Below are 101,064 nucleotides of genomic sequence, written 5' to 3' on the forward strand. Positions count from 1 at the left end.
GTGACGCGGCGCCGCCGAAGATGGATCCGGTGAAGATGCCTGAGCTGAAATGCGAAAAGGTCAACGACACCTACATCCTGCGCGACGGTGCTTCCGGGTTGTTCCTGGCGGCCAGTCAGTTCCCGAAAAACCGCGAGACCCGTGCCCCTCTGGTCATGGAAATCATCCCGCACAAGGATGAGATCGATCCGAAGTACCACTTCCTGTGCGAAGCACCGAAGAAAGACCCGGACGGTCTGCCAGCGGTAATCCGCTACAGCCGCAAGACCAAGGAGCAATACGTCCAGACCGAAGTCGACGGCAAACCGACGGGCTGGAAAGCGTTCTACGACGGCGGCAAGTGGAAAGTCGAAGACAAGCGTCCGACTGCGAAGGCGTAAATCGTCGGGTACTGAAAAGGCCGCATGACAAACCTCGGGTTTTCATGCGGCCTTGTTTTGTGCTTGCGGTCGGATCGAGTGATCCACGACACTGTCCGACCTGCATCAAGCAATTATTTCGTTGTGGAGGCTGCCGTCATGGCCCACGAACTCTATACCCGTACCAACCAGAAAATTTACTTCGCCGGCCTGTCGCTGGAAGCTCTCGCCAAGGCAGAAGAGGGACGAGCGATGAACTCCCTGGCGCTGATTCAGGCCGGACGCGAATCGGCGTTGTTTCACTTGTATGGGGCGCTGTTGGGGTTGTGTCATGAGATTGCCGGTTTCTATCGCTTGCCTCAAGCCAATGCGTCCCGGGCCGAGTCGTTGCTGACTCGTGAAGTGCTGGACAGCATTGCCATCCCGGAAATGGCCGAGATGGTTGAACTGGCCAACAACCCGGAAACCTGGTTGGCCAAGCTGCTGGCAGCCCACGCGGCGCTGTTTCAACCCCCGCGTGCACCGCACAAGCCTAAAGGCGACGTGACTCAGCCTTTGATCCTGGCGGTAAATCTCGATGAAGAGCAAGCGCCTCAAGAGCTGAGTCGTGAGGAGTTGGAGAGCTGGCGTCAGAATCTGAAGGGGTTGGCGATCCGCTTTCGTGAAGGCCTGAACGAGTGCTGACAGAAACAGTTTCGGGATGGCATCTGGTCAAGATCCCGAGCGAAGCATGGCCGATGCCTATATAATCCCCGCCTTTCGTGGAGAACAAACCTTTATGCCAACGTCCTTTCTAGAAATTGTTGAGTTACCAGACGGCCGTATCGAGCTGCGAAGGGCTGAGGACGAGGGTTCTCTGGTTACTTTGGATTTCTCCGAGGATGCCAAGGCGTTCCTGCAAGGCCAGCATGTAGAAGTTGCCAAGGCGATGTTGAGTGTTGGCGTGCAGATGGCTGGACGCCTGGTGGAAGGTGAATTCGACAAGGAAGAGGGTTCGCGGGTCCTTCATTGATCCCGTCTGTCGGTTTTTCACATTTCGATTCATATCGGCTTCTCTGTCCTTGGAGAAGCCCGGCGCGGCCCGAGTGGGCGCCACTTTCCAGTTAACCCAGTCGAATATTCAAACTTTGCGCATCCCCGGTTCGAGCAGCGCTGATCAACTGATGTCGTGACGATGTACTCAGTGGGTTCAACCAACTGACAACCGTATGACTGCGACCAAGGCGAAGGGCCTCGCAGGTCAGCTGCTGGGCGCTCTGTGTGCCACGTGGTTGCAACAGCAGAATGCGTTCGCGATTAAGTCCGGCATCCCGTAACCAGGCCTGGGTCAGGCTGGCAGGCGGGGCAATCAGTGTGAGCCAGCGGGCATCCTGTTCCTCGCTCAACTCCCTGAGAATCGGCGCCAGAAGGTTCAGGCAGTTCCCGGCAGCACCACGCAGAGACAATTCACTGAAGACTTCAGGGTCGGTGCTCCACGGCGACTCGACCACTTCTTTCAGTATTGGCTCCAGCGGCGGCGCCATGAACGCTTCGAACAGCAGAGGCAGTTGGGCTTGCTGTGGTGTGTGTGGGAACTGCATAAAGCCTCCTTTAGCGGCGAATGACGCCAACACTCAAGCCTTCGATCACCAGTTCCTGATCTTTAAGGTTCACTTCGATAGGCGCAAATTCCGGGTTTTCTGCAATCAGCCAGACCTTGCTGCCATCGCGCTTGAAGCGTTTGACGGTCACTTCGTCACCGATCCGCGCAACCACGATCTGGCCGTTGCGGGCTTCGCGAGTGGTATGGACCGCCAGCAAGTCGCCGTCGAAAATGCCGACGTCTTTCATGCTCATGCCATGAACCCGCAGCAGATAATCAGCCCGGGGGTGGAAGAACGCCGGGTTGATGTTGCAGGATTCTTCGACGTGCTGTTGGGCAAGGATTGGCGCTCCGGCTGCAACCCGGCCAATGATTGGCAGGGTAGAATCGTCGGCCTTGGCTTCGAAACCGGGAATGCGAATGCCGCGGGAAGCACCGGGGGTCATCTCGATAGCGCCTTTGCGAGCCAGCGCCTTGAGGTGTTCTTCCGCCGCGTTGGGCGATTTGAAACCCAGCTCCTGAGCGATTTCCGCGCGGGTTGGCGGGTAGCCGTTGTCTTCAAGGCAGCGTTTGATGAAGGCCAGAATCTCGGCTTGGCGTGGCGTCAGCTTTAGCATATTGATCGCTCTGTCTTTTTATACAGTGACTGGGATTATATACAGTGAAACGGTCTTGGCAATGCCCCTTTTTTTACTGCCCGCCAGACGGTCGATAAGCCAATGGATTGAAGCTTTGCCGTTGTATGGTTAAATATCTGACTGACCGTTCCCAAAACGGACTGCCAGGCTTGACAAGGCACAGGCTGAAACGTATGTTTCAAACAAGTGTTTGTCAGGCGGAGTAGCCATGGCCCAGTCGGAAACCGTTGAACGCATCCTTGATGCTGCCGAGCAGTTGTTCGCGGAAAAAGGTTTCGCTGAAACCTCGTTGCGTCTGATCACCAGCAAGGCCGGTGTCAATCTGGCGGCGGTGAACTATCACTTCGGATCGAAGAAGGCGCTGATCCAAGCGGTTTTCTCACGCTTCCTAGGGCCGTTCTGCATCAGTCTCGATAAAGAGCTTGAGCGTCGTCAGGCCAAGCCTGAAAACAAGCCGACGCTCGAAGAACTCCTGGAAATCCTCGTCGAGCAAGCGCTGGTGGTCCAGCCTCGCAGCGGTAACGATCTGTCCATCTTCATGCGTTTGCTGGGTCTGGCGTTCAGTCAGAGCCAGGGGCATTTGCGTCGCTACCTGGAAGACATGTACGGCAAGGTGTTCCGCCGTTACATGATGCTGGTCAATGAAGCTGCGCCGCGTATCCCACCGATCGAGCTGTTCTGGCGCGTGCACTTCATGCTGGGTGCGGCAGCCTTCAGCATGTCCGGGATCAAGGCCTTGCGCGCCATTGCCGAGACCGATTTTGGTGTGAACACCTCCATCGAGCAGGTCATGCGCCTGATGGTGCCGTTCCTCGCCGCCGGCATGCGTGCCGAATCAGGTGTCACCGACACCGCCATGGCTACCGCACAATTGCGTCCGCGCAGCAAATCGACACCGGTTGCCGCCAAGGTTTGACCGCTTACGGGTGGGCGCGGCTGCTTACATCCGCTAAGCTAGCCGCCCATGCCGACTCTCGTTCTGCTCCCGCTGCCAAATAATGTCGCCGATCAACCGGGCACTGCCTGCGGTGGCGATTTGGCGCGAGCCGGGTTTATCGTTATCAAGGAATCTCTATGACTGCTGGCCTGCAAGGCTCGTTGATGGTGGACGTCGCCGGTACCTGGCTGACGGCTGAAGATCGCCAACTGTTGCGTCAACCCGAAGTGGGTGGCCTGATCATTTTTGCCCGCAACATCGAGCACCCGCGCCAGGTGCGGGAACTGAGCGCAGCGATTCGTGCCGTTCGTCCTGACCTGCTTTTGGCGGTGGATCAGGAGGGCGGACGAGTTCAGCGACTGCGTCAGGGATTCGTTCGGTTGCCCGCCATGCGTGCGATCGCCGATAACCCGAATGCCGAATTCCTGGCTGAACAGTGCGGCTGGATCATGGCCACCGAAGTCCTTGCCGTTGGCCTGGACTTGAGCTTTGCACCGGTGCTGGACCTTGATTACCAGCGCAGTGCAGTAGTGGGTACACGCTCGTTCGAAGGTGATCCCGAGCGTGCAGCGCTGTTGGCTGGCGCGTTCATTCGCGGTATGAACAGCGCCGGCATGGCGGCCACCGGCAAGCATTTCCCTGGCCACGGTTGGGCTGAGGCGGATTCCCATGTCGCGATTCCGAACGATGAACGCAGTCTTGACGACATCCGTGCCAACGACCTGGTGCCGTTCGCCAGGTTGAGCAAGCAATTGGCCGCTGTCATGCCGGCCCACGTGATTTACCCGCAAGTCGATTCCCAGCCTGCGGGCTTCTCCCGTCGCTGGTTGCAGGACATCCTGCGCGGTGAGTTGCAGTTCGATGGTGTGATTTTCAGCGACGACCTGTCCATGGCAGGCGCCCATGTGGTGGGCGATGCCGCGAGTCGCATTGAGGCGGCGCTGACGGCGGGTTGCGACATGGGCCTGGTGTGCAACGATCGTGCTGCGGCCGAGTTGGCCCTGAGTGCCGCGCAAAGGCTGAAGGTCAAGCCCTCCGCACGCATCGCTCGGATGCGCGGGCAATCGTTCGCGAGCACTGAATATCGTCAGGATCCACGCTGGCTGGCTGCCGTCGGAGCGCTCAAAGAAGCTCAATTGATTGGTTGACGACTGAATCGAATAGCCCCCCATCGCTAGCGGGCTCGCTCCCACATTTTGATTTTTGCTTGGCTTTGATATTGAAGCCGACATGAATCACTGTTGGCGCGAACCTTCTCGCGAAGAGGGGGAGTTGAGCTGCTGAAAATCTCAGCGCTTCTCCAGCTTATCCGGCAACGGCGCAAACAACGCTTCGATATCATCGCTCTGCAGTTTCCAGTCCCCAGCCTGACGCCCGTCCAGCACCCCCGCCGCAAGGTCGGATTTTTCCTTCTGCAGGTGCTGAATTTTCTCTTCGACCGTGCCGCGTGCAATCAGCTTGTAGACGAAAACCGGCTTTTCCTGGCCGATACGATAGGCGCGGTCAGTTGCCTGATTTTCCGTCGCCGGGTTCCACCACGGATCGTAATGAATCACGGTGTCCGCTTCCGTCAGGTTCAAGCCGACCCCACCTGCTTTCAAGCTGATCAGAAAAATCTGGCGCTTGCCGTTTTGAAAATCTTTCACGGGTGTCCGTCGGTCGCGGGTCTGGCCCGTCAATAACGCATAGTCCACCCCGCGTTTTTTCAGTTCGTCTTCGATGAGCGACAACATTGAAGTGAACTGCGAGAACAGCAGAATCCTTCGGCCTTCCTCAAACAATTCTTCGAGCATTTCCATCAGGCTGTCGAGCTTGCCTGACGTGCTGCCGCGCGTCGGTAGGGTGGCGTCGTTGACCAGGCGCAAATCACAGCACACCTGGCGCAGCTTCAACAGCGCCTCAAGAATGATGATCTGGCTGCGAGCCACGCCTTTGCGGGTGATCTCGTCGCGGACTTTCTTGTCCATGGCCAGGCGCATGGTTTCGTACATGTCGCGCTGGGCTTCGTTGAGTTCGACCCAGTGGATGATTTCGGTTTTCGGCGGCAGCTCGGTAGCAACCTGTTCCTTGGTTCGGCGTAACAGAAAAGGTTTGATCCGACCGTTGAGGTGCTGAAGTCTTACTTCGCTGGTGCGCTTTTCTATCGGTACGCGGTAATCACGATTGAAACTTTTCACGTCGCCGAGCCAGCCTGGCAACAGGAAGTGAAACAGCGACCACAGCTCACCCAAGTGGTTTTCCAGCGGGGTGCCACTCAGGCACAAGCGCTGACGGGCGTTCAGTTCCCGGGCCGCTTGTGCAGCCTTGCTGTTCGGGTTCTTGATGTATTGCGCTTCGTCCAGCACCAGTACATGCAGCGGCTGTGCGGCTAGACGTTCAACATCCTTGGGCAGCAGGGCGTAGGTGGTCAGGATCAGGTCGTAATTCGCCAGATGCTCGAAATGCTTTTTGCGGCTGGCGCCATACAAAGCCAGGACCTTGAGCTGCGGCGTAAAGTGCGCCGCCTCGTCGAGCCAGTTGGGAATCAGGCTGGTTGGCATCACCACCATGCACGGGCGGTCGAGGCGGCCGGCAATTTTTTCGGTGAGCACATGCGCCAGGGTTTGCAGGGTTTTACCCAGGCCCATGTCGTCCGCGAGAATCCCGCCAACCTCCAGCTGCCGCAGCGATTGCATCCAGCTCAAGCCTTCAAGCTGATAGGGGCGCAACGTTGCGTTCAGGCCTTCGGGGACGGTGGCGGTGTAATCCTTGATGTCGCGCAGACGCTGGGCAAAGGTGCGGATCTGCTCGCCACCTTCCCAGAGCAGCGGCAGGTCCTCCAGCGGATTCAGGCGCGTGGCGTCGGCCTTGCTCAGGCGTAAGGTGGTTTCGCCCGGCTCTTGCAGATAGAACTCGCCGAGCGTTGCCAGCACCGGTTTCAAGCGACCGAAAGGCAGGGCGACTTGCAGGGGGCCGTACTCGGAATTCGGCCGGTTTGGAATGTTCACCAGGATCAGTTCGTCGTCACGACGCCGAGCCAGACGTTCCGGGTTGAGAAGCTCGGTGTGCGAGCGCATCAGGTTCAGCAGGATGGGCAGCAGGCTCAGTCGCTCGCCGTTGACGATGATGCCCAGTTCCAGGTCGAACCAGTCCCGTTCCGGTGTTTGCTCGACCGTGGCGTACCAGTCATCCACGGCCGTCAGGTCGAAGCCGAAGTCCTCGTTGATCTGCAGCTCCCAGCCCTGGGTTCGAAGCTTGGGCAGATCGTTGAGGGTGAAGGTCAGCCAGGCGCTGTCATTGACCATCTCGAACAGCTCGCCGGCGCTTTCCGGCAGGGCCTTGCTCTGCCGGGTGGCGATTTTGAAACCGAGGATCCGTAGCTGTTCACGGTAGGACTGTTCCACTTCCGGCTGACGTTTTATCCGTAGCGTCTGTGTTTCCTGGCGAATCAGGATGTCAGTGTTTTTCTGCCCGCTAACGTATTCGTCCAGATAGCTGAAAGACAGCGCAGCGCGATGCTGGATGTAGCGCTGCATCCGTCCATTGCGCGGCTCGAAGGCACTGAACTCTATGCTCGCCAGCCACAGGCGCGGCACTGGCTGCACGTTGTCCACCATGACTTGCGGCGGGGCCTTGGGGCTACGGTTTTCCAGCACGGCTTGAAGTTTTTCCAGGAGTTCGGCGTCTTTGGCGGCAGCGGGGTAGGCGAGGGTCTCCTGTACTTGCAGCAGTACCGCAGCGCAGTGTTTGCAGTTGCTGTGAACCGGACAGGAGCAGATGGCATCGACCATCAGCAGGGTGCCTTTGGCCGACTCACGCAGGCGAATGGTCTGACGGTAAACGTTACCGCCAGAGCCTTCGCAAGCCCCGATGATGGTGGCGTCGCCGGCTTCGACGATCCTGACGCGATTTTCCAGTGCGTAGCGGCGGCCACGCTCCAGGCTCTGTTCCTTGAATCGGCTGACCCAGGAAGGTGCCAGGGGTTTGCTCAGGGTCGCGGACATGAGGACTTCAATCAGTCAGGGACGACTTCAGGGGCTTCCCGCGGGGCGGGCGCCGTCAATGAAGTGATCTTGATCAGCAGGCCGAGGTGGCCGGCGTCGAGGAAGTTCAGTTGGCCGTTTTTGGTATGACTTTCCTGTTTCAGGCGTTCGCTGGCGGTCACCAGGCCATCGGCGTTGAACTGATTGACCCAGAAGTCGGCGTCAACATCGGTGAAGCGCCCCAGTTTTAGATCGAGGGTGCCTTCGATAGGGAACTGACCGAACTGCTCCTTGCCATCGCTGATCGCCACCTTGACCGGTGTTTCTCCCAGCGTCTGCTGCCATGCTTTATGCATCAGGACGCTGTAGTCGTTACTGGCGGTGAGCTTTTCCACTTCTGGATTGAGGCTCGGCGTGCGAAAGCTGTCAGGGTCGATGCGCTTGGCGCCGGCATCCCAGTCTTCCGGTGCGGCACGGCTGACAATCGCCGGCACGGCGTTTTGACGGACCAGAATCATTTCGACCTGATACAGGTCATCGGCAAACGCCGTAGGTGCGACCAAAGTCATCAGCAGGGTCAGTGAGCGAAACAGGCGCATGCGGCGTCCTTCAAGCAGTTTTCGGAATGAGGCGCTCGAACAGCGCCTCTACAGTATTAAAGCGCTCTTCCGGGCGCTCCATCGGAACCTGGAACTTGAACATCGTGGCTCCTTCGAACTTGTAGCGTTTTGGCTGGCTCTGGATCAGTTTGATCAGGGTCAGCGGGTCCACCGGCGTTTGTGTCGCGAATTCAATGCGCCCCCCTTGTGGGCCGCCATCGACTTTCTTGATGCCCAACAACTCGGCCTGCAATTTCAGGGCGGTGATGCGCATCAGGTTCTTGGTGGGTTCCGGCAGCAAGCCGAAACGATCGATCATTTCCACCTGCAAATCCTTGAGACCTTCCTCGTCGGTGGCCGAGGCAATGCGCTTGTAGAGAATCAGGCGGGCGTGAACGTCCGGCAGATAGTCTTCGGGAATCAACGCCGGTACGCGCAAGTTGACTTCCGGGCCACCACCCAAAGGTTGATCGAGGTTCGGCTGCTCGCCCTTGCGGATCGACTTCACCGCGCGTTCGAGCATTTCCATGTACAGCGTGAAACCGACTGCCTGGATCTGCCCGCTTTGTCCGTCGCCGAGCAGTTCGCCGGCGCCACGGATCTCCAGGTCGTTGGTGGCGAGCACGAAGCCTGCGCCGAGGTCCTGGGTGTTGGCAATCGCTTCCAGGCGCTTTTCCGCGTCCGCGGTGATTTGCTGGCGCGGCGGCGTCAGCAGGTAGGCGTACGCCTGGTGGTGACTGCGACCGACCCGGCCGCGCAACTGATGCAGCTGGGCCAGGCCGAACTTGTCGGCACGCTCGATGATGATGGTGTTGGCGCTCGGCACGTCGATGCCGGTCTCGATGATGGTCGAGGCGATCAGCACGTTGAAGCGCTTGTGGTAGAAGTCGCTCATCACCTGTTCGAGTTCGCGTTCGCGCATCTGCCCGTGACCGATGCCGATCCTTGCTTCCGGCACCAGCTCAGCCAGTTCGGCGGCGCATTTTTCAATGGTTTTCACGTCGTTGTGCAGGTAATAGACCTGGCCGCCACGCAGCAGCTCACGCAGCAGGGCTTCTTTGACCGTGCTCTTGTTCTGCTCCATGACAAATGTGCGCACCGACAGGCGTCGGGCCGGTGGCGTGGCAATGATCGACAGGTCGCGCATGCCCGATACCGCCATGTTCAGGGTGCGCGGAATCGGCGTGGCGGTCAGCGTGAGAATGTCGACTTCGCTGCGCAGGGCCTTGAGCTGTTCTTTCTGGCGCACACCGAATCGGTGTTCCTCGTCGATGATCACCAGCCCCAGGTTTTTGATTTTTACATCGTCGGACAGCAGCTTGTGTGTGCCGATGACGATGTCGATCTTGCCTTCGGCGAGATCCGCCACTGCCGCGTTCACTTCCTTGGCCGACTTGAAGCGGCTCATGACTTCCACGGTCACCGGCCAGTCGGCGAAGCGGTCGCGGAAGCTGTTGTAATGCTGTTGGGCGAGCAGGGTGGTCGGCACCAGAATCGCTACCTGGCGACCGCCATGCACGGCGATGAACGCGGCGCGCATCGCCACTTCGGTCTTGCCGAAACCCACGTCACCGCAGACCAGTCGGTCCATCGGTTTTGGCGCGAGCATGTCTTCGCGCACGGCTTCGATGGTGGTTTGCTGGTCGGGGGTTTCTTCGAAAGGGAAACCGGCGCTGAAGGTGGCGTAATCGGCTTTCGGGTCAGCAAAGGCATAGCCTTCGCGGGCGGCACGGCGGGCATAGATGTCGAGCAGCTCGGCTGCGACATCGCGTACTTGCTCGGCAGCCTTGCGCTTGGCTTTCTGCCAGGTCTCGGAGCCGAGGCGATGCAGTGGGGCGAGAGCGTCGTCGCTGCCGGTGTAGCGGGCGATCAAGTGCAGGTTGGCCACCGGCACGTAGAGCTTGGCGCCCTCGGCGTACTCCAGAGCGAGGAATTCGGCGGCCTGGCTGTCGATTTCCAGTGTCGCGAGGCCGAGATAGCGCCCGACGCCGTGGTCAATATGCACCACGGGTGCGCCTTCACGCAGCTCGGTGAGGTTCTTGATGACGGCGTCGTTGTTGGCGTCGGCGCGCTTTTCGCGGCGCCGACGCTGCATCACGCGCTGACCGAACAACGGGCTTTCGGCCACCAGCGCCAAGGCTGGATCGTCCAGCAACAAACCTTCATCCAGCGGTGCGATGGTGATTGCCAGGCGTTCTTTACCGGCGACGAAGTCCGGCCAGCTGTCGACGGTTTTTGGTCGCAGCTTCAGACGCTCAAGCAGTTCCAGCAGCACTTCGCGACGGCCGGCGGATTCCGCGGTAAACAGCACGCGGCCCGGGAACTGATCGAGGAAGCCCGCCAGTGCCGCCAGCGGTTGGGTAGCCTTGGCTTCGATCGCCAGGTTCGGCAACTCCCGGGCGGGAAAGCGTTCGCGGCCAGCGCCGCTTTCTACATCCTGTTGACTGGCCACTACGCGCGGCCAGTTTTTCAGGCGTGCGAAGCAATCTTCAACCGGCAGGAACAGTTCAGCGGGCGGTAATAAAGGACGGGACGGGTCGACGCGGCGTTCTTCATAGCGATTGCGTACGTCGTTCCAGAAGTTCTCCGCGGCTTGTTCGATGCCGGGCAGCGAGAACACTTGCGTGTCCTGGGGCAGGTAATCGAACAGGGTCGAGGTTTCTTCAAAAAACAGTGGCAGGTAGTACTCGATGCCGGCGGGAGTGATGCCGCTGCTCAGGTCCTGGAAGATCGGGCAGCGCCGGAAATCGACATCGAAGCGTTCGCGAAAGCGCGCCTTGAAGCGAGTGACCGCTTCTTTTTGCAGCGGGAATTCCTTGGCCGGCAGCAGCTTGACCGAATCGACCTTGTCGATGGAGCGTTGGTTCTCCGGGTCAAAGGTGCGCAGGGTTTCGATTTCATCGTCGAACAGGTCGATGCGATACGGCAGTTTGCTGCCCATCGGGAACAAATCGATCAGCGAACCGCGCACGGTGAATTCGCCGTGTTCGTACACCGTATCGACATAGCGATAACCGCTGGCTTCAAGCCGGGTGCGCATTTGCTCGACGTCAAGCTTTTGCCCGACATCCAGCACCAGGCTGCTGCCCAGCAGGAAGGTGGTCGGCGCCAGGCGATGCAGGGCCGTGGTGATCGGCACCACCAGCACGCCATGGCTCAATTCCGGAAGCCGGTACAGGCTGGCGATGCGCTGGGAAATGATGTCCTGGTGCGGCGAGAACAGATCGTAGGGCAACGTTTCCCAATCGGGGAAATGCAGCACAGGTAAATCCGGGGCGAAGAACCCCAGCTCCTGTTCCAGTCGTTCGGCACTTTGGCTGTCGGCTGTAAGCAGCAGGGTGAAGCGCTTGGCAGCGCTGGCGGCCTCGGCAATGGCCAGGCTCAGGGCGGCACCGGGCAGATTGCCCCAGTGCTGTTTACCTGCCGCGGCAGGGAGAAGCGGTAGACGCAGAACGGGCACGGAAGGTTGAGCTCCAAGCGTTGCGACAAAGTCGGTAATTGTAGCGGCCCGGAGTGCCGCCTGTCAGTTGCAGACTGTGTCTATTACGCAGGTTTGGTGAAATGTAGTGGTAAAGACAAAATACCGTGGTTTTTTAACGGAAAAATCCAATTATGTAGTGGTAAAACGTCAGGGTGTTACGGAGGGTTACGGACAAGGTAACGATATCTCCAAAAAATTGACTCTTCTGAAAGCCCCGGTTTTACTGGGCTTTAGCGCTGCGCAATTTTTTTGAACAGGAAAATGTTACGGGTCGCACGACAGGCGCGCATTGCTACACGCGTCACTCGGCGGCATAATGTAGCCCCTTTTTTCTGCCCCTACATGTGGAAGGTTCCCGTGACTCAGAAGCCCGACCAGTGTCTTGGTGAATGGATCGACCGTGAAGCACTCGCAGAAGCGATGATTCCGCTTATCGGTCAGCTCTACCGCAATAACAACGTGGTGAGCTCGATCTATGGCCGCAGCCTGATCAATCGTTCAGTCATTGCGATTCTCAAAGCTCACCGCTTTGCTCGTCACCGTCAGTCCGACGATTCCGAGCTGTCCGTCCACGAAACATTCCCGCTGATCAAAGCGATGAGCGAGCTCAAGCTCGGCGCCGCTTCGGTTGACCTGGGCAAGCTGGCGGCCAAATTCAAGGCCGAAGGCAAAGACCGTACTGCCGAGCAGTTCGTTCGTGAAGAACTGGCTGACGTGGTTGGCCAGCAGAACGCTTCCGCCCGCAAAGGCACTGACGTTGTCCTGTACGGCTTCGGTCGTATCGGCCGTCTGCTGGCGCGCATCCTGATCGAGAAAACCGGTGGTGGCGACGGCCTGCGCCTGCGCGCCATCGTTGTCCGCAAGGGCGCCGAGAACGATCTGGTCAAGCGTGCCAGCCTGCTGCGTCGTGACTCGGTTCATGGCCCGTTCGATGGCACCATCACCATTGATGAAGCCAACAACACCATCACCGCCAACGGCAACCTGATCCAGGTTATCTACGCCAAGAGCCCGGCCGAAGTCGACTACACCCAGTACGGCATCGAAAACGCGCTGATCGTCGACAACACCGGTGTATGGCGTGACGCCGATGGCCTGGGCCAGCACCTGGCCTGCCCGGGCGCTGCCCGCGTGATCCTCACCGCACCTGGCAAGGGCGCGCTGAAGAACATCGTGCACGGCATCAACCATGGCGACATCACCCCTGATGACAAGATCATCTCGGCGGCTTCCTGCACCACCAACGCCATCGTGCCGGTGCTCAAGGCAGTCAACGACAAGTTTGGCATCGTCAATGGCCACGTCGAAACCGTTCACTCGTTCACCAACGACCAGAACCTGATCGACAACTTCCACAAGGGCAGCCGTCGTGGCCGCGCCGCGCCGCTGAACATGGTTATCACCGAGACCGGTGCTGCCACAGCGGCTGCCAAGGCATTGCCAGTGTTGAAGGGCAAGCTGACCGGTAACGCGATTCGCGTTCCTACGCCAAACGTGTCGATGGCGATCCTGAACCTGAATCTGGAAAAAGCCACCACGCGCGAAGAGATCAACGAATACCTGCGCCAGATGGCCATGCATTCGGATCTGCACAAGCAGATCGACTACGTCAGCTCTCAGGAAGTGGTTTCCACCGACTTCGTTGGCTCTCGCCACGCAGGCGTTGTGGACGCTGAAGCGACCATCACCCAAGACAACCGCGTTGTACTGTACGTTTGGTACGACAACGAATTCGGTTACAGCTGCCAGGTGGTTCGCGTGATGGAAGACATGGCCGGTGTAAACCCGCCAGCATTCCCGCGCTAAGCTTTAGCTGCAGATGAAAACGCCCCGGCTTTGGTCGGGGCGTTTTTGTTTGTGCAGTGTCTGGAAGGGCAGGCAGGGCAGCCCTTGCAGGGACATGCATAATGATGGGCTCTGGCGCGGTGTCAGGGGATGTCTTCGGGAGCGTCGGGCTTGTTGAAAAGTTGGCATTGGGTTCATCTGCTGTTGTTCGGGGCATTAGCGGGCTGCAGCAATGGCGACGCCATGCAAAGCTTTGGCGGCCAGACCATGGGCAGCACGTATTCGATCAAATACGTTCGTCACGTCGGTATTCCCGCTCTGGCAGAGGTGCGGGTCGAAGTCGAAAAGATCCTGGCCGAAGTGGACCGGCAAATGTCGACCTACCGCAGCGACTCCGATATCGAACGCTTCAACCGGTTGCCCGTCGACAGTTGTCAGAAAATGCCCGCGCCGGTTCTCGAATTGGTCCGCGTCGGCGAGCAGCTGTCAGCGCAAAGTGAAGGTTCGTTCGATTTGACCGTGGAGCCGCTGCTCAATCTCTGGGGCTTCGGCCCCCAGGCTCGCGAGGAAAAAGTCCCGACGGCGCAAGCGCTTGCCGAAGTGCGGCAGCGCGTGGGATATGCCCATCTGCGTATCGACGGCGACCAGTTGTGCAAGGACGCCGCCGTCGAGGTCGACTTCAACAGCATCGCCGCCGGTTATGCGGTGGACACGATTGCCGCACGACTCGAGGCGATGGGCATCCACGACTATCTCGCCGAGGTCACGGGTGAACTCAAAGCCTCCGGCAACAAGGCCGACGGTTCGCCATGGCGCATCGCACTGGAAGAACCACGAGATAATCAGCAGGTGGCGGAGCGCATTGTCTCCATCGACGGTTACGGCCTGTCCACTTCCGGCGACTACCGCCATTATTTCGAGCAGGATGGAAAGCGTTATTCCCACACCTTCGATGCCCGCACCGGTACACCGGTCGCACACACACTGGCGTCGGTCACAGTGATTCATCCTTCGGCGTTGATGGCCGATGGCTTATCGACGCTGTTGTTGATACTCGGCCCGGAGCGCGGTTGGGATTACGCGGAAAAACACGGTATCGGCGCATTTTTTGTGATCCGTGCCGATACAGGATTCGTCACACGTACCAGTCACGCTTTTGAACGCATCAACGCTGGAAAAACCGAATGACTGCGGCGCTTCAAGCACTGAAAAGTGGCGTTGTAGTGCAGGCAAAACTAGCCTACGACGCGACCAAGGGTTAATGTGCGCGGCGTTGACGCTTCTATAGACTGTGTCCGGGTTCTGCACTGGCCCCAAATTGTTCCTTCATGCCACAGATTGGCGTGATTTAGCCGCAGGTGCCGATGGCGCCACGGCCTGTTCTGAGGAGTACGCATGGCTGTCTACAACTACGACGTGGTGGTGTTGGGTTCCGGCCCGGCGGGAGAAGGCGCGGCAATGAACGCCGCCAAAGCAGGGCGCAAGGTGGCGATGGTTGATAGCCGTCGCCAGGTCGGCGGCAACTGCACTCACTTGGGCACCATCCCGTCCAAGGCACTGCGTCACTCGGTCCGGCAGATCATGCAGTTCAACACCAACCCGATGTTCCGGGCCATTGGTGAGCCGCGCTGGTTCTCGTTCCCGGACGTCCTGAAAAGCGCCGAAAAAGTCATCTCCAAACAAGTCGCCTCGCGCACCGGCTACTACGCCCGTAACCGCGTCGACGTGTTCTTCGGCACCGGCAGCTTCGCCGACGAGCAAACCATCGAAGTGGTCTGCGCCAATGGCGTGGTCGAGAAACTGGTGGCCAAGCACATCATCATCGCCACCGGCTCGCGTCCGTATCGCCCGGCGGACATCGATTTCCACCACCCGCGTATCTACGATAGCGACACCATCCTCAGCCTCGGCCACACCCCGCGCAAACTCATCGTTTATGGCGCCGGCGTGATCGGTTGCGAATACGCCTCGATCTTCAGTGGTCTGGGTGTATTGGTTGAACTGGTGGACAACCGTGGCCAGTTGTTGAGCTTCCTCGACTCGGAAATTTCCCAGGCGTTGAGCTACCACTTCAGCAACAACAACATCACGGTTCGCCACAACGAAGACTACGACCGCGTCGAAGGCGTGGACAACGGCGTGATCCTGCACCTCAAGTCCGGCAAGAAGATCAAGGCCGATGCCTTGCTCTGGTGCAATGGCCGTACTGGCAACACCGATCAGCTCGGTCTGGAAAACATTGGCGTGAAGGTCAATGGCCGTGGCCAGATCGAAGTCGATGAAAATTACCGCACCGGCATCCAGAACATTTATGGCGCCGGTGACGTGATCGGCTGGCCGAGCCTGGCCAGTGCCGCCCATGACCAGGGCCGTTCCGCTGCGGGCAGTATCGTCGACAATGGCAGCTGGCGTTTCGTCAACGACGTGCCGACCGGCATCTACACCATTCCGGAGATCAGCTCGATCGGCAAGAACGAGCAGGAGCTGACCCAGGCCAAGGTGCCGTACGAAGTGGGCAAGGCGTTCTTCAAGGGCATGGCGCGTGCGCAGATCGCCGGCGAGCCGCAAGGCATGCTGAAGATCCTGTTCCACCGCGATACCCTGGAAGTACTGGGCGTTCACTGCTTCGGTTATCAGGCGTCGGAGATCGTGCACATCGGTCAGGCGATCATGAACCAGCCGGGCGAGCTGAACACCCTGAAGTATTTCGTCAACACCACGTTCAACTACCCGACCATGGCCGAAGCCTATCGGGTCGCGGCGTACGATGGCCTCAACCGGCTTTTTTGAGCGGCTCCGGCCGGTGGCCTGAGCCGGCCGGGGAGACCGATTTCAGCAATTCTCGAGCGTGGCAGTGGCCAAACCGGGAAAGTCTGTAATCAGGCTGTCAACGCCGAAGTCGGCGAGTCTGCGCATCAGCGCGGGCTCGTTGACTGTCCATACCGACACATGCAGCCCCTGGCGCTGCGCCTTTTGCAGGCGTTCCGGCGTACACAGGGTCCAGTTCAGCGCCAGAATATCGCAGCCATAGCTTGCCGCGACCTTCAACGGGTCGAGCCAGGCGTACTCGGCCACCAGTCCGCGGGAAACGTCCGGCACCAGGTCCAGCGCGGCCTTGAGCACTTCACGGGAGCTTGAGGTGATTGTCACCTTGTCCAGCAAACCATGACGTTGCGCCATTTCGCGGATCGCCAGAACGGTGGTCGCGGCGCGGGTGCGTGAGGCGCTTTTGACTTCCAGTTGCCAATGCTCGAAATCGCATTTTTCGAACAGTTCTTCCAGGGTCGGGATCGGGCACGGCTTGATCCAGCCAGGGCCACCCTTGCGCGCGTCATACGTCACCAGTTCGGCGGCCGTGTGCTCGGCGACCTTGCCGCGCCGGTCGGTGGTGCGTTTGAGCGTCGGGTCGTGGATGACCATCAACTCGCCGTCCTTGGACAGGTGCAAGTCCAGTTCGCAGCGGCGCACGCCGTGCTTGAGACATTCCTGAAAACTGGTCAGGGTATTTTCCGGTGCTTCGCCCTTGGCGCCGCGATGGCCGTAGATGAGGGTCACGGTTCTTCCTTAAATTAATTGCCTGATTCGAGTTGTTCGCGGGCCAGGCGTCGTTCCTGGGCCTGCTTTTGCAAGATATGCCGGGCCAACAGTTGCCGCTGGGCGTCGGTCAGGTGTTCGAATTCGGTGCCGACGTCAAAACCATCGCCCTTGCGGTCGCAATGAGTGACCCGAGCGCGCAGCAACAAACCCAAGGCTTGTGGCATCAGTACCAGCTTGACCGACAGGCGAGAGCCGGCGGCGATTGGCGTGGGGTGCTGGAAGTCGATGCCACCCTCGGAGATGATCACCGGCTGCGGTTCGCCAATTTGCCCGAGCACCGTCAGGGCGATGACCTGGCTCAGCAAATCGATGCGTTTGTTCTGGGACTTCAGGAACGCGGCGATGTTGCGGTCGCGCTCATTGATCTGGCGCAACAGGTGCTGCGACTCGAATTCGCTCAGGTGCAATTCGCTGAGCAGGTTGAAGAGTGGGGAAGCATCCTGCAACACTTCCTGGCCTGTGGCTTCGGTAGCGGACAGGGGCCGAATTTCCAGTGCGATCGTGTCCTCGATACGGTAGTATTCGCGGCGATCTTCTTCATCTAATGTCGACATGGCGAACCCATGGTAGCGGCGGTGGTCTGAGTGTAAAGCTGGTTATCGACCCCCGCCACAAGGACGTTCCTTTTCCCTCCGAACAAGCCCCGACATGTTCAGACCTCTCTTCGTATTTATCGGCACGCGTTACACCCGTGCAAAGCGTCGCAATCATTTTGTGTCATTCATTTCCCTGACTTCGATGATCGGGCTCGCCCTCGGCGTGGTCGTGATGATCGTCGTGCTGTCGGTCATGAACGGCTTCGATCATGAGATGCGCACCCGCGTGCTGGGCATGGTGCCCCACGCGACCATCGAATCCGGTGAAGCCATCAGCGACTGGCAAAGCCTGGCCGCCAAGGTCAAGCAGAACCCGCAGGTGACGGCCGTAGCGCCATTTACACAAATGCAGGGTTTGCTGACCAACAACGGCAAGGTCTCGAAAGTACTGCTCAATGCCATTGACCCGGCGCTGGAGCGTCAGGTGTCGATCATCGATCACTTCATGCAGCAGGGCAAACTCGACGACCTGGTGCCTGGCGAGTTCGGCATTGTCATCGGCGACAAGGCCGCGGCGAAACTCGGTGCGGCGGTTGGCGACAAGCTGACGTTCGTGGCGCCCGAAGTCACGGTGACCCCGGCCGGGATGTTCCCGCGCATGAAGCGCTTTACCGTGGTGGGCATCTTCCACGTTGGCGCGGGCGAACTCGATGGTTACCTGGGCATCACCAACCTTCAGGACCTGGCGCGCTTGCATCGCTGGAAACCGGATCAGGTCCAGGGCCTGCGCCTGAAGTTCGATGATCTGTTCCAGGCACCGCGTACCGCGTGGAATATTGCCCGGGAGCTCGGCGAGGATCATTTCTACGCCCGCGACTGGACGCGCACCCACGGCAACCTGTATCAGGCGATCCGCATGGAAAAAGCCATGATCGGCCTGTTGCTGCTGCTGATCGTTGCCGTCGCCGCTTTCAACATCATTTCCACCCTGGTGATGGTGGTGAACGACAAGAAGGGCGACATCGCGATCCTTCGCACGCTGGGTGCCACGCCGGGCACGATCATGCGCACTTTCATGGTGCAAGGCACGGTCATCGGTGTGGTCGGCACGGCGATCGGCGCGGTGGTCGGGATCTTCGCTGCGTTGAACGTCAGTGCCGCGATCTCCGCCCTCGAAGGCTTGATCGGGCACAAGTTTCTCAACGCCGACGTGTACTTCATTGATTACCTGCCGTCGCAGGTGCAGAGCCAGGACGTTGTGATGGTCTGCTCTGCGGCGTTGGTCCTGAGTTTTCTCGCCACCCTGTATCCAGCCTGGCGTGCCGCGCGCACCCAGCCTGCGGAGGCGCTACGTTATGAGTGAGTCGGGCATGAGTGAAAAAGCAATCTTGAGCTGCCGCAGCCTGGGCAAGTCCTACGAGGAAGGCCCGGAGTCGGTTGAGGTACTGGCCGGTCTGCAACTGGAGTTGCACCCGGGTGAGCGTGTAGCGATTGTCGGCAAGTCGGGTTCGGGCAAGAGTACCTTGCTCAATTTGCTGGGTGGTCTGGATACGCCGTCAACGGGCAGCGTCTGGCTCGACGGTGAAGAACTCTCGGCGCTGAGCGAGAAGAAGCGGGGTTTGCTGCGTAACCGCGCGCTTGGCTTCGTGTACCAGTTCCATCACTTGCTGCCGGAATTCACCGCGCTGGAAAACGTCTGCATGCCGCTGCTGATCGGCAAGACTGCGATCCCCGAAGCGCGCCAGCGTGCCACGGCGTTGCTGGAGCGGGTAGGGCTGGGGCATCGCCTGGAGCACAAACCGGCCGAGTTGTCCGGTGGCGAGCGGCAGCGCGTGGCGATTGCCCGGGCTCTGGTGAACAATCCGGGTCTGGTGATGCTCGATGAGCCGACCGGCAACCTCGATTCACACACCGCCGAAGGCATTCAGGATTTGATGCTGGAACTCAGCACCTCGATGCGCACAGCGTTCCTGGTGGTGACCCACGACATGAACCTCGCCCGCCAGATGGACCGCGTCCTGCACTTGCAGGAAGGTTGCCTGACGCCCATCTGACGGATTGAAACCCGAGGCCTGAACAGGCCTCGGGTCTTTTATTTTTATACGGTGCCCCAGCGAATGTTCAGACCGTTATCGATCTTTATCGGCACGCGCTATACCCGCGCCAAGCGCCGCAATCGCTTCGTTTCCTTCATCTCGATGACTTCGATGATCGGCCTCGCCCTGGGGGTGCTGGCGATGATCGTGGTGCTGTCGGTGATGAACGGCTTCCAGCGTGAAATGAGCTCGCGCATCCTCGGCATGGTGCCGCACGCCACCATCGTCGGTGTAAACCCGATCGATGATTGGCAGCCGGTCGCGGCGGCGGCGATGAAAAACCCGGAAGTGACCGCAGCCGTGCCGTTCACCGAGATGGAAGGCATGCTGTCCTACAAGGGCACGATGCAGCCGATCCAGGTCAGCGGTGTCGATCCGGCGCTGGAAGGTCAGGTGTCGATCGTCGCCAAGCACATCGTCCAGGGGCGTCTCGATGCCTTGAAACCGGGTGAATTCGGCGTCGTGATCGGCGAGATCACGGCGCGGCGCTTTCGCCTGAACGTAGGCGACAAAATCACCCTGATCGTTCCGGAAGTCAGTACTGCACCGGGTGGGATTACTCCGCGCATGCAGCGTCTGAACGTGGTCGGTGTGTTCAAGGTCGGCGCCGAGCTGGATGGCTCGATGGCGCTTATCCACCTTGCCGATGCTGCGCAGATGCAGCATTGGGAGCCGAACCAGGTACAAAGCGTGCGTCTGGCGGTGAAGGATTTGTACGCTGCGCCAAAAGTCTCGGGCGATATCGCCACCGGGCTCGGTGCCGCCTACAAGGCCGATGACTGGACTCACACCCAGGGCAGCCTGTTCAGCGCGATGAAAATGGAAAAAACCATGATCGGCCTGCTGTTGCTGATGATCGTTGCGGTGGCGGCGTTCAACATCATCGCCACCCTGATCATGGTGGTGAACGACAAGGGCGCGGACATCGCGATCCTGCGCACCATCGGTGCCACGCCACGGCAGATCATGGCGATCTTCATGGTGCAGGGCACGGTTATCGGTATCGTCGGCACCCTGATTGGCGGTGTGCTCGGCGTGATCGCGGCGTTGAACGTCAGCGAGATGGTGGGCTGGGTAGAGCGGGTAACCGGGCAGCACATCTTCAGTTCCGATGTGTACTTCGTCAGCAACTTGCCGTCCGAGTTGCAAGGTGCTGATGTTGCGTTGATCTGCACCGCTGGGTTTGTCCTGAGCTTCCTGGCCACGGTTTACCCGGCGTGGCGAGCGGCGAAGATCGAGCCGGCGCATGCGTTGCGGTATTCATAAGGATTACCAGTGCAAGCGACGCTCCGGCAGGAGCGTCGCTTGCTGCGAAAGTGTTGCTCAATCAGATTGCTGTTGGCCACTCGCTAATATAAACATCCATGTTGGCAACACCCTCAATTGATTCGTTGATGTTTTTAACAGTAAACGAGCATGTCGCTTTAAAACGTTTACGCACTTGATCCAGTTCCAGTGTCATTGAACCCTCTATGGCACCGAACGACGTCCACTGACTTTCCTTTCTTTCTTGATAGACCAGGCTTGTTATCATTGGCCCAGGAATCGTGTGGGTGCCACTACGAATGTTTGGATTCAAACCGAAATAAAACAACTGGGCATGCGGGGACGTGGCGTTGTTTTGCGCGGCGGTCAGTATCAACGCGCCTCCAGCAATGATCGTGATGCGAGGTCTGTCGTCTGCGAAAGCACCTCGGTTGCCAAGTTGTGCGTTAAAGTCACTGGCGAGCATTGTCTGAGCTACCAGTGTTGCGGTTGTTTTTTCTTCCATGGTTTTATTCTCGCAATAGGTATTCGTGAACTCTTGGTAAGGAGTGAAAAAACTATATAGCGAGGATGATTTAATGAGGAGCTATCGAGTGGAGTTGTTTGTAATGAACTATGTGTTGGCTGTGCGCAGGCACTATGCGCGCTTGTTGAACTGAATTATGAATGAAGTCGATTGTTGCCTGGATGTGCAGGAGATTTCACCCCCGTGCGCATGGACAATTGACTGGGTAATTGCCAGACCCAGTCCTGCGTGTTCACTGTCGTCTTTTCGCCGCGCTGGATCCGCACGATAGAAACGATCGAACAAGCGTGGAAGCAGGGTATCGGGAATACGATCACCGGTGTTTTCAAAACGTAGAATCGAACTGTCAGCCGAGTCGACGATAACCACTCGGATCTGACCGTCTGGCGGTGTAAAACGTAGCGCATTGTCCAGTAGGTTGGAGAATGCCCTGCGCAGCATATTGCGATCCCCCATTATGAGGGCGCGGCCTTCGCGACTTAAACTGATCTGCGCGTCTTCGGCCAACGGCGCAAAAAAATCCAGCAAGAAATCGACTTCGTCGGCCAATTCCAACGGTTCGCACTGGGGCATCAGCAGGCCATGATCGGCTTTCGCCAGATACAACATGTCATTGACCAGTTGCGCCATCCATTGCAGTTCTTCGAGGTTGCTGTGCAGTGCTTCTCGATAATCTTCGATGGGCCGGGGGCGGGTGAGGGTGACTTGAGTGTGAGTCAACAGGTTCGACAGTGGAGTGCGCAGTTCATGGGCGATGTCAGCGGAGAACGCCGATAACCGCTGAAAGGCGTCGTCGAGGCGCCCGAGCATGGCGTTGAAGTGGTGGGCCAGTTCCGCCAGTTCCGGCGGCATGTTCGCTTCGGGCAGGCGTGCGTTGAGCGATTGTGCCGAAACACCCTTGGCGACCGCACTCATGCGCCGCAACGGCCGCAAACCGCTTTGTGCGGCCCAGGCGCCGAGTAGTGCAGTGGCCAGGGCCGATAGACCCACCGTCAGCCAGATCAGGTGCTGCATGCGTTGCAGGAAATGCTGGTGGTGAGTGATGTCCAGCAACAGAGTCAACTGCGGCGAGTCGGGCTTGTCGGTAAATAGTGGCGCATTCAGGACGCGGTAATCGGTGCCGTCGTTGTTGATTGTCGACAGCCCCGATTGTTGCGGGAGATTGTCGGGCAGGCTTGCCGAACTGTCGTACCAGCGCTTGCCATCGCTTCCGGTGATGCGCAGTGACAGGTCAGCCTGGCGGCTCAACTCATCGGCCAGTTTGATTTTGCTGTCACTCGATTGAATTTCGTGTAGCGCGCGGCGCAGGCCAATCAGCTTGCCATCCAGCAATTGCTGGTCGAGTTCAATGAAGTGCGTTTCGCTGGCACGATTGAACAACACCCCGGCGAACAGCGAAACCACAGCCGTGCATGCCGCGAACAACAACGCCAGACGACTGCTCAAGGATAGTCGACGCATCAGGCAGGGCGCTCCTCGAGCACATAACCCATGCCGCGCACGGTGTGGATGAGTTTGTTGGGGAATTCATCGTCGACCTTCAGGCGTAATCGGCGGATCGCCACCTCGATGACATTGGTGTCACTGTCGAAATTCATGTCCCAGACCTGGGAAGCGATCAGCGATTTGGGCAGGACTTCACCCTGGCGACGCAGGAGCATTTCCAGCAGGGCGAACTCCTTGGCCGTCAGATCGATGCGCTGGCCGTTGCGTTCTACCCGACGGCGTATCAGGTCCAGGCGCAGATCAGCCAGTTGCAGGCTGGTTTCCTGGGGCGATGCGCTGCCACGGCGCAACAGGCTGCGTACCCGTGCCAACAGTTCGGAGAAAGCGAAGGGCTTCACCAGATAGTCGTCGGCGCCCAGTTCCAGGCCATGGACCCGGTCTTCCACCGCATCCCGCGCGGTCAGGAACAGGACCGGTGTATCAAGACCCGCACTGCGCACGGCTTGCAAAATCTGCCAGCCATCGCGACCTGGCAGCATCACGTCGAGAATCAACAAGGCGTAATCGCCGCTCAATGCCAATTGCTGGCCTGTGTTGCCGTCGGCCACCAGTTCGGTGTTGAACCCGGCTTCGGCCAGGCCTTGGCGCAGGTAGTGGCCGGTTTTCGGTTGGTCTTCGACGATCAGCAGTTTCATGGGTGGCTCGGGTCAATTGAGAAGGCTTTATACCGTGGGCGTCAACGGCGCAGGCCCACCTGACAAAGTTGTAATCTGGCTGTCAGGTTGCGGGCAGTGATCGCCGTTTAGAGTTTTGCACAGGCTGAACCTTACCTGGTTGGAGTATGACTATGTTTTTGCGCAAAACGCTGGCGGCAGTCGCGGGTTTGATGGCGCTGACTTCGCCCGCATGGGCTGCGCCGGCGCACCCTTACGATTTTGGCCAGCCGGCCTCTGCCGCCAAGGTGACCCGTAGCATTGAAGTGGTAATGGGTGACATGTCGTTCACCCCCGGTAACATTGCGATCAAATCTGGCGAGACCGTGCGTTTCGTGCTGGTGAATAAAGGCCAATTGCTGCACGAATTCAACCTGGGTGACGCGTCGATGCATGCCAAGCACCAGCAGGAAATGGTGCAAATGCAGCAAAGTGGCATGTTCACGCCTACTGGGGTGAAAGAAATGGACCACGGTGCAATGGCCAGTATGGATCACAGTTCGATGGGACATGACATGAAGGGCGGCATGAAACACGACGATCCCAACAGTGTGTTGGTGGAGCCGGGGAAAACAGCCGAACTGACCTGGACCTTCAACAAGGCCACTCACCTCGAATTTGCCTGCAATATCCCCGGTCATTACCAGGCCGGCATGGTCGGCAAATTGACTGTCAGTCAGTAAGCACTCAAAGGCGCAAGCAAAGGCTGATAGAATCCGCTGATTCTTCAGTCAGGTTTCCGCCATGCATCCCGCAGCCGAACACTCGCCGCTGGGCAAATCCAGCGAATACATCGCCACTTACACGCCGTCCTTGCTGTTCCCGATCCCGCGTACCGCGAAGTGGGCCGAACTCGGCTTGACGGCTGAAACCTTGCCTTACAAAGGCGTCGACTTCTGGAACTGTTTCGAGCTGTCGTGGTTGTTGCCCTCGGGTAAACCCGTGGTGGCGATCGGTGAGTTCAGTATCCCGGCGGATTCGCCGAACATCATCGAGTCGAAATCCTTCAAGCTCTATCTCAACTCGTTGAACCAGACGCCGTTCGCCGACACCGGTACCCTCGAAGCGACGCTGGTCAAAGACCTGTCGGCCGCTGCCGGCAAACCGGTTGGCGTGCGCGTTCGCAGCCTCAAGGATGTCGAAGCCGAAGGCGTCGTGGCGCTGCCCGGCATGTGCATCGACGAACTGGATATCAGCGTCAGCAACTACGAGCATCCGCGCCCGGAACTGCTGCGGTGTGACGACTCGCGCACTGTTGAAGAGAGCGTGCACAGCCATTTGCTCAAATCCAATTGCCCGGTCACCAGCCAGCCGGATTGGGGCAGCGTGGTGGTGGATTACCGTGGCGCGGCGCTGGATCACGCGAGTTTGCTTGAATACATCGTCAGCTTCCGCCAGCACTCGGACTTCCACGAACAGTGCGTAGAGCGCATTTTCCTCGATCTGCAGCGCTTGCTGAAACCGGAAAAGCTGACGGTGTATGCGCGTTATGTGCGCCGTGGCGGGCTGGACATCAACCCGTACCGCAGCACTGAAGAGGTTCAATTGCCGAACCATCGCCTGGTCCGTCAGTAACGAAACCCTGTAGGAGTGAGCCTGCTCGCGATAGCAGTATGTCAGACACCATTGATGTCGACTGACACGCCGTCATCGCGAGCAGGCTCGCTGCTACAGTGGACTGCATTTCAGGCAGCAGACATTAAAAAGCCCCGCTATCGCTAGCGGGGCTTTTTGCGTTTGGCGGGTCAGATCCCCATGTTGGCCAGGGCCTGGCCAATATTGCGCAAGGTGCCGGCAAGGGTAGGGTGTTCGAGTTCGAAGCGATCGATGGCCAGGTTGACACCGTCGGCGAGGCTGGCGTCCTGGGTCTTGGTCTCGAGTTCGAGCTTGAGTTCGATCTGTTGCATCAGTTCGTGCAGGTTTTCGCGCTCGGATTCGGACAGCGGAGGATTCTGTTCCAATTGCTCGCGCAGGGCATTGAGCTGTTCTTGCAGTTCGCGGGCAGGCATGGCGTTCTTCCTTCTCTCAAATGGCACTGGCATAGACCGCAGCGATGCGCCAAAGGTCTATGGCTGACCTTAAGATTAATCCACTCCTGCGTAACCTGCATGCTTCATAGGGTCGCAATCAGGGCTTTTCGCCTTTGAGCCGGCGCAAGCTGATATCTGCCAGGCAGGTGTCGAGTTCACCGAGATGATCGATCACCGAATGCACCCCCAGGCTAAACAGTTGCAGGGTCGCCTTGCCGCGCCTGATATCCCGTTCCTGCTGGGACAGGGCTTGCCATTGTGCGGGTGACAAGCCGCAGAGCGAACCGCAGGACGCCAGCCCGATGGTCCACAATCCGGCGTTCAGCCCCGATTGCAGAAGACGCGGTTCGCCACTGACCAGCACGCAGCCGTCCAGTCTCTCGACATTCAGTGCCATCAATGCTCGCCAGCAGGCATCTGGAGCCGGCCAGGGGTTGTTTGTTGCAGAGTGTTGCGAAGATTTGATCCATGCCGGCAACGCAATCGCCAGGGATCGGCTGATGGCCGGCGAAAGCTCATCAAGCCATGCGCACGGTATTTGTTGGCGCTGCAAACTGTGCAGGCTTTCGAGGGCGCCCGGAGTGGCTTCGGTGTGCTCGACTGAATGACTGCCGTTCAGACGCGCATGAGCGCCGAAATCCACCAGGCAACCACTGAGCCCGAACAGCACGGCCGTCAGGTTTGGCGCAGATTGAGGCTTGGTTTCGGCGTGCGGCATGTCGACGACCCTGAAATAGCCTCGAGGCTAGCGGGCAGCGATGACAGTTGAATGACACGGATGTGAACCGATGACAGCCACACGAATCCCGAGCGCACCCAAGGGGGATGCTGCCTAAAGTAGCCTTTACATCTTATACTAGCGGTCTTTGCGCCCGGCTCAGTCCTAGGCGACGGTACAATCCAAGGAGTTTTTATATGCGCTGGAGCAACCATTTCGCTCAGCTTTGTGTGTGTGCCAGCGCGTTGCTGGTTCCGTTCGTTGCCCAGGCAGCGTCGGAAGACGACCCTTGGGAAAGCATCAACCGTCCAATCTACAAATTCAACGACGTGCTCGACACTTATGCCCTGAAGCCTTTGGCCCAGGGGTACCAGTTCGTGACGCCTCAGTTCCTTGAAGACGGCATCCACAACATGTTCCGCAACGTCGGCGAAGTGACCAACCTCGCCAACGATATCTTGCAGGCCAAACCTGCGGCGGCCGGTGTCGACACCGCTCGTTTGATCTTCAACACCACTTTCGGCCTGCTCGGTTTCTTCGACGTCGGTACCAAGATGGGCCTGCAACGCAACGACGAAGACTTCGGCCAGACGCTCGGTTACTGGGGTGTCGGCAGTGGTCCATACGTGATGCTGCCGCTGCTGGGGCCGAGCACATTGCGTGATGCGCCGTCGAAGTATGTCGACGGTTACACCGGCCCGTACCGCTATATCAACGATGTGCCGGTACGTAACTCGATCTTCGGTCTGAACATCGTCGATACTCGCGCGAACCTGTTGTCGTCCGAGAAGCTGATCACGGGTGACAAGTACACCTTCATTCGTAATGCGTACTTGCAGAACCGTGAATTCAAGGTGAAAGACGGTCAGGTTGAAGACGATTTTTGATCTTTACCGGTAAAGACAGAAGGCGGCCATCGAGCCGCCTTCTGCGTTTTTGAGCGACTGCGGTCCTTACATTGAGTTTCGGTTCTGGCGGTTTTTATAACTCCCGGTGATTTGACATGGATGGATGTCAAGCGACCATCGGCGTGAGCTTGAAACGCCTCGCGGATGGGAGTACCGTCTGCGCCTTAGAAGGGCACCTCTAGTGTACATGCGAGTAGGGCGAATGCTCGAAAACAGTGCAACAGAGAGGCTAGAAGCGAATCCAGTAGTGTGAGCCGGGCTAAAATCCGAGCCGCTACGCCAACCTAATTCTGGCGCCGTTTGCCCACATGCCAAAAACCAGTGCCACGCTGCTGATAATCGATGATGACGAAGTAGTGCGCGCGAGCCTCGCCGCCTATTTGGAAGACAGTGGTTTCAGCGTCTTGCAGGCCAGCAATGGCCAGCAGGGTCTTCAGGTATTCGAGCAAGACAAGCCCGACTTGGTCATCTGCGATCTGCGCATGCCACAGATGGGCGGGCTCGAACTCATTCGCCAGGTCACCGAACTCGCGCCGCAGACGCCAGTGATCGTTGTATCCGGTGCCGGTGTGATGAACGATGCGGTCGAGGCTTTGCGCCTCGGTGCGGCGGATTACCTGATCAAGCCTCTCGAAGATCTGGCCGTGCTCGAGCACTCGGTGCGTCGAGCCCTGGATCGAGCGCGTCTGCTGCTGGAAAACCAGCGCTACCGCGAGAAGCTGGAGAAGGCCAACCGCGAACTCGCCGCCAGCCTGAACCTGCTCCAGGAAGACCAGAACGCCGGTCGCCAGGTACAGATGAACATGCTGCCGGTCAGCCCCTGGACCATTGACGAGTTCAAGTTCGCCCACCAGATCATCCCGTCTCTGTATCTGTCGGGTGATTTTGTCGACTATTTCCGGGTCGACGAGCGTCGAGTCGCGTTCTATCTGGCCGACGTTTCCGGTCATGGCGCCTCTTCAGCCTTCGTTACGGTGTTGCTGAAGTTCATGACCACGCGCCTGCTGTTCGAATCGAAGCGCAGCGGCACATTGCCGGAATTCAAGCCTTCAGAAGTCCTTGGTCATATCAACCGGGGGCTGATCAGTTGTAAGCTGGGTAAACACGTCACAATGGTCGGTGGAGTCATCGACGAGGAGACAGGTTTGTTGACCTATAGCATCGGCGGTCATTTGCCGTTGCCAGTGTTGTACACACCCGACAGTGTTCGTTATCTGGAAGGGCGTGGTTTGCCGGTTGGCCTCTTCAACGAGGCCACCTACGAAGACCACGTGCTGGAACTGCCGCCGACGTTCAGCCTGACGCTGATGTCTGATGGCATTCTGGACCTTTTGCCAGAACCCACACTCAAAGAAAAAGAAGCTGCGTTGCCCCAACGGGTCAAGGCAGCGGGCGGCAGCCTGGATGGTCTGCGGCAGGTTTTTGGATTGGCCACGCTAGGGGAGATGCCGGATGATATCGCCCTGTTGGTGTTGAGCAGGAATCTTCAATGAGTACCGGTAGAATCCAGTTCGCCGAGCAGGACGGCACTTTTGTCCTGAAGTTCGTCGGTGAAGTTCGCCTGACCCTGTGTTCGGCGTTGGATGCGACTATTGAGAAGATCTTCACTGCGTTGAATTTCAACGCCATCGTGATCGACCTGACCGAAACCCGCAGCATCGACAGCACCACCCTGGGCCTTTTGGCCAAGCTGTCGATCCTTTCGCGGCAAAAGGTCGGCCTGCTGCCGACCGTCGTCACCACCCACGAAGACATTACCCGTCTTTTGCAATCCATGGGCTTCGAGCAGGTGTTCAACATCGTTGACAAGCCTGTGCCGTGCCCGGAATGCCTGGATGATCTGCCAGATCAGGATCAGTCTGAAGAAGTGGTGCGGATCAAAGTGCTCGAAGCACACAAGATCCTCATGGGCCTGAACGATTCCAACCGTGAAGCGTTCCATGACCTGGTGAATGCGCTGGAGCGGCACTGATTCCCTGTAAACCTTCAGAACACCGCTGAACTGTGGCGAGGGAGCTTGCTCCCGCTGGGCTGCGAAGCTGCCCCAAAGGCTACAACCGAGTAGCATCAGGCACACAACAAACGAAGGTTTACGGCTGCGCGCAGCCCAGCGGGAGCAAGCTCCCTCGCCACACATCTCATTTGCCACAGCACCATAAAAAAGGGCGAACCCACCAGGGTTCGCCCTTTTTTGCATTACGCCAACTCAGATCACAGCTTGGCTTGCAGCAGTGCCTCGAGTTTTTCCTGGTCACGAGCAAACTGACGAATGCCCTCAGCCAGTTTTTCGGTCGCCATGGCGTCTTCGTTGGACAGCCAGCGGAACTGTGCTTCGTTGAGGTTCAGGCGTGCTTCACCGGCGTGCCCCGGCGCCAGTTTGCGCTCCAGCTTGCCGGTGTCCGCCGCCAGCTTGTCGATCAGGTCCGGGCTGATGGTCAGACGATCGCAGCCGGCCAGTTGTTCGATCTGGCTCAGGTTGCGGAAGCTGGCGCCCATGACCACGGTTTTGTAGTCATTGGCCTTGTAGTAGTTGTAGATACGCGTCACCGATTGCACGCCCGGATCATCCGCGCCGGTGAACTCGTTACCGGTGGCTTTCTTGTACCAGTCGTAGATGCGGCCCACGAACGGCGAAATCAGGAACACCCCGGCGTCGGCACAAGCCGCGGCCTGGGCGAAAGAGAACAGCAGGGTCAGGTTGGTCTGGATGCCTTCCTTTTCCAGGATCTCGGCAGCGCGGATGCCTTCCCAGGTGGAGGCGATCTTGATCAGCACGCGGTCGCGGCCAATGCCGGCCTTTTCGTACAGTTCGATCAGGCGGTGCGCACGCTTGAGCACGGCATCGGTGTCGAACGACAGGCGTGCATCCACTTCGGTGGAAATACGGCCCGGAATGACCTTGAGGATTTCTTGCCCCACCGCGACGCCGAATCGGTCGCTGGCCAGGCCTACATCGCCCTTGCAGTCATTGACGCAAGCGTTCAGCAGTTCGGCATAAGCGGGGATGGCCGCAGCCTTGAGCAGCAGGGAAGGGTTGGTGGTGGCGTCTACCGGCTTAACGCGAGCGATCGCTTCGAAGTCGCCGGTGTCGGCAACCACGGTGGTCATTTGTTTGAGTTGTTCCAGCTTGGAAGTCATGGGCGTGCTCTGTCCTGTGGGTCTGATGACATTACCCGAGCGCTGACAGCCACTCAAGGGTGTGTACGTGTATCGATGGCCCCTGCGGCAACAACCAGACAACGATTGTTTTAAAGACGGGGCGAGGTATCGATGAATACGATGCCAAAACAGCTCACAGGTTCAAAGCAACCGACCTGCGAACAGACCGGTCGCGGTTGCACGGTGACTACTCGGCGTTCAGGTGGGTTTCGACCGTGATTTTCGCCGGTTTGGGTTGGCCGTCGGAGGTCAGCAGGCCGAAATTCTTCTCCCGGTCATTGCTGCCCGATTCAGTGTTTCTCCATTCGTAGATGGAGGTCAGCGGGATATTCAGCCGTTTCACATCGGCAATGAAAGTAGCGATTTTGCTGGCTTGTCCTTCAGCACCACCATTGGAAGTGAGCGCCGAAACACCCCATTCACTGATGACGCCCGGCAAATGGAAGTTTTGCTGGATAAACGTCTGTGCGTTGCTGATCTGGGTGCTCGTCATGCCATAGGGGTGGTAGGAAATGGCATTCAGGCATTTCGGGTATTCGCTGACGATGCGGTTCAGCGCTACCGTCGAGGCAGAGCCCGCAGTCGGTGGGCGGGCGAAGCCGAAGCCGACCCGTGGCGTCGATTGCGGTTTGTCTTGCAGCGACTTGCACATGGCGCTCATGAACGGCACGAATGTCGTGTCGAAATTGCGTGTCGGCCAATAGGTCTCAAGATCGGGTTCATTCCAGATTTCAATCGCCACCAGCTGCGTGCTGTAGGAGGTTTCCAGTCTCGACACCGTGTTGGCAAACGATTCGCCAGCCGTTGTCAGCTCACTGATATTGCCTGTCGCGGCCATCAACGGCTTGATGGCGCGTACGGTGAGCAAAACCGGCAGGCCAGCGGACCTGGCCGCCGCAAAGGCATCGCTGACCTGTTTCTGATAGGCCGCAGCAGTCAGGCTGTCGCTCCATACACCGAAGCGTACAAAGCTGAACCCTGCCGCTTTGATCTGCGCGGCGTCGGCAGCGGAAAAGCTCTGGATCTTGACCTGCACACCAATGGTCTTGGTAGGCAGGTTAGGGAACAGTTCGCTGGCTTGAACCTGAGTCGTTGCACCCAGCGCGATCAGGCTTAGCGCGCCGAGTCGTTTGAGATGTGCTGATTTCATGTCTGCTCTCCTGATGAGAAGTGACAACTTCGAATAGATATCTCTTTACTCATGTTTCGATAATGAAGCAGGTATGAAGTGCGTGAATGTTATTTTTTGTCGGAAATCTATCGGCTGAAAATCACAGTTATTTTTAGTCCGCTAATTCTGGTTGGGTGCCTTTTAAGTGCTGTGGTACTTAATGCTTCGGTACTAACAGGTGAATCTATTTCTGAGTGCAGGAAGATTCGTGGGGTTCATTAAAACCCTCGCGACATGTTGGCCGTTTGACATTACTCGGGAAAGTAAAATCTTGTTCAAAAAGATCCTGGTCGTCTGCGTGGGCAATATATGCCGAAGTCCGACAGCAGAGCTTTTGCTGCGTGACGCGCTGGCCTCTACAACGATCGCAGTGGCCTCCGCAGGGCTGTCCGCAAGGGTGGGCGAGTCCATGGAAGCGTCAGCCCGGCAGATTCTCGAAGACCGTGGGCACTGTGCCGAAGCCTTCAAGGCGCGGCAATTGACGCCCGACATCGTCAATGAGTCAGACCTGATTCTGGTCATGGAAAAACAGCATGTAAAACAAGTATTGAATATTGCCTCTCACGCCAGAGGCAAAGTCTTTCTGCTCGGTAAATGGCAGAGCGAGCGCGAAATACAAGATCCATATCGTCAAGGCAAGGCCGCTTTTATTCATGCCCATGCATTGATTGAAGATGCTGTTAGCTCATGGGCGCAACGCCTCGCGCGTTGATGAATATTCTTCAGATCAATGAATGGTAAGAACAGACTTATGCAGTTACCGTCCGTAATCGGCACCCGCGACAACGATCAAGACAGCATTGATCTTCTCGGTATATTTGGCAGTTTGATCGATCAGAAATGGTTGATCGGCGCGCTCACCGGAGCCTTTATGGTGACCGGCGTTGCCTATGCGGTTTTGGCGACACCGGTGTACCTGGCGAACGCGCTGGTGCAGGTCGAGCCGAAGAAGAACGACATGCTCGGGTTTTCCGATCTCAACAGCATGCTCGGCGGGCAATCGCCCTCGGTGACCGAAATCGGCATCATCAAGTCCCGCGCGGTGATCGGCAAAACGGTCGATGACCTGCGCCTGGATATCGATGTCACCCCCAATACCTTCCCGGTCATCGGCGGTTTTCTTGCCCGACGTTATCGCGGCGAAACCGAGTTCAGTGTCGCGGCCCCGCGTTTCGGTCTCAACAGCTACGCCTGGGGTGGTGAGCGACTGGAGATCAGCCGGCTCAATCTGCCAAAAGAACTGCTCGGCAAGAAACTCACGCTGGTCGCCGGTGAGCAGCAACGATTCCAGTTGTTCGATGAAAACGACAACCTGCTGGTCGATGGCGTCGCTGGCCAAGCGTTCAAACAGGACGACGTGGAAGGCTTGATCGCTCAGCTGTCGGCAAACCCCGGCACGCGTTTCGAAGTAGTGCGCAATCCGCGGATCGTGACCATTCAGGGTTACCAGGATGCGCTGGATATTTCCGAGCAAGGCAAGGAATCGGGAATCATCCGTTTGGCCCTGGCCAGCACCGATGCGGCCGAGGCCGTGAAAATCCTCAACAAGATCTCTTCGTTGTATGTGCAGCAGAACGTGCAACGCACCTCGGCGGAAGCGGCGCAGAGCCTGGAGTTCCTGCAAGGCCAATTGCCGCAGGTCAAGCGTGATCTGGCCAAGGCCAGCGAGGCACTCAACGGTTATCAAACCCGTGGCAAGACGGTCAATATTTCCCTCGAAACCCAATCGGTGCTGGAACAGGTTGTCAGCCTCGACACGCGGATCTCCGAACTGAAAATGCAACAGGCGGAGCTGGACCGCAAGTTCACCAAACAGCATCCAGCGTACCGCGCGCTGATGACCCAGCTCGGCGAGCTGACCCAGCAACAGAAGGCACTGGAGAGCAAGGCCCAGGACCTGCCCGCCACGCAACAGGAATTGCTCAACCTGACCCGCGATGTGGAAGTGGCGTCGCAGATTTATACGCAACTGCTGAACAAATCCCAGGAACTGGACATTGTCCGGGCAGGGGCGGTGGGCAACGTGCGGTTGATCGACACTGCGGATGTCGACATGACCAATCCGGTCAAGCCGCGCAAACCCTTGATCGTGCTGATTGCAACCTTCCTTGGCGCCTTCTTCGGGGTGGCGCTGGTGTTGCTGCGCAAATCCTTGAGTCGAGGACTGGAAGGGCCGGAAGCCATCGAACAACTCGGCCTGCCGGTTTACGCGTCGATTCCCTACAGCGCATTGCAGCAGGAAGAGGACAGCAAAAAAGGTCGTACCCGGGACGGCGTGGACAAACCGGCCTACCTGCTGGCCTTGCGCAACCCGACGGATCTGTCGATCGAGTCGATTCGCAGCTTGCGTACCTGCCTGCATTTTGCCGGGCTCGATTCGACCAACAACCGCATCATGATTTCCGGCCCGAGCCCGCAGGTCGGCAAGACGTTCGTGTCCTCCAACCTCGCAGCGGTGATGGCGCAAAGCGGGCAGCGCGTGGTGCTGATCGATGCCGACATGCGCAAAGGTCATTTGCACAAAACCCTGAACACACCGATCACCAATGGTTTGTCGGACCTGCTGGTCAAGCGCTGCAGCATCGAGCAGGCGATCAACAAAGTCGAAGTCGACAACCTGCATTTCATCAGTCGTGGCCAGGTCCCGCCCAATCCTTCCGAGCTGTTGATGCACGCCAACTTTCGCGAACTGCTGGCGCAACTCAGCGAGCTTTACGACCTGGTGATCATCGATACGCCGCCGCTGTTGGCCGTGACCGATGCGGCGATTGTCGGTCGTGAAGCGGGCATCAGCCTGATTGTCACGCGCTTCGGGGTGAACCCGGCCAAAGAAATCGAACTGACGATTCGCCGCTTCGCGCAGAACGGCATCGAGTTGAAAGGTGCGGTGTTCAACGGCGTCGAGAAACGTGCGGCCAGCTATTACGGCAACGGCGGTTACGGCTACTACAGCTACGAATACGCGTCCGACAAGTCCTGAGTTTTGACGATTGTCCTTTCATGTTTGAAGTGGGTGAACTGTGAAAAAAATACTGCACGTGGCAGAGACGATCAAAGGTGGCGTCGCGACCGTTATCCGCACTATTTCGGCTTCGCCGGACGATGACGTCGCGAACTACGAACTGGTGTATCTGGTCCCGCAGGATCAGGAAAAAGAACTGCACGGCATCCAAGCGCAGCAGATCCGCACCTTCGCCCGCTCCGGGCGCAATGTGCCGTCGTTGCTGCGCTTCGCTTGGCGTCTGACCCAGGTGATGCTCAAGGAAAAGCCCGATGTGGTGCATTTGCACAGCACGTTTTCCGGGGTGATCGGCCGTTGTGTCTGCGTGCTGTTGCGACCGTGGCGCAAGCCGAAAATCGTCTACTGCCCGCATGCGTTTTCATTCCTGATGGAAAGCTCGCCGATCAAGCAGAAGGTCTATGCATCGATCGAGCGGATGTTGCAGAAAGTCACCGACGTGATCATTTGCGTCAGCCAGTACGAGCTGGACAAAGCCGCGCGGTTTGGCATCGAGCGCAAACGCATGAAGCTGATCTACAACGGCATTCACCGCAAGGATGACGCGCCGAAAACCAGCAGCCCCGAGCCGATTCACTTGCTCTTCGTCGGCCGCCTCGACTATCAGAAAGGCTTCGATGTGTTGCTCAAGGCCTTCGCCAAGGTGCAGCGCAACGACTTGAAACTGACGGTGGTTGGCAGTGCGGTCAATGAGGATTCGGTCGAGTGTCCGCCAATGGACGCCGTTGAATACCTGCCGTGGGTCACGCCGAACGAAGTGCAGGTGCTGTATCAGAAAGCCGATGCGCTGATTGTGCCCAGTCGTTGGGAAGGCTTCGCCATGGTGCCGCTGGAAGGCATGGCCATGGGCTTGCCGGTGATCGCCAGCAATTGCACGTCGCTGCCCGAGCTCGTCACTGATGAGGTGTCCGGCTACGTCTTTCCCAGCGGCGACCACCACGCGTTGGCCGATGTGCTGAAGAAAATCCAGAAACCGCGCTTGCTCGACCTTGGCAGCGAAGGGCGCAGCATCGTGCGCGAGCGTTTCAGCGCCGCCTTGATGATTCGCCAGACCTACGACCTGTATCGCGCTCCCTCTTTTTAAGTAGAACTCAAGCATATGAACGTAACGATTTTGCATGGCTACAGTGCGTCCAACTCCGGTGACGGGCTGCTCGTCGATTTGGCCATTGAGTTGGTGCAGCGAAACTTCGGCGAAGACACTTCGATCAGCGTGGTGGCCTCCGATCCGCAGTCCTTCAGCTACTTGCCACACCCGCGTTTTGAGGCCCCGGTGATGGCGGCCAAAGGCTTGGGTCGGGTCAAGCAAGCGGTGTTCCTCAACCAGTCCTACGCAGGCCTGGCGGATCTGTTGAAAAAAACCGACCTGATCGTCGGTGTTGGCGGCGGCTACATGCGCTCCAAAAGTGCCTTCGAACACATCAAGCTGAAACTGGGGCACGCCAAGCAACTGGAAACGGCAATCCTCAGCAAAGTGCCGTCGGTTTACCTGCCGCAAAGCATTGGGCCGTTCCACGGCGAGAGCCGCAGGATCGTCGAGCATTACGCCAGCGCCGACGCGGTGTTCGTGCGGGACAATCGCTCCTCGGCGATCTTTGATGCTTACGAAAATGTCTACCGTGCGCCGGACCTGGCAGTCCAGTCCCTGGCTAGCAAAATCCTCGCGCAACCCAAGTTCACCCGTTGCGCATCGTCGCCGGCAACGGTGTGCGTGGTGCTGCGCAAGCCGCCGGAGTGGAGCAAGGAAAAGAAGCTCGCCTATGTGGCCAACCTGAAGTTGCTGCTGCAGCGCCTGAAGAACAAAAGCAAGGTGGTATGCGCCGTGCAAAGCGCGGTACGCGGCAACGATGACGGCGCGTTTTATCGCGAGTTGGGCATTAACGAAGACCTGCTGCCATTGAAGGCGACACTGGCCAAATACCAGCCGGACCTGGTGATTTCCGTGCGTCTGCACGGCGCCATCGAATCGCTGCTTTCCGGCGTCCCGGCGTACCACATCAGCTACGAGCGCAAAGGCTTTGGCGCCTATCAGGACATGGGCGTGGAAGACTGGGTGATCAATGGCGGCGACATTGATGTCGATACCATCATCAACACGGTCTACGCACCGAATGCACTGTCGAATTTCGGCAAACGCCTGACCGATACCTGCCGCGAGATCGAAGCGAAAACCGTGGCCATGGACGAGATCATCAAAGGTATCGTTCGATGATATTTCGGCTGTTGCTTCGCGGAGGGGCATTAGGCGCGAAGTTTTTGCTGGTGTTGGCCATCACCCATTACCTGGGTTATGAGGCACTGGGCTTTTACGGCGTGGTGGTCGCGGCGTCGTTGATCGCCTCGAAGTTCTACAGCGTCGGGTTCAGTTCCGAGATCAATCGATTGATCAGCGTGGGTGGGACGTCGCGGCGGGTGGTCGACAAGGTTTTGCTGTTGTATCTGGCGGTGGGGTTGCTGCTGTCGGTGGTGACAGTGCTGGTTTACTCGCTGTTCCAGGCCGTCGAGGCGACGACTGCGCTGATCCTCTGTGTGACGCTGGTACTGCTCACCGAACACCTGTCCTTCGAAATCAATTCCTTCGTGTTTTCCGCGCAGAAAGCCACGGCGGGTGCGTTGCTGTTTTTTGTCAAGACCGGTCTGTGGGCGGTGCTGGCGGTGGGCGGGATGATGCTCGGCTGGGTGTCCGGCATCGCCAGTGTGTTGTGGCTTTGGGTGGCGGCGAACGTGTTGGTGATCGTCGCCGGTTATCTGATTGTGGTGAACGTGCACAAAGGCCGGGTCAGTGGCACGCTGGCCACCGCAACCGTGTGGAAGGCCGGGCTGCCGTTCTATCTTGGCACAGGCTTGATCGCGCTCAGCCAGTATGCCGAGCGCTTTCTGATCATCGATCTGGAGCCCTACGCCAGCCTCGGTAAATACGTATACGCCTGGTCGGCGGCCAACACCTTGCAAGCGCTGTCCTACGCGGTGGTGGCAGTGGTGGGTATTCCGGTGCTCGCCAAGCGGTTTCAGGCGGACCAACAGCCGTTCACGGTCAGGCAATTGTTCGTCAACAAATGGGTGATGCGCTCGCTGGTGGTGTCTGCCGCGGTGGCGGTGCTGATTTATCTGTTCTTCAATGTTGTGCTCGATTATGTCGGCGCGGCGGTTCCGCGACCGGACAACGCAATCCTCGGCGTGCTGATTTTTTCCTTTGCCTTGCGCGCTATCGGCGACATCGTCTGGGGTGGGTTGATCGCCTCGAAAAACAGTCGGGTGTCATTGGCGAGCGCAGTCATATGCCTGCTGGTTTCAGTGCCGGTCAGCTACCTGCTGATCAAGCACTATTCGATCTACGGCGCCGCCTGGGGCAACGTTTTCGCAATCATTGTGCAGCTCGGGGTCATTGCGCTGTTGACCCGCATGACCGGCGCAAAAAAGGCAGCACTGTCATGGGCCTGAAGCTGCCGTGCATCGAGTTCCGCGGCAAGAAGCTCGACTCATCGATTTCCTTCCTGATTCTGTTTACCGGGTTGTTCCTGTCGGTGGCCATGCCGATGTTGGTCCCACGCGCTCCCGGCCCTGATGCCATGACCTTGTGGTCGTCCTACGCGCGAGCCGACAACTGCAATTTCTGGAACCCGTTCTCGCCGGATCGCTCTTCCTATGAGTGTTCGGCATTCCTGTTGCGGCCCACCGGGATCAACCTGACCAATGCCTGGGCCTACGGCATGTTCTGCAATTTTTTGCTCACGGCGATTCCGGTGGTGGTGTTTCGCCGCATGCCGTTGGCGATTTTCGGCACTCTGTGTCTGTGGGGCATTGTCCGTTCGTTTTTCCTGGAGAACCTGACCAAGGAAATCATCGTGTCGGTGGCGGTGTTGAGCATTCTGCTCAGTTCGTTGACGCGCAAATATCGCGGCGGGTTTTTCCTCTCGGCAGTGATCTACGGCGTGCTGATCCGGCCTTACTGGATTCTGTTTTCACTGTCCTGGGTCGGCGTCTGCGTGATGAAGAAATACGTCTCGCGCTTCACCTTCTTCCTGATGCTGTTTCTGTTCTACCTGGCGGTCGCCATGGCAATCCAGGTCGCGCTCGGCTTTCCGGTGTCGTCGATTCGCGCCAGCAACAACGAACTGCGCACGGCGGGGGAGGAGGGTTCCAAGTCGTTGATCGTTTCGTGGCTCAGCGGCAGCGACTTCGTTTCCCAGGCCCTGGACTCGATGATCATCTTTTTTCGGTTGTCGTTCCCCGTGGAGCTGATTTTGCTGTCGGGGCCGGGCCAGGTGATCTTCGTGGCGTTGATGATCATGACCGCGTTGCTGCTGTTCAAGGTCATCACCTCGACCGATTACAAGGGTGCGCCGATCCAGACCAAGCCTAAGGAGCTGATCGCGATTCCGCTGGCATTCCTGCTGGTTCAAGGCCTGTTCGAGCCGGACTTCGGCTCCTTTGCCCGGCACTTCTCGATGGTGGTGCCTGTGTTGTTCGTGGGCCTGGGATTGATGTTGCGGGCAAACAAACCGGTACAGGTTGAATCACGCGTTCTGAATTGAGGCTTGTTTTATGTCGAGCAAGAAAAAGTCCCTGGAGATCGAAACCCTGCGCGGTCTGGCGTGCCTGCTGCTGGTGCTCTATCACGTCATCGGCCCGCTGGGCGGCGGCTTGAAGATCGACCTGGGCTCGCCGTTCCGGGTGATCGCCGACTCCATGGTGTATGTGCGCATGCCGCTGTTCACCTTCATCTCGGGCTACATCTATTCCATCTACAAAATCCGCGGCAATGACTTTTCCGCATTCTTCAGCGGCAAGGTTCGACGGCTGATCGTGCCGCTGTTTTGCGTAGGCATACCGTTCTCGGTGTTGCAGGCGGTTGGCCCGGGCGTGAACAAGGATGTCGGCGTGATCGACGCGTTGTTGTCGTTCTGGGTACCGATCAACCACTTCTGGTTCCTGCAGGCGGTGTTCATCATTTTCATGTTTGTCGGCCTGCTGGAGTGGCGTGGGCTGTTGCGCACCGCAACGCGCTTGAATCTGCTGTTCGCCTTTGCGGCGGTGGTGTTTTTGCTGCCGCCATTCACGCTCGACGCGTTCGGCATCAACGGCGCGATCTATCTGCTACCGTTTTTTGTGGCGGGGATGATCGGCCAGGAAAATGTCAGCGCGTTGAAGCAGCGGTTCAAGGTGATTGGCCCGCTGGTGTTCGTGATGATCACGCTAACGCTGCTGTACGTGGCGGCGGTCGACCGGGAGTTGATCGTCGACCGCCGCAGCCTGATCGGTTTGACGGTGGGGTGCGTGTCCTGCATGGCGCTGCTGGCGAGTGACCTGCGTTCGAAGGCACTGACCTGGCTGGGCGGCTATTCCTATGCGATCTTCCTGTTCCATGTTTTGTTTGCGGCTACATCGCGGTTTGTCCTGGGGCGGTTGGGTGTGAAGGATGAGAGTCTGCTGGTGTTCGGCGGCGTGACTTGTGGTTTGCTGGGACCGGTGGTGCTTTCGATGATTTTCAGTCGATTCAACTTCACCTCCGTGCTGTTTCTGGGTGAGCGTGCTGCGACAAAAAAGCCTGCGGCGAGCATCGCTCCGGTGGCGCAGACCCAATGATTGTCCGAGGGAAGGAAGCAATGCATGTTGGCAGTTGATGACATTCAGCCCGTTGCTGCTTCGGTGATTGAGGTTGGCGACGCGCGCGAGCGGTTTGCTCAGTGGCGTGAAGGCAAGGCTGGCCAGGTTCTGTCGATCTCGGTGATCGGCGACAGCTACAGCGCCGGACAGGATTTTTATCTGAACAAACTGGTGCAGCGCGTGGCCGGGGAGGTTGGTTTTGCCGGCCCCGGCTATGTCGGCTTCAACCACGGCGCGGCGCTGGGTGGCACGCATTTCAAATACACCCGCAGCAGCGAAAAGTACTTCGGCGGGGATTGGCAAGTGTCCGGCCTCGGCCAAGCCAGTCCCGACAGCCGCACGGTAATGGGCCGCCCCGGCGCATGGCTGCAGATCGATGCCAGCCCGACGCCGGCCATCAGCACCGCCGTGACTCAGGCGAAATTGCTTTACCTGGGCAACGGCGAGCCCAATGAGATCCGCTACCGCTGGACCCCGTCGCAAGACTGGCAGCCCTTGACACTTGCCGGCTCAGGGGTTCAGGAGGTGCCGCTGCCCGGCGTATCGCCGGCGCCGGACTGGGCGTTCCGGCTGGAAGTGGTGAAGGGCACGCCAACCCTGTTCGGTCTGTGGATGAACAACGATCAGGGCGGCGTGCGGGTTTCCAAGCTGGCCGCCTCCGGCGCCGCATCCGGGGACTTCTACCACAGCGATAGCCACTGGCAGACGCAGTGGAAGGCGGCGGTGTCGAGCATTCCTGCGGACATTTACCTGATCATGCTCGGTGGCAACGATCAAGGCTTCGGCGTCAAACCCGAGCAGTATCTGAAGAACGTTCAAGGGCTGGTGGGGATGGTGCGCCAGATCCAGCCGAAGGCGAGCATCAATCTGATCCTGCGTCAGGACACCACACGCTCCAGTGCTTACCCGATGTCGGCGTATGCGCAGGTGTTGCAGCCCTGGGCGCAGGCGGAGCATCTGGGTTATCTCGATTTGCAGTGCGCGTTCGGACCCGACGTCAAACGCTATGCCGCCGCCATGATCGGCCCGGACAAGATTCATCCGGTTCCGGCCACGGGTGGGCGGGTGATTGCCGATTACTTCTATCGCTGGATGGTGGGCGGGCAGGACCGTTGCGACGCGTCGCTTTGACTGCTGTTGCCACAGAACTGCAGGAGCGAGCCTGCTCGCGAAAAACTCAATAACACCGTAGTCCTTCAGGATGCGCGCGTTATCGTTGACGACCATCGCGAGCAGGCTCGCTCCTACAGGAGAGCTGTTTCGAAGTGCTGCAAATGACTCAGCAGTTCTGCCGTTTTGAGCGGCATCAATTGCGTGGCGCAGCGGGTTTCCACATTGATGATGATGGCCGGTTCGTTGCAGCAAATGCGCACCCGGAACCGCCAGTCGCTGAAAATCACTTTCAAGCCATCGCGGTCGTCGACTTCCAGAGCCTGTTCGCCATACAGCTTTTTCAAGTGGGCGAGGAGGGGATAGGGGTTGCGTATCGGCCGGCGAATGTCTCCGGACGAGGGAAACATGCCGATCCGTTCCACCAGCAGCGTGCTGCCCAACCAGGGCTCATTGGCGCTGGGTAATGGCTGATGGCGCGACAACCAGGTCATCACGCCGAGGTTGCCCACCTCCAGTTCATTGTCTGCCGAGTGTTTTGCGTTGTTCATGATGGCTTGCCTGAATGAAGAGTGGGCGTGTGGTTGGTGTGGAGCGTTGGATCGGCTTGGGCCAGGTCAGAGACCCTTGAGGTACACGTTGTCGTAGCAAAAATTGGTCGCTTCGAGATAGCCCTCCGCGCCGCCGCAATCGAAGCGCATGCCTTTGAACTTGTAGGCCAGCACGCAGCCGTTCTGGGCCTGCTTCATCAATGCGTCGGTGATCTGGATCTCGCCACCTTTGCCGGGTTGGGTGTCGGCGATGAGGTCGAAGATATCCGGCGTCAGAATGTAGCGGCCGATGATCGCCAGATTGGACGGGGCGTCTTGCGGGCTGGGTTTTTCCACCATGTTGTTGACCCGGTAGATGCCTTCGGAGATCAGCTCGCCAGCAATTACGCCGTACTTGTGAGTCTGGTCGCGCGGCACTTCCTGAATGGCCACGATTGAGCAGCGGAATTTTTTGTAGAGCTGGATCATCTGCGTGAGCACGCCGTCACCTTGCAGGTTCAGGCACAGGTCATCGGCCAGCACCACCGCGAAGGGCTCATCGCCGATCAATGGGCGGCCGCTGAGAATCGCGTGGCCCAGGCCTTTCATTTCGACCTGACGGGTATAGGAGAAGGTGCAGGTGTCGATGAGTTCGCGGGTGCCAGCGAGGAACTTCTCTTTCTCGGTGCCACGAATCTGGTGCTCCAGTTCATAGCTGATGTCGAAGTGGTCTTCCAGTGCACGCTTGCCCCGCCCGGTGACGATTGCCATGTGCTGCAGGCCGGCGTCCCGGGCTTCTTCAACGGCGTACTCGATCAACGGCTTGTTGACGATCGGCAGCATTTCCTTGGGCATGGCTTTGGTTGCCGGCAAGAAACGCGTGCCATAGCCGGCAGCGGGGAACAAACATTTACGAATCATAAAAGTATCCTGGACAGTCACGGCACATCGTCAACGAGTGCGCGCAATAACGAGTGATTGCAAGTTTCAATGAGTATTGAAGGTGTACTTTAATACCCGAGTCAGGTTGTTAATGGCAATTAGTGGTAGTGGCAGAATGTGCCAATGTTATGAGATGTCGGATAGATACTTGTTAGTTATTTTTAGTCGGTATCTGTTGATAGTGAGGAAGGCGTTGGAGTGCTAATAAGTACCGGGCAATACAGTTTGACCTGCAAAAATATTTATTGCCAGTCGTTGAACTAAATTTGTTTTAGGTTGTTGTCGCCCTGTTTGTGTGGTTCACGACACATCTTCAATGCACAGGGCTTGACACGCTATTGAGTACTTTCCTCTCTATGGACCGCACTATGAAAATTCTGGTAACGGGTGGAGCCGGATATATCGGCTCGCACACCACACTCGCGCTGCTTGAAGCAGGCTATGAAGTTGTAGTGCTGGATAATCTTTGCAATAGCAGTGATGCGGCGCTGCATGCGGTTGAAGCCATTTGCGGCAAAAGTGCGCTGATGATTCGCGGCGATGTGTGCGACAGGGCTTTGCTGGATCGGATTTTTCAAGAGCATGCCATTGATGCAGTGCTACACTTTGCCGGGCTCAAGGCGGTGGGCGAGAGCGTGCGCAAGCCGCTTGAGTACTATGAGACCAACGTCAGCGGCAGCATTACGCTGTGTCAGGCGATGGCTGCTGCGGGGGTGTTCCGCCTGGTGTTCAGTTCATCGGCCACAGTCTATGGCGCGCCGGATCAGATGCCGATTCGCGAGGATTTCCCCACGGGCAATCCGACCAATCCCTACGGCCAATCGAAGCTGATCGTCGAGAACGTGCTGCGCGACCTGAGCCTGGCGGAGCCGCGCTGGAGCATCGCGCTGTTGCGCTATTTCAATCCAATCGGCGCGCATGACAGCGGGCAGATGGGTGAAGACCCAAATGGCATTCCCAATAACCTGGTGCCTTACATCAGCCAGGTCGCGGTCGGCAGTCTGCAAGAGCTGTCGATCTTCGGTGACGATTACCCGACGATCGACGGCACTGGCGTGCGTGACTACATCCACGTCGTGGACCTTGCGGACGGGCATCTCAAGGCATTGCAGTCCATCGCCGGGCGTACCGGCATTCATACCTGGAACCTCGGTACGGGCGATGGCTACAGCGTGATGCAAGTGCTGCGGGCTTTCGAGCAAGCGAGTGGGCAGTCGGTGCCGTATCGCGTGATGCCGCGTCGTTCGGGCGATGTTGCCCAGAGCTGGGCTGATCCGTCCAAGGCCGCGAAAGAGTTGGGCTGGAAGGCAACACGCAACTTGCAGCAAATGATGACCGACACCTGGCGCTGGCAATCGAATCATCCCAAGGGTTATCTCGGATGATGTCGTTTTGGCTCAATGTTATTTCCAGTCAGGTTGTTAGATAACGTCGGGAAAATACACTGGAAATGCCTTTTGCATATCCGTAGATATAAACCTGCCGTTTGACGTTTATCAGTCAGGAGTGACTGTGAATGAATGACGGATCTTGTTCGCACTTTTTGCGACTTGAACTCTACCACCTCTAACGGAACGCCCGGTGTTAATCGGGTTGAATGTTAGAAAGGAGTTGATATGAGAAAAGTGATGGCAGTTGCCCTGTTGACGATGTTGAGCAACTGGGCTGCCGCAGCTGAAGCACCGCTGACTGCGGTGACCAATGTAGTTGGCAGTGTAGCGGCTTCTCAAGCCCCTGCAGCTAGTACTGCAATGGTTGCCAGTGCAATAGCGGCGTCAAACAGCGGTGGCAGTGCCAACGGCGGTACCACCGGTACGACCGGTACCACAGGTACCACCGGCACGCACAACTAACAGAAGTTTTGTTAGTGCAGTACAGGGTCGCCCGACGCAAGTCGGGTGACTTCTTTTTTAGATTCGCCCTTGAATAGCGTAGTGCCATTATGACTCGTAGTTTTTCTCTTTTAATGTTGGCAAGTCTCGCTTTACAAGGTTGCATGTTTTCCCCCGGCCAATACCTGAGCACCAGTGATATCACCCGCCAAGGGGCCAGTGAAAGCAGCAGGGTCGAGCTGATCCCGATTACCCCCAAGCTCATATCCACCACCCGCGCCACGCAAAAGCGTGAGTCGCTGCCGGCAGAGCTGTTGGCGACTCCGGCCGAGTACCGCATCGGTAACAACGATGTCTTGTACATCACGGTCTGGGATCACCCTGAACTGACAGCCCCGTCCGGCGCGCAACAACAGATCGATGCCAACGGACGGCTGGTGCGCGCCGACGGCACGCTGTATTACCCCTTCATCAAAGAAGTCCAGGCTGCCGGGCGTACGATCCAGCAACTGCGCGCAGACATCGAACAACGGCTGTCGGCGTTTATCGCCGAGCCGCAGGTAGATGTCGCAGTGCTGCGATTCGCCAGCCAGAAAGTCGTGGTCACCGGCGCCGTGACCAAGGGTGGCCCGCAAGCGATTTCCACCAACCCGCTGAGCGTGGTCGAGGCCCTCGGTTCCGCTGGAATCGATACCAACAACGCTGACTTGTCCGGCCTGACGCTGACGCGCAACGGGCGGGTGTACCCGCTCAATCTCGACTCGCTCAACCAGCAGGACTCCGAGTTGCAGGGCGTCTATCTCAAGGGTGGTGATCAGTTGTATCTGCCGTACAACGACAACAAGCGCATCTACGTCATGGGCGAGGTCAACCAGCCGCGCGCGTTGAGCTTCAAGACCGCCACCATGAACCTGTCCGATGTCCTCGGCTCGGTTGGCGGCTTGAGTCAGACCACTTCCAACGGCAACGCGGTCTACGTCATCCGCGGCGTTGAAAACCTCGACGTGGAGCCGGCGAAGATCTACCAGTTGAACGCTCAATCGCCGACCGCCATGGCGCTCGCCACGCACTTCGAAGTGCGCCCTCAGGACGTTGTCTATGTCGGGCCTGCCAACGTGACTCGCTGGAACCGCTTCATCAGCCAATTGGTGCCATCGGCGTCGATTGTCGGTACGGGTGCTTCCGCTGCGAAGAACTGGAGCGAATACAGTAACAACAGCAAATAAGGTCGCCGACAGTGAACACGTTGAAAGTTGGCGTCTGCCTGAGCGCGGCCCTGTTGTTGTGTGGCTGCAACCCGTTGATGAACGCTTCGTTGAACAACCTCAAATCGGCGGTGATCGGACCGGATGAGGTGGACGTGACCCCGGCCCAGGTGGCCGAGGTCAACTATCCGCAGATCAAACTGACCACGCCGTCCGGCTCCGGGGTATTGGCGCTGGTGCGCGAGCGTGAAGACCTGCAGTTCTGGGTCGCCTCCGGCAAACAAGTGCTACTGCTGCGCAATGGTCTTGCCGTGCGCAGCATTGGCCTGGGCCAGGAGGGTGATCTGGACGGTACGCGTCTGCCGGATACCTCACCGTTCAAGCAAGGCCTTCATCAAGTCGCCGATGGCTACACCTCCCGGCGCTGGATCGATCTCTACAAGGGCCAGGAAGTGGGAGTGATCGTTAATAGCCGCTTCTCCCGAAAGTCCATGGACACCCTGACCATTCTCAACAAGGAATACAGCGTGCTGCGTGTCGATGAGCAGATTGATGCCCCGGCCATCGGCCTGCGGGCGACCAATCGTTATTGGGTCGATCCCGTCGACGGTTTCATTGTGCAGAGCGAGCAACAGCTGACGGCGCAGTTGCGCGTCAGGATCGTGCAGCTGACCCCCAACCGCAGGCATGTCCCGTGAAGCGCTTGAGAACGCTATCGGCGTGTTTACTGTTAATCACCAGCGTGAGCCAGGCCGCTGTCACGGTCACGGGTGACGTCGCCAACCCCGGGCCGGTCGAGCTCTCGGCAGGCGGGCGTTTGCTCGATGTGATCAACGTGGCCGTGCCCAATGCCGAAGGTTATTGGCTGGCGGGTGTGTTGTTGCGTCAGTCGTTGCTGCAAGAGCAGGCGCGGCTCAAGGCGGGCGTGTTGTTTGATCTGGACGTTTTGCAGCGCATGGCTTCGCTCTTCGACAAACCAGGCCGTGCAGCGCTGGCAGTGCGTTTGTCCGAGCAAGTGCGGCAGATGCCGGTCACCGGGCGACAGATCGCCAATCTGGATCCGGTCGCAGTGGAAGTCGGCTTCGCGCGCAACATTCGTCTCGACGATGGCGATCGCCTGATTTACCCGAAACGTGTCGACGAAGTCGAAGTGCTCGGTGCTGTCGCTGAAACCTGCCACTTGCCATATCAGCCGTTACTGGAGGCTCGCGAGTATCTGCAAGGTTGCACGCCGCTGGACGATGCCGAGGCCGATTACCTGTGGCTGATTCAGCCCGACGGCGTGGTCCGGCGGGTGGGTATTGCGCACTGGAATCGCGAGAGCGGGCACTTTCCCGTTGCCGGCAGCAAGATTCTGGTGCCGGTCAAAAACGATGACCTTGATCCGCCTGTCCCTGAACTGAATCAGCAGTTGGCCGAATTCATTGCCACGCAGCTGGCTGAGGTGGTTCGTTGAATTTACGTTTTGCAGCCGTATTGTTATTGCCGTGTGGTCTGGCTTATGCAGAACCACGTATTACTCAGAATGATTTTGGTGGCGCTGGTTTGTTGCAAACGCCGACCGCGCGGATGTTGCCGGCCGGTGAGTTGAGCGTGAATGCCAACCGTACCGATCCCTATAGCCGATACAGCGTGTCGCTTCAGCCGTTCGAATGGCTGGAAGGTTCGTTCCGCTATACCGCCATCACCAACCGCCCTTACGGCCCCGACTCGCTGAGTGGCAGCCAGAGCTATAAGGACAAGGCGGTCGATATCAAGGCCCGACTGTGGGAAGAGAGCCATTGGGCGCCGGAAGTGGCGCTGGGCTTTCGAGACATCGGTGGTACCGGTCTGTTCTCCAGTGAGTTTGTGGTTGCCAACAAACGCTATGACGATTTCGATTTCAGCGCCGGCATTGCCTGGGGTTACCTGGGCAATCGAGGCGACTTCGATAACCCGCTGGGCGAGCTCGCTGAACGCTTCAATACCCGGCCCGACAGCGAAGGTACCGGCGACGTCAACGCCGGGTCGTACTTTCGCGGCAAGCCTTCTTTGTTCGGCGGTGTGAGTTATCAGACGCCATGGGATCGGCTCAGTCTGAAACTGGAATACGAAGGCAACGATTACAAGCACGAACCCAAGGACAACGAAATCAAGCAGGATTCGCCGATCAACCTCGGTGCGGTGTTCAAACTGACCGACTCGATCGACGTCAGTGCTGCGTGGGAGCGCGGTAACACCGCGATGTTTGGCGTCACCTTCCACACCAATTTCGTCAGCCGCAAGGCGCCGGCGAAGACCTTCGATCCGCCGGCTGAACCGCTACCGGCGAAGGCGCCGAGTACGCAAATGCAGCAGGTCGATTGGGCCGATGTGTCAAGGCGCCTGCAGCAAAACGCCGGCTACAAGGTTGAGCGCATCAGCCAGCGCGGGTCGGAATTGTTCGTCTATGGCGAACAGCAGCGTTATTTCCATTCCGCCAAAGCGGTTGGCCGGGCGAGCCGGATTCTGGACAACAGCGTCAACGACGACATCGACTGGTTCACCGTGGTGAACAAGCGCTACGACCTGCCGCTGGAAGAGACCAGCGTGCCTCGGCAAACCTTCCGTGAGGTGATCAACAACGAGGAGCCATTGCAATCGCTGCATCGCACCACCGAGATCAACCCGGCGATGCCGCACAACGAAAAAACCCTCTACACCGAAGCCCTTCAACCATTCAGCTATGGCGTCGGGCTGGGCTTCAAGCAGAACGTCGGCGGTCCTGATGGCTTGCTCTATCAATTCAGTGCCGACGCGGACGCCGAATACCGCTTCAACCGCAACACTTGGTGGAGCGGTTTGCTCAGTGCCAATCTGGCGAACAACTTTGACAAGTTCACCTATGACGCTCCCAGCGACTTGCCCCGTGTGCGCACGGACTTGCGCCAGTACCTGACGACTTCCGAAGTGACCATGCCGTTGTTCCAGGTCAGTCACGCCGAACAGTTGGACAAAGATTTGTACGGCATGGTCTACGGCGGCTATCTGGAATCAATGTTCGCCGGGGTAGGTGGCGAGGTGCTGTTTCGCCCGACCGGCGAGCGCTGGTCGCTGGGCGCGGACTTGAACTATGTGCGTCAGCGCGAATTCGACCAGGGCTTTGGGCTGCGAGATTATTCGATCGTCACCGGGCACATCACCGGCTACACCGACTTGCCGTTCGATACGCTCGCGGCAGTCAGTGTCGGGCGTTATCTGGCCGGTGACTGGGGCGGCACGCTGGATATCTCGAAGGAGTTTTCCAATGGTGTGCGATTTGGCGCCTGGGCAACGATTACGACTGCTACTGGCGCCGAATATGGCGAAGGTAGCTTTGACAAAGGCATCTATCTGTCGATCCCGTTCGACGAACTGATGAGCATGTCGACCATGCGTCGCGCCAACCTCGTCTGGTCGCCACTGACCCGGGACGGCGGTGCACGACTCAATCGCAGCTTTCAGTTGCACTCCATGACCGACAGCCGTGACGACGACATGTTCTATCGCAACTTCGAGAAGATCACTGAGTAACACCTGGCTCGTACCTCGAAGCTGCAGGGGCGAGCCTGCTGGCGATGGCGTCAGCAACATCCAGCTTCAATGCTGACTGACCCGACGCCATCGCCAGCAGGCTGGCTGCTAAACTGCTCATTGCCGTACCCGATACCCAAATCACCCCCGATACCCTGTGGCAGCAAGCTTGCTGGCGATGACGTCAGCCCAGTCGACACAACCTTGCCTGCCACTCCATCGCTTCCACGAATTGCGCCCACAAAAAAGGGGACTTGCGTCCCCTTGCGGTGTTGCGCTGTGCAACGCTAATCCATCAGTAGATGTCCTTCGACAGCAACGTGAACGGCGTCTTCACCAGGATCTTCAGGTCCAGCCACAACGACCAGTTGTTGATGTACTTGAGGTCGATCTCGACGCGCTTCTGCATCTTGTCGAGGGTATCGGTCTCGCCGCGGCAACCGTTGATCTGCGCCAGGCCGGTGATGCCCGGTTTGATTCGATGGCGCGCCATGTAAGCGAGGATTTTCCCGGAGTAGTAGTTGTTGTGCGCGACGGCGTGCGGCCGTGGACCCACCAACGCCATATGCCCTTGCAGCACATTGAACAATTGCGGCAGTTCATCCAGCGAAGTGCGGCGGATGAAGCGGCCAACGGCGGTGATACGCGAGTCGTTGCGGCTGGCCTGCTTGACCTCTTTGTCATCGTGGACGCGCATCGAGCGGAACTTCCAGACCTGAATCACCTTGCCGTTCCAGCCATGTCGGTCTTGCTTGAAGAACACCGGGCCGGGCGAGTTGAGTTTCACGGCCAGTGCGATGACCAGCAAAACCGGGCTCAACAGGATGATGGCCAGCAGCGCCACGCTTTTTTCCACCAGGCTTTTGCTCAGTGCAGCGGTCGGCCGGCTGGTCAGCGGGCTTTCGTTCAGGTAAATCGCCGGCAGACCGTCCACGACCTTCACCGAGTGATTGAGCAGCGTCAGACTGTTCAAGTCCGGGACCCAGACCACGTCAACGTTGGCACCGAGCAAATCGAGGTACATGGCTTCGATTTTGGCAGCTTCGGACAAGGGCAGGGTGATGTACAGGCGACGAATGTCATGGGCTTTGATCAGGTCCAGCAGATCTTCTTGAGCACCGACGACGCGCGGCGCGCCCGGCTCCAGCGATGGCACGCTGCCGTTGCTGACCAAGCCCACCAGTGGCAGGTTTTCCAGAAGACTCAGCTTGTTTGCCAGCCCCAGTGCCAGTTCGCCAGTGCCGACGATCAGGGTCTTGTGCTCGCTTTTGCGCGAACGCTGGTAGTACTTCGAAAACGCATGCAGGGGCGCATACAGCAATGCCTGGCCGAGGAAACCGTACACTGCCCAGCCAAGAATAACTTCCCGTGAAAACAGCGCATCGGCTTTGCAGATGAATGCAATGCAGGCCAGCGCAGCCATGGTCATGGACCAGCCCATGAACAGGCGTCCCAGCCCCGTCAGGTAGTTGTCTCTTTTTCGATATACACCGCTGAACGTGTAAGCCGGAACCGAGGCAAGTACCGCCAGCGTTGCGCACATTCGATAGTAGAACTCGACCGAGCCAGTATGTCGCTCAGCAAGTATGAACAGCAGTGAAACAACAAAGCCCTGTGCCAATGCCCATTGGCCCCAAAAGGTAAGTCCCTTGAGGCCGGTGTTTCGATTGATACGAAGAGAAAGATCCATACGAATATCCCCAAAAGACGTCCATTCAGGTTTCGACAGTTGAAATCCGAGTTGTTAATAGACTTTTTATTGTTGTTGTAGCGAGTGTCCTGAGGTAACAACGCCGATATGCGGAACTGTCGTCAGTCAATAGACTAAGTTATTGACGGGGATGCTGTCTGACGAGTTCTAACAAGGTGGCAGGGTGCCAACTTTCATTAAGGGCAAATAGTCGAACGTTAGAAATGGTCGATCAGCAGGGGGTGAATATTTGATGTTGTATTGGGTATTGTAGGAGGGGTGGAGGCAGGCGGGTTTGAATAGAGTTTTCAAGCGGGGAAAACAAACAAAGTGCTATTTTTATTGTTGTTGTCGCACTGTTGATGTTTGTGTTGTTTGTCCGGATCAGGCGTTCAGCACACCACTTCCTGGATCAGGCAGTAGCCGCGGTTTCTCACCGCACGAAACAACCGCTCACCATTGCTGGCACTTTTGAATTTATCTTGCAGTCGACTGAGGCACATCTCCAGACCGCGGTATTGCTCCGGTTCCCTGCCGATACTGAGGATCAGCTCATCTCGACTGACAACGCGTTCTTCATGGTTGAGCATTTTCCTGACGAGTGCAGTTTCCAGTCCGGTCAGGTTTATCTCGATACCCGCTTTCACCAGCGCGCCCTGATCGTCGTCGAGTTGCCAGACTTCGCTGCAAGGTGCGTGACCTTCTATCGCTTGTGCGGTGTTACTGGCTTCCGCAATCATTGCCGGCTTGCCGTGAAAAGGATTTTCCGATTGCGCTGCCAGCCATTCAGATTCAAGGGTGGCCAATATTCTCTGCGTATCGTGTTCGATACTTTGCGCAACTTTTTTCCTTGTCACGCTTGGGTAAGTGAACTCCATCAGCACCGGGGCAGTAGAGGACGAGGCAACACCTTCAACAAACATTTGTGCCTGGGAGGTTCCGAATGAGTTGAAACGCTCACTGGACAGAATGCTCTCCAATTCGCGTTGCGACGTAGTGCTGTGGGTTACGACGACGAAATATTTTCTTGGGAGGGGTGTACTAATTTCCATGTCTCTCTCCTGAAGTACGCACCAAATTTGGCAAAAAATGATCGGCAGGGGAGTAGAGACTCCCTCGGAAGTAATCGAAAAGGCAGGGTTTGGGCGCAAAAATGGCCCTCGATAGGTTCCACGCGATCTGCTATAGAATGACTTCTTATTGTTATGGTTCAGTGTTGCCACGGTCATGGAGTCGATAAATTGGCATGAAGTATAAAATACAAATCAAACAATGAAACCGATATCTTTGTATAGTTGAAAAAACATTCCCTTAGATGATGTCAAAAAGCCTTTGAATTGCTGGCTCAGACAGTCGATATCAACCCTCTCATCAGGCGGTAGCCGTACCCCCGAATGCTCTGGATAGCGTTTGTACCGTACACGTCTTTGATTTTTCCGCGCAAGCGACTGATTGATTTTTCCAGTGCTCTGGGGTCGTAGAAATTGGTATTCAGACCCATGATGCCGGCGATTTCATCGTGACTTAGTATGTGGTTACTGGTTTGCGCAAATGCTTCCAGAATCTTCATTTCTGCAAATGAAATATCCAGTTTTTTGTCGGAGCCCAATAAGCAGATGCGGGTGGGGTCCAATATCAGATTGATATCCCTTTGCCATTCCTCACTGCTGAAAAAATCGGCAAGTAACTCGGCACCTTCTTCAGACAGGGTATTGAACTTGAGACAAAAGTCGGCCCCGGCAAGATAATATTTCATCTTGTTGAAGGTGCCGCGGCCTGTGATGACCGCACATATGATCAGTTTCAAATGGGTAGTGCGCAGGCTTTCCACCAGCGCAAGGCTTTCCTCGAGAGCCTGGGGGCTATCGATGATGATGAAGATGGCTCGATACGAACCTAAGTACTCGTTTTTCTTATACGAAAGTGTGTACGAACTGGCATCCAGTGCCATATCGGCCTGCACATGCCTTGCGATTAGCGCTCTAAAATGTTCAGCCACGCCACGCGTTCGACCCAGCGTGAGAACACCGGGTTCGTCGTTTGTCTGGCGCAGGCTTCTAGTCGCTAAGTTCCCTGTAAGCATCATGCATTGACTCGAATAGGTGCTGACATCGGGATGTTAAAGCACCGGTTCTCATCTGTGACTGACAATTGGTAACATTCAAGCGAATTTTAGACGTGGCTCTCGAGTTTTCTAACAATAATTAAGCTTTTCAAGCTTTTAGTTGATTTTCTCGGCGGAGTGAACTAGTGAAAATCCCTCGTTAGATGGTGGCAATATGGAATTGTGCCATTACTTTGAGTCTCTGGCGATGGTTTTTTAATGTCTTTTTGCCACTGTTTGTACGCTGAGTTCGTGATTTACAGAATTTAGTCCTTTTGTGCAGAAATATAAATAGTGTGCGGTGGGTCACGTTTTATTGAGAGCGAGCGCGCTACGAGCTCAATGTCGAAATCCATTTTCGATTAATTATTCAGTCGGACGATTATTAACAAGCCTTGAGTGTGTTGTTTGATAAGACCTATTCTCCGTCGCTGGGTCGGGTAAAGGCTGTCAATTTGCCAGTTACGTTTGGTCCAGTTGCTCAATACCTGAAAAGTAGTTAACGGGGCGCGCTACCAGGGCGGTCTGACGGAGGAATAATGGAGTTCTTGACCCTTTTAAAGGTGTTGGTTTTAGGTGCGGTAGAAGGCCTTACGGAGTTTTTGCCCATATCCAGTACGGGGCATCAGATTATTGTTGCAGATTTATTGGAGTTTGGCGGTGAGCGCGCCATGGCCTTCAATATCATTATTCAGCTGGGTGCCATTCTTGCCGTTGTCTGGGAGTTTCGTCCCAGGATTTTCGATATCGTCAAAGGCTTGCCGACCCAGCGCAATGCACAACGCTTTACCCTCAACCTGCTGATCGGTTTCCTTCCGGCAGTTGTTCTGGGTGTGTTGTTCGCCGACAAGATCCATGAATACCTGTTCAATCCGATAACCGTGGCTGTCGCATTGGTCGTGGGTGGCATTGTCATGTTGTGGGCTGAACAACGGGATCATGTAGTGCAGGTCGAGCACGTGGACGATATGCGCTGGTCAGATGCGCTGAAGGTGGGGTTCGCACAATGCCTGGCGATGGTGCCGGGGACTTCCCGCTCCGGATCGACCATCATCGGTGGCTTGCTGTTTGGCCTGTCACGCAAGGCCGCTACCGAGTACTCGTTCTTCCTGGCGATGCCAACCATGGTCGGCGCCGCAGTGTACTCGGGTTACAAGTATCGCGACCTGTTCCAGAACAGCGATCTGCCGGTTTTCGCCCTGGGCTTTGTAACCGCATTCTTTTTCGCGATGATCGCTGTGCGCGGCCTGCTCAAGTTCATTGCGAACCACAGTTATGCCGCATTTGCGTGGTACCGGATCGCCTTTGGATTGCTGATTCTGGCAACCTGGATATTCGGCTGGGTTAACTGGACAGCGGCTGCAGCAGTGGGCTGACAGCAATACCAGGCGGTTCATACCGCCTGGTTTTTATCACCGGGGTTATCGCCCTTCAAGCAATCCAGCGGCTTGATCCAGCAGTGCCAAGGGCTCCTTGGTCTTGTGAATGTCCACCGACAACAACTGCCGAAACTTGCGTGCTCCGGGAAATCCGGTGCCCAGACCCAGCACATGTCGGGTGATGTGGTGCATCGAGCCGCCCGCATCGATGTGCGCAGCAATGTAAGGGCGCAACTGCGCCAAGGCTTCGGCACGCGTGATCACCGGCGCTGTGCTGCCGAACAATTGCTGATCCACCTCAGCCAAAAGATACGGGTTGTGATACGCCTCGCGGCCCAGCATCACACCGTCGAACGTCTGCAAATGTTCATGGCAGGCATCCAGCGTCTTGATCCCACCATTGAGAATAATCTCCAACTGCGGAAAATCCGCTTTCAACCGCGCCGCTACGTCGTAACGCAACGGCGGAATGTCACGGTTCTCCTTCGGCGACAAACCTTCGAGAATCGCAATCCGCGCATGCACGGTAAAACTGGTACAACCGGCATCTCGCACCGTACCGACGAAGTCACACAGTTGTTCGTAACTGTCGCGACCGTTGATGCCGATACGATGCTTGACCGTTACCGGAATCGACACCGCATCACGCATCGCCTTCACGCAATCAGCCACCAATTGCGGATGCCCCATCAGGCACGCGCCGATCATATTGTTCTGCACCCGATCACTCGGGCAGCCGACATTCAGATTCACCTCATCGTAACCATGCTCCTGGGCCATCCGCGCACAGGCCGCCAAATCCAGCGGAACACTGCCACCCAACTGCAACGCGAGCGGGTGCTCAGCTTCGTCATGCCGCAGAAAACGCTCGTGATCACCATTGAGCAAAGCACCGGTGGTGACCATTTCGGTGTAGAGCAGGGCATTTTTCGACAACAAGCGCAGGAAAAAACGGCAATGGCGGTCAGTCCAATCCATCATGGGTGCCACGCTGAAGCGGCGAGAAAGCGAGGCGGGTGCAGCAGTGTTTACGGACATGGAGATCTGGAGTCGGTGAGGCTGGGAGATCGGGGAGTTTATCAGGATTGGGCTAATAGGGCTTGGACGTGTCTAGCGCCGGTTGAATCCACACCATATTGCTGATCTTCTGTTCACCCCGTCGCTGCAAAATCAGCGACAAGGGTGTGGAAGCCCCACAAATCCAGGCGCACATGGCGTCTTGAATTTAAGCAGGCGTTTTTCATGTGAGGCCTATCTTGTTTTGGCGTTGGAAAATAGATCTGTCCCCTTTTTTGCAGTCCCCTTTTTTGCACGCATGATCCGGAAAACAAGGAAACCGGCCACGGCGAATGCGCTATTCAGAGCAACCATCGGGAAGGCTGTATTGTCCTGCAGATGGCTCAGCAGCAAGCCAGAAACAGTCGCGCCGGCCATCTGGGAAAAACCGATAAAGCCCGCTGCCAGCCCGGCGCGAGTCGGATTAGGAATCACTGCGCCAGCAACCGAACCCGGCAAGACCATGCCCGAACCCAGCGTCAACAGCATCTGCGGCAGCATCAGGCCGGCCACCGACGGACCGATGAGTTCATGCAGTACCAGCCCTGAACCGGCGCCAACCGCAACCAGGCTAGTACCGATGGCGACGATTTTTTCCGGACCGTACTTCATGATGGTGCGGTTGGTGAAGATCGCGCCGGCAATCAACCCCGAAACGATGCCGCCGAAAACCAGCCCATATTGGGTTGGACTCAAGCCGAGTTGCCCGACTAATACGCGCGAAGAGCCGGCAATAAAGCTGAACATTGCGCCGTAGGTGCAGGCGATGGCGATGGCGAAGCTTCGCAGGGATGAGTCTTTGAGCAGCAAGGCGTAGTTACCCAGCAGCGTCTTCAGCCTTCCCGCCTGCGCGTCGGGCTGCAGATTGGTCTCCTTGAAAAATAGTGACCCCGCGAGAGCCGCACCGCCAAACAATACGGTTGCGAACGAGACCGCGCGCCAGCCACCGGCATGGGTGGCAATCAGCCCGCCTAGCACCGGTGAGAGCATAATCGCGCTGAGCATCCCAATCACCGTAATGGCCATGACCGGGCCGGCTTTTTCCTTCCAGACATCGCGCACGACGCTACGTGCTACCACCAGCGCAACACAGGCTCCCAAACCCTGCAGCGCACGGCCCGCAATGAACTCGGGCATGCTTTGGGCAAACGCCATCCACAGAGAGGCGAGCACGTAAGTGGTAACACCGACGAGCAGCATAGGTCGACGACCGATGCGGTCTGACAGGGGGCCGAAGAAAAGTTGGCCGAGACCAAAGGCAGCAACAAATACCGATAATGCCGTCAAGGAGGAACCCGGCACGGCGCCGAGCCCTGCTTCAAGGTCGCGCAGGCTGGGAATCAGCATCTGGGTGGAAATCTCCCCCAGTGCGCAGAGCCCGATCAAGAGTGCAAGCAATACGCTGGAACGGCTGGGAAGGTTCATGACTTTTATCCAAGGCTGTAATGGAAGGATGCGCACCCAACTCTGTTGGGGTTCAAGGACTGACATTCGAGGCGCAACAACACCAAGGTGACAGCGGGGCAAGGCCAGGGATCGATGTCTGAATTCATGGTCGGAATCTCTCGGGGTGCTGCTGCGCAGCCGTGTCGCAGCGTCAAATTAAGCAATCATGAGGCTCTCCCTGTCTGTGCTGGATTATGGGCATAATAAATTCCAGCTGTAAATATGACGTGTGTAATATTTTCATTCGCTGCCAGAGCGAGGGCGTTTTCACTAGCCCTGAACGATACCGGGGTGAGCGATGAACGGGGCGTTTGAGGAAGGGAGAAAAGGGGACAGCTTTCTTATCACGCGGACTGAACTGGAAGCATTTTAATCCTCGCTTCGTCGGCAGCTGCTATTGGAGGCACAGGCGCAGGCAGATCACTCAGTGTGTATAGATAACTCACAACCAGCGCGGGAATCCCACGACTCGCCATTTCGAGAAGCAAGCGCTTTATTGGCGATGCGGAATACAGAGAGAAGGGCCCGCTCTGCTGCTTCTGCCTCACCTGGATAGTGAGAGAGCACCTGACGATTGATCGATGCAGAACGGTGGAATGATTTCCGCCGTTCTGCACGCGGGATAAGGCTTAGACGATTCTCAAGCCTTCAAAAGGATTCCAGCCTTGTGAGCCTTTGACCTGTTTCAGATAGTAGGCGTAGTTGGCGCTCAGCCCGTACATCAGTGCAAAGACGACATTCAGGCCAGTGTTAACGGCTTTGGGTCCTTCGTCGTAACCCAGCAGAGTGAATATCAGTGTCAGGACGAAGGAGATGGCGATGATAATCGCGATGATTGCCAGGTTCTTTTTCCACAGTCCAAGCACGAAAAGATAGATAGGCCCGAAGAAAAAAGCGATGAAGTTCAGGTTGATCAGAATACGCTTGCGCGCCGGCAATTGTTTGAAAGCCGATTTGAACTCAGGGCTTTTGGGGGCTCCGTGCTGATCGAAGAAAGCGAATCTTTCTTGCCATTTCGGACTGGCGTTGTAGGTTTGCAATTCATCCGTGCTGCTCATTGTCTGTCCTTTTTGAGGGTTTTGCTCGGTCGAGGCATCGACCGAATGATCATTCGGTGCGCTTGTCAACGCGTCTTGCAGGCGACCGGACTGCTACCGGTGCGGGCCAAGTTTCAAGCATGTAACTGGATTTAACAAGCCGTGACAAAGTGCACTAGCGCGCAGTTTGTCACGGCTTGGAGAATTTACAGGGACAGGCACATGGTCATTTGCCTTCAGGTACTGCCAACCACTGTCCCAGCACTTTCTGGTAATTACCCGTTACCTTGGCCAGATGCAGCCACTGGTCCACATAGGATTTCCAGGTGATGTCATCCCGGGGCAACAGGTAGGCTTTCTCGCCATATTGCATGTACTGCGTCGGGTTCACCGCGCAGAGTCCCGGCTTGAGTTTCTGTTGATAGAGCGCTTCGGACGTGTCGGTGATCATCACGTCGGCCTTGTTGTCCAGCAGCTCCTGAAAGATGGTGACGTTATCGTGCAACTTCAGTTGCGCCTTGGGCAGGAAGGCGTGCACGAAGGCTTCGTTGGTGCCGCCGGCCGGTTCGACCAGGCGTACCGATGGCTGGTTGATCTGGTCGATGGTCTGGTACTTCGCCTGGTTTTCACAGCGCACCAGCGGGATCTTGCCGTCGACGTCGAGGGTGGTGCTGAAGAAGGCTTTTTTCTGCCGTTCGAGGGTGACGGAGATGCCGCCCATGCCGATGTCGCATTTGCCGGCGAGCATGTCGGGCATCAGGGTTTTCCAGGTGGTTTGCACCCACTCGACCTTGACGCCGAGGCTGTCAGCGAGAGAGCGGGCCATGGCGATGTCGATGCCGGAGTATTCGCCGTCCTCGGCTTTGAAGGTATAGGGCTTGTAATCGCCGGTGGTGCAAACCCGCAGTTGGCCTTGTTGGATGACGCTGTCCAGATGTGAAGGGACTTGCTGTGCCTGAACACCAAACGACAGGGCGAACAGCCCACCGAGCATCCATGTGCTTTTGTTGTTTTTCATTGTTATCGGGCTTTCTGATTGAGTGACTTGGAGGAGGGAGTGTAGTGAAAACTGTGCGCGACTCAAAAAACGGGCGAACGTTACAGCTCACCCACTTGCGGGCTCAACGTGCCGAGCCACGCCACCAACCCCACAATCAACACCGCTGCGAAGAGCTCCACTCTCACACTGCAGCGAAGCGCATTCGCCGCTACGCGGTACTGCCCCTCTCGCAATGATTGTTGCAGTAACGGTCCCAGGTGAAAGCGGTTAATCGCGGCCAGGACGAGCATACCGGCGAACAATGCGACTTTGATCAGCAGCAAAACCCCGTAGGTGCTTAGGAGCACTTCGTCGATGCTGGGTCCGGCGATGTAGAGGTAGTTCACAACGCCGGTGACGGTGATGACAATCACAATCAGCGCCCCCACGGGCTCAAACCGGGTGATGGCACGAGCCAGCAGGCGGATGTGGTTTTCCGATTGCAGGCTGTTGCTGCGTGACATCCAGAAAAACGCGACCAATGCGCCCAGCCAGGCACCCGCGGCCAGCAAGTGCAGAATGTCTGCGGTGAAATGCCAGATGCCTTCATCCATGGCGCCATGTCCGCTCCAGGCCACAGAGGCGAGGGCGATCGCACCAGCAATAGCCGCCATCCACAAGCCAGGGGCAGGTGCGCGGGTGTTGAACAACATCGCTAAAGTGGCGATGAACAACGCCGTGATCCGAATCATCCAGGCCATCCCGGCGTCCATTTCAAGCACCATCATTTCAATGTGCGGGCGCAGTTCGCCAAGGTTGGATTCCCCGCTCATGGTGCTGACCATCAGCAGCATGCCAATGACGGATAGCGCCCCCCCGATAATGGCCGCCCCCGCCAATAGCGATCGAAATGGCAGCACGGCCCCCGAAATCCGTTCCGGCCCCCTGAGGCTGTACAACCCGAACAGCGCGACGCCAAACAGCAGCATCAAATCCACGTACAACAAAAAGCGCAGAACGATGTTGGCCGAGTCGCTCATCTATCACTTCACTTTGAATGAAACGTTGCCGGTGATCGGGTGGGTGTCTGACGATACGGCGCGCCACTCTACTTTATAGGTGCCGGCAGGCAGGGGTGACAGCGGAGTAATGAGCATGGTTTTCGGGTCGCTGCCGCCACTGACTTTGGCTTTCATGGGCATGGGCGAGTGGGCCATGCCGGGCATTTCGGTCATGACCAGTTTTGCCCCGGAAAACTGTTTGACCAGGTTTTCCGAAAAGTGCAGTTCGATGATGCCCGGCGCCGCACCGATGGCACCTTCGGCGGGGCTGGACGACAGCAACTTCGGATGGGCTAGAACCAAAGTGCTCAGCAGCAGCCCGGCTGACAGCAAGACAGTGACAGCGGTGGTTTTGATGATGTGCATGCAAGGCCTCTTGCCGCTTAATGCGGCTGGTTATGATTGTTGGTATAGGGGTTCAGAACCACAGGCGCACGCCGAGAACCAGCCGCGCCTCGCTGCGGTCCTCGCCTTCGGCTGCGGCGTAATCGGCGGTTTTGCCGTAGGTGCGGTTCCAGGTCACGCCAATGTAGGGCGCAAATTCCCGGCGAATTTCGTAGCGCAGGCGCAGGCCCGCTTCGCTGTTGGACAGGCCGGAGCCAATTCCTCGTTGCGGGTCGTTCTTGCCATAGAAGTTGAGCTCTGCGGTCGGTTGCAGGATGAGTCGGTTGGTCAGCAGGATGTCGTAGTCGCCCTCCAACCGCGCGGCGCTCTGACCGCCTTCGCCGATGAACGCCGTGGCCTCGGCTTCGAAGTTGTACAGCGCCATGCCTTGCACACCAAGCGCTGCCCAGGTTTGCGGGGCGCCGGGTTTGAAGTCCTGGCGGACACCGCTGACCACGTCCCACCATGGACTGATCGCGTGGCCCCACAGCGCCTGGATTTCAGCATCTTCGGTCTTGCCGTTGGTGCGTTCGCCTTCGGAGCGCAGCCACAGACGATCGATGTCGCCGCCGATCCAACCGGACAAATCCCAGGCCAGGGTGCTGCCGTCGTCGGCGTCCTGCCATTCGAGTTTGTCGGCGAGGAAGAATGAATTCAGCGCGGTGTCATGTATGGCATGGCCGCTATGGCTGCTGAAGACGGCAGCACGGTCGGCGTCGGTCAGGGCCGGGATCGGCGTACGACTTTCGGTCGGGGCTGCTGGTTGCATCTGGCCTTCGTCCATGGTTTGCAGCTCGCCATGGTCCATGGAGTTCATCTGGCTGTGATCCATGCCCTGCATGTCGTCTGTCGCGGCAATCACCGGAGAAAGCGGCAGGCCAGCGCAGATGATGCCCGCGGCGATGGAGGAAATTCTGATCATGGTTGTCACCTCATTCTTCCACGCGAACTTCACGGAACATGCCCATTTCCATGTGGAACAGGAGATGGCAGTGATAGGCCCAGCGCCCGAGCGCATCGGCGGTTACCCGGTAGCTGCGGCGTGTACCCGGTGGCATGTCGATGGTGTGTTTGCGCACCATGAAGTCGCCGTTCTCGTCTTCGAGATCGCTCCACATTCCGTGCAGGTGGATGGGGTGGGTCATCATGGTGTCGTTGACCAGCACCACGCGAATGCGCTCGCCATACTTGAGCCGCAAGGGCTCGGCGTCGGAGAATTTCACGCCATTGAATGACCAGGAAAACTTCTCCATGTGTCCGGTGAGATGCAATTCGATCGTGCGTCCGGGATCGCGGCCGTCGGGGTCTTCGAAGGTACTGCGCAGGTCGGCGTAGGTCAGGACGCGGCGGCCGTTGTTGCGCAGGCCCAGGCCGGGGTCGTCGAGTTTGGGTGAGGTGGACATGGCTTGCATGTCCACCAGCGGGTTGTCGTTTTCCGAGTCGGGATGAGACTGCATCCCGGGCATGGCCATCTGGCTGTGGTCCATGCCGGCCATGCTGCCGTGATCCATCCCGCCCATACCCATGTCCTCCATGCTGACCAAGGGGCGCGGATCCAGCGGTGGCACCGGCGCGGACAGGCCAGGCTTGATCGCAAGGCTGCCGCGGGCGTAGCCGGTGCGGTCCATCGATTGAGCGAACACGGTATGGACGGCATCAATCGGCTCGACGATCACGTCGAAGGTCTCCGCCACGGCGATGCGAAATTCGTCGACGGCCACGGGTTTGACATGCAGGCCATCGGCCGCGACAACGGTCATTTTCAGGCCAGGAATGCGCACGTCGAAGTAACTCATGGCCGAGCCGTTGATGAAGCGCAGCCGCAGTTTTTCCCCGGGACGGAACACACCGGTCCAATTTCCGTCCGGCGCCTGTCCGTTCATCAAGTAGGTGTAAGTGGCGCCGCTGACGTCGGCCAGGTCGGTGGGATTCATCTTCATTTCAGCCCACATCTTGCGATCGGCAACGGTCGCGCCCCAACCGTTGGTGCTGACGTCGTCGATGAAATCGCCCACGGTGCGCTTGTGGTAGTTGTAGTAGTCGGATTGCTTTTTCAGTGTCTTCATCAGACTGGCCGGGTCTTCGTCGGTCCAATCGGTGAGCATCACCACGTAATCGCGGTCGTACTGGAAAGGTTCCGGTTCCCTGGCGTCGATCACCAGCGGGCCGTAGACGCCGGATTGCTCCTGCAATCCCGAATGACTGTGGTACCAGTAGGTGCCGTTTTGCCGGACTTTAAATTGGTAGACATACAGCCCGCCGGGGTCGATACCCTTGAAACTCAGCCCCGGTACGCCGTCCATGTTGGCTGGCAATAAAATGCCATGCCAGTGAATGGAAGTGCTGTCCTTGAGTGCGTTCTTCACCCGCAAGGTAACCGTATCGCCTTCGCGCCAGCGCAGGAGAGGGCCGGGAAGGCTGCCGTTGATTGTCATCGCAGTGCGCGGATTGCCGGTGAAGTTGACCGGGGTTTCACCGATCAATAGCTCGAAATCGCTGCCGGTCAGCACTTGCGGTTCACCGGGGCTGGTGATCGCCCAGACGGGCGGGCGCCATAATCCAAGACCGCCCAGCAGTCCGCCTGCGGCAAGTCCTTTGACGAAGGTGCGTCGTGAAGTGTTGGAGTGCATGCCGATTGTCCCGTCCGTCAGCCTGGTGAACATATCTACGAGGCTAACGGACGGTGCCTTTCAGCTGGCTGAGGCGAAGATTACAGTTTTGTCAGGTAGGTGATGATTACTGGCGCTTGGTAGGTTTGTCGGACGAGGCCACAGTGCCGCCGCCGCAGTTAATGTAAGAAGACGACTTCAGCCAGCGCTGATCCGGGTAGTAGGAAAACAGCAGTTGCCCGTCTTTCATCGAGTCGATCAACCGATGAGCAATCGCCGGCCGAACTGCCGGGCAACCGAGGCTTCTGCCAATCCGGCCGTTCGCCCTTGCCAGGACTGGACTGACGTACGGCGCGCCATGAATGACGATTGCCCGGTCATAGGCGTTATCGTTGAACCCTGGTTCCAGGCCTTCCATGCGCAATGAATAGCCGTTCTGGCCGCGATAGCTTTCCTGGGTACGGAACAGGCCGAGGCTGGTGGCGAAGCTTTCGTTCTGGTTGGAAAACTGGGTGGCCATGTTTTCGCCGCTGTTGCGGCCATGGGCGACAAGCTCGTGGAACAGCAATTTGCGCTTTTTCAGATCGAACACCCACAGACGTTGTTCGGTCGAAGGCAGGGAGTAATCGATCACTGCTAGTCTCTGTGCCGCAGCTGCGCCTTGGGCGCGAGTGCATTGGGTGGCACGGACCGCCAGGGCAATGACCTTGGCATTGGCATTTGGAGCAGCTTTGGCCAGCGCGACTTCAAGCGAATCGGCGTAGGCTGTTGGAAGGTAAGCCGACGTCAACAGCAGCGCTGTGTATAGAAAGCCAAAGCGGTGTAGCGTCATAAAAATGTCTCATCAGGAATATTTCGAGTCTAGCAGCGAGTTGGACGCTAGCCCTTTGATTACGGGAGATTAAGGATTATCCATGGGTCAATTAACAAGGTTATTCGTCATAAGCCGTGCACTTTTTATGGTCTTTCTGATCAGCGGCACTGCGTTGGCAGAAACTTCGCCGATCATGCCGGTAACTCCGCCAACCAGTCCGCTGGCCGCCGCGCCCGACGATGTCGTCGGTCAGTCGATCCAGGCAGCGCTGGAACCACTGCAATCTTCATTCCCGCCGCTGCTCACTTCACGCAAGCATCAGCGATTGGATGTCGGCCGTGTAGTGATGGATTTTTATTCCCATCGCAACTTCCGTGCCGCCTGGACTGACGGCCGTGACTTCTCCCAATTGCTCAAGAGCCTGAACGAAACAGAAATCGATGGCTTGGTCCCGACGGATTTCCATGTAGCGGAATTGGCTCAGGCGCAACTGGCGATCCAGACTACCGCACCGACACCGGCCCAGTCGGCCGCTTTTGATCTTGCGGCTACCCGCACTTACATCACCGCGCTGCTCCAGTTGCGTCGTGGCAAGGTCGATCCGGCGCGGCTGGATTTTCACTGGAACTTCGACCCGGTCGGGGTTGATCCCCGTGAGGATGTGAATAGTTTCTTCACCGCCCTGAACGATCACGATGTGGCACGCGCATTTGCTCAAGCGCCACCGCAAGAGGCGGTTTATCGCAGCATGCGGGTGGCCTTGGCGCAGTTGCGCCAGGTCAGGGATTCCGGCGGCTGGCCAAAAGTGACTGAAGGGCAATCTCTCAAACCTGGTATGGACGGCGTGGCGGTGATGCAATTGCGTTCCCGATTGGCGGCGGGTGGCTATCTGGAGCCGCACAACGGAAAACGCACTGATTACGACGACAAAGTCATCGCAGCAGTGAAGAAGTATCAAGTTGAGCAGTATCTGGGCGCGGATGGCGTAGCGGGGGCGGCCACTCTGGCGGCGTTGAACGTGCCCGTGGAAGCGCGGATCGATCAGGTCCGGGTGAACATGGAGCGGGCGCGGTGGTTGCTGTACAAACTCCAGGGTACTTTTGTCGTCGTTGATATTGCCGGTTACAAGGTCGCGCTGTATCGCGATGGCCAGCCGATCTGGCGCTCCCGGGTGCAGGTCGGCAAGCCATTTCGCAGCACGCCGGTGTTCCAGTCAGAAATAACCTATGTCACGTTCAACCCCACGTGGACCGTGCCGCCGACGATTCTGACCAAGGATATGCTGCCCAAGATTCAACAGAATCCTGGCTATCTGGCCGCGAACCGAATCAGAGCGCTTGACCGGGAAGGCAATGTACTCGATCCGTCGGGCATCGATTGGTACAACGCACGCGGCATCACCTTGCGTCAGGATGCTGGTCCGGAAAATTCCTTGGGCCAGGTGGTGATTCGCTTCCCCAACGATTACGCCATTTATTTGCATGACACGCCGCACCGCGAGTTGTTTGCCAAGTCCATGCGCGCTACCAGTTCCGGCTGTATTCGGGTGGAGAATCCGTTGCAACTGGTCGAATTGCTGTTCAACGATCCGGTGCGCTGGAACAGCGAAGGTATTAAAAAGCAGTTGGCCAACGGCAAGACCGAAAACATCAAGCTGCCAGTCAAGGTGCCGGTGTTGCTGGCTTACTGGACGGTGGACTTGAGCAACGATGGGCGAGTGACGTTCAAGCCTGACGTCTATGGTTATGACTCTCCAGTCTTGCGTCGGTTGAACATGCCGACGGAGTTGCCCGTACTGGACTTGCAAAAGGCGACAACTTCTTTGGTGGTGACGGGGAAAAACAACTAAGGGCGGGATAGCTCGCTGACGATAAATGCAGCCCTTCGGGAGCAGCGTCAGGCGTCATACGCTGTCAGACGAATGTGTCGTGCGACGCAAGGGAACCACTGGCCAAGCGGTTCCCATTTTTGCTTTGCAAACCCGTAGACTTGGCGCCCGGAACCAAGGGATATGGGCCTGGACTCATGACTTGCCCTTTTCAGGACGCGCTTTTGCCCATTCACCTCCACGACCAGCACCACGCCCCCGGCGATGCATTGAAGCGCCTGCCCTTGCGCAAGGCTGCGGTGCTGTTCATCGCCACGGTGTGTCTTTGCCTGTGTGCCTTGCTTTATCTGCAACTGGAGCAGTCCCGGCGACACGACCTGAATCAGGCTCAAGTGGCATCGTCGAACCTCACGCGTGCCATGGCACAACAGGCCGAAGACACCATCATGAAGGCCGATCTGGTCCTGACCAGCCTGGTGGACTGGATTCAACTCGACGGCTCCAGCCCGGCGTTCAAGTCACGATTACAGAAAACCTTTGTCCGACGGGTGCAGTCGCTGGATCAGTTGCACGGCATCCTGTTGTTTGATCAAAAAGGCCAGTGGATCGTCAGCTCATTCGAGAATCTGCCCCGGGGTCCCGGTGTGGCGGATCGCGAATACTTCAGGTTTCACCAGCAGAATGTCTCGTCCGTGGCGCACATCGGCGCGGCCATTCGCAGTCGCGAAAACGGGGAGTGGATCATCCCGATTTCCAAGCGGGTGAACGGCAGGAACGGCGAGTTCCAGGGCGTTTTGCTGGCAGGGATCAAAATGTCTTACTTCGACCAGTTTTTCAGAAGCTTCAGCATCGACGAAGAAGGCTCGATGTTCATTGCGTTGACCGATGGCACGCTTCTGGCGCGCCGTCCGTTCGTGGAGGCACAGATCGGCACGTCGCTGGCCAAGGGCGAAATCTTTCAGAACCTGTTGCCACGGGCGACCTCTGGCAACGCGATGTTCCCTTCGTTGGTGGATGGGATCGTGCGGTTACATGGCTATCGACAGCTACACGCTTATCCGTTGGTGGTTTCGGCGGCATCGTCCAGGGAAGCGATTCTGGCGGGGTGGTACGACACAGCGTTTCGCTCCAGCTTCATCGTCGCGCTGGTGATGCTGGGGGTCGGACTGTTTGGCTGGATGTTTATCCGTCAGGTTCGGGTCGGCGAGCGAGTCGAAGCGGATTTGCGCAGGGCTCAGCAAGCCCTGGAATTGATCGCCACCCACGACAGCCTTACCGGTCTGGCCAACCGCCGCTTGTTCGAACGAGCGCTGGATATCGAGTTCGGCCGCGGCGCACGCCAGCACACTGCGCTGAGCCTGATCATGCTCGACATCGATTTTTTCAAGCGCTACAACGACACCTATGGTCATGTGGTCGGTGACCATTGCCTCGCTCAAGTCGCGCACGCCGTGAAAGGTTGTTGCCATCGCAAGGCTGATCTTGCGGTGCGTTACGGCGGGGAAGAGTTCGCCGTGCTGCTCCCTGATACTGACATCCATGGTGCCATGACCATTGCCGAGCAGATCCGCCGCAGCGTCATGGACAAGAACATCAGCCACGCCGGGTCGCCTACCGGTTTTGTAACGGTCAGTCTCGGCTGTTACTCGTTCATGCCGACGGGCCGCGACAGCATGGAAGTGTTTATCCAGCGGGCTGACGCTGCGCTCTATCAAGCCAAACATTCGGGGCGTAATCGTTCGGCGGTGCTGTCGATGGAGGGCGGTGTGGATGCGCTGATGCGTTCGGATCGGTGAAGGTGCTTTATTGGCTTGTTTCATGTATGCAACACATCTTCCAGCCGACTGTCTGCCTGTCAAATGTCGTGCATTTGATCGTCTAGAGTTGCGTTAGCCCTGCCGAAACCGTCAGAGCCCCCTTCGCATGGACGATCGCCAACATGTTGATAACCCAAGCATTGACAGCCGTTGCCTTGACCCTTGCAACCTCCGCTATCTTCCCGCTGGTCAGTCACGCGCAATCGAAAATTACATCTGCAGAAGCTCACGCTATTGGCGTTGATGCCTACATTTATTTCTATCCGCTGTTGAGTATGGATATCACCCGAAAGCAGTTCACCAACATCGAGCCGGGCAAGGAATTCGGTAAGGGCCCGATGAACATGTTTGTGAACGTGCCGGAGTATCCACCGGCAAATTTCAAAGGGGTGGTGCGTTCGAATTTCGACACCTTGTATTCCATCGCCTGGCTCGACTTGACCAAAGAGCCGTTGGTCATCGCCACGCCGAATACTGACGGGCGCTTTTACTTGTTGCCGATGCTCGACATGTGGACCGATGTATTCGCTTCACCGGGCTGGCGCACCACGGGAACCGACGCCGCGCAGTTTCTGGTGACGCCACCGGGCTGGACCGGCACGGTGCCTGCCGGTTTAAACCATTTGCCGGCAACCACGCCTTTTGTCTGGGTCATCGGCCGCACCAAAACCGACGGCGCAGCGGATTACGCGGCGGTGCACAAGATCCAGGCTGGCTACACCGTGACGCCGTTGTCGCGGTTGGGCAAGAGCGCTGAACCGGTCAGCATCAAGATCGATCCGGCTGTGGATATGAAGACCCCGCCGAAGATCCAGGTCGACACGATGTCGGCAGCCACCTACTTCGCCTATGCCGGTGAATTGCTGAAAATGCATCCCGCCCACAGCACTGATCAGCCGATGCTGGCACAAATGAAACGTATCGGCTTCGAGCCCGGTAAAACGTTTAACCTGGATGCAATGGACCCGGACGTCAAAGCGGCGTTAGAGACGGTGCCTGAAGAGGCACAGGCGCTGATGAAATGGAAATTGGAAACCCTGGCACGAGTAGCTAACGGCTGGTCGATGAACACTGACACCATGGGCGTCTACGGCAACTACTACTTGAAACGGGCGATAGTTGCCCAACAGGGGCTCGGCGCCAATTTGCCCGAAGATGCGATTTATCCTCTGAACATCGGTGATGCCAACGGTAAGCCCCTCGATGGCGTGAACAAGTACGTGATGCATTTCGCCAAGGGTGAGGCGCCTCCGGTGAACGCATTCTGGTCGATCACTCTCTACGATTCTGAAGGCTTCCAGGTCGGCAATGGCCTCAATCGCTTTGCTGTTAGTAGCTGGATGCCTTTCAAAACCAATGAAGATGGCTCACTGGATATCTACTTCCAGAACGAAAGCCCCGGCAAAGATCTTGAGGCCAATTGGCTACCGGCCCCCAAAGGCCCATTTAACCTGACCATGCGCCTGTACGGGCCAAAGGCCGAAGCGCTGAACGGCAAGTGGAACCCGCCCCCGGTCAAACAGATGTGAACTACGAGCAATGGAAAGCAGCCGATGAAGGACGGTCATCGGCTGCGTTTGTTTGTTCAGCTGCCTGTCCCGCCGCCGGCACCACCGGTTCCACCACCTGCAGAGCCGGTCCCTCCACCCGCGCCTGAGCCGCTACCACTACCACTTCCTGCACTGCCGCTCGAGGAGCCGGTAGCGCCGCCGTCACCGGCGTTGCCACCCGAGGGCGCTGAGGGGGTGTTATCAGGTGGCATGACCGGGCCGCTGGTGGCACCGGATTTGGTGTTGGTTGCATCGGGGCTGTCGGTAGATTCCGCAAAGGTGTGCACGGACATCGCGGACAACAATCCGGCCAGTAACAACGAAGTCATTTTGATGTTCAACATGGTTACGTCTCCACAAAAGTGAGTCGGTTCCTGATGTTGGTGTGGACGGCGGCAGGGTTGGTGCCGGTAGGGTGACGAGCGGCGCAGCCTGTGCCTTGTTGGCGCTGGAATGCGTACAAATGCCTTGCAAATCAGCGGGCCGACGCAACCACTGGCAAGTTCCTGCGGTCACAGCCAGGACAGCCAGGAAATGGAGCGTTGGTCATGAAAAAACTGCGGATCGCGACGTTCAACGTCAACGGTATGCGCGCACGGCTGCCAAACCTGCTTGCCTGGCTCGAACGCGAACGTCCAGACATCGCCTGTTTACAGGAACTCAAATCAGCTGACAGCGCATTCCCCGCAGCGGAGCTTGAAGCCATTGGTTATGGTGCGATCTGGCAAGGGCAAGCCTCGTGGAATGGGGTAGCGATTTTGGCGCGCGATGCGCAACCGCTGGAAAGCCGCCGGGGGTTGCCGGGTGACGACAGCGACAGTCACAGCCGCTACCTGGAAGCTGCCGTGCATGGAATTCTGGTGGGTTGCCTGTACCTGCCCAACGGCAATCCACAACCGGGGCCGAAGTTCGATTACAAACTGGCGTGGTTCGAGCGCCTGATCCGCCACGCGCAGACGCTGCAAAGCAGTGAGCATCCGGTGGTGCTGGCCGGCGACTACAACGTGGTCCCGACCGATCTGGATATCTACAATCCGCGCTCGTGGCTCAAGGATGCGCTGCTGCAACCCGAGAGCCGAGCGTGTTTTCAGCGTCTGCTGGATCAGGGCTGGACCGACGCCATCCGGCATTTGTACCCGCAGGAACGGGTCTACACCTTCTGGGATTATTTTCGCCAGCATTGGCAGACGAATTCCGGTTTGCGCATTGATCATCTGCTCCTCAATCCGGCCCTGAGTCCTTACCTGGAGGAGGCTGGCGTCGATGCCTGGGTCCGAAATGAACCCCATGCCAGTGACCATGCGCCAACCTGGATTCAACTGGGTACGCGCAAGCGTCATTGATTTGTCCCGCCAGCCGATTGGTTAAATCAATTGTCGTGCGCAGTGGTTCATCCCTTATATCTGGCGGCCATTGGCGGAATGATCCGCCGCTTGCGTGCATAAGGACTGAACGATGAGCGAACCACGCCTGACCAATCGTGCGCTGTATTTGCAACGGCTGGGCTTCGATTCCCCCCCGGCGCCGACCCTGGAGACCTTGCGTCAGCTTCAATTGCGCCACACCGGGGCTTTCCCGTTTGAAAACCTGACGACCTTGTCCGGCGAGCCGGTGCTCATCGATCTTGGGTCGATCGAGCAAAAAGTCTTGCATCAGGGACGCGGTGGTTACTGTTACGAACTCAATTATCTGTACCTGACCTTGCTGCAGGAACTGGGTTTCGAAGTGCGTGGCATCAGTGGTCGCGTGGTCATGGGCCAGCCCGAAGGCGCATGGACGGCGCGCACCCATCGCTTGAGCCTGGTGACGCTGGATGGCGTGCGTTACATCACCGATGTCGGTTTCGGCGGCATGGTGCCCACCGCGCCGCTGCTGCTCGACAGTCCCGCCGAGCAACCCACGCCACACGAACCCTATCGCATCGAACAGCACGCTGACGGCTACACGCTTCGTGCCAAGGTCGGCGACGAGTGGCGGGCGATGTACATCTTCGATCTGCAGCGCCAGGAAGATATCGATTATTGCGTCGGCAATTGGTACGTCTCGACCCATCCGCAATCACCCTTCGCCCGGCAGCTCATGGTGGCGCGGACCGGGGAGGGTTGGCGCCGCACCCTCAATAACGGCAGCTTTGCGATCCATCGCATCGGCCACGAAAGCGAGCGTCGGCAGATGGCCGACTTGCAGGACCTGCTTGGCGTGCTGGAAGGCGAGTTGGGTATTCGGGTGCCAACCCAGGCGACGTTAATGCGCACACTCGAACAGCTTATCAAGCTGCAATAGCGCCATTATCGTGTGCACAAGAAAGGGGCAGATTGCATCAATCTGCCCGTTTTTGTTTATTGGCCAGGGTCTAGGGCCGAGCGTCGGGCTCCATCACGCGATGAATTTCGTTGAGGGCCTCGAGCAGTTTTTTCTCCAGGCTTTTCAATTCCGTGGCCGTGATGCCCGGTTTTAAATGTCCAGTCGTATTCGTTTCAGCCGTTTTGCTCGAATCGGTGAGCAAAGCCCGTCGCAGGATGTTGTTGATTACGGTCTGGTAGCCGTAGCCCTCATCTTCTGCCAACGCGCGTGCGGCCTTGATGACCACGTCATCAAGCATGATGGTGATGCGGGTTTTGCCTTTGCCCGAGGCAACTGCCCCGCGCTTGGCATCGCTAAAATCGTATTCGTCTTTCATGGTTCAAGCCTCCAGATACTGGCGCCGCTCGTTTTTGCTGGCGAGGCGCGCAGAAATGATTCGAACGAAATTCGGATCACGATAGGTGTATGCAACGACCAATAAACGCCCTTTGCCATCCAGCCCAATGGTGATCCAGCGCTGTTCGTCATGGTGGTCGTCCTGCAATGTCAGAGCGCGCTCGTCATGGAAAACCGGTTCAGCCTCGGCGAGGCTGATGCCTTGGTGCTTGAGCTTGTTGGCTGCGTTCTTTGCCTTGTGGTACTGAATTTCGAATGACTTCATTATGCATACTTTATATGTATATGGAAGGAGGCGGTGTCGACCGATCGTCGCCATGCATTCAAAAGACTAGTGGGCGCAGGAGAATGGCTCGGCTGGATGTATTTCAAGGAATTAGGTGAGGCAGGAGCGCGGTGGCACACAGTCTGCATGACTGCTCGTTCATATTTTGACGGGCAAGTTGTATACAACTCTATAGACATTTGTCCTGAGTCTTGCATACAGTGTGCGCATAACAAAAACCAGGGAACCCCCTAACATGAAAACGCCCCATGTTTCACACCAACGGCCCGAAGACGAAAACCTCGGGATCGGCGCGAATATGGCTTACGGCCTGCAACATGTTCTGACCATGTACGGTGGCATCGTCGCGGTGCCTTTGATCATCGGCCAGGCTGCCGGGCTGTCGCCGGCGGACATCGGTTTGTTGATTGCTGCTTCATTGTTCGCGGGGGGGCTGGCCACGTTGCTGCAAACCCTGGGTCTGCCGTTTTTCGGTTGTCAGTTGCCGCTGGTACAGGGTGTTTCGTTCTCGGGTGTCGCGACCATGGTGGCGATTGTCAGCAGCGGCGGCGAGGGCGGGTTTCAATCGATTCTGGGCGCGGTGATAGCGGCGTCCCTGATTGGATTGCTGATAACGCCGGTGTTCTCACGAATCACCAAGTTTTTCCCGCCCCTGGTCACGGGCATTGTGATCACCACCATCGGCCTGACGTTGATGCCGGTGGCCGCACGCTGGGCCATGGGCGGTAACAGCCATTCCCCAGAGTTCGGCAGCATGGCCAACATCGGCCTGGCCGCAATGACGCTGGTGCTGGTGCTGTTGCTGAGCAAGATCGGCAGCGCGACCATCTCCCGTCTCTCGATCCTGCTGGCAATGGTTATCGGTACGGTGGTCGCGGTGTTCCTGGGCATGGCGGATTTCTCATCCGTCAGCGAGGGTCCGATGTTCGGCTTCCCGACCCCGTTCCATTTCGGCATGCCGACCTTCCACTTCGCGGCGATCCTGTCGATGTGCATCGTGGTGATGGTGACCTTGGTGGAAACCTCGGCGGATATCCTGGCTGTCGGTGAAATCATCGACACCAAGGTCGACTCCAAGCGTCTGGGCAATGGCCTGCGCGCTGACATGCTGTCGAGCATGATCGCGCCGATCTTCGGCTCTTTCACCCAAAGCGCCTTCGCCCAGAACGTCGGGCTGGTGGCGGTGACGGGAATCAAAAGTCGCTACGTGGTGGCCACAGGCGGTCTGTTCCTGGTGATCCTTGGCCTGTTGCCGTTCATGGGGCGAGTCATCGCCGCCGTGCCGACGTCTGTCCTGGGGGGCGCCGGTATTGTGCTGTTCGGCACCGTAGCGGCCAGCGGCATTCGTACGCTGTCCAAGGTCGACTACCGCAACAACGTCAATCTGATCATCGTCGCCACTTCCATCGGCTTCGGCATGATCCCGATCGCTGCACCGAACTTCTACGACCACTTCCCAAGCTGGTTCGCCACGATCTTCCATTCGGGCATCAGCTCCTCGGCGATCATGGCGATCGTGCTCAACCTGACCTTCAACCACCTTACTGCCGGTAACTCCGATCAGCAGTCGGTATTTGCAGCGGGTACTGAGCGGGTTCTGCGTTATCAGGATCTGGCGGCGCTGCGTGAGGGTGATTACTTCAGCGACGGCAAACTGCACGACTGCGATGGCAAGGAGATTCCGGTGGTCGAGGCGGACCACGGGCATGGCGAGCCACGGGCAACGCTTGCGAAAGCCAGTGAGCATGTCTGACGGTTGAGTGAATGAAAAAAGGCCGATCTGTTGAATGACAGATCGGCCTTTTTCATTGTCGGTTTCTATTGCCCGCTTTGCGTCCAGCGCCCCATCAACGTATTCGACGGCAGTTGTTCATCCAAGAGCTTTCTCGCCGTTTCCACTCCGGCCACCGGCAGCCCTTCAGGGTTCAACAAGCCGATTTGCACCAGCACGCTGGCTTGGTCCCAGTAGATATGCTCGTGGTAGAGCTTGTCCCCTCGAAACTTGATCACCCCCAACATCGGAATCTCGACGTACTTTCCGGTCGGAGCCACGTTGGGCAGCATCCAGTCGATTTCGCTGCTGTGGGTGAAGCACATGATGAACTCATCGACGATCTGCAATGCGCCAATGGTGCGCGAGATAGGGATGAGCTTCATGTCCGCTGGATTGCCGTGGACAAAATGGTGTTGGTAGAAACGGCTGAGTTCCTTGGCGCCGACGCCGCCGGTCATGGTGGGAATATGGTTGACGTAGGGCTCGGCGACCATGGTCGCCATGGTGGCAGGTACGTCGCGGGTCTCGAACTCGTGGCGGATGTGTTCGTCCCACAGGGCCGACAGATTGAAGTGTGGGCCGATCTCGCGCTTGAGAGCGGCGATGCTGCGTTCATGGGCCATCAGCGAGGACGGCTTGTCGTAGTGTGAGCTGCCGGCCCGGGCGAAAGCGTGGTCGGCGCCTGGGTACACGTAGACTTCGGCTTTGGCATTGGCCGCCAGGTGCTGGCTGATTTGGGCGCGGGCACTGGCGTCGCAATAGCCATCGTTTTCGGCAAAATGCAGGACCAGGCGACCCTTGAGGTTTTCCGACTCGTGCAGCAGGTGCTCGATACCCATGCCGTAGTAGCCGACAGCGCAGGCCACGTCGGTACGCGTGGCAGTCAGCCAGGCCAGTTTGCCCCCCATGCAGAAGCCGACATAACCCAGGCCCGTGTCTTCGACTTCAGGCAGTGCGCGCAGGGTGTTGAAACTGGCGTCGATGTCATTGACGGCCTTGTCCACGTCCAGGCGCTGGAACAGGTCGATGGCCACGGCGAAGTCCGCTTCGGTGTAGCCCAGGTCAACGCCCGGTTGCAGGCGCCAGAACAGGTCTGGCACCAACGCCACATAGCCTTCCTCGGCATAGAAATCGGCCACTGCGCGCATGTTGGCGTTGATCCCGAAAATCTCCTGGCCGATTACCACGCCGGGGCCTTTGCCGCTGGCCGGCAAGGCCAGGTAACCGCTGAACGTGGCGCAGCTGTCCGTTGCCCGGATCTCAATCATCTTGCCCATGTCATCTACCTCATTCGGTTATCAGGAGTTATTGGCTGTCACGGTGTTGTTGGAACCACGCGCGCGGCGACACGCCACGGTCTGGTCCGAGAATCGAAAAGCCGCCGTCCACCGGCACATCGACACCGGTCATCCAACCGGCACCGGTGCTGCATAGAAAGGCCACGACGCTAGCTATCTCATGGCCGCGACCGATGCGGCCGAGCGGGTGAAAAGGTGCCCCGACCCGATCGGCCAGCTGCGGGTCGTTGTCGCTCAGTTCGGCGACGCTGGGCGACCAGGTCCAGGCAGGTGACACACTCAGCACCCGGATTTGTTCCGGAGCCAAGGTCATTGCCAGGTTTTTTGTCAGTTGCAGGATGCCGGCTTTGGAGGCGGGGTAGAGCGCGCGCCCGGCCGCGCCGAACTTGCCACCGGTGCTGCCGATGTTGATCACCACGCCACCGCTGGGCAGATGCACGGCGGCCTTCTGGGTAAAGATCGCCGCCGACACCAGATTGACGTTCAGGGTTTTCAGCCACTGTGCGCGGTTCGAGGCCAGGCCTTGATCGGCGTACAGGCAAGCGTTATTGACCAGTATGTCGAGCCGGCCGAAACGGGCCAGCGTGGCCGCGATGCACGCGTCGATGTCCTCGTCGCGCTCCACATCACATGCTGAAAATCCGCAATCGATTTCCTGCGCCAGTGCCTGGCCACTGTCGGCGTTGCGCCCCACCAGCATCACCCGTGCACCCTCGGTCGACAGCTGCCGAGCAATGTCCAGGCCCAGGCCCTGGGTGCTGCCGGTCACAATCGCCACTTTGCCTTCGAGCATCATGACAAGTCCTCCAGAGCTTCATTGACCTGACGGATTCGGGCGATCAGCGCCATGCTCGCCAGCGATGCCGTGTGTGCGCCGCTGTCCGCGCTGGCGCAGGCATCCGCTGCGACCGTCACCTCGAAACCGCAATCCACCGCATGGCGCACCGTACTTTCCACCACCGAGTGGGTCGCCACGCCGGCTATCAAAAGGTGCGAGGGATTGAATTGGCGCACCACGGTTTCAAGCGGCGAGCCATAAAACGCATTGATCCGCTGATGGGTGACAACGAACTCACGGCGGCTGTTGAGGGGGGCCAGAGCGCCGAGGAATTCCGCGCCCCAACTGCCTTCCCGGACGGCGCCAAGGGTGGCGACCGTGCGCAATATCGGCGCGTTCTGGATCAGGTCGGCGTAGTCCGGTCGGAACGCCACACGCACGTGAACGATTGGCCAGCCCTTGGCGCGTGCGCCGGCGAGCAGTCGGCCGGCAGCGTCGAGCAGCTCAGCACGCACGCCGTCATCGGCGCCCAGCCCGACCTGAATCTTGCCTTCGGGATGCAATACGTCGTTCTGATAATGCAGGGCAATCAGCATCGGCGCGTTCATCACACGAATACCTCAAGATTGGCGAACACATCGTTGCAGTTGATGAGGTCCACGCGCTTGAGCTGGATCTGCCAACCGCCGCTTTCCCGGGCGGCCAATTTATAGGTGTAGCGACCGGCGAGCTGGCGTTGCTCCAGACGCCATTCGCTGTACTGGAAGCTGGCGCTGACCACCAGCAGGCCCTGGGCATCTAGACCTTCAACCATCACGTTGCCGACCAGGTGCGCGGTTTGCGTCTGCGGTTGCTGCGACCAATTGCGGGCGTTTTCCACGCGGCGGATCCGCACCTCGCGCAGCATGCGGTTTTCCCAGAACAGCGAGATATGGTCGAAGGGGTTGGCTTGCTCGTGCTTGTGCGGCACCCAGTACATGCCGGTGTCGGTGAACAGCTTGTCCCACTCCCAGAAACGCCGCTCATCGAGCAGGCGCGCCTCTTGGTAAAGAAACTGTTCGAGCTGGCGCAGGGTTTCGACGGGAACCTGGGCGGGAGTCAACTGGCGGGTGTCGACGTCGATACGGCGGTCAAGCAGCATGGGTGCTCTCCTTGGCGATCAGGGTGGCGGTCATGAACTGTTTCCAGGCGGCGAACTGGTTGCGCATCGGCAGTTCGCTGGTGCCGTTGGTGGACACTGCTCCGTCTTCCAGCGGTTTATCGGTGCCCGCGTAGCGGTGCATGCTGATCCACTCGCCACCGCGGGTCATGTTGCCTTCCTGACAGCGGGCATAGACTTCGACGTCGTCGGGCATCACGTTGGAGGAGGGCGAGTTGATGACGTTGGCGTAGGTCAGCGCGCGGTCGAACACGGCATCCGGAGCACCCTTGCAGCGGAAGGTCTGGATCTCGACCATGGTCTGGTCCACGGCGATGGGGCGGATGACCCGGAATTGCATGAACACCGTGTGCGGCGATCCGCTGCCGTAAATCACCGTGTTGTGGCGGTTCATGCCCAGAATTTCCTTGGCGCGCTGCTCGCCGTAGGCTTGGCTCAGGCATTCGAAGTGAGCGCGGGAGACCTCGTCGCGCTCGGCGGCGGCCGGGTCGAAGATCGCTTCCATGTAGCCGTGGCCGTTGTGGTAGGCGCGCAGTTCGAGTTTTTCCCAGAAGTCGTAGGGTTCGCCGTTGCCGTCCATGATCAGCAACTCGAAGGGCATTTCACCGATGGCTTCGGCTTCGCCACGCGCCGCGTCTACCGACGATTCGTGGGTCACGCGGGCATGCATGGTGTCGTGCAGGTTCTCGTAGAACACCTTCCAGTTGGAACGCTGCTGAACACGAAAGATGCCGCCTGCGACCTCGACTTCACCGATCGGTGAGCGGTCACAGAGGTTGTCGATGGAGGTGATGACGCCGCCCAGGAAAGATTTCAAGTCCGGTCCGAACGCTGCCTGGCTGGCGAACACGAAGCCGCGATAGGTCTCGACGCGGGCAACGCTGACCATGGAAAAATCCGGGTGCTTGGGGTCGTAGCAAGTGCCTTCGAATCCACTTTTGAGCGGTGCCGACAAATGTTGGCCGTCGAGTTTGAAGGTCCAGGCGTGGTACGGGCAGCGGAAGAATTTGCCGACACTGCCGTCACCGTCGGCGACCAGTTTGGCGCCCTTGTGCGGGCAGCGGTTGTACAGCACGCTGACTTGCTGGTTGGCGCCGCGCACCATGATCACGTCCTGATCGCCGATGCGCGTGGTGTGGTAATCGCCGGGGTTTTTCACCTGGCTTTCATGGCCAACGTAGATCCAGGCGTTGCCGTAGATGCGCTCCATTTCCAGCTTGAACAGGGTCGGATCGGTGTAGACGCTCTTGTGTACGCTGTCCTCGCGAATCAAGGCAGCAATTTGCTCGTTGGTCGGTATCACGGGATGTCCTCGGCTTGTCACAGATCGAGCACCAGCAGTGCGCTGCTGGCACGGGAGACACAGGTGCAGAAACTGCCGGTGGCGCGTTCGCGCTCCGACAGGCAGATGTCACGGTGGTCGGGCTGACCGTCGATGACCTGGGCGACGCACACCCCGCAGTCACCTCGTCGGCAATCGAACATCGGATCCAGGCCGGCCTGGAGCATGGCGTCCAGCACGCTTTGCCCGGCGGCCACCTGCAGGTTCACGCCGCTTTCGCGCAGGTGCACTTCAAAGCCTTGATCGCCGGCCATTTCCAAAGCGCCGCTGAACAGTTCGTAATGCAGGTGATCTTCTGCCCAGCCCTGTTCGCGAGCGCAGGCCAGCACGCTGTTGAGCAGGGCGGTCGGGCCGCAGATATAGAGGTGCAGGCCGGGTCTTGGCGCGGCAAGGATCGCGGCGGCAGGCAAGCGCTTTTGCGGGTCGCCGCCGCTGATCCAGCAATGGTGGTCGAGGCAGGCGCGAGCTTCTGGCAGATAGGCCATCTGCGTTTCGTCGCGACCGGCGTAATGCAGGGTGAAGGACTTGCCCGCTGCTTGCAGTGACCGGGCCATGCTGAGCATCGGCGTGATACCGATGCCCCCGGCGATCAGCAGGGCATGCTCGGTGGTTTCACACAATGGGAAGTGGTTGCGTGGCGCCTCGGCCAGCAGTTCATCGCCGACCTTGAGCGAATGCACCCAACGCGATCCACCTGTGCTCGACTCTTCGAGCTGAACGGCGATTTCGTAGTGTGCACCATCGGGCAGGTTGACCAGCGAATAGGCTCGGCGTTGAGCGCGACTGCCAGGGACATGCAACTCAAGGTGCGCCCCGGCGGTGAAGCCGGGCAAAGGCTGGGCGTTGCTGGACACCAGCAGCACGCGGCGGATTCTTGGGGTCAGAGGCTCGATCTGTTGGACCCTGAGCGAGAGGCTGGACATACGCAATTCCTGTCTGAATTCGTAGCCACTGTATGAAGCCTCAGAGGGTCAAAAAAGCCGCAAACGGCAAACCGGTATCCACTTCTGGCGAGAGTGATTGTTGCAGGAGCGAGGCCCGCTCCTACCGGTTCAGCAACTCAAGTAAAACCCGCAAGTGTTCACCCTCAGCCTTCGCCAGATCGTCCAGCACTGCAAAGTGATGACACCCTGCAAGCTCGACCAGGCTCACGGCCTGCCCGGCCTCGCGACAGGCACTGGCGTACTCGCGGGAATGGCGTATCAACTCCGGCAACTCATCTGCGCCCACGGTCAGCAGCAGCGGTGCGCCATCGCCGATCAGCCTTTGCGGGCTATAGCGCTGGACGTCTTCGTCGCTCAGTTGCAGCTTGTCGTTCAGCCAGCAACGGCTGATGGGTTCCAGCTCCATCAGGCCGCTGATCGGCATGGCCAGGGTCACCAGCGGATGCCGGCGATGCAACGCAGTCAGGTGGCCACCCGCCGAGTGCCCGCACAGCACCACCTGCTGGCCGATGTTGAAAAATTCGCGATGCGCCAACAGGTAGTCCAGAGCCTTGCCGATCTGGCCGACGATGGTGCCCATGCTTGCCTGGGGCGCCAGGGTGTACTCCAGCAAACCGACATTGCAGCCGGCCTCGATCAGGCCTTCTGCGATAAAGGCGTAGTCTTCCTTGTCCGAGGCCTGCCAGTAACCGCCGTGGATGAACAGCAGTGTCGGCGCCCCGGCAGTCGCCTGGGCGTACCAGTCGAATCGCTCTCGCATGGCCTCGCCATACGCCAGGTCACGCTGCCAGGCATGGCGCTTGTAGGTCTGGGCACTGCGTTGACGAAAGCCCTGCATGATCTGTGGAAAATTACCCACGGCGGCGACGTTGTTGTAAGCCTGATCGAGGTCCATGTCCGCTCACACTCCCAGGTAGCGTTGTGACAGTTCGGGTTGCGCCGCCAGTTCCAGCGGTGTGCCGTCCCAGACCTGGCGCCCCTTCTCGATGATGTGATGACGGTCGACCACCCGCGCCATTTCCTTGAGGTTTTTGTCGATTACCAGAATCGTCTCGCCCTCGGCCTTGAGGGTGGCCAGGCAACTCCAGATCTGCTCGCGAATGATCGGTGCCAGGCCTTCAGTGGCTTCGTCGAGAATCAGCAGGTTGGGGTTGGTCAACAACGCGCGGCCGACTACCAGCATCTGCTGCTCGCCGCCTGACAGGGTGCGTGACAGTTGGTCCTGGCGTTCCAGCAAGCGCGGAAACAGTTCATAGACCCGCGCCAGATCCCACTTGCCCCGCGTAGCGGTGGCCAGCAGATTTTCCCGCACGCTCAAGGTTCCGAACGCGCGGCGACCCTCCGGCACCAGGCCCAGGCCGGCCTTGGCGATGCGATAGGGCGCAGCTCCACGCATTTCCGTGCCGTTGATGCGGATGCTGCCGGCACTGGGCTTGAGCAATCCCATGATCGACTTGACCGTGGTGGTCTTGCCCATGCCGTTGCGGCCGATCAGCGACACCACCTGGCCCTGCTCGATGCTCAGGTGCATGTCGAACAACACCTGGCTCAAGCCGTAGCCCGCTTTCAAACCTTGAACCTCAAGCATGTTCTTCTCCCAGGTAAGCGGCCCGTACTTGCGGGTCATTGCGCACTTGTTCGACGCTGCCGGTCAGCACCGTCTGGCCATACACCAGCACCGTGATGCGGTCGGCGAGGGCGAATACCGCGTCCATGTCGTGTTCGACCAGCAGGATCGCGTACCGGCCCTTGAGGCTGTGCAGCAGCTCGGTCATGCGCGCAGATTCGTCGGCCCCCATCCCGGCCATCGGTTCATCAAGCAATAGCACCGAAGCTTCCTGGGCCAGTGCGAGTGCGATCTCCAGTTGCCGCCGTTCGCCGTGGGACAGTTCGTGGACCGGGTCTTGCGCGCGAAGACCCAGGCCCACCTGTTGCAAGTAGCCCTGCGCCGGTTCCAGCAGGCGGGTGTCGCGGCTCAGCGGACGCCACATGCCGAACGCCTTGCCGTCGCGGGCAGCGATGGCCAGGGCGACGTTTTCCAGCAGGGTGAACTCGGTATACAGCTGGCTGACCTGGAAGGCCCGCGCCAATCCCAGGCGCGGCCGCTGCCAGGCCGGCACGCGGGTAATGTCCTGACCATTGAGGTGAATCTGGCCCTGGTCGGGAAAAATCTCCCCGGCGATCTGCGCGATCAGCGTGGATTTACCGGCGCCGTTGGGGCCAATGATGGCGTGCAACTCGCCCTTGGCCAGTTCAAGGCTGGCGCCGTTAGTGGCCTTCACCGCGCCGAAGGCCTTGTGCAGATCATGAATCGATAGTTGTGCGCTCATGGGCGTGCCTCCACAGCGGCGTTCGGTTTGATGGCAACTCTCTTCGGTTTGCGCTGCAACAGACTCAGCAGCAATCCGTAGACGCCTTTCTTGCCGAACAGCACCACCAGCAAAAGCAGAGGCCCGAAGATCAGCATCCAGTGCTCGGTCCACTGGCTCAGCACCTGTTCAAGGCCCAGGTAAGTGGCCGCGCCCAGCAGTGGGCCGAGCAGGGTGCCGACGCCACCGAGGATCACCATCGCCATCAGCTCGCCGGACTTGTGCCAGGCGCCCATGTCGGGGCTGACGAATAACGCGTAGTTAGCCCACAAAATCCCCGCCAGGCCACCGCCGGTGCCGGCGATCACAAACGCCGTCAGGCGATAGCGCAAGGGTTTGAGGCCCAGGCTGACGCTGCGCCGCTCGCTTTGCTTGAGCCCGCGCAACACAAAACCGAAACGCGAATTGACCAGTCGCCGGCACAGCAGCAACCAGCCGGCCAGCAAGGCCACGCACAGGTAGTAGAAGTGGTTGGCGTCACCCAGATCCAGCGCGCCGAAGGTATTGCGCTCGTTAAGCAGAATGCCGTCGTCGCCGCCGTACAACGACAGCGAACCGAGCACGAAGTAGAGCATCTGGCCGAACGCCAGTGTGATCATGATGAACTGCACGCCACTGGTGCGCAGCGACAGATAACCCACCAGCAGCGAGAGCAGTGCGCAGACCAGCAAGGCCAGGGGCCACACCACCAGCGCACTGTTGCTGCCTTCCCAGCCCCACAACGGCATGCCTTGCGAAGTATGAAAAGCAACGATGCCAACAATGTAACCGCCCAGGCCGAAGAACGCGGCATGGCCGAAGCTGACCATGGCGCCGTAGCCGATCAGCAGGTCCAGGCTGATGGCCGCCATGCCGTAGATGGCAAGGCGGGTGAAGAAGCTGACCAGGTAAGGTTCGTGCAACCAGTGAGCCAGCAGCGGCATGCAGGCGAATGTCGCCAGGCACGCGAGGTCGATGATGAGGCGTGGTGACATAGCGTTCTCCTCAGGCGCGGGCCGGCAGCAGGCCGCGTGGGCGCACCAGCAGCACCAGGGCCATGACGATGTAGGCGCTGGCGGAAATCAGCCCGGCGCTCAGGGTGCCGCTGGTTTCGCTGGGTAACAGCTGGTCCAGCAGCGGCGGAATGTAGGCACGGCCGAGGCTGTCGACCATGCCGATCAGTAACGCCCCCACCAACGCACCGCGCACCGAGCCGACACCGCCGACGACGATGACCACGAAGGTGGTGATCAGGATCTTTTCACCCATGCCGATTTCCACCGACAGCAGCGGTGCGGCCATGAAACCGGCCAGGCCGCACAGTACGCAGCCGAATACGAACACCAGGGTGTACAGCCGGGCGATGTTGACGCCCAGCGCGCCGACCATTTCGTGGTCGTCGGCACCGGCGCGAATCAGCATGCCCAGGCGCGTGTGGTTGATCAGCAGCCACATGCCGACAGCCACTACCAGCCCTGCGGCGATGAACAGCAGCCGGCTGACCGGGTACATCAGCCCCGGCAGCACTTCGACAAAACTTGAATACCACTCGGGTGTGGGCATCGCCGGTGGGCTGCGGCCGAAGATCAGGGTCAGCAGTTCGTTGCTGAAAAACACCACGGCCAATGTCGCCAGTACCTGATCCAGGTGATCGCGATTGTAGAGGCGGCGCATGATCGAAGTTTCGATCAGCGCGCCGTAACAGGCCGAGCCGATCAGCGCGGCCAGGCCACCCAGCCAGAACGAGCCGGTGGCCATGGCGGTGTAGGCAGCACAGAACGCGCCGACCATATAGAAAGCACCGTGGGCCAGATTGATCACGCCCATGATGCCGAAAATCAGGGTCAGGCCTGAGGCCAGCAAAAACAGCAAGGCGCTGTATTGCAGGCCGTTGAGAATCTGTTCGAGCAATAACATGACTGCGTTCCTCACGAAAACGCCCCGCAGCTGTGCTGCAGGGCGAGGACAGGGCTCAGGTGCCGGTCAGATCGAGCATTGAGCGGCGTAGCTGTCGACGTGGCGGGTCGCCAGGGTCCTGATCGGCACTTCCACCAGCTTGCCGTCGGCACCGGCCTGCACTTGCAGCAGGTACCAGTCGATCACCGGGTGCTGGTTCTGGGCGAAGCTGAAGTCACCGCGAATGGAATCGAACTGGACGTTCTTCATCGCCGCGCGGAAAGCCGGCTGGTCTTTCAGATTGCCCTGGGAAGTTTTCAGGGCGGCGCCGATCAGCCGTGCCGTGTCGTAGGTCTGGGCGGCATACACCGTCGGGGCGCGCTTGTATTTCTCGGTGAAGGCCTTGACGAAAGCCTGGTTGGCCGGATTGTCCGATTGCGGGTTCCAGAGGGTGACGACGTTGGTGCCCTTGGCCACATCACCGACGGCGGCGAGCATGCGTTCATCCATGGAGAACACCGGCACCACCATCGGGATTTGCGCCGACAGGCCCGAGCCGCCGTATTGCTTGGCGAAGTTGATGCCGCCACCACCCGGATGAAACTGGAAGATCGCATCCGGTGTCAGTGCACGCACGCGCGCCAGTTCCACCGAAAAATCCAGCTGGTTGAGCTTGGTGTAGATCTCGGTCACTTCGCCCTTGAAGGTGCGCTTGAAGCCGGCCAAAGCGTCCCGACCGCCCTGATAGTTGGGCGCCAGAATCACCATCTTCTTGTAGCCCAGCTCGTTGGCAGCTACACCGGCCATTTCGTGCGGGGTGTCGTTCTGGTAGGAGCCGACGAAGTAATTGGCCATGCATTTTTCACCGGCCAGGGTCGAGGGCGCAGTGTTGTTGCTGACGTAGAAGGCGTCCTTGGTGGCGGTGTTGATCACGGCCGCCAGCACGTTGGAAAAAATCACACCGGTATACAGCGAAATGCCGTCCAGGCTCATGCGGTCGGCGATCTGCTTGGCCTTGGCCGGTTGCAGGCCGTCATCTTCCACGATGAGTTGCACCGGCACGCCGCCGAGCTTGCCGCCTTCCTGATCGATCGCCAGCTGGAAGCCGTCTCGCGAGTCTTCGCCCAGGTAGCCGGCGGGGGTGGAGAGGGTGGTGATGAAGCCGATTCGGACAGGCTCCACGGCCTGGGCAGCCGTCGCTGCGCAGAGGGAGGTTGCCAGACATGCACGCAATACCAGGTTTTTCATGAGGCGGCCTATGAAGTAGGTCGTGCCAACGCACGGTAGATGTCGATGAGGGCAGTGATTCGGTGTTCGGTCGGGCCGATTGATTGTTGTTATGGGGTGCTGCGTCAGCTGTTGCTCTCGGTGAACTTCTCCAGGTAAAGACGGCTGTGGTCCAGGCCGTGGTGCTGGCGCCAGTCCTTGATCGACTCGACCATCGGCGGCGGGCCGCACAGGTACAGGTCAAATGGCTGGTCACGCAGTTCGGCCAATTCGAGGTGTTCGGCGATGTAACCGGTCTTGCCCGGCCAGTCGGGGGCGGGGTTGCTGACCACCGGCGTAAAACGGAATCCCGGGATTCGTGCGGCATAGGCTTCGATGCGCGAAACCTCGCACAGGTCCGCGGCCTCGCGCACGCCGTAGTACAGGTGCACCGGGTGGCCGCAGCCTTGCTGCGCGGCGATCTGATCGAGCATGCCGAGGAATGCCGACAACCCGGTGCCGCCGGCTACCATCACCAGCGGCCGGTCGACATGGCGCAAGTAGAAGGCACCCAGCGGCGCCTCCATGTGAATCACGTCGCCGACCTGGCAGCGATCGCGCACGTAGTCGGTCATCACGCCGCTGGGCAGCAGTCGGATGAGGAACTGCAAGTTGCTGCTGCCCGGCGCGCAGGCAAAGGAATACGAGCGCCGATGTTCGGTACCCGGTACTTTCAGGCGAGCGTACTGTCCCGGCAGATAGTCCAGCGCCGCGCCCGCTGCGCCGACTTCCACATGCACGATGGCGGTGGTCGGGGAGACTTGCCGCACCTCGCTCACAGTGCCATGCAGGTTGCTCGGGCCGTTGCTGCCGCAGAGGCTGGAATCGAAATCGAAATAGAAAGCCGCGTCCGACTGCACGCGCGTCTGGCAGGTCAGCATCTTGCGCTCTGCCAGGTCGCTGGCGGACAAGGCCTCTTCGTCCACATAGTCCTGGGTGTACTGCCCGGATTCACAGCGGCCCTGGCAGGTCGCGCAAACCCCTTCGCGGCAGTCCAACGGAATCTTGATTCCACTGCGCAGGGCCGCGTCGAGCAGGATTTCATTGTTCTGCACGTTGCAGAAGAGTGTTTTGCCGTCGGCGAAACTGAAGGCGACCTTGTACGTCATGAGCGTTAATCCGCAGGGTTCAGAGATGGTAGAAATCGAGCACGGAGTTGATCGTGTCGTTGAGCAGAACCACATGTTTGCGGGCGATTTTCCAGCTCTCGCCGTCGGGGCGCAGACGATACGTGGCGTGGCCGAAGAACTGTTCGGCGGTCTGCATGCGGTAGTAGAGGGTGTTCCAGTTGACGCGCACTTCCAGCTCATCGTCCTGCAGCGACGCGATGCGCACATTGCTGATCAGGTGCAGGGTGCGCGGCATCGGGATGGTCGACGCCGCCTTGCCGGTGCGAATACGGAACACCCGGTCTTCCAGGCCGCCCCGGTTGGGGTAATAGATCAGCGACATGCCTTTTTTCGGGTCGGTGGTGTAGACGTGTTCCGAATCCCATTGCGGCAGATGGAATTCGCTGTCGTCGCTGAACATGGCCAGGTAGGTGTCCCAGTCCTGGGCATCGCAGGCTTCGGCTTTACGGTAAAGAAATTGCTCGACGCGGTATTGCAGTTGCGAATTCATCTTCACACCTCACGCAGTTTCAACGGTTGTTGTTCGGCAGCCTTGCGCGCCAGGCCCTCAAGCAAAAAGCGCTGCCAGTTGGCGTGCTGATTGACGTACAGGCCTTCATGGGTGAATTCGGTGCCGGTCAGTGCCGGTGCGATGCCAATGGTCTCGCTGTTGCGAGTCGGGCCTTCGACCCACTTGCCCTGGCCGCGGGAAATATCGCTCCAGCGCTCCAGGCGCGCCTGGAAACCACGCTGGGCTTCACGGAACTCCACCAGGTCGTCGGGGGTGCCCATGCCGGACACATTGAAGAAGTCTTCGAACTGACGAATGCGGTTTTCCCGATCCGCATCCGACTCGCCGACGACGCCCAGGCAGAAGCTGTTGATTTCTGTCTTGTTCCAGGCCAGCGGGCGGATGATCCGCAGCTGCGAGCTGATCTGGTCGAGGAAGAACATGCTCGGGTAGACGTTGAGGTTGCGCAGGCGGTGCATCATCCACTCGGCCTTGCCCTGGCCGTGTTCCTGGATCAGGCGCGGCATGATGCTGGCGTAACCCGGGCGCACGGCCGGGTTGGGCATGTCGCTGAACAGCACGCTGTGGCCATTGTGGAAGGCGAACCAGCCGTCATCGGTTTCCTTGTCGCCTGCGCCCAACTTGCTGTAGTCCAGGGTGTCGCTGGCGGTCAGGCCTTTCTCGGCATTGACCTGTTGGCGGTGCTGAACGGTGGCTACGTAGTTGTAGTGAACGGTGCTGACGTGATAGCCGTCCAGGCCGTTCTCGTTCTGCAGTTTCCAGTTACCGTCGTAGGTGTAGGCCGACTTGCCCGGCAGGACTTCGAGCTGACCGGTCGGCGACTGCGCCACCATCATGTCGAAGAACACCTTGGCGTCACCGAGGAAGTCTTCCAGGGTATCGGTGCCCTCTACGTTGAGGCTGACGAACACAAAGCCGTTGTAGCTTTCGATACGGGCTTTTTTCAGGCCGCGGGTGGCCTTGTCGAAACCTTCGGGATACTCGCCCGGCGCCTTGACCTTCACCAGGCGCCCGTCGCTTTTGTAGCACCAGGCATGGAAGGGGCAGGTGAAGGTTGACTGGTTGCCCTTGCCGACGCGGGTGAGGGTGGTGCCGCGGTGCTGGCAGGCGTTGATCAGGGCGTTGAGGCGACCTTCACCGTCACGGGTAATGATCAGTGGCTGGCGACCGGCCCGCATCGTCATGAAGTCATGGTTATTGGCGATCTCGCTTTCGTGACAGGCATAGATCCAGTTCTTCTCGAAAATCAGTTCCATTTCCAGATCGAACAATTCCGGATCGGTAAACATATCGCGGGCAATGCGATAAACACCGTCTTGCGGGCGGAAGTCCAGGCAACTTTCGATATAACTTTTCCACTGTTCGACACTTCGTGCAGTTGTCATTTCCCAGTCCTCGGCCAATGGGCTAATTCGTGCCTTCATTTAATGACGGGGTGGCCGGCAGGGTCTATCCGCTTATTAGTGGAAACCCATCCGGAAAATAAGCCCTGATACGCAGCTGTTGACGATAAATCCCCGTAAACACGGGCTTTCATCGCGATCGCTGGCTGAGCAAACGGCTATTTGTCGTTCAGTAACGGGATAGCCGCTGATGAACTTGTTACGGCTTAATTTCAATCGAAGCACCACCAGAGTGTCTCGCTTCAGGTCACTAAAACTGCCATTGCTCATGGCCCTGGGTTCTGTACCCGAAGTGCCTTCTATTCATGTGTTGCTATATAAGCGGCAGGGGGAAGAAATAATATGTTGCATAAAGCGTGGTTAGTTCGGGGGGTTCAAACAGTTGGCTTGTTGACGCCATTGTTGGCACAGGCAGATGTAGTCAGTGACAGCAAGCTGACGTTGGGTACCCGCAACTTTTACCTTGATCGGGATTACAAGGAGAACAACCCGCCCCATTCGCGAGTGGGCAGTTGGACCCAGGGTTTCGACCTGCGTTTTGCCTCCGGCTATACCGATGGCCCGCTGCAGTTCGGCCTCGATGCAGAGGCGCAGTATGCCTTTCGACTGGACGGCGGTGGCGGGCGTGGCGATGACACCATCATCCCGTACAGCCAGAGTCGTCAGGAGCAGGCCGATGAATATGGCCGTGGCGGTGTGACGCTGAAAATGCGCTATTCAAAAACCGAACTGAAAGTCGGTGAGTTGCGGCCGTTTCTGCCAGTGGTGATCATTGACGACTCGCGCCAGTTGGTCACGACCTATCGCGGCGCCTTGCTCGAGTCCAAGGAAGTCGATCGTCTGACATTGACCGCCGGACGCCTGACGGAAATCGGCGCGCGTAACTCCTCCAATTACGAAAAACTGTACCTGCAGACCGGCTCCGGCGTGCGCCACGGCAGCGACGGTCTGAACCTCGCCGGCGCCAGTTATGCCTTGACGCCCTCAGTGACCGGCACCTACTTCTACGCGCAACTGGAAGACATCTATCAACAGCACTATCTGGGTATCACTCACCTGGCGGATCTGGGTGACGGTTATGGGCTGAAGACCGACCTGCGTTACTTCAATAACAACGAAGATGGCGAGGCCCTGTACGGAAACATTGATAACAGCTCCTACGGTGCCATGACCTCGCTCAAAAAGGGCGGCCATCGATTCGGCGTGGGCTACCAGCGGATGCTCGGCGACAGCAACTTTCCGACTTTGGGTGGTTATGTACCCCAGCCGTTTCTGGTGAACTGGTCGCGGGTAGGGTTCATCAAGCCCAACGAAAAATCCTGGCAGCTGCGTTATGACTTCGATTTCGCCGCCCTCGGCGTACCGGGCCTGAACTTCATGACCCGTTACTTCAAGGGTACTTCGGTGGACCGTGGCGACAACCTCAGCCAGGCAGCGGAGCAGGAGCGTAACCTGGTGCTGTCTTATGTGGTGCAAAGCGGTCCGCTCAAGGGCGTGGGTGTGGAAGCCGGCAATGTTGTCGCCAAATTCAGCCACGGCAATGACTGGGTGGAGAACCGTCTGATCACTACTTACACCTGGAAATTTTGGTAACGTCCTGCCCTCAAATCGAACGCGGTTGTGCGCTGAAGTGACGCCTTGGGTAGCGCATTACCCTTGGCGTCGACCTTTATCGGCACTGTTGCCGTGTGCATCAACGACGCGCAACGCGTTCAATATCCAGATTGTTTCCGATTACTAGCCAAAAAATGCGGATATCGCTTGTTCGCGCCGGCTGGGCACAGCCCTTGCAAATCCAATGAGAATACGCGCCGAAGAGCGTGTCGATGTCCATTGCCGTGGGTGTACTGAAATGACTGAACCAAATGTTGCCCAGTTTCGAGATATCCGCATAGATCGCTACGACCTGGCCGGTGCCCGCGCATGGATGGCCGGCATTTGCGGGCCACATGAGTTGCAGACCAGCCAGCCGAACCGGATTCAATTTCACCACAAGGCCAATGTGTTCAAATCCATGTCCACGACCTTGGGCCGGATGGAATACGGCACCGACGTGACCATCGGCGTCGAGGATGCCGAACACCTCAATTGCTACAGCCTCAGCCTGCCTATTCGTGGCGAGCAAGAGTTGCTCAAGGACGGTCGCCGGTTGTACTCCAATCAGGACCAGGGCCTGATCGTCACCCCCCACGAAACCCAGTCACTGACCATGGCCGGTGACTGCCACAAGATCTCCGTGGTGATTACCCGCATGGCCATGCGACAGACCCTGGAAGGCATGCTGCAGCGCCCGTTGGAAATGCCGCTGAAATTCGAGCCGGTGATGGACGCGGTCAACGGCGCCTCTGCCTCCTGGTGGCGGCTGGCCCGTTACTACATCGATGAACTTGAGCGCGGCCAGGATCTGTTCAATCAGGTGTTCTTCACCCGCGATATCGAAAGCGCGCTGATCAAGGGCCTGATCCTTTCGCAGCCCAACAACTACAGTGCTGAACTGCGTGACCAATTGGGCGCCAAGTTGCCGTACTACTTGATACGCGCCAAGGATTTCATCGAAAGCAACGCCCGCGAAGACATGCACCTGGAGGACATCGAGGCGGCAGCAGGCGTGTCCCGCTTCAAACTGTTCGAAGGCTTTCGCAAACACTTCGGCGTCTCGCCCATGGCTTACCTGAAAAAGTATCGCCTCGGCGCGGTGCGCCAGGAAATTCTCGAAGACGCCTCGGTGCGCAACATCTCGGTGATCGCAATGTGTTGGGGGTTCTCGCATCTGGGTCGGTTCGCCAGCGAATACCGCAAGCTGTTCAACGAAACGCCGAGCGCCACCTTGCAACGCAGCGAAGCCCGTCGCAACCGGTCGCTTTGAAATGACGACTTTACACGCCGCCACCGCCAACAGCGTGGGCCTGAACTTGTCGCTGATGTGCCGCGAGCCGGTTTTCACCAGCCGTTCGGCGCAGGAAACCCAGCGTTTGATGGGGCAAGCGCTGGTGGAGCATGAGCTGGATTGGCCACGGGGCGGTGTCGACACGGCGTTCTATCGCGGCCAGGTCGCCAGCTGCGAACTGTATGCGTTGCGCTACGGTGGCCAGGTGGAGATCCGCCCGCGGCCTTTCGAAGATTTCGTACTGGTACAGATGCCACTGCGCGGCAGTGCCACCCTTGAGTCCGACGGCATGGGCTATGGCGTCAGCCCCGGAGAAGTGGCGATTCTGTCCCCGCGTGAACACGCGCGTGTGGTGTGGGAGGAGGGCTGTGAGCAACTGATCCTCAAATTGCCACGGGCATTGCTCGACGCCAGCCAGAACGCGCTGGCCGACGATTTGCCATCGGGCTTCACGCTGGCGCCGGTCAGCCGCCTGCAACGGCCCTTGGCGATGCGCTGGTTTCGACTGGTCAGCGAATTGCTGGAGCATCTACCCGATGGCGAAGCGAGCGCTACGCCTTCGCGCTGGTTGCAGCATCTGGAGCAGAGCCTGCCGCTGTTTCTGCTCAGCCATTGTGGTATTACACAACAAGAATCCTCGTCGCCGCGCCAGCCCACACGCCAACTGCAGAAAATCGAAGCGTGTATGCGCGAGCACCTTGCCCAGGGCATTACGCTGGCAGAATTGGCGCTTGCCGCCGGAGTGAGCGTTCGCAGCTTGAACACCCTGTGCCAGCGCGAATACGGTCAAAGCCCTATGGACCGCTTGCGCGGATTACGCCTGGAAGCCGCCCGGGAGTACTTGCTGGCGAGGCCCTATTCCAGCGTGACTGAGGTGGCGCTGGAATTCGGCTTTGGCCATGTGGGGCGGTTTGCCAATTACTATCGGCAGCGGTTTGGAGAGCTGCCAAAGCAGACGATGAAGTCTCAGGCATAGCAGGAAACGCGAGCACAAAAAAACCCGCCATAAGGCGGGTTTTTTGATGGCTGGAGATTTTGATCTCCGAACCTTGTCTGGCTCCACGACCTGGACTCGAACCAGGGACCCAGTGATTAACAGTCACTTGCTCTACCAACTGAGCTATCGCGGAATGGCGCCTATGTTACTGATTCAAAAAGAGAAGTCAAGCGCCCGATATTAACTTCCGCGATTCATGGGGACGGACGGTGGTTTATCGGTGATTGGCGGTTACCAGAATCACTGGCGGGGTCTACCATGGCTGCCCGGAAGTGGTTACACGCGCTGCCGGCCATTCGCCGAAAAGGTACGCGCCATGTCTCGTTTGACCTCCACAACGCCTCGAAACCACGAGGTGCCTGCATGAGCATCACCCAGATCAGTCTGCCCAAAGGGGTTGGTCCGCACGCCGAGAAACTCTTCGACGCAATTACCCAAGCCAGTACCGCTGATGAATTGAACCGCGCCGGTGGCAAGGCTGAAGGGTTCGTCCTGGGCCTGGAAAGCACCAAGGCGATCAAGAGCCAGGTTGCCGAAGCGCTTTACGTCGCCTATGACGACGCCGCCAGCCAGCGCGCGACCGAGTTGGCCTAGCCGCCGAAAGTGATCGTGCCAAGCATCAGTTTGGCATACAGCGCCGTGGCGCCCAGTTGTACCAGCCACAAGGCCAGACCGCCGAGAAATACGCCGGCAGCGACTTGCATCACCAGGTTGTTGCCGCGTTGTTTGGCCGGGGCGCGAGGGATGAAGCGATCCAGGTCATCCAGGTCATCGCGGTCAGCACGCAGGTTGTCGTTTTTCATGTAGGTTCTCGCAGGAATACCAAGGTGTACAAAATACCTGTAGGCGCGAGCCTGCTCGCGATGAACCTGCGGACATCGCTGGGTGTCAGGTTGCCAGCGTTATCGTTGATACCTATCGCGAGCAGGCTCGCTCCTACAATTTACTTGGGTGGAGTTTAGAGGTCGCAGCCACCGCTTTGAGATTTATCTGCCACAAACAAAAAAAACGGGAAGCCCAAAGGCTTCCCGTTTTCGTGTCACGGCGCGATTCAGATCACCTGAACAATAGCATCCGTTACAGCCTTGATGTTGCTCTGGTTCAACGCAGCTACGCAGATACGACCGGTGTCCAGGGCGTAGATGCCGAACTCGTTGCGCAGACGGTGAACCTGCTCAACGCTCAGGCCGGAGTAGGAAAACATGCCGCGCTGACGACCGACGAAGCTGAAATCACGCTGTGGTGCGTTTTTCGCCAGGGTCTCGACCATCTGGGTGCGCATGCCGCGAATGCGCAGGCGCATTTCGGCCAGTTCGGCTTCCCACTGGGCGCGCAGTTCCGGGCTGTTCAACACGGCTGCAACGATGCTCGCACCATGGGTCGGCGGGTTGGAGTAGTTGGTACGGATCACGCGCTTGACTTGCGACAGCACGCGCGCGCTTTCTTCTTTCGATTCGCTGACGATCGACAGGGCACCCACGCGCTCGCCGTACAGTGAGAACGATTTGGAGAACGAGCTGGAGACGAAGAAGGTCAGGCCCGATTCGGCAAACAGGCGCACGGCTGCGGCGTCTTCGTCGATGCCATCGCCAAAACCTTGGTAGGCCATATCGAGGAAAGGCACGTGGCCTTTGGCCTTGACCACTTCCAGGACGTTTTTCCAGTCCGCCGGGCTCAGGTCCACACCGGTCGGGTTGTGGCAGCAGGCGTGCAGCACAACGATCGAGCCGTTTGGCAGGGCGTTCAGGTCTTCCAGCAGGCCCACACGGTTCACGTCGTGGGTCGCGGCGTCGTAGTAACGGTAGTTCTGCACCGGGAAACCGGCGGTTTCGAACAGCGCGCGGTGGTTTTCCCAGCTCGGGTCGCTGATTGCCACGACGGCGTTCGGCAGCAGTTGCTTGAGGAAGTCGGCACCGATTTTCAGTGCACCGGTACCACCCACAGCCTGAGTGGTGATGACGCGACCGGCAGCGATCAGCGGCGAATCATTGCCGAACAGCAGTTTTTGCACAGCCTGGTCGTAGGCCGCGATGCCGTCGATGGGCAAGTAGCCCCGGGAAGCGTGTTGAGCGACGCGAATGGTTTCGGCTTCGACAACGGCGCGCAGGAGTGGAATTTTCCCCTCCTCGTTGCAATAAACACCGACTCCCAGGTTGACCTTGTTGGTACGGGTATCGGCGTTGAATGCTTCGTTGAGGCCCAGGATTGGATCGCGTGGTGCCATTTCGACAGCGGAGAACAGGCTCATTTTTGCGGCGGCTCTGAATGGAGAATGGAGGGACGTGTCGCGCTCCAGCCGAATGCACTAGAGCGGTGCACAAACGGGGAGCTAGTATAGAGGCCATCTGCGATCGATGGCGACAGACGAAACGGCTTTTACGTTAAGTTTTTCCGATTATTTTTCGACCGTTAGTCGATTGGTGTCGTCCAAAGCATTACGCGATGTAGGACGTTTGCCTTGAAAGCGACGGCAATCGGCTCCACATTGAGCGCAATCCAGTTTTTTCCTCGGGCGACATCGGTCGTTTGCGGTCTTTCTCGTTCGTGCCGGTTTTGCCGGCAAGCGTGATCCCAGAGGTTTTACATGTCTGAATTCCAGCTAGTCACCCGTTTCGAACCTGCCGGCGATCAGCCTGAAGCCATTCGCCTGATGGTCGAGGGCATCGAAGCCGGGTTGGCGCACCAGACATTGCTCGGTGTGACTGGTTCGGGCAAGACCTTCAGTATCGCCAACGTAATCGCGCAGGTGCAGCGTCCGACGCTGGTGCTGGCGCCGAACAAGACCCTGGCGGCGCAGTTGTACGGCGAGTTCAAGGCGTTCTTCCCGAACAATGCCGTGGAGTACTTCGTTTCCTATTACGACTACTACCAGCCCGAGGCTTACGTACCATCGTCGGACACCTTCATCGAGAAAGACGCCTCGATCAACGATCACATCGAACAGATGCGTCTGTCCGCGACCAAGGCGTTACTGGAGCGCAAGGACGCGATCATCGTCACCACGGTGTCGTGCATCTACGGTCTGGGCAGCCCGGAAACCTATCTGAAAATGGTGCTGCACGTGGATCGCGGCGATCGGCTAGACCAGCGCGAATTGCTGCGACGCCTCGCTGACTTGCAATACACCCGCAATGACATGGATTTCGCCCGTGCGACCTTCCGCGTACGTGGCGACGTGATCGATATCCACCCGGCGGAATCGGATTTCGAAGCGATCCGCATCGAGCTGTTCGACGACGAGGTCGAAAGCCTGTCGGCGTTCGATCCGCTGACCGGCGAAGTGATCCGCAAACTGCCGCGTTTCACCTTCTATCCGAAAAGCCACTACGTGACGCCAAGGGAAACCCTGATGGGCGCGGTGGAAGGCATCAAGGTTGAATTGAAGGAGCGCCTGGAATACCTGCGCTCCAACAACAAACTGGTGGAAGCCCAGCGCCTGGAGCAACGCACCCGATTCGACCTGGAGATGATCCTCGAATTGGGTTACTGCAATGGCATCGAAAACTACTCGCGCTATCTGTCCGGCCGTGAAGCCGGCGCGCCACCACCGACCCTCTACGATTACCTGCCGGCCGATGCCTTGCTGGTGATCGACGAATCCCACGTCAGCGTGCCGCAGGTTGGCGCAATGTATAAAGGTGACCGCTCGCGTAAAGAAACACTGGTGGAATACGGTTTTCGCCTGCCATCGGCGCTGGATAACCGGCCGATGCGTTTCGATGAATGGGAGGCCATTAGCCCGCAAACGATCTTCGTCTCGGCGACCCCGGGCAATTATGAAGCCGAGCACGCCGGGCGCGTCATCGACATGGTGGTGCGGCCGACCGGGCTGGTGGACCCGCAAATCGAAATCCGCCCGGCCCTGACTCAGGTCGATGACCTGCTCTCGGAAATCACCAAGCGCGTTGCCCTGGAAGAGCGCGTGCTGGTCACCACGCTGACCAAGCGCATGGCCGAAGACTTGACCGACTACCTGGCCGATCACGGCGTGCGCGTGCGCTACCTGCACTCGGACATCGACACCGTAGAGCGGGTCGAAATCATCCGTGATCTGCGCCTGGGCACTTTTGACGTGCTGGTGGGGATCAACCTGCTGCGCGAAGGTCTGGACATGCCTGAGGTGTCGCTGGTGGCGATTCTCGACGCCGACAAGGAAGGATTCCTGCGTTCCGAGCGCTCGCTGATCCAGACCATCGGTCGGGCAGCGCGTAACCTCAACGGTCGGGCGATTTTGTATGCCGACCGGATTACCGGGTCCATGGAGCGGGCGATCGGGGAAACCGACCGTCGTCGCGACAAGCAGATCGCCTTCAACCTGGCGCATGGCATCACGCCCAAAGGCGTGTTCAAGGACGTCGCTGACATCATGGAAGGCGCCACCGTGCCAGGTTCGCGCAGCAAAAAGCGCAAGGGCATGGCCAAGGCGGCCGAAGAAAACGCCAGATACGAGGCGGAATTGCGTACACCAGGGGAGATCGCCAAGCGCATCAAGGCTCTGGAAGAGAAAATGTATGCATTGGCGCGTGATCTCGAATTCGAAGCCGCGGCGCAGATGCGCGATGAAATTGGCAAGTTGCGGGAGCGCTTGATTACCGTTTGAGTTTCTTTGTGGTGTCTGTACTGGCCCCTTCGCGGGCAAGCCTCACTCCTACAGGTTTGTGTCGTCCTGTGGGCGCCGCAAGAACTGTAGGAGCGAGGCTTGCCCGCGAAGGCCGCGCCTCGATCTCAATGCGCCTCGCCAGCTTTCAACCCCTCGGGTAATTTCCGGGTCAGCAACACCGCCAGCATGCTGATTCCCAGCGCAATCCCGACAAAGTGAAACGCATCGTTGTACGCCATGATCGACGCCTGCTGATGGGCGATCTCACTGAGCTTGCCCAGCGCCGCAGCCTCGCTTCCAAACCGGTCTGTCAGTGACGCCAACCGCTCCGCCACTTGCGGGTTGGTCGGCACTATCGCCTCGCGCAAGTAATCAAAATAGGTCTTGGTCCGGGCATCCAGCAGCGTGGCGAGGAGGGCGATGCCAATGGCCCCGCCGAGATTGCGCAGGATGTTGAACAGGCTCGACGCGGACCCGGCGTCCTGCGGAAGAATGTAGGCAGTGGCGATCAGCGAAATGGTGACCATGATCAATGGCTGGCCCAGGGCGCGGATGATCTGGATCTGATTGAACTGCGGCCCGGCGAAATCCGGATTCAATACGCCTGAAGAGAAGCTCGCCAGGCCGAACAAACCGAAACCCAGTGTGCACAGCCATTTCGGCGAGACGTATTTCATCAGCTTGGGCACCAGCGGAATCAGAAACAGTTGCGGCACACCCATCCACATGATCACTTCACCGATCTGCAGCGCGTTGTAGTTCTGGATCTGCGCCAGGTACAGCGGCAACAGGTAGATCGAGCCATACAGGCCAACCCCCATCCCGATACTGGAAATGCTCGATAAGCCGAAATTGCGATTGCCGAGGATACCGAGGTTGATCAGCGGATTGGGTTTGGAAAACTGCACGATCACAAAGGTGATCAGACTGATCAGGGCGATGCTGCCCAGCGTCACGATCAGATCCGACTCAAGCCAGTCCTTGCGATGGCCTTCTTCCAGAAACACCTGCAGACAGCCCAGTCCCACACCCAGTGTGACAATGCCGGCGTAGTCGGTGCTTTTCAGCAGTTCCCAATGCGCTTCTTTCTTTTCCAGGCCGTACATCAAGCCGGCAATCATGATCAGTCCGGGCGGAATGTTGATGTAGAAGATGTATTCCCAACCCCAATTCTCTGTCAGCCAACCGCCAAGCGTCGGGCCGATGGAGGGCGCGAAGGTGGCGGTCATGGCGAACATGGCCATGCCTTTGGCGCGGTGATGCTCCGGGAGTTTGATCAGTGTGAGAGTGAAGGCCAGCGGAATCAGCGCGCCACCGGTGAACCCCTGCAGGGCGCGGAAGACAATCATGCTTTCCAGGCTCCACGCCATGGAGCATAGCAGGGAAGCGACCAGGAAACCGAGGGACACCCACACCGCCAGACGCCGCGCCGAAAGCAACTGCACGAGCCAGGCGGTGAGCGGGATCATGATGATTTCCGCCACCAGGTACGAGGTGGAAATCCACGAGCCTTCTTCCAGGGTGGCCGACAGTGCACCCTGAATGTCCTTGAGCGACGAGTTGGTGATCTGGATGTCCAGCACCGCCATGAACGCGCCGAGCATCACGCTCATCACCGCAATCCAGTCCCGCCGCGTCGGTTCCCCGACCGGGCGGATCAGTTGATCACCGGCCATCGTCAGCGGCGTCTTTGCTGCTCAAGCTGGCGCTGACGTGTTCCGGGGTGTCCTTGATGTTCACCTTGGCGGTGACCGACATGCCCGGGCGAATCTTGCCGCGCAGCGGATTGTCGACGGCGAACGTCAGCTTGACCGGGATCCGCTGTACGACTTTGGTGAAGTTGCCCGTGGCATTGTCCGGTGGCAACAGGCTGAACTGTGCGCCCGAGGCCGCGAACAGGCTGTCGACCCGCGCTTCGATCGGCGTGTCACCGTAGGCATCGAAGATCAGTTCGGCTTTCTGCCCGGGCTGCATGTGGCCAATCTGGGTTTCCTTGAAATTGGCCTGAATCCAGATGTCTTCATCCGGCACGATCGACAGCAGGTAAGCGCCGGCCTGCACATATTGGCCATTGCGCGCGGCACGCTGGCCGATCAGGCCGCTGATGGGCGCGTGAATGTCGCTGCGGGTCAGGTTCAGTTCGGCCTGGGCCAGGTCGGTCCTGGCGTTGGCGATCTGTGCGTCGAGGCGTTTGATTTCGGCGTTCAGTGCGTTGATCTGCTGGCGCTGACCCTGGGCGTCCGCTTGGGCCTTGGCCAGTTGCGAGCGGGCAATGTGGTTGTCGGCGGAGAGGGTGGTCACGCGCTCTTCCGAGACATAACCCGGTTTGCGCAAGGTTTCGGCGCGGTTCAGGTCAATCTGCGAGCGGCCGAGGCTGGCTTGGCTGGAGGCGACTTGCGCATCGCTGGCGGCGATCAGGCTGGCTTGCTGGGTCAGCTTGCTCTGGGCTTGCAGGCGTTCGGCTTGCCGGGTGGCGAGGGTCGCGTTGGCGCGGTCGACAGCGAGGCGGAAGTCATCGCCTTCGAGGCGGATCAGCAGTTGGCCTTTCTCGACGTGCTGGTTGTCCTGCACCAGCACTTGATCGATGCGCGCGCCCAATTGGCTCGACACACGGGTGATTTCGCCCTGCACATAGGCGTTGTCAGTGCTTTCATAAAACCGTCCCTTGAAGAACCACTGGGCAAAGAATCCCCCGGCAATCAGCAGGACGATCAGCAGGAAAATGGAAAGGCGACGCTTGAGTTGGGCAGGCATGGGGCAAACTGTAGTCGAGAATATGTAAGAAAAGTTATCAGCAGGTGAATCTGGCATACAGCCGATAAACGGTAAATGGCGGTGGCTGATAATCGGCCATTCACCGCACCGTACCGGCGTTGTAGTCGCAACCTTGGCTTAAATGCCCTGTTCGCTGGAGCGGGACGGGTGTCGCCTGTTACCATTCGCCCTTTGTTTGATCTTCTTTTCGAGACTTGCCATGACCACCGTCCGCACGCGCATCGCGCCATCGCCTACCGGGGACCCCCATGTAGGTACCGCTTACATCGCATTGTTCAATTACTGCTTTGCCAAGCAGCATGGCGGTGAGTTCATCCTGCGGATCGAAGACACCGACCAGTTGCGCTCGACCCGCGAGTCCGAACAGCAGATTTTCGACGCCCTGCGCTGGCTGGGGATCGACTGGAGCGAAGGCCCGGACGTCGGCGGCCCGCACGGTCCATACCGGCAAAGCGAGCGCGGTGATATTTATCAGAAGTATTGCCAGCAACTGGTCGACATGGGCCATGCCTTCCCGTGCTTCTGCACCGCCGAAGAGCTGGACCAGATGCGCGCCGAGCAGATGGCGCGTGGCGAAACCCCGCGTTACGACGGCCGTGCACTGTTGCTGTCCAAAGACGAAGTGGCGCGCCGCCTCGCTGCCGGCGAGCCGCATGTGATCCGCATGAAGGTGCCGAGCGAAGGCGTCTGCGTGGTGCCGGACATGCTGCGTGGCGACGTTGAAATCCCGTGGGACCGCATGGACATGCAGGTCCTGATGAAGACCGACGGCTTGCCGACGTACTTCCTGGCCAACGTGGTCGACGATCACCTGATGGGCATCACCCACGTACTGCGCGGCGAAGAGTGGCTGCCGTCGGCTCCGAAGCTGATCCTGCTTTACGAATACTTCGGCTGGGAACAACCGGAGCTGTGCTACATGCCGCTGCTGCGTAACCCGGACAAGAGCAAGCTGTCCAAGCGCAAGAACCCGACTTCGGTGACTTTCTACGAGCGCATGGGCTTCATGCCTGAGGCAATGCTCAACTATCTGGGACGCATGGGCTGGTCGATGCCTGACGAGCGTGAAAAGTTCTCGTTGCAGGAGATGGTCGACTATTTCGATCTGAAGCGCGTTTCCCTGGGCGGGCCGATTTTCGACATCGAAAAATTGTCGTGGCTAAACGGCCAATGGCTGCGTGACCTGCCGGTGGAAGAGTTCGCCGCGCGCGTGCAGAAGTGGGCATTCAACTCCGAATACATGATGAAGATTGCCCCGCACGTGCAGGGCCGGGTTGAAACCTTCAGTCAAGTCGCACCGCTGGCGGGGTTCTTCTTTGCCGGTGGTGTCAACCCGGATGCCAAACTGTTTGAATCGAAAAAGCTGTCGGGTGATCAGGTTCGGCAGTTGATGCAGTTGATCCTCTGGAAGCTCGAAAGTCTGCGTCAGTGGGAGAAGGACAACATCACCGCGACCATTCAGGCCGTGGTCGAGTCCCTGGAGCTGAAGCTGCGTGACGCCATGCCGCTGATGTTCGCTGCGATTACCGGTCAGGCCAGTTCGGTATCGGTGCTCGATGCGATGGAAATCCTCGGACCTGACCTGACCCGTTTCCGTCTGCGCCAGGCCATTGACCTGCTCGGTGGCGTGTCGAAGAAAGAAAACAAGGAGTGGGAAAAGCTCTTGGGCGCTATTGCCTGATTGCGTTTGACTCTGCAGGGGCTGCCGAAGGCCGCGATCTTTTGATCCCGATCTTCGGCGCTTCCCCCGGATTTTCGGGGGGAGGGCGGTAAGTGGTTGTTATGTCGGCAAAAAATTTTAAATTTTTTGAAAAATAAGTTTGACAGGCTTCCGATACGCCCTTAAGATTCGCCCCGTCCTCAGCGATGACATCAACGATGAGGGGCTATAGCTCAGCTGGGAGAGCGCTTGCATGGCATGCAAGAGGTCG

The 101,064-nt window shown here is 58.4% G+C and carries 92 protein-coding genes, 1 tRNA gene and 1 pseudogene; 43 read left to right on the forward strand and 51 right to left on the reverse strand.

What is annotated here, in order from left to right:
• The 3 genes and pseudogenes from D8U18_RS23785 to D8U18_RS23795 form a co-directional block, all read left to right on the forward strand.
• Nucleotides 1-380, forward strand: a pseudogene (locus D8U18_RS23785) (DNA topoisomerase I subunit omega); the annotation flags it as partial.
• A gap of 138 nt (nt 381-518) precedes the next feature.
• On the forward strand, nt 519-1,043 hold the full coding sequence (locus D8U18_RS23790) for a DUF6586 family protein (RefSeq protein WP_056857018.1): 525 nt from the start codon (nt 519-521) through the stop codon (nt 1,041-1,043).
• A gap of 94 nt (nt 1,044-1,137) precedes the next feature.
• The gene (locus D8U18_RS23795) at nt 1,138-1,371 is read left to right on the forward strand and encodes a hypothetical protein (RefSeq protein WP_046041430.1); all 234 of its coding nucleotides are present in this window, start codon (nt 1,138-1,140) and stop codon (nt 1,369-1,371) included.
• Nucleotides 1,372-1,462: 91 nt separating this feature from the next.
• On the opposite strand, the gene sulA is transcribed toward D8U18_RS23795, so the two are convergent.
• Together sulA and lexA are read right to left on the reverse strand one after the other, a co-directional pair.
• On the reverse strand, nt 1,463-1,939 hold the full coding sequence (gene sulA, locus D8U18_RS23800; protein WP_131108626.1) for an SOS-induced cell division inhibitor SulA: 477 nt from the start codon (nt 1,937-1,939) through the stop codon (nt 1,463-1,465).
• 10 nt (nt 1,940-1,949) lie between these two features.
• The gene (gene lexA, locus D8U18_RS23805) at nt 1,950-2,558 is read right to left on the reverse strand and encodes a transcriptional repressor LexA (protein WP_056857020.1); all 609 of its coding nucleotides are present in this window, start codon (nt 2,556-2,558) and stop codon (nt 1,950-1,952) included.
• 229 nt (nt 2,559-2,787) lie between these two features.
• Between lexA and D8U18_RS23810 the strand changes: the two genes are divergently transcribed.
• A complete protein-coding gene (locus tag D8U18_RS23810) occupies nt 2,788-3,495 on the forward strand; it encodes a TetR/AcrR family transcriptional regulator (protein ID WP_056857021.1) in 708 nt (235 codons plus the stop codon).
• 158 nt (nt 3,496-3,653) lie between these two features.
• On the forward strand, nt 3,654-4,664 hold the full coding sequence (gene nagZ, locus D8U18_RS23815) for a beta-N-acetylhexosaminidase (RefSeq protein ID WP_130907245.1): 1,011 nt from the start codon (nt 3,654-3,656) through the stop codon (nt 4,662-4,664).
• A gap of 141 nt (nt 4,665-4,805) precedes the next feature.
• Here nagZ and D8U18_RS23820 read toward each other — a convergent pair whose 3' ends face one another.
• The 3 genes from D8U18_RS23820 to mfd are packed head-to-tail and all read right to left on the reverse strand — an operon-like array spanning nt 4,806 to nt 11,537.
• Nucleotides 4,806-7,499: a DEAD/DEAH box helicase gene (locus D8U18_RS23820; protein WP_131108628.1), complete on the reverse strand. Its 2,694-nt coding sequence runs from the start codon at nt 7,497-7,499 to the stop codon at nt 4,806-4,808.
• An 11-nt stretch (nt 7,500-7,510) separates the two neighbouring features.
• Nucleotides 7,511-8,077 (reverse strand): CsiV family protein, encoded by a 567-nt coding sequence (locus tag D8U18_RS23825; protein ID WP_056857024.1) that lies wholly within the window; start codon nt 8,075-8,077, stop codon nt 7,511-7,513.
• 10 nt (nt 8,078-8,087) lie between these two features.
• Entirely contained in the window at nt 8,088-11,537 is a 3,450-nt protein-coding gene (gene mfd / locus D8U18_RS23830; protein WP_056857025.1) for a transcription-repair coupling factor, read from the reverse strand.
• A 363-nt stretch (nt 11,538-11,900) separates the two neighbouring features.
• On the opposite strand from mfd, the gene D8U18_RS23835 reads away from it, so the two are divergent.
• The 3 genes from D8U18_RS23835 (at nt 11,901) to sthA (ending at nt 16,133) form a co-directional block, all read left to right on the forward strand.
• Nucleotides 11,901-13,364 carry a glyceraldehyde-3-phosphate dehydrogenase gene (locus D8U18_RS23835; protein ID WP_056857026.1) on the forward strand — a complete coding sequence of 488 codons (1,464 nt, stop codon included), beginning with the start codon at nt 11,901-11,903 and terminating at the stop codon, nt 13,362-13,364.
• A gap of 222 nt (nt 13,365-13,586) precedes the next feature.
• A complete protein-coding gene (locus D8U18_RS23840) occupies nt 13,587-14,531 on the forward strand; it encodes an FAD:protein FMN transferase (protein WP_241664349.1) in 945 nt (314 codons plus the stop codon).
• Nucleotides 14,532-14,738: 207 nt separating this feature from the next.
• Nucleotides 14,739-16,133, forward strand: coding sequence for a Si-specific NAD(P)(+) transhydrogenase (sthA, locus tag D8U18_RS23845; RefSeq protein WP_131108632.1), 1,395 nt, complete (start codon nt 14,739-14,741; stop codon nt 16,131-16,133).
• Between the two features lie 42 nt (nt 16,134-16,175).
• On the opposite strand, the gene D8U18_RS23850 is transcribed toward sthA, so the two are convergent.
• Together D8U18_RS23850 and D8U18_RS23855 are read right to left on the reverse strand one after the other, a co-directional pair.
• Complete coding sequence (locus D8U18_RS23850) at nt 16,176-16,898, reverse strand: glycerophosphodiester phosphodiesterase family protein (protein ID WP_131108634.1); 723 nt, start codon at nt 16,896-16,898, stop codon at nt 16,176-16,178.
• Between the two features lie 14 nt (nt 16,899-16,912).
• The gene (locus D8U18_RS23855; protein WP_056857029.1) at nt 16,913-17,494 is read right to left on the reverse strand and encodes a PilZ domain-containing protein; all 582 of its coding nucleotides are present in this window, start codon (nt 17,492-17,494) and stop codon (nt 16,913-16,915) included.
• Nucleotides 17,495-17,588: 94 nt separating this feature from the next.
• Here D8U18_RS23855 and D8U18_RS23860 point away from each other — a divergent pair, with 94 nt between their 5' ends.
• From D8U18_RS23860 to D8U18_RS23870, 3 genes are all read left to right on the forward strand, one after another.
• Nucleotides 17,589-18,839, forward strand: coding sequence for a lipoprotein-releasing ABC transporter permease subunit (locus D8U18_RS23860; RefSeq protein WP_056857030.1), 1,251 nt, complete (start codon nt 17,589-17,591; stop codon nt 18,837-18,839).
• 7 nt (nt 18,840-18,846) lie between these two features.
• Nucleotides 18,847-19,530, forward strand: coding sequence for a lipoprotein-releasing ABC transporter ATP-binding protein LolD (gene lolD, locus D8U18_RS23865; protein ID WP_177336614.1), 684 nt, complete (start codon nt 18,847-18,849; stop codon nt 19,528-19,530).
• Nucleotides 19,531-19,593: 63 nt separating this feature from the next.
• Entirely contained in the window at nt 19,594-20,838 is a 1,245-nt protein-coding gene (locus D8U18_RS23870; protein ID WP_056857032.1) for a lipoprotein-releasing ABC transporter permease subunit, read from the forward strand.
• Between the two features lie 61 nt (nt 20,839-20,899).
• Here the strand turns inward: D8U18_RS23870 and D8U18_RS23875 are convergent, their stop codons facing one another.
• The 3 genes from D8U18_RS23875 to D8U18_RS23885 all read right to left on the reverse strand — a co-directional run bounded on the left by D8U18_RS23875 (nt 20,900) and on the right by D8U18_RS23885 (nt 23,505).
• Nucleotides 20,900-21,343 (reverse strand): hypothetical protein, encoded by a 444-nt coding sequence (locus D8U18_RS23875; protein WP_130903724.1) that lies wholly within the window; start codon nt 21,341-21,343, stop codon nt 20,900-20,902.
• Nucleotides 21,344-21,475: 132 nt separating this feature from the next.
• The gene (locus D8U18_RS23880) at nt 21,476-22,825 is read right to left on the reverse strand and encodes a heavy metal sensor histidine kinase (protein WP_131108636.1); all 1,350 of its coding nucleotides are present in this window, start codon (nt 22,823-22,825) and stop codon (nt 21,476-21,478) included.
• Nucleotides 22,825-23,505 (reverse strand): heavy metal response regulator transcription factor, encoded by a 681-nt coding sequence (locus D8U18_RS23885; protein ID WP_056857035.1) that lies wholly within the window; start codon nt 23,503-23,505, stop codon nt 22,825-22,827. The genes D8U18_RS23880 and D8U18_RS23885 overlap by 1 nt, the downstream gene beginning before the upstream one ends.
• A 152-nt stretch (nt 23,506-23,657) precedes the next feature.
• On the opposite strand from D8U18_RS23885, the gene D8U18_RS23890 reads away from it, so the two are divergent.
• Nucleotides 23,658-24,206, forward strand: a complete 549-nt coding sequence (locus tag D8U18_RS23890; RefSeq protein ID WP_131108638.1) for a cupredoxin family protein — start codon at nt 23,658-23,660, stop codon at nt 24,204-24,206.
• A gap of 61 nt (nt 24,207-24,267) precedes the next feature.
• Nucleotides 24,268-25,098, forward strand: a complete 831-nt coding sequence (queF, locus tag D8U18_RS23895; protein WP_131108641.1) for an NADPH-dependent 7-cyano-7-deazaguanine reductase QueF — start codon at nt 24,268-24,270, stop codon at nt 25,096-25,098.
• 170 nt (nt 25,099-25,268) lie between these two features.
• On the opposite strand, the gene D8U18_RS23900 is transcribed toward queF, so the two are convergent.
• Together D8U18_RS23900 and D8U18_RS23905 are read right to left on the reverse strand one after the other, a co-directional pair.
• Complete coding sequence (locus D8U18_RS23900) at nt 25,269-25,532, reverse strand: DUF4404 family protein (RefSeq protein ID WP_056857038.1); 264 nt, start codon at nt 25,530-25,532, stop codon at nt 25,269-25,271.
• A 118-nt stretch (nt 25,533-25,650) separates the two neighbouring features.
• Nucleotides 25,651-26,271, reverse strand: coding sequence for an HAD family phosphatase (locus D8U18_RS23905; protein WP_131108643.1), 621 nt, complete (start codon nt 26,269-26,271; stop codon nt 25,651-25,653).
• 197 nt (nt 26,272-26,468) lie between these two features.
• Here D8U18_RS23905 and D8U18_RS23910 point away from each other — a divergent pair, with 197 nt between their 5' ends.
• From D8U18_RS23910 to rssC, 3 genes are all read left to right on the forward strand, one after another.
• Nucleotides 26,469-27,158 (forward strand): VacJ family lipoprotein, encoded by a 690-nt coding sequence (locus D8U18_RS23910; RefSeq protein WP_056857040.1) that lies wholly within the window; start codon nt 26,469-26,471, stop codon nt 27,156-27,158.
• Between the two features lie 329 nt (nt 27,159-27,487).
• A complete protein-coding gene (gene rssB / locus D8U18_RS23915; protein WP_056857041.1) occupies nt 27,488-28,672 on the forward strand; it encodes a two-component system response regulator RssB in 1,185 nt (394 codons plus the stop codon).
• Nucleotides 28,669-29,151 carry an anti-sigma factor antagonist RssC gene (gene rssC, locus D8U18_RS23920; protein ID WP_131108645.1) on the forward strand — a complete coding sequence of 161 codons (483 nt, stop codon included), beginning with the start codon at nt 28,669-28,671 and terminating at the stop codon, nt 29,149-29,151. The genes rssB and rssC overlap by 4 nt, the downstream gene beginning before the upstream one ends.
• 239 nt (nt 29,152-29,390) lie before the next feature.
• On the opposite strand, the gene tal is transcribed toward rssC, so the two are convergent.
• Nucleotides 29,391-30,317 (reverse strand): transaldolase, encoded by a 927-nt coding sequence (gene tal, locus D8U18_RS23925; protein WP_056857043.1) that lies wholly within the window; start codon nt 30,315-30,317, stop codon nt 29,391-29,393.
• 208 nt (nt 30,318-30,525) lie between these two features.
• Nucleotides 30,526-31,488, reverse strand: coding sequence for a glycosyl hydrolase family 5 (locus D8U18_RS23930; RefSeq protein WP_131108647.1), 963 nt, complete (start codon nt 31,486-31,488; stop codon nt 30,526-30,528).
• Between the two features lie 292 nt (nt 31,489-31,780).
• Here D8U18_RS23930 and D8U18_RS23935 point away from each other — a divergent pair, with 292 nt between their 5' ends.
• The 8 genes from D8U18_RS23935 to D8U18_RS23970 are packed head-to-tail and all read left to right on the forward strand — an operon-like array spanning nt 31,781 to nt 41,266.
• Entirely contained in the window at nt 31,781-32,221 is a 441-nt protein-coding gene (locus D8U18_RS23935) for a low molecular weight protein-tyrosine-phosphatase (RefSeq protein ID WP_056857102.1), read from the forward strand.
• Between the two features lie 39 nt (nt 32,222-32,260).
• Nucleotides 32,261-34,489 carry a polysaccharide biosynthesis tyrosine autokinase gene (locus D8U18_RS23940; protein ID WP_131108649.1) on the forward strand — a complete coding sequence of 743 codons (2,229 nt, stop codon included), beginning with the start codon at nt 32,261-32,263 and terminating at the stop codon, nt 34,487-34,489.
• A 40-nt stretch (nt 34,490-34,529) separates the two neighbouring features.
• Nucleotides 34,530-35,612, forward strand: coding sequence for a glycosyltransferase (locus D8U18_RS23945; RefSeq protein ID WP_056857046.1), 1,083 nt, complete (start codon nt 34,530-34,532; stop codon nt 35,610-35,612).
• Nucleotides 35,613-35,627: 15 nt separating this feature from the next.
• Nucleotides 35,628-36,740 carry a polysaccharide pyruvyl transferase family protein gene (locus D8U18_RS23950; RefSeq protein WP_131108651.1) on the forward strand — a complete coding sequence of 371 codons (1,113 nt, stop codon included), beginning with the start codon at nt 35,628-35,630 and terminating at the stop codon, nt 36,738-36,740.
• Nucleotides 36,737-37,969, forward strand: a complete 1,233-nt coding sequence (locus D8U18_RS23955) for a polysaccharide biosynthesis C-terminal domain-containing protein (protein WP_131108653.1) — start codon at nt 36,737-36,739, stop codon at nt 37,967-37,969. Before D8U18_RS23950 ends, D8U18_RS23955 begins: the two co-directional genes overlap by 4 nt.
• Nucleotides 37,960-39,063 carry a hypothetical protein gene (locus D8U18_RS23960; protein ID WP_056857049.1) on the forward strand — a complete coding sequence of 368 codons (1,104 nt, stop codon included), beginning with the start codon at nt 37,960-37,962 and terminating at the stop codon, nt 39,061-39,063. The genes D8U18_RS23955 and D8U18_RS23960 overlap by 10 nt, the downstream gene beginning before the upstream one ends.
• Nucleotides 39,064-39,073: 10 nt before the next feature.
• The gene (locus D8U18_RS23965) at nt 39,074-40,114 is read left to right on the forward strand and encodes an acyltransferase (protein ID WP_056857050.1); all 1,041 of its coding nucleotides are present in this window, start codon (nt 39,074-39,076) and stop codon (nt 40,112-40,114) included.
• A 24-nt stretch (nt 40,115-40,138) separates the two neighbouring features.
• On the forward strand, nt 40,139-41,266 hold the full coding sequence (locus D8U18_RS23970; protein ID WP_131108655.1) for a GDSL-type esterase/lipase family protein: 1,128 nt from the start codon (nt 40,139-40,141) through the stop codon (nt 41,264-41,266).
• 113 nt (nt 41,267-41,379) lie between these two features.
• Here the strand turns inward: D8U18_RS23970 and D8U18_RS23980 are convergent, their stop codons facing one another.
• Together D8U18_RS23980 and galU are read right to left on the reverse strand one after the other, a co-directional pair.
• Nucleotides 41,380-41,796 carry a hypothetical protein gene (locus D8U18_RS23980; RefSeq protein WP_056857052.1) on the reverse strand — a complete coding sequence of 139 codons (417 nt, stop codon included), beginning with the start codon at nt 41,794-41,796 and terminating at the stop codon, nt 41,380-41,382.
• Nucleotides 41,797-41,862: 66 nt separating this feature from the next.
• Complete coding sequence (gene galU / locus D8U18_RS23985) at nt 41,863-42,696, reverse strand: UTP--glucose-1-phosphate uridylyltransferase GalU (protein WP_056857053.1); 834 nt, start codon at nt 42,694-42,696, stop codon at nt 41,863-41,865.
• A gap of 389 nt (nt 42,697-43,085) precedes the next feature.
• Here galU and galE point away from each other — a divergent pair, with 389 nt between their 5' ends.
• The 6 genes from galE to D8U18_RS24015 all read left to right on the forward strand — a co-directional run bounded on the left by galE (nt 43,086) and on the right by D8U18_RS24015 (nt 49,285).
• A complete protein-coding gene (gene galE, locus D8U18_RS23990) occupies nt 43,086-44,102 on the forward strand; it encodes a UDP-glucose 4-epimerase GalE (protein ID WP_130907234.1) in 1,017 nt (338 codons plus the stop codon).
• Nucleotides 44,103-44,333: 231 nt separating this feature from the next.
• Nucleotides 44,334-44,570 carry a hypothetical protein gene (locus D8U18_RS23995; protein ID WP_056857055.1) on the forward strand — a complete coding sequence of 79 codons (237 nt, stop codon included), beginning with the start codon at nt 44,334-44,336 and terminating at the stop codon, nt 44,568-44,570.
• Between the two features lie 143 nt (nt 44,571-44,713).
• Complete coding sequence (locus D8U18_RS24000) at nt 44,714-45,775, forward strand: polysaccharide biosynthesis/export family protein (protein WP_056857056.1); 1,062 nt, start codon at nt 44,714-44,716, stop codon at nt 45,773-45,775.
• 11 nt (nt 45,776-45,786) lie between these two features.
• Complete coding sequence (locus D8U18_RS24005) at nt 45,787-46,452, forward strand: YjbF family lipoprotein (protein WP_056857057.1); 666 nt, start codon at nt 45,787-45,789, stop codon at nt 46,450-46,452.
• Entirely contained in the window at nt 46,449-47,210 is a 762-nt protein-coding gene (locus D8U18_RS24010; RefSeq protein WP_056857058.1) for a capsule biosynthesis GfcC family protein, read from the forward strand. Before D8U18_RS24005 ends, D8U18_RS24010 begins: the two co-directional genes overlap by 4 nt.
• Nucleotides 47,207-49,285 (forward strand): YjbH domain-containing protein, encoded by a 2,079-nt coding sequence (locus D8U18_RS24015; RefSeq protein WP_131108657.1) that lies wholly within the window; start codon nt 47,207-47,209, stop codon nt 49,283-49,285. The genes D8U18_RS24010 and D8U18_RS24015 overlap by 4 nt, the downstream gene beginning before the upstream one ends.
• A gap of 295 nt (nt 49,286-49,580) precedes the next feature.
• Here D8U18_RS24015 and D8U18_RS24020 read toward each other — a convergent pair whose 3' ends face one another.
• From D8U18_RS24020 to D8U18_RS24030, 3 genes are all read right to left on the reverse strand, one after another.
• Complete coding sequence (locus tag D8U18_RS24020) at nt 49,581-50,975, reverse strand: undecaprenyl-phosphate glucose phosphotransferase (protein WP_056857060.1); 1,395 nt, start codon at nt 50,973-50,975, stop codon at nt 49,581-49,583.
• Between the two features lie 392 nt (nt 50,976-51,367).
• Nucleotides 51,368-52,027 carry a helix-turn-helix domain-containing protein gene (locus D8U18_RS24025; RefSeq protein WP_056857061.1) on the reverse strand — a complete coding sequence of 220 codons (660 nt, stop codon included), beginning with the start codon at nt 52,025-52,027 and terminating at the stop codon, nt 51,368-51,370.
• Nucleotides 52,028-52,320: 293 nt separating this feature from the next.
• Nucleotides 52,321-53,061, reverse strand: coding sequence for a winged helix-turn-helix domain-containing protein (locus D8U18_RS24030; protein WP_131108659.1), 741 nt, complete (start codon nt 53,059-53,061; stop codon nt 52,321-52,323).
• 557 nt (nt 53,062-53,618) lie between these two features.
• Here D8U18_RS24030 and D8U18_RS24035 point away from each other — a divergent pair.
• Nucleotides 53,619-54,455 carry an undecaprenyl-diphosphate phosphatase gene (locus tag D8U18_RS24035; RefSeq protein WP_056857063.1) on the forward strand — a complete coding sequence of 279 codons (837 nt, stop codon included), beginning with the start codon at nt 53,619-53,621 and terminating at the stop codon, nt 54,453-54,455.
• A 45-nt stretch (nt 54,456-54,500) separates the two neighbouring features.
• Here the strand turns inward: D8U18_RS24035 and dusA are convergent, their stop codons facing one another.
• The 9 genes from dusA to D8U18_RS24080 form a co-directional block, all read right to left on the reverse strand.
• The gene (dusA, locus tag D8U18_RS24040; RefSeq protein WP_131108661.1) at nt 54,501-55,496 is read right to left on the reverse strand and encodes a tRNA dihydrouridine(20/20a) synthase DusA; all 996 of its coding nucleotides are present in this window, start codon (nt 55,494-55,496) and stop codon (nt 54,501-54,503) included.
• 213 nt (nt 55,497-55,709) lie between these two features.
• Nucleotides 55,710-56,939 carry a multidrug effflux MFS transporter gene (locus tag D8U18_RS24045; protein ID WP_131108662.1) on the reverse strand — a complete coding sequence of 410 codons (1,230 nt, stop codon included), beginning with the start codon at nt 56,937-56,939 and terminating at the stop codon, nt 55,710-55,712.
• A gap of 650 nt (nt 56,940-57,589) precedes the next feature.
• A complete protein-coding gene (locus tag D8U18_RS24050) occupies nt 57,590-58,018 on the reverse strand; it encodes a DUF2628 domain-containing protein (protein WP_130907229.1) in 429 nt (142 codons plus the stop codon).
• Nucleotides 58,019-58,223: 205 nt separating this feature from the next.
• On the reverse strand, nt 58,224-59,015 hold the full coding sequence (locus D8U18_RS24055) for a transporter substrate-binding domain-containing protein (RefSeq protein ID WP_056857067.1): 792 nt from the start codon (nt 59,013-59,015) through the stop codon (nt 58,224-58,226).
• An 80-nt stretch (nt 59,016-59,095) separates the two neighbouring features.
• The gene (copD, locus tag D8U18_RS24060) at nt 59,096-60,016 is read right to left on the reverse strand and encodes a copper homeostasis membrane protein CopD (protein ID WP_131108664.1); all 921 of its coding nucleotides are present in this window, start codon (nt 60,014-60,016) and stop codon (nt 59,096-59,098) included.
• A gap of 3 nt (nt 60,017-60,019) precedes the next feature.
• Nucleotides 60,020-60,403 carry a copper homeostasis periplasmic binding protein CopC gene (copC, locus tag D8U18_RS24065; RefSeq protein ID WP_056857069.1) on the reverse strand — a complete coding sequence of 128 codons (384 nt, stop codon included), beginning with the start codon at nt 60,401-60,403 and terminating at the stop codon, nt 60,020-60,022.
• A gap of 52 nt (nt 60,404-60,455) precedes the next feature.
• Nucleotides 60,456-61,343: a copper resistance protein B gene (locus D8U18_RS24070; RefSeq protein ID WP_056857070.1), complete on the reverse strand. Its 888-nt coding sequence runs from the start codon at nt 61,341-61,343 to the stop codon at nt 60,456-60,458.
• A 10-nt stretch (nt 61,344-61,353) separates the two neighbouring features.
• Nucleotides 61,354-63,051 carry a copper resistance system multicopper oxidase gene (locus tag D8U18_RS24075; RefSeq protein WP_056857103.1) on the reverse strand — a complete coding sequence of 566 codons (1,698 nt, stop codon included), beginning with the start codon at nt 63,049-63,051 and terminating at the stop codon, nt 61,354-61,356.
• A 106-nt stretch (nt 63,052-63,157) separates the two neighbouring features.
• Nucleotides 63,158-63,862, reverse strand: a complete 705-nt coding sequence (locus D8U18_RS24080; RefSeq protein WP_056857071.1) for a murein L,D-transpeptidase catalytic domain family protein — start codon at nt 63,860-63,862, stop codon at nt 63,158-63,160.
• 82 nt (nt 63,863-63,944) lie between these two features.
• On the opposite strand from D8U18_RS24080, the gene D8U18_RS24085 reads away from it, so the two are divergent.
• From D8U18_RS24085 to D8U18_RS24095, 3 genes are all read left to right on the forward strand, one after another.
• Nucleotides 63,945-65,693, forward strand: coding sequence for a L,D-transpeptidase family protein (locus tag D8U18_RS24085; RefSeq protein WP_131108666.1), 1,749 nt, complete (start codon nt 63,945-63,947; stop codon nt 65,691-65,693).
• A gap of 203 nt (nt 65,694-65,896) precedes the next feature.
• On the forward strand, nt 65,897-67,468 hold the full coding sequence (locus D8U18_RS24090) for a GGDEF domain-containing protein (RefSeq protein ID WP_131108668.1): 1,572 nt from the start codon (nt 65,897-65,899) through the stop codon (nt 67,466-67,468).
• A 143-nt stretch (nt 67,469-67,611) separates the two neighbouring features.
• A complete protein-coding gene (locus D8U18_RS24095; protein WP_131108670.1) occupies nt 67,612-69,018 on the forward strand; it encodes a DUF1254 domain-containing protein in 1,407 nt (468 codons plus the stop codon).
• Between the two features lie 56 nt (nt 69,019-69,074).
• Here the strand turns inward: D8U18_RS24095 and D8U18_RS28810 are convergent, their stop codons facing one another.
• Complete coding sequence (locus D8U18_RS28810; protein WP_082557690.1) at nt 69,075-69,383, reverse strand: hypothetical protein; 309 nt, start codon at nt 69,381-69,383, stop codon at nt 69,075-69,077.
• Nucleotides 69,384-69,587: 204 nt separating this feature from the next.
• Between D8U18_RS28810 and D8U18_RS24105 the strand changes: the two genes are divergently transcribed.
• Together D8U18_RS24105 and D8U18_RS24110 are read left to right on the forward strand one after the other, a co-directional pair.
• Complete coding sequence (locus D8U18_RS24105; RefSeq protein WP_056857074.1) at nt 69,588-70,382, forward strand: exodeoxyribonuclease III; 795 nt, start codon at nt 69,588-69,590, stop codon at nt 70,380-70,382.
• A 112-nt stretch (nt 70,383-70,494) separates the two neighbouring features.
• Nucleotides 70,495-71,322 (forward strand): arylamine N-acetyltransferase, encoded by an 828-nt coding sequence (locus tag D8U18_RS24110; RefSeq protein ID WP_131108672.1) that lies wholly within the window; start codon nt 70,495-70,497, stop codon nt 71,320-71,322.
• A gap of 70 nt (nt 71,323-71,392) precedes the next feature.
• Here the strand turns inward: D8U18_RS24110 and D8U18_RS24115 are convergent, their stop codons facing one another.
• Nucleotides 71,393-71,719 carry a BrnA antitoxin family protein gene (locus D8U18_RS24115; RefSeq protein ID WP_056857076.1) on the reverse strand — a complete coding sequence of 109 codons (327 nt, stop codon included), beginning with the start codon at nt 71,717-71,719 and terminating at the stop codon, nt 71,393-71,395.
• 3 nt (nt 71,720-71,722) lie between these two features.
• Nucleotides 71,723-72,004, reverse strand: coding sequence for a BrnT family toxin (locus D8U18_RS24120; RefSeq protein ID WP_056857077.1), 282 nt, complete (start codon nt 72,002-72,004; stop codon nt 71,723-71,725).
• A gap of 256 nt (nt 72,005-72,260) precedes the next feature.
• Between D8U18_RS24120 and D8U18_RS24125 the strand changes: the two genes are divergently transcribed.
• Nucleotides 72,261-73,778, forward strand: a complete 1,518-nt coding sequence (locus D8U18_RS24125; protein ID WP_056857078.1) for a nucleobase:cation symporter-2 family protein — start codon at nt 72,261-72,263, stop codon at nt 73,776-73,778.
• A gap of 65 nt (nt 73,779-73,843) precedes the next feature.
• On the opposite strand, the gene D8U18_RS24130 is transcribed toward D8U18_RS24125, so the two are convergent.
• The 15 genes from D8U18_RS24130 to antA form a co-directional block, all read right to left on the reverse strand.
• Entirely contained in the window at nt 73,844-75,076 is a 1,233-nt protein-coding gene (locus tag D8U18_RS24130; RefSeq protein WP_130903748.1) for a dienelactone hydrolase family protein, read from the reverse strand.
• 28 nt (nt 75,077-75,104) lie between these two features.
• Nucleotides 75,105-75,893, reverse strand: coding sequence for an SDR family oxidoreductase (locus tag D8U18_RS24135; protein ID WP_131108674.1), 789 nt, complete (start codon nt 75,891-75,893; stop codon nt 75,105-75,107).
• Entirely contained in the window at nt 75,890-76,483 is a 594-nt protein-coding gene (locus D8U18_RS24140) for a cysteine hydrolase (RefSeq protein ID WP_131108676.1), read from the reverse strand. Before D8U18_RS24140 ends, D8U18_RS24135 begins: the two co-directional genes overlap by 4 nt.
• The gene (locus D8U18_RS24145; protein ID WP_056857082.1) at nt 76,483-77,016 is read right to left on the reverse strand and encodes an aromatic-ring-hydroxylating dioxygenase subunit beta; all 534 of its coding nucleotides are present in this window, start codon (nt 77,014-77,016) and stop codon (nt 76,483-76,485) included. Before D8U18_RS24145 ends, D8U18_RS24140 begins: the two co-directional genes overlap by 1 nt.
• Nucleotides 77,006-78,337, reverse strand: a complete 1,332-nt coding sequence (locus D8U18_RS24150) for an aromatic ring-hydroxylating dioxygenase subunit alpha (RefSeq protein ID WP_056857083.1) — start codon at nt 78,335-78,337, stop codon at nt 77,006-77,008. The genes D8U18_RS24145 and D8U18_RS24150 overlap by 11 nt, the downstream gene beginning before the upstream one ends.
• Before the next feature lie 17 nt (nt 78,338-78,354).
• The gene (locus D8U18_RS24155; RefSeq protein ID WP_131108677.1) at nt 78,355-79,299 is read right to left on the reverse strand and encodes a PDR/VanB family oxidoreductase; all 945 of its coding nucleotides are present in this window, start codon (nt 79,297-79,299) and stop codon (nt 78,355-78,357) included.
• Nucleotides 79,300-79,420: 121 nt separating this feature from the next.
• Nucleotides 79,421-80,215 (reverse strand): alpha/beta hydrolase, encoded by a 795-nt coding sequence (locus D8U18_RS24160; RefSeq protein WP_131108679.1) that lies wholly within the window; start codon nt 80,213-80,215, stop codon nt 79,421-79,423.
• Between the two features lie 6 nt (nt 80,216-80,221).
• Nucleotides 80,222-80,908, reverse strand: a complete 687-nt coding sequence (locus D8U18_RS24165) for an ABC transporter ATP-binding protein (protein WP_056857086.1) — start codon at nt 80,906-80,908, stop codon at nt 80,222-80,224.
• A complete protein-coding gene (locus D8U18_RS24170; protein WP_056857087.1) occupies nt 80,901-81,650 on the reverse strand; it encodes an ABC transporter ATP-binding protein in 750 nt (249 codons plus the stop codon). Before D8U18_RS24170 ends, D8U18_RS24165 begins: the two co-directional genes overlap by 8 nt.
• A complete protein-coding gene (locus tag D8U18_RS24175; RefSeq protein ID WP_056857088.1) occupies nt 81,647-82,663 on the reverse strand; it encodes a branched-chain amino acid ABC transporter permease in 1,017 nt (338 codons plus the stop codon). The genes D8U18_RS24170 and D8U18_RS24175 overlap by 4 nt, the downstream gene beginning before the upstream one ends.
• A gap of 10 nt (nt 82,664-82,673) precedes the next feature.
• Entirely contained in the window at nt 82,674-83,585 is a 912-nt protein-coding gene (locus tag D8U18_RS24180; RefSeq protein WP_046038155.1) for a branched-chain amino acid ABC transporter permease, read from the reverse strand.
• A gap of 66 nt (nt 83,586-83,651) precedes the next feature.
• Nucleotides 83,652-84,812, reverse strand: coding sequence for an ABC transporter substrate-binding protein (locus D8U18_RS24185; protein WP_056857089.1), 1,161 nt, complete (start codon nt 84,810-84,812; stop codon nt 83,652-83,654).
• Between the two features lie 104 nt (nt 84,813-84,916).
• Nucleotides 84,917-85,939 carry an anthranilate 1,2-dioxygenase electron transfer component AntC gene (gene antC / locus D8U18_RS24190; protein WP_131108681.1) on the reverse strand — a complete coding sequence of 341 codons (1,023 nt, stop codon included), beginning with the start codon at nt 85,937-85,939 and terminating at the stop codon, nt 84,917-84,919.
• A 19-nt stretch (nt 85,940-85,958) separates the two neighbouring features.
• Nucleotides 85,959-86,450 carry an anthranilate 1,2-dioxygenase small subunit gene (antB, locus tag D8U18_RS24195; protein WP_056857091.1) on the reverse strand — a complete coding sequence of 164 codons (492 nt, stop codon included), beginning with the start codon at nt 86,448-86,450 and terminating at the stop codon, nt 85,959-85,961.
• Nucleotides 86,451-86,452: 2 nt separating this feature from the next.
• Entirely contained in the window at nt 86,453-87,856 is a 1,404-nt protein-coding gene (antA, locus tag D8U18_RS24200; protein ID WP_056857105.1) for an anthranilate 1,2-dioxygenase large subunit, read from the reverse strand.
• Between the two features lie 360 nt (nt 87,857-88,216).
• On the opposite strand from antA, the gene D8U18_RS24205 reads away from it, so the two are divergent.
• The 3 genes from D8U18_RS24205 (at nt 88,217) to D8U18_RS24215 (ending at nt 91,737) form a co-directional block, all read left to right on the forward strand.
• Complete coding sequence (locus D8U18_RS24205; RefSeq protein ID WP_130907215.1) at nt 88,217-89,467, forward strand: OprD family porin; 1,251 nt, start codon at nt 88,217-88,219, stop codon at nt 89,465-89,467.
• A gap of 259 nt (nt 89,468-89,726) precedes the next feature.
• On the forward strand, nt 89,727-90,740 hold the full coding sequence (locus D8U18_RS24210; protein WP_177336616.1) for an AraC family transcriptional regulator: 1,014 nt from the start codon (nt 89,727-89,729) through the stop codon (nt 90,738-90,740).
• Between the two features lies 1 nt (nt 90,741).
• Nucleotides 90,742-91,737, forward strand: coding sequence for an AraC family transcriptional regulator (locus tag D8U18_RS24215; RefSeq protein ID WP_131108683.1), 996 nt, complete (start codon nt 90,742-90,744; stop codon nt 91,735-91,737).
• A 78-nt stretch (nt 91,738-91,815) separates the two neighbouring features.
• Here D8U18_RS24215 and D8U18_RS24220 read toward each other — a convergent pair.
• A tRNA-Asn gene (locus tag D8U18_RS24220) sits at nt 91,816-91,891 on the reverse strand.
• Nucleotides 91,892-92,121: 230 nt separating this feature from the next.
• Here D8U18_RS24220 and D8U18_RS24225 point away from each other — a divergent pair.
• Complete coding sequence (locus tag D8U18_RS24225) at nt 92,122-92,352, forward strand: hypothetical protein (protein WP_131108685.1); 231 nt, start codon at nt 92,122-92,124, stop codon at nt 92,350-92,352.
• Here D8U18_RS24225 and D8U18_RS24230 read toward each other — a convergent pair.
• Together D8U18_RS24230 and D8U18_RS24235 are read right to left on the reverse strand one after the other, a co-directional pair.
• Nucleotides 92,349-92,561 carry a hypothetical protein gene (locus tag D8U18_RS24230; RefSeq protein WP_056857095.1) on the reverse strand — a complete coding sequence of 71 codons (213 nt, stop codon included), beginning with the start codon at nt 92,559-92,561 and terminating at the stop codon, nt 92,349-92,351. The genes D8U18_RS24225 and D8U18_RS24230 overlap by 4 nt on opposite strands.
• Nucleotides 92,562-92,809: 248 nt before the next feature.
• Nucleotides 92,810-94,006, reverse strand: coding sequence for an amino acid aminotransferase (locus tag D8U18_RS24235; protein ID WP_056853725.1), 1,197 nt, complete (start codon nt 94,004-94,006; stop codon nt 92,810-92,812).
• Between the two features lie 336 nt (nt 94,007-94,342).
• Here D8U18_RS24235 and uvrB point away from each other — a divergent pair, with 336 nt between their 5' ends.
• Nucleotides 94,343-96,358: an excinuclease ABC subunit UvrB gene (gene uvrB, locus D8U18_RS24240; protein WP_131108687.1), complete on the forward strand. Its 2,016-nt coding sequence runs from the start codon at nt 94,343-94,345 to the stop codon at nt 96,356-96,358.
• Nucleotides 96,359-96,483: 125 nt separating this feature from the next.
• Here uvrB and D8U18_RS24245 read toward each other — a convergent pair whose 3' ends face one another.
• Both D8U18_RS24245 and D8U18_RS24250 read right to left on the reverse strand, forming a co-directional pair.
• Nucleotides 96,484-97,974 (reverse strand): MDR family MFS transporter, encoded by a 1,491-nt coding sequence (locus D8U18_RS24245; RefSeq protein ID WP_177336562.1) that lies wholly within the window; start codon nt 97,972-97,974, stop codon nt 96,484-96,486.
• A 49-nt stretch (nt 97,975-98,023) separates the two neighbouring features.
• A complete protein-coding gene (locus D8U18_RS24250) occupies nt 98,024-99,112 on the reverse strand; it encodes an HlyD family secretion protein (RefSeq protein ID WP_056853722.1) in 1,089 nt (362 codons plus the stop codon).
• A gap of 220 nt (nt 99,113-99,332) precedes the next feature.
• Here D8U18_RS24250 and gltX point away from each other — a divergent pair, with 220 nt between their 5' ends.
• Nucleotides 99,333-100,814, forward strand: coding sequence for a glutamate--tRNA ligase (gene gltX, locus D8U18_RS24255; RefSeq protein ID WP_131108689.1), 1,482 nt, complete (start codon nt 99,333-99,335; stop codon nt 100,812-100,814).
• Nucleotides 100,815-101,064: the final 250 nt, after the last annotated feature.

The organism is Pseudomonas sp. Sample_10, assembly GCF_004321495.1.
Lineage (GTDB): Bacteria > Pseudomonadota > Gammaproteobacteria > Pseudomonadales > Pseudomonadaceae > Aquipseudomonas.

What these genes read in the sequence shown, in the direction of transcription:
- D8U18_RS23795 (WP_046041430.1), top strand. Translation starts at nt 1,138, where the DNA reads ATGCCAACGTCCTTTCTAGAAATTGTTGAGTTACCAGACGGCCGTATC.
- D8U18_RS24225 (WP_131108685.1), top strand. Translation starts at nt 92,122, where the DNA reads ATGAGCATCACCCAGATCAGTCTGCCCAAAGGGGTTGGTCCGCACGCC.
- D8U18_RS23900 (WP_056857038.1), bottom strand. Translation starts at nt 25,532, where the DNA reads ATGCCTGCCCGCGAACTGCAAGAACAGCTCAATGCCCTGCGCGAGCAA.
- D8U18_RS24115 (WP_056857076.1), bottom strand. Translation starts at nt 71,719, where the DNA reads ATGAAAGACGAATACGATTTTAGCGATGCCAAGCGCGGGGCAGTTGCC.
- antB (WP_056857091.1), bottom strand. Translation starts at nt 86,450, where the DNA reads ATGAATTCGCAACTGCAATACCGCGTCGAGCAATTTCTTTACCGTAAA.
- D8U18_RS23905 (WP_131108643.1), bottom strand. Translation starts at nt 26,271, where the DNA reads ATGCCGCACGCCGAAACCAAGCCTCAATCTGCGCCAAACCTGACGGCC.
- D8U18_RS23790 (WP_056857018.1), top strand. Translation starts at nt 519, where the DNA reads ATGGCCCACGAACTCTATACCCGTACCAACCAGAAAATTTACTTCGCC.
- lolD (WP_177336614.1), top strand. Translation starts at nt 18,847, where the DNA reads ATGAGTGAAAAAGCAATCTTGAGCTGCCGCAGCCTGGGCAAGTCCTAC.
- rssC (WP_131108645.1), top strand. Translation starts at nt 28,669, where the DNA reads ATGAGTACCGGTAGAATCCAGTTCGCCGAGCAGGACGGCACTTTTGTC.
- D8U18_RS24055 (WP_056857067.1), bottom strand. Translation starts at nt 59,015, where the DNA reads ATGAAAAACAACAAAAGCACATGGATGCTCGGTGGGCTGTTCGCCCTG.
- D8U18_RS24125 (WP_056857078.1), top strand. Translation starts at nt 72,261, where the DNA reads ATGAAAACGCCCCATGTTTCACACCAACGGCCCGAAGACGAAAACCTC.
- D8U18_RS24215 (WP_131108683.1), top strand. Translation starts at nt 90,742, where the DNA reads ATGACGACTTTACACGCCGCCACCGCCAACAGCGTGGGCCTGAACTTG.
- D8U18_RS24230 (WP_056857095.1), bottom strand. Translation starts at nt 92,561, where the DNA reads ATGAAAAACGACAACCTGCGTGCTGACCGCGATGACCTGGATGACCTG.
- D8U18_RS24075 (WP_056857103.1), bottom strand. Translation starts at nt 63,051, where the DNA reads ATGCACTCCAACACTTCACGACGCACCTTCGTCAAAGGACTTGCCGCA.
- D8U18_RS24070 (WP_056857070.1), bottom strand. Translation starts at nt 61,343, where the DNA reads ATGATCAGAATTTCCTCCATCGCCGCGGGCATCATCTGCGCTGGCCTG.
- D8U18_RS23835 (WP_056857026.1), top strand. Translation starts at nt 11,901, where the DNA reads ATGTGGAAGGTTCCCGTGACTCAGAAGCCCGACCAGTGTCTTGGTGAA.
- D8U18_RS23820 (WP_131108628.1), bottom strand. Translation starts at nt 7,499, where the DNA reads ATGTCCGCGACCCTGAGCAAACCCCTGGCACCTTCCTGGGTCAGCCGA.
- D8U18_RS28810 (WP_082557690.1), bottom strand. Translation starts at nt 69,383, where the DNA reads ATGTTGAACATCAAAATGACTTCGTTGTTACTGGCCGGATTGTTGTCC.
- D8U18_RS23910 (WP_056857040.1), top strand. Translation starts at nt 26,469, where the DNA reads ATGCGCTGGAGCAACCATTTCGCTCAGCTTTGTGTGTGTGCCAGCGCG.
- D8U18_RS24000 (WP_056857056.1), top strand. Translation starts at nt 44,714, where the DNA reads ATGTTTTCCCCCGGCCAATACCTGAGCACCAGTGATATCACCCGCCAA.
- D8U18_RS23955 (WP_131108653.1), top strand. Translation starts at nt 36,737, where the DNA reads ATGATATTTCGGCTGTTGCTTCGCGGAGGGGCATTAGGCGCGAAGTTT.
- D8U18_RS23970 (WP_131108655.1), top strand. Translation starts at nt 40,139, where the DNA reads ATGTTGGCAGTTGATGACATTCAGCCCGTTGCTGCTTCGGTGATTGAG.
- sthA (WP_131108632.1), top strand. Translation starts at nt 14,739, where the DNA reads ATGGCTGTCTACAACTACGACGTGGTGGTGTTGGGTTCCGGCCCGGCG.
- D8U18_RS24160 (WP_131108679.1), bottom strand. Translation starts at nt 80,215, where the DNA reads ATGGACCTCGATCAGGCTTACAACAACGTCGCCGCCGTGGGTAATTTT.
- D8U18_RS24145 (WP_056857082.1), bottom strand. Translation starts at nt 77,016, where the DNA reads ATGCTGCTTGACCGCCGTATCGACGTCGACACCCGCCAGTTGACTCCC.
- antC (WP_131108681.1), bottom strand. Translation starts at nt 85,939, where the DNA reads ATGACGTACAAGGTCGCCTTCAGTTTCGCCGACGGCAAAACACTCTTC.
- D8U18_RS24140 (WP_131108676.1), bottom strand. Translation starts at nt 76,483, where the DNA reads ATGAACGCGCCGATGCTGATTGCCCTGCATTATCAGAACGACGTATTG.
- D8U18_RS24110 (WP_131108672.1), top strand. Translation starts at nt 70,495, where the DNA reads ATGAGCGAACCACGCCTGACCAATCGTGCGCTGTATTTGCAACGGCTG.
- gltX (WP_131108689.1), top strand. Translation starts at nt 99,333, where the DNA reads ATGACCACCGTCCGCACGCGCATCGCGCCATCGCCTACCGGGGACCCC.
- D8U18_RS24080 (WP_056857071.1), bottom strand. Translation starts at nt 63,862, where the DNA reads ATGACGCTACACCGCTTTGGCTTTCTATACACAGCGCTGCTGTTGACG.
- D8U18_RS24085 (WP_131108666.1), top strand. Translation starts at nt 63,945, where the DNA reads ATGGGTCAATTAACAAGGTTATTCGTCATAAGCCGTGCACTTTTTATG.
- D8U18_RS24135 (WP_131108674.1), bottom strand. Translation starts at nt 75,893, where the DNA reads ATGATGCTCGAAGGCAAAGTGGCGATTGTGACCGGCAGCACCCAGGGC.
- D8U18_RS24165 (WP_056857086.1), bottom strand. Translation starts at nt 80,908, where the DNA reads ATGCTTGAGGTTCAAGGTTTGAAAGCGGGCTACGGCTTGAGCCAGGTG.
- antA (WP_056857105.1), bottom strand. Translation starts at nt 87,856, where the DNA reads ATGACAACTGCACGAAGTGTCGAACAGTGGAAAAGTTATATCGAAAGT.
- D8U18_RS24170 (WP_056857087.1), bottom strand. Translation starts at nt 81,650, where the DNA reads ATGAGCGCACAACTATCGATTCATGATCTGCACAAGGCCTTCGGCGCG.
- D8U18_RS23825 (WP_056857024.1), bottom strand. Translation starts at nt 8,077, where the DNA reads ATGCGCCTGTTTCGCTCACTGACCCTGCTGATGACTTTGGTCGCACCT.
- D8U18_RS23875 (WP_130903724.1), bottom strand. Translation starts at nt 21,343, where the DNA reads ATGGAAGAAAAAACAACCGCAACACTGGTAGCTCAGACAATGCTCGCC.
- dusA (WP_131108661.1), bottom strand. Translation starts at nt 55,496, where the DNA reads ATGTCCGTAAACACTGCTGCACCCGCCTCGCTTTCTCGCCGCTTCAGC.
- D8U18_RS24120 (WP_056857077.1), bottom strand. Translation starts at nt 72,004, where the DNA reads ATGAAGTCATTCGAAATTCAGTACCACAAGGCAAAGAACGCAGCCAAC.
- tal (WP_056857043.1), bottom strand. Translation starts at nt 30,317, where the DNA reads ATGACTTCCAAGCTGGAACAACTCAAACAAATGACCACCGTGGTTGCC.
- D8U18_RS24045 (WP_131108662.1), bottom strand. Translation starts at nt 56,939, where the DNA reads ATGAACCTTCCCAGCCGTTCCAGCGTATTGCTTGCACTCTTGATCGGG.
- D8U18_RS24185 (WP_056857089.1), bottom strand. Translation starts at nt 84,812, where the DNA reads ATGAAAAACCTGGTATTGCGTGCATGTCTGGCAACCTCCCTCTGCGCA.
- D8U18_RS24180 (WP_046038155.1), bottom strand. Translation starts at nt 83,585, where the DNA reads ATGTTATTGCTCGAACAGATTCTCAACGGCCTGCAATACAGCGCCTTG.
- D8U18_RS23940 (WP_131108649.1), top strand. Translation starts at nt 32,261, where the DNA reads ATGCAGTTACCGTCCGTAATCGGCACCCGCGACAACGATCAAGACAGC.
- D8U18_RS24035 (WP_056857063.1), top strand. Translation starts at nt 53,619, where the DNA reads ATGGAGTTCTTGACCCTTTTAAAGGTGTTGGTTTTAGGTGCGGTAGAA.
- D8U18_RS24235 (WP_056853725.1), bottom strand. Translation starts at nt 94,006, where the DNA reads ATGAGCCTGTTCTCCGCTGTCGAAATGGCACCACGCGATCCAATCCTG.
- D8U18_RS24130 (WP_130903748.1), bottom strand. Translation starts at nt 75,076, where the DNA reads ATGGGCAAGATGATTGAGATCCGGGCAACGGACAGCTGCGCCACGTTC.
- D8U18_RS24025 (WP_056857061.1), bottom strand. Translation starts at nt 52,027, where the DNA reads ATGGAAATTAGTACACCCCTCCCAAGAAAATATTTCGTCGTCGTAACC.
- D8U18_RS24210 (WP_177336616.1), top strand. Translation starts at nt 89,727, where the DNA reads ATGACTGAACCAAATGTTGCCCAGTTTCGAGATATCCGCATAGATCGC.
- D8U18_RS24205 (WP_130907215.1), top strand. Translation starts at nt 88,217, where the DNA reads ATGTTGCATAAAGCGTGGTTAGTTCGGGGGGTTCAAACAGTTGGCTTG.
- D8U18_RS23980 (WP_056857052.1), bottom strand. Translation starts at nt 41,796, where the DNA reads ATGAACAACGCAAAACACTCGGCAGACAATGAACTGGAGGTGGGCAAC.
- D8U18_RS23950 (WP_131108651.1), top strand. Translation starts at nt 35,628, where the DNA reads ATGAACGTAACGATTTTGCATGGCTACAGTGCGTCCAACTCCGGTGAC.
- D8U18_RS24105 (WP_056857074.1), top strand. Translation starts at nt 69,588, where the DNA reads ATGAAAAAACTGCGGATCGCGACGTTCAACGTCAACGGTATGCGCGCA.
- sulA (WP_131108626.1), bottom strand. Translation starts at nt 1,939, where the DNA reads ATGCAGTTCCCACACACACCACAGCAAGCCCAACTGCCTCTGCTGTTC.
- D8U18_RS23995 (WP_056857055.1), top strand. Translation starts at nt 44,334, where the DNA reads ATGAGAAAAGTGATGGCAGTTGCCCTGTTGACGATGTTGAGCAACTGG.
- D8U18_RS23860 (WP_056857030.1), top strand. Translation starts at nt 17,589, where the DNA reads ATGTTCAGACCTCTCTTCGTATTTATCGGCACGCGTTACACCCGTGCA.
- D8U18_RS23855 (WP_056857029.1), bottom strand. Translation starts at nt 17,494, where the DNA reads ATGTCGACATTAGATGAAGAAGATCGCCGCGAATACTACCGTATCGAG.
- D8U18_RS24095 (WP_131108670.1), top strand. Translation starts at nt 67,612, where the DNA reads ATGTTGATAACCCAAGCATTGACAGCCGTTGCCTTGACCCTTGCAACC.
- D8U18_RS23810 (WP_056857021.1), top strand. Translation starts at nt 2,788, where the DNA reads ATGGCCCAGTCGGAAACCGTTGAACGCATCCTTGATGCTGCCGAGCAG.
- D8U18_RS24050 (WP_130907229.1), bottom strand. Translation starts at nt 58,018, where the DNA reads ATGAGCAGCACGGATGAATTGCAAACCTACAACGCCAGTCCGAAATGG.
- D8U18_RS23870 (WP_056857032.1), top strand. Translation starts at nt 19,594, where the DNA reads ATGTTCAGACCGTTATCGATCTTTATCGGCACGCGCTATACCCGCGCC.
- D8U18_RS24020 (WP_056857060.1), bottom strand. Translation starts at nt 50,975, where the DNA reads ATGGATCTTTCTCTTCGTATCAATCGAAACACCGGCCTCAAGGGACTT.
- queF (WP_131108641.1), top strand. Translation starts at nt 24,268, where the DNA reads ATGCATCCCGCAGCCGAACACTCGCCGCTGGGCAAATCCAGCGAATAC.
- nagZ (WP_130907245.1), top strand. Translation starts at nt 3,654, where the DNA reads ATGACTGCTGGCCTGCAAGGCTCGTTGATGGTGGACGTCGCCGGTACC.
- galU (WP_056857053.1), bottom strand. Translation starts at nt 42,696, where the DNA reads ATGATTCGTAAATGTTTGTTCCCCGCTGCCGGCTATGGCACGCGTTTC.
- D8U18_RS23965 (WP_056857050.1), top strand. Translation starts at nt 39,074, where the DNA reads ATGTCGAGCAAGAAAAAGTCCCTGGAGATCGAAACCCTGCGCGGTCTG.
- D8U18_RS24030 (WP_131108659.1), bottom strand. Translation starts at nt 53,061, where the DNA reads ATGATGCTTACAGGGAACTTAGCGACTAGAAGCCTGCGCCAGACAAAC.
- D8U18_RS23890 (WP_131108638.1), top strand. Translation starts at nt 23,658, where the DNA reads ATGTTTTTGCGCAAAACGCTGGCGGCAGTCGCGGGTTTGATGGCGCTG.
- galE (WP_130907234.1), top strand. Translation starts at nt 43,086, where the DNA reads ATGAAAATTCTGGTAACGGGTGGAGCCGGATATATCGGCTCGCACACC.
- copD (WP_131108664.1), bottom strand. Translation starts at nt 60,016, where the DNA reads ATGAGCGACTCGGCCAACATCGTTCTGCGCTTTTTGTTGTACGTGGAT.
- D8U18_RS24155 (WP_131108677.1), bottom strand. Translation starts at nt 79,299, where the DNA reads ATGTCCAGCCTCTCGCTCAGGGTCCAACAGATCGAGCCTCTGACCCCA.
- D8U18_RS23960 (WP_056857049.1), top strand. Translation starts at nt 37,960, where the DNA reads ATGGGCCTGAAGCTGCCGTGCATCGAGTTCCGCGGCAAGAAGCTCGAC.
- D8U18_RS24250 (WP_056853722.1), bottom strand. Translation starts at nt 99,112, where the DNA reads ATGCCTGCCCAACTCAAGCGTCGCCTTTCCATTTTCCTGCTGATCGTC.
- D8U18_RS24175 (WP_056857088.1), bottom strand. Translation starts at nt 82,663, where the DNA reads ATGTCACCACGCCTCATCATCGACCTCGCGTGCCTGGCGACATTCGCC.
- D8U18_RS23930 (WP_131108647.1), bottom strand. Translation starts at nt 31,488, where the DNA reads ATGAAATCAGCACATCTCAAACGACTCGGCGCGCTAAGCCTGATCGCG.
- rssB (WP_056857041.1), top strand. Translation starts at nt 27,488, where the DNA reads ATGCCAAAAACCAGTGCCACGCTGCTGATAATCGATGATGACGAAGTA.
- D8U18_RS23840 (WP_241664349.1), top strand. Translation starts at nt 13,587, where the DNA reads ATGCAAAGCTTTGGCGGCCAGACCATGGGCAGCACGTATTCGATCAAA.
- lexA (WP_056857020.1), bottom strand. Translation starts at nt 2,558, where the DNA reads ATGCTAAAGCTGACGCCACGCCAAGCCGAGATTCTGGCCTTCATCAAA.
- uvrB (WP_131108687.1), top strand. Translation starts at nt 94,343, where the DNA reads ATGTCTGAATTCCAGCTAGTCACCCGTTTCGAACCTGCCGGCGATCAG.
- D8U18_RS23885 (WP_056857035.1), bottom strand. Translation starts at nt 23,505, where the DNA reads ATGAAACTGCTGATCGTCGAAGACCAACCGAAAACCGGCCACTACCTG.
- D8U18_RS23880 (WP_131108636.1), bottom strand. Translation starts at nt 22,825, where the DNA reads ATGCGTCGACTATCCTTGAGCAGTCGTCTGGCGTTGTTGTTCGCGGCA.
- copC (WP_056857069.1), bottom strand. Translation starts at nt 60,403, where the DNA reads ATGCACATCATCAAAACCACCGCTGTCACTGTCTTGCTGTCAGCCGGG.